Origin of the sequence: Massilia pseudoviolaceinigra (genome assembly GCF_030846505.1) — a bacterium.
GTDB classification, from domain to species: domain Bacteria; phylum Pseudomonadota; class Gammaproteobacteria; order Burkholderiales; family Burkholderiaceae_D; genus Telluria_A; species Telluria_A violaceinigra.
Genome location: NZ_JAVCWL010000017.1, coordinates 1 through 111748 on the forward strand (window position 1 = coordinate 1; position 111748 = coordinate 111748).

At 63.0% G+C, this 111748-nt stretch carries 114 protein-coding genes and 2 pseudogenes (1 of these 116 cut by a window edge); 67 read left to right on the forward strand and 49 right to left on the reverse strand.

Annotation, left to right across the window (positions count from 1 at the left end):
* A partial coding sequence (locus RBA40_RS17350; protein WP_306649041.1) for a serine hydrolase domain-containing protein occupies positions 1-1296 on the forward strand: 1296 nt, incomplete at its 5' end.
* Between the two features lie 45 nt (positions 1297-1341).
* On the opposite strand, the gene RBA40_RS17355 is transcribed toward RBA40_RS17350, so the two are convergent.
* Together RBA40_RS17355 and RBA40_RS17360 are read right to left on the reverse strand one after the other, a co-directional pair.
* Positions 1342-2307: a TerC family protein gene (locus tag RBA40_RS17355; protein ID WP_306649042.1), complete on the reverse strand. Its 966-nt coding sequence runs from the start codon at positions 2305-2307 to the stop codon at positions 1342-1344.
* A gap of 27 nt (positions 2308-2334) precedes the next feature.
* Entirely contained in the window at positions 2335-2757 is a 423-nt protein-coding gene (locus tag RBA40_RS17360) for an HPF/RaiA family ribosome-associated protein (RefSeq protein WP_306649043.1), read from the reverse strand.
* A 79-nt stretch (positions 2758-2836) separates the two neighbouring features.
* On the opposite strand from RBA40_RS17360, the gene nhaR reads away from it, so the two are divergent.
* From nhaR to RBA40_RS17375, 3 genes are all read left to right on the forward strand, one after another.
* The gene (gene nhaR / locus RBA40_RS17365) at positions 2837-3736 is read left to right on the forward strand and encodes a transcriptional activator NhaR (protein ID WP_306649044.1); all 900 of its coding nucleotides are present in this window, start codon (positions 2837-2839) and stop codon (positions 3734-3736) included.
* A 189-nt stretch (positions 3737-3925) separates the two neighbouring features.
* Positions 3926-5401 (forward strand): hypothetical protein, encoded by a 1476-nt coding sequence (locus RBA40_RS17370; RefSeq protein WP_306649045.1) that lies wholly within the window; start codon positions 3926-3928, stop codon positions 5399-5401.
* A gap of 409 nt (positions 5402-5810) precedes the next feature.
* Positions 5811-8399: an alginate lyase family protein gene (locus tag RBA40_RS17375; RefSeq protein WP_306649046.1), complete on the forward strand. Its 2589-nt coding sequence runs from the start codon at positions 5811-5813 to the stop codon at positions 8397-8399.
* A 205-nt stretch (positions 8400-8604) separates the two neighbouring features.
* Here the strand turns inward: RBA40_RS17375 and RBA40_RS17380 are convergent, their stop codons facing one another.
* On the reverse strand, positions 8605-8898 hold the full coding sequence (locus tag RBA40_RS17380; protein WP_306649047.1) for an antibiotic biosynthesis monooxygenase family protein: 294 nt from the start codon (positions 8896-8898) through the stop codon (positions 8605-8607).
* A 103-nt stretch (positions 8899-9001) separates the two neighbouring features.
* On the opposite strand from RBA40_RS17380, the gene RBA40_RS17385 reads away from it, so the two are divergent.
* Entirely contained in the window at positions 9002-9661 is a 660-nt protein-coding gene (locus RBA40_RS17385) for a TetR/AcrR family transcriptional regulator (protein WP_306649048.1), read from the forward strand.
* Positions 9662-9674: 13 nt separating this feature from the next.
* Here the strand turns inward: RBA40_RS17385 and RBA40_RS17390 are convergent, their stop codons facing one another.
* Positions 9675-9929: an accessory factor UbiK family protein gene (locus RBA40_RS17390; protein WP_099874213.1), complete on the reverse strand. Its 255-nt coding sequence runs from the start codon at positions 9927-9929 to the stop codon at positions 9675-9677.
* 277 nt (positions 9930-10206) lie between these two features.
* Here RBA40_RS17390 and RBA40_RS17395 point away from each other — a divergent pair, with 277 nt between their 5' ends.
* The 12 genes from RBA40_RS17395 (at position 10207) to RBA40_RS17450 (ending at position 21811) form a co-directional block, all read left to right on the forward strand.
* Positions 10207-10959, forward strand: coding sequence for a TorF family putative porin (locus RBA40_RS17395; protein WP_306649049.1), 753 nt, complete (start codon positions 10207-10209; stop codon positions 10957-10959).
* Between the two features lie 10 nt (positions 10960-10969).
* On the forward strand, positions 10970-11308 hold the full coding sequence (locus RBA40_RS17400) for a P-II family nitrogen regulator (protein ID WP_054266216.1): 339 nt from the start codon (positions 10970-10972) through the stop codon (positions 11306-11308).
* Between the two features lie 16 nt (positions 11309-11324).
* On the forward strand, positions 11325-12860 hold the full coding sequence (locus RBA40_RS17405; protein WP_306649050.1) for an ammonium transporter: 1536 nt from the start codon (positions 11325-11327) through the stop codon (positions 12858-12860).
* A gap of 159 nt (positions 12861-13019) precedes the next feature.
* Entirely contained in the window at positions 13020-14321 is a 1302-nt protein-coding gene (gshA, locus tag RBA40_RS17410) for a glutamate--cysteine ligase (protein WP_099874216.1), read from the forward strand.
* 201 nt (positions 14322-14522) lie between these two features.
* Positions 14523-15470 (forward strand): glutathione synthase, encoded by a 948-nt coding sequence (gene gshB / locus RBA40_RS17415; RefSeq protein ID WP_306649051.1) that lies wholly within the window; start codon positions 14523-14525, stop codon positions 15468-15470.
* Between the two features lie 12 nt (positions 15471-15482).
* Positions 15483-15890, forward strand: a complete 408-nt coding sequence (locus RBA40_RS17420; RefSeq protein WP_306649052.1) for a PTS sugar transporter subunit IIA — start codon at positions 15483-15485, stop codon at positions 15888-15890.
* A 73-nt stretch (positions 15891-15963) separates the two neighbouring features.
* The gene (locus RBA40_RS17425) at positions 15964-16233 is read left to right on the forward strand and encodes an HPr family phosphocarrier protein (protein WP_099874219.1); all 270 of its coding nucleotides are present in this window, start codon (positions 15964-15966) and stop codon (positions 16231-16233) included.
* A gap of 32 nt (positions 16234-16265) precedes the next feature.
* Positions 16266-18017, forward strand: a complete 1752-nt coding sequence (gene ptsP / locus RBA40_RS17430; RefSeq protein ID WP_306649053.1) for a phosphoenolpyruvate--protein phosphotransferase — start codon at positions 16266-16268, stop codon at positions 18015-18017.
* A 155-nt stretch (positions 18018-18172) separates the two neighbouring features.
* A complete protein-coding gene (gene metX, locus RBA40_RS17435) occupies positions 18173-19294 on the forward strand; it encodes a homoserine O-succinyltransferase MetX (RefSeq protein ID WP_374710513.1) in 1122 nt (373 codons plus the stop codon).
* Positions 19291-19908, forward strand: coding sequence for a methionine biosynthesis protein MetW (gene metW / locus RBA40_RS17440; protein ID WP_306649055.1), 618 nt, complete (start codon positions 19291-19293; stop codon positions 19906-19908). Before metX ends, metW begins: the two co-directional genes overlap by 4 nt.
* A gap of 82 nt (positions 19909-19990) precedes the next feature.
* Complete coding sequence (locus RBA40_RS17445; protein WP_306649056.1) at positions 19991-20902, forward strand: M48 family metallopeptidase; 912 nt, start codon at positions 19991-19993, stop codon at positions 20900-20902.
* Entirely contained in the window at positions 20903-21811 is a 909-nt protein-coding gene (locus RBA40_RS17450; protein WP_306649057.1) for an RluA family pseudouridine synthase, read from the forward strand.
* 7 nt (positions 21812-21818) lie between these two features.
* Here the strand turns inward: RBA40_RS17450 and RBA40_RS17455 are convergent, their stop codons facing one another.
* Positions 21819-22589: an exodeoxyribonuclease III gene (locus tag RBA40_RS17455; protein ID WP_306649058.1), complete on the reverse strand. Its 771-nt coding sequence runs from the start codon at positions 22587-22589 to the stop codon at positions 21819-21821.
* A 67-nt stretch (positions 22590-22656) separates the two neighbouring features.
* Here RBA40_RS17455 and pyrE point away from each other — a divergent pair, with 67 nt between their 5' ends.
* Positions 22657-23319 carry an orotate phosphoribosyltransferase gene (pyrE, locus tag RBA40_RS17460; RefSeq protein WP_306649059.1) on the forward strand — a complete coding sequence of 221 codons (663 nt, stop codon included), beginning with the start codon at positions 22657-22659 and terminating at the stop codon, positions 23317-23319.
* A 25-nt stretch (positions 23320-23344) separates the two neighbouring features.
* Here pyrE and RBA40_RS17465 read toward each other — a convergent pair whose 3' ends face one another.
* From RBA40_RS17465 to gatC, 6 genes are all read right to left on the reverse strand, one after another.
* Positions 23345-23782, reverse strand: coding sequence for a hypothetical protein (locus tag RBA40_RS17465; protein WP_306649060.1), 438 nt, complete (start codon positions 23780-23782; stop codon positions 23345-23347).
* Positions 23779-24174 (reverse strand): hypothetical protein, encoded by a 396-nt coding sequence (locus tag RBA40_RS17470; protein ID WP_306649061.1) that lies wholly within the window; start codon positions 24172-24174, stop codon positions 23779-23781. The genes RBA40_RS17465 and RBA40_RS17470 overlap by 4 nt, the downstream gene beginning before the upstream one ends.
* 78 nt (positions 24175-24252) lie before the next feature.
* Positions 24253-24795: an endonuclease V gene (locus RBA40_RS17475; RefSeq protein WP_306649184.1), complete on the reverse strand. Its 543-nt coding sequence runs from the start codon at positions 24793-24795 to the stop codon at positions 24253-24255.
* Positions 24796-24921: 126 nt separating this feature from the next.
* Positions 24922-26382 (reverse strand): Asp-tRNA(Asn)/Glu-tRNA(Gln) amidotransferase subunit GatB, encoded by a 1461-nt coding sequence (gene gatB / locus RBA40_RS17480; protein WP_306649062.1) that lies wholly within the window; start codon positions 26380-26382, stop codon positions 24922-24924.
* A 56-nt stretch (positions 26383-26438) separates the two neighbouring features.
* A complete protein-coding gene (gene gatA, locus RBA40_RS17485) occupies positions 26439-27914 on the reverse strand; it encodes an Asp-tRNA(Asn)/Glu-tRNA(Gln) amidotransferase subunit GatA (RefSeq protein ID WP_306649063.1) in 1476 nt (491 codons plus the stop codon).
* A gap of 102 nt (positions 27915-28016) precedes the next feature.
* On the reverse strand, positions 28017-28319 hold the full coding sequence (gene gatC / locus RBA40_RS17490; protein ID WP_099874230.1) for an Asp-tRNA(Asn)/Glu-tRNA(Gln) amidotransferase subunit GatC: 303 nt from the start codon (positions 28317-28319) through the stop codon (positions 28017-28019).
* Positions 28320-28646: 327 nt separating this feature from the next.
* Here gatC and RBA40_RS17495 point away from each other — a divergent pair, with 327 nt between their 5' ends.
* The 6 genes from RBA40_RS17495 (at position 28647) to RBA40_RS17520 (ending at position 35691) form a co-directional block, all read left to right on the forward strand.
* The gene (locus RBA40_RS17495; protein ID WP_099874231.1) at positions 28647-29690 is read left to right on the forward strand and encodes a rod shape-determining protein; all 1044 of its coding nucleotides are present in this window, start codon (positions 28647-28649) and stop codon (positions 29688-29690) included.
* Between the two features lie 191 nt (positions 29691-29881).
* Positions 29882-31003, forward strand: a complete 1122-nt coding sequence (gene mreC, locus RBA40_RS17500) for a rod shape-determining protein MreC (protein ID WP_306649064.1) — start codon at positions 29882-29884, stop codon at positions 31001-31003.
* Entirely contained in the window at positions 31000-31512 is a 513-nt protein-coding gene (gene mreD, locus RBA40_RS17505) for a rod shape-determining protein MreD (protein ID WP_099874233.1), read from the forward strand. The genes mreC and mreD overlap by 4 nt, the downstream gene beginning before the upstream one ends.
* 15 nt (positions 31513-31527) lie before the next feature.
* A complete protein-coding gene (gene mrdA, locus RBA40_RS17510) occupies positions 31528-33510 on the forward strand; it encodes a penicillin-binding protein 2 (RefSeq protein ID WP_306649065.1) in 1983 nt (660 codons plus the stop codon).
* Positions 33511-33515: 5 nt separating this feature from the next.
* Positions 33516-34628, forward strand: coding sequence for a rod shape-determining protein RodA (gene rodA / locus RBA40_RS17515; RefSeq protein ID WP_306649066.1), 1113 nt, complete (start codon positions 33516-33518; stop codon positions 34626-34628).
* A 13-nt stretch (positions 34629-34641) separates the two neighbouring features.
* Positions 34642-35691, forward strand: coding sequence for a septal ring lytic transglycosylase RlpA family protein (locus RBA40_RS17520; RefSeq protein WP_306649067.1), 1050 nt, complete (start codon positions 34642-34644; stop codon positions 35689-35691).
* Between the two features lie 57 nt (positions 35692-35748).
* On the opposite strand, the gene RBA40_RS17525 is transcribed toward RBA40_RS17520, so the two are convergent.
* From RBA40_RS17525 to argS, 7 genes are read right to left on the reverse strand one after another with little or no spacing between them, the layout of a single operon-like run.
* Positions 35749-36519, reverse strand: coding sequence for an SPOR domain-containing protein (locus RBA40_RS17525; RefSeq protein ID WP_306649068.1), 771 nt, complete (start codon positions 36517-36519; stop codon positions 35749-35751).
* The gene (locus tag RBA40_RS17530; RefSeq protein WP_306649069.1) at positions 36513-37265 is read right to left on the reverse strand and encodes a type III pantothenate kinase; all 753 of its coding nucleotides are present in this window, start codon (positions 37263-37265) and stop codon (positions 36513-36515) included. The genes RBA40_RS17525 and RBA40_RS17530 overlap by 7 nt, the downstream gene beginning before the upstream one ends.
* Before the next feature lies 1 nt (position 37266).
* Positions 37267-38046 carry a biotin--[acetyl-CoA-carboxylase] ligase gene (locus tag RBA40_RS17535; protein ID WP_306649185.1) on the reverse strand — a complete coding sequence of 260 codons (780 nt, stop codon included), beginning with the start codon at positions 38044-38046 and terminating at the stop codon, positions 37267-37269.
* Between the two features lie 32 nt (positions 38047-38078).
* Positions 38079-38852 carry an SDR family oxidoreductase gene (locus RBA40_RS17540; protein ID WP_306649070.1) on the reverse strand — a complete coding sequence of 258 codons (774 nt, stop codon included), beginning with the start codon at positions 38850-38852 and terminating at the stop codon, positions 38079-38081.
* A 19-nt stretch (positions 38853-38871) separates the two neighbouring features.
* The gene (locus tag RBA40_RS17545) at positions 38872-39540 is read right to left on the reverse strand and encodes a thiol:disulfide interchange protein DsbA/DsbL (RefSeq protein ID WP_306649071.1); all 669 of its coding nucleotides are present in this window, start codon (positions 39538-39540) and stop codon (positions 38872-38874) included.
* Positions 39541-39563: 23 nt separating this feature from the next.
* Positions 39564-40247: an SPOR domain-containing protein gene (locus RBA40_RS17550; protein ID WP_306649072.1), complete on the reverse strand. Its 684-nt coding sequence runs from the start codon at positions 40245-40247 to the stop codon at positions 39564-39566.
* Between the two features lie 24 nt (positions 40248-40271).
* Positions 40272-41984, reverse strand: coding sequence for an arginine--tRNA ligase (gene argS / locus RBA40_RS17555; protein ID WP_306649073.1), 1713 nt, complete (start codon positions 41982-41984; stop codon positions 40272-40274).
* Between the two features lie 585 nt (positions 41985-42569).
* On the opposite strand from argS, the gene rsmB reads away from it, so the two are divergent.
* The 8 genes from rsmB to RBA40_RS17595 all read left to right on the forward strand — a co-directional run bounded on the left by rsmB (position 42570) and on the right by RBA40_RS17595 (position 50856).
* The gene (gene rsmB, locus RBA40_RS17560; protein ID WP_306649074.1) at positions 42570-43991 is read left to right on the forward strand and encodes a 16S rRNA (cytosine(967)-C(5))-methyltransferase RsmB; all 1422 of its coding nucleotides are present in this window, start codon (positions 42570-42572) and stop codon (positions 43989-43991) included.
* Positions 43992-44079: 88 nt separating this feature from the next.
* Entirely contained in the window at positions 44080-44610 is a 531-nt protein-coding gene (locus RBA40_RS17565) for a DUF4390 domain-containing protein (protein WP_306649075.1), read from the forward strand.
* Between the two features lie 3 nt (positions 44611-44613).
* Positions 44614-46899, forward strand: a complete 2286-nt coding sequence (locus RBA40_RS17570) for a sensor histidine kinase (RefSeq protein WP_306649076.1) — start codon at positions 44614-44616, stop codon at positions 46897-46899.
* A gap of 83 nt (positions 46900-46982) precedes the next feature.
* Complete coding sequence (locus tag RBA40_RS17575) at positions 46983-47702, forward strand: response regulator (RefSeq protein WP_099874245.1); 720 nt, start codon at positions 46983-46985, stop codon at positions 47700-47702.
* Positions 47699-48079 (forward strand): P-loop NTPase family protein, encoded by a 381-nt coding sequence (locus tag RBA40_RS17580; RefSeq protein WP_306649077.1) that lies wholly within the window; start codon positions 47699-47701, stop codon positions 48077-48079. The genes RBA40_RS17575 and RBA40_RS17580 overlap by 4 nt, the downstream gene beginning before the upstream one ends.
* 69 nt (positions 48080-48148) lie before the next feature.
* Complete coding sequence (locus tag RBA40_RS17585; protein WP_054266260.1) at positions 48149-48406, forward strand: BTH_I0359 family protein; 258 nt, start codon at positions 48149-48151, stop codon at positions 48404-48406.
* Between the two features lie 331 nt (positions 48407-48737).
* Positions 48738-49511, forward strand: coding sequence for a class II glutamine amidotransferase (locus RBA40_RS17590; RefSeq protein ID WP_306623707.1), 774 nt, complete (start codon positions 48738-48740; stop codon positions 49509-49511).
* 70 nt (positions 49512-49581) lie between these two features.
* Entirely contained in the window at positions 49582-50856 is a 1275-nt protein-coding gene (locus RBA40_RS17595) for an EAL and HDOD domain-containing protein (protein WP_306649078.1), read from the forward strand.
* A 101-nt stretch (positions 50857-50957) separates the two neighbouring features.
* Here the strand turns inward: RBA40_RS17595 and RBA40_RS17600 are convergent, their stop codons facing one another.
* Positions 50958-51326 (reverse strand): SPW repeat protein, encoded by a 369-nt coding sequence (locus RBA40_RS17600; RefSeq protein WP_306649079.1) that lies wholly within the window; start codon positions 51324-51326, stop codon positions 50958-50960.
* 301 nt (positions 51327-51627) lie between these two features.
* Positions 51628-55386, reverse strand: a complete 3759-nt coding sequence (metH, locus tag RBA40_RS17605; protein ID WP_306649186.1) for a methionine synthase — start codon at positions 55384-55386, stop codon at positions 51628-51630.
* Positions 55387-55647: 261 nt separating this feature from the next.
* On the opposite strand from metH, the gene RBA40_RS17610 reads away from it, so the two are divergent.
* Complete coding sequence (locus tag RBA40_RS17610) at positions 55648-55884, forward strand: BrnA antitoxin family protein (RefSeq protein ID WP_306623704.1); 237 nt, start codon at positions 55648-55650, stop codon at positions 55882-55884.
* Between the two features lie 14 nt (positions 55885-55898).
* Here RBA40_RS17610 and fmt read toward each other — a convergent pair whose 3' ends face one another.
* Both fmt and def read right to left on the reverse strand, forming a co-directional pair.
* A complete protein-coding gene (gene fmt, locus RBA40_RS17615; protein WP_306649080.1) occupies positions 55899-56855 on the reverse strand; it encodes a methionyl-tRNA formyltransferase in 957 nt (318 codons plus the stop codon).
* A gap of 231 nt (positions 56856-57086) precedes the next feature.
* The gene (def, locus tag RBA40_RS17620) at positions 57087-57629 is read right to left on the reverse strand and encodes a peptide deformylase (protein ID WP_306649081.1); all 543 of its coding nucleotides are present in this window, start codon (positions 57627-57629) and stop codon (positions 57087-57089) included.
* Positions 57630-57911: 282 nt separating this feature from the next.
* Here def and RBA40_RS17625 point away from each other — a divergent pair, with 282 nt between their 5' ends.
* From RBA40_RS17625 to RBA40_RS17645, 5 genes are all read left to right on the forward strand, one after another.
* Positions 57912-59015: a LysM peptidoglycan-binding domain-containing protein gene (locus RBA40_RS17625; RefSeq protein WP_306649082.1), complete on the forward strand. Its 1104-nt coding sequence runs from the start codon at positions 57912-57914 to the stop codon at positions 59013-59015.
* A 7-nt stretch (positions 59016-59022) separates the two neighbouring features.
* Positions 59023-60153, forward strand: a complete 1131-nt coding sequence (gene dprA, locus RBA40_RS17630; protein WP_306649083.1) for a DNA-processing protein DprA — start codon at positions 59023-59025, stop codon at positions 60151-60153.
* A gap of 66 nt (positions 60154-60219) precedes the next feature.
* On the forward strand, positions 60220-60684 hold the full coding sequence (locus tag RBA40_RS17635) for a Smg family protein (RefSeq protein WP_099874256.1): 465 nt from the start codon (positions 60220-60222) through the stop codon (positions 60682-60684).
* Positions 60685-60941: 257 nt separating this feature from the next.
* The gene (locus tag RBA40_RS17640; RefSeq protein ID WP_306649084.1) at positions 60942-63614 is read left to right on the forward strand and encodes a DNA topoisomerase III; all 2673 of its coding nucleotides are present in this window, start codon (positions 60942-60944) and stop codon (positions 63612-63614) included.
* 146 nt (positions 63615-63760) lie between these two features.
* A complete protein-coding gene (locus RBA40_RS17645) occupies positions 63761-64153 on the forward strand; it encodes an SMI1/KNR4 family protein (RefSeq protein ID WP_306649085.1) in 393 nt (130 codons plus the stop codon).
* A 148-nt stretch (positions 64154-64301) separates the two neighbouring features.
* Here the strand turns inward: RBA40_RS17645 and RBA40_RS17650 are convergent.
* From RBA40_RS17650 to coaE, 3 genes and pseudogenes are all read right to left on the reverse strand, one after another.
* Positions 64302-65090, reverse strand: a pseudogene (locus RBA40_RS17650) (alpha/beta fold hydrolase); the annotation flags it as partial.
* An 80-nt stretch (positions 65091-65170) separates the two neighbouring features.
* Positions 65171-66325 (reverse strand): pantetheine-phosphate adenylyltransferase, encoded by a 1155-nt coding sequence (gene coaD / locus RBA40_RS17655; protein ID WP_306649086.1) that lies wholly within the window; start codon positions 66323-66325, stop codon positions 65171-65173.
* 3 nt (positions 66326-66328) lie between these two features.
* Complete coding sequence (coaE, locus tag RBA40_RS17660; RefSeq protein ID WP_306649087.1) at positions 66329-66934, reverse strand: dephospho-CoA kinase; 606 nt, start codon at positions 66932-66934, stop codon at positions 66329-66331.
* A gap of 111 nt (positions 66935-67045) precedes the next feature.
* Between coaE and RBA40_RS17665 the strand changes: the two genes are divergently transcribed.
* Complete coding sequence (locus tag RBA40_RS17665; RefSeq protein ID WP_306649088.1) at positions 67046-67654, forward strand: TetR/AcrR family transcriptional regulator; 609 nt, start codon at positions 67046-67048, stop codon at positions 67652-67654.
* Here the strand turns inward: RBA40_RS17665 and RBA40_RS17670 are convergent.
* The 12 genes from RBA40_RS17670 to RBA40_RS17725 all read right to left on the reverse strand — a co-directional run bounded on the left by RBA40_RS17670 (position 67651) and on the right by RBA40_RS17725 (position 82781).
* Positions 67651-68145, reverse strand: a complete 495-nt coding sequence (locus tag RBA40_RS17670; RefSeq protein ID WP_306649089.1) for a hypothetical protein — start codon at positions 68143-68145, stop codon at positions 67651-67653. The two genes, RBA40_RS17665 and RBA40_RS17670, sit on opposite strands and share 4 nt — an antisense overlap.
* Positions 68142-68834 carry a hypothetical protein gene (locus RBA40_RS17675; protein WP_306649090.1) on the reverse strand — a complete coding sequence of 231 codons (693 nt, stop codon included), beginning with the start codon at positions 68832-68834 and terminating at the stop codon, positions 68142-68144. The genes RBA40_RS17670 and RBA40_RS17675 overlap by 4 nt, the downstream gene beginning before the upstream one ends.
* Complete coding sequence (locus tag RBA40_RS17680; protein ID WP_306649091.1) at positions 68831-70009, reverse strand: hybrid sensor histidine kinase/response regulator; 1179 nt, start codon at positions 70007-70009, stop codon at positions 68831-68833. Before RBA40_RS17680 ends, RBA40_RS17675 begins: the two co-directional genes overlap by 4 nt.
* Complete coding sequence (locus tag RBA40_RS17685; protein ID WP_306649092.1) at positions 70006-70608, reverse strand: chemotaxis protein CheB; 603 nt, start codon at positions 70606-70608, stop codon at positions 70006-70008. Before RBA40_RS17685 ends, RBA40_RS17680 begins: the two co-directional genes overlap by 4 nt.
* Positions 70605-71432: a CheR family methyltransferase gene (locus RBA40_RS17690; RefSeq protein WP_306649093.1), complete on the reverse strand. Its 828-nt coding sequence runs from the start codon at positions 71430-71432 to the stop codon at positions 70605-70607. Before RBA40_RS17690 ends, RBA40_RS17685 begins: the two co-directional genes overlap by 4 nt.
* Complete coding sequence (locus RBA40_RS17695; RefSeq protein WP_306649094.1) at positions 71432-74890, reverse strand: response regulator; 3459 nt, start codon at positions 74888-74890, stop codon at positions 71432-71434. The genes RBA40_RS17690 and RBA40_RS17695 overlap by 1 nt, the downstream gene beginning before the upstream one ends.
* A gap of 214 nt (positions 74891-75104) precedes the next feature.
* Positions 75105-75464, reverse strand: coding sequence for a type II toxin-antitoxin system YafO family toxin (locus RBA40_RS17700; protein WP_306649095.1), 360 nt, complete (start codon positions 75462-75464; stop codon positions 75105-75107).
* A gap of 83 nt (positions 75465-75547) precedes the next feature.
* On the reverse strand, positions 75548-75793 hold the full coding sequence (locus RBA40_RS17705; protein WP_306649096.1) for a hypothetical protein: 246 nt from the start codon (positions 75791-75793) through the stop codon (positions 75548-75550).
* 76 nt (positions 75794-75869) lie between these two features.
* Positions 75870-79439: an ABC transporter permease/M1 family aminopeptidase gene (locus tag RBA40_RS17710; RefSeq protein ID WP_306649097.1), complete on the reverse strand. Its 3570-nt coding sequence runs from the start codon at positions 79437-79439 to the stop codon at positions 75870-75872.
* Between the two features lie 11 nt (positions 79440-79450).
* Complete coding sequence (locus RBA40_RS17715; RefSeq protein ID WP_306649098.1) at positions 79451-80341, reverse strand: ABC transporter ATP-binding protein; 891 nt, start codon at positions 80339-80341, stop codon at positions 79451-79453.
* Between the two features lie 460 nt (positions 80342-80801).
* Positions 80802-81998 carry an ABC transporter permease gene (locus RBA40_RS17720; protein WP_306649099.1) on the reverse strand — a complete coding sequence of 399 codons (1197 nt, stop codon included), beginning with the start codon at positions 81996-81998 and terminating at the stop codon, positions 80802-80804.
* 3 nt (positions 81999-82001) lie between these two features.
* Complete coding sequence (locus tag RBA40_RS17725) at positions 82002-82781, reverse strand: ABC transporter ATP-binding protein (protein ID WP_306649100.1); 780 nt, start codon at positions 82779-82781, stop codon at positions 82002-82004.
* Positions 82782-82880: 99 nt separating this feature from the next.
* Between RBA40_RS17725 and RBA40_RS17730 the strand changes: the two genes are divergently transcribed.
* Positions 82881-83336 (forward strand): hypothetical protein, encoded by a 456-nt coding sequence (locus RBA40_RS17730; RefSeq protein WP_306649101.1) that lies wholly within the window; start codon positions 82881-82883, stop codon positions 83334-83336.
* Positions 83337-83364: 28 nt separating this feature from the next.
* The gene (gene coq7 / locus RBA40_RS17735) at positions 83365-84009 is read left to right on the forward strand and encodes a 2-polyprenyl-3-methyl-6-methoxy-1,4-benzoquinone monooxygenase (protein WP_306649102.1); all 645 of its coding nucleotides are present in this window, start codon (positions 83365-83367) and stop codon (positions 84007-84009) included.
* Positions 84010-84183: 174 nt separating this feature from the next.
* Here the strand turns inward: coq7 and RBA40_RS17740 are convergent, their stop codons facing one another.
* The 4 genes from RBA40_RS17740 to RBA40_RS17755 all read right to left on the reverse strand — a co-directional run bounded on the left by RBA40_RS17740 (position 84184) and on the right by RBA40_RS17755 (position 88048).
* The gene (locus tag RBA40_RS17740; RefSeq protein ID WP_099874279.1) at positions 84184-84606 is read right to left on the reverse strand and encodes an OsmC family protein; all 423 of its coding nucleotides are present in this window, start codon (positions 84604-84606) and stop codon (positions 84184-84186) included.
* 64 nt (positions 84607-84670) lie between these two features.
* Complete coding sequence (locus tag RBA40_RS17745) at positions 84671-85855, reverse strand: ABC transporter permease (RefSeq protein ID WP_306649103.1); 1185 nt, start codon at positions 85853-85855, stop codon at positions 84671-84673.
* Positions 85852-86583, reverse strand: coding sequence for an ABC transporter ATP-binding protein (locus RBA40_RS17750; protein WP_306649104.1), 732 nt, complete (start codon positions 86581-86583; stop codon positions 85852-85854). Before RBA40_RS17750 ends, RBA40_RS17745 begins: the two co-directional genes overlap by 4 nt.
* Before the next feature lie 16 nt (positions 86584-86599).
* Positions 86600-88048: an alpha/beta fold hydrolase gene (locus tag RBA40_RS17755; protein WP_306649105.1), complete on the reverse strand. Its 1449-nt coding sequence runs from the start codon at positions 88046-88048 to the stop codon at positions 86600-86602.
* 328 nt (positions 88049-88376) lie between these two features.
* Between RBA40_RS17755 and rplM the strand changes: the two genes are divergently transcribed.
* From rplM to erpA, 5 genes are all read left to right on the forward strand, one after another.
* Complete coding sequence (rplM, locus tag RBA40_RS17760; protein WP_306649106.1) at positions 88377-88811, forward strand: 50S ribosomal protein L13; 435 nt, start codon at positions 88377-88379, stop codon at positions 88809-88811.
* A 9-nt stretch (positions 88812-88820) separates the two neighbouring features.
* On the forward strand, positions 88821-89213 hold the full coding sequence (gene rpsI, locus RBA40_RS17765; RefSeq protein ID WP_054266290.1) for a 30S ribosomal protein S9: 393 nt from the start codon (positions 88821-88823) through the stop codon (positions 89211-89213).
* 408 nt (positions 89214-89621) lie between these two features.
* Positions 89622-90659 carry an N-acetyl-gamma-glutamyl-phosphate reductase gene (gene argC / locus RBA40_RS17770; RefSeq protein ID WP_306649107.1) on the forward strand — a complete coding sequence of 346 codons (1038 nt, stop codon included), beginning with the start codon at positions 89622-89624 and terminating at the stop codon, positions 90657-90659.
* Between the two features lie 118 nt (positions 90660-90777).
* On the forward strand, positions 90778-91917 hold the full coding sequence (locus tag RBA40_RS17775; protein ID WP_306649108.1) for an FxDxF family PEP-CTERM protein: 1140 nt from the start codon (positions 90778-90780) through the stop codon (positions 91915-91917).
* Positions 91918-92078: 161 nt separating this feature from the next.
* Complete coding sequence (gene erpA / locus RBA40_RS17780; protein WP_054266294.1) at positions 92079-92441, forward strand: iron-sulfur cluster insertion protein ErpA; 363 nt, start codon at positions 92079-92081, stop codon at positions 92439-92441.
* Between the two features lie 39 nt (positions 92442-92480).
* Here the strand turns inward: erpA and RBA40_RS17785 are convergent, their stop codons facing one another.
* Together RBA40_RS17785 and RBA40_RS17790 are read right to left on the reverse strand one after the other, a co-directional pair.
* Positions 92481-93581, reverse strand: coding sequence for an anhydro-N-acetylmuramic acid kinase (locus RBA40_RS17785; RefSeq protein WP_306649109.1), 1101 nt, complete (start codon positions 93579-93581; stop codon positions 92481-92483).
* 88 nt (positions 93582-93669) lie between these two features.
* On the reverse strand, positions 93670-95034 hold the full coding sequence (locus RBA40_RS17790; protein WP_099874286.1) for a M23 family metallopeptidase: 1365 nt from the start codon (positions 95032-95034) through the stop codon (positions 93670-93672).
* Positions 95035-95205: 171 nt separating this feature from the next.
* On the opposite strand from RBA40_RS17790, the gene tyrS reads away from it, so the two are divergent.
* From tyrS to ruvB, 10 genes are all read left to right on the forward strand, one after another.
* Positions 95206-96471: a tyrosine--tRNA ligase gene (gene tyrS, locus RBA40_RS17795; protein ID WP_306649110.1), complete on the forward strand. Its 1266-nt coding sequence runs from the start codon at positions 95206-95208 to the stop codon at positions 96469-96471.
* Positions 96468-96914, forward strand: a complete 447-nt coding sequence (dtd, locus tag RBA40_RS17800) for a D-aminoacyl-tRNA deacylase (RefSeq protein ID WP_306649111.1) — start codon at positions 96468-96470, stop codon at positions 96912-96914. Before tyrS ends, dtd begins: the two co-directional genes overlap by 4 nt.
* Before the next feature lie 48 nt (positions 96915-96962).
* Positions 96963-97589, forward strand: a complete 627-nt coding sequence (locus RBA40_RS17805) for a YbhB/YbcL family Raf kinase inhibitor-like protein (RefSeq protein WP_306649112.1) — start codon at positions 96963-96965, stop codon at positions 97587-97589.
* A gap of 45 nt (positions 97590-97634) precedes the next feature.
* Complete coding sequence (locus RBA40_RS17810; RefSeq protein WP_306649113.1) at positions 97635-98282, forward strand: histidine phosphatase family protein; 648 nt, start codon at positions 97635-97637, stop codon at positions 98280-98282.
* Positions 98283-98410: 128 nt separating this feature from the next.
* Entirely contained in the window at positions 98411-99436 is a 1026-nt protein-coding gene (gene dusB / locus RBA40_RS17815) for a tRNA dihydrouridine synthase DusB (RefSeq protein ID WP_306649114.1), read from the forward strand.
* 92 nt (positions 99437-99528) lie between these two features.
* Complete coding sequence (locus RBA40_RS17820; protein ID WP_054266301.1) at positions 99529-99762, forward strand: helix-turn-helix domain-containing protein; 234 nt, start codon at positions 99529-99531, stop codon at positions 99760-99762.
* Between the two features lie 107 nt (positions 99763-99869).
* Positions 99870-101441, forward strand: coding sequence for a bifunctional phosphoribosylaminoimidazolecarboxamide formyltransferase/IMP cyclohydrolase (gene purH, locus RBA40_RS17825; RefSeq protein WP_306649115.1), 1572 nt, complete (start codon positions 99870-99872; stop codon positions 101439-101441).
* 60 nt (positions 101442-101501) lie between these two features.
* Positions 101502-102038, forward strand: coding sequence for a crossover junction endodeoxyribonuclease RuvC (ruvC, locus tag RBA40_RS17830; RefSeq protein WP_306649116.1), 537 nt, complete (start codon positions 101502-101504; stop codon positions 102036-102038).
* Positions 102039-102059: 21 nt separating this feature from the next.
* Positions 102060-102638 (forward strand): Holliday junction branch migration protein RuvA, encoded by a 579-nt coding sequence (gene ruvA / locus RBA40_RS17835; RefSeq protein WP_306649117.1) that lies wholly within the window; start codon positions 102060-102062, stop codon positions 102636-102638.
* 27 nt (positions 102639-102665) lie between these two features.
* Positions 102666-103730, forward strand: coding sequence for a Holliday junction branch migration DNA helicase RuvB (ruvB, locus tag RBA40_RS17840; RefSeq protein ID WP_306649118.1), 1065 nt, complete (start codon positions 102666-102668; stop codon positions 103728-103730).
* A 1-nt stretch (position 103731) separates the two neighbouring features.
* Here ruvB and yidD (RBA40_RS17845) read toward each other — a convergent pair whose 3' ends face one another.
* On the reverse strand, positions 103732-104169 hold the full coding sequence (gene yidD / locus RBA40_RS17845; RefSeq protein WP_306649119.1) for a membrane protein insertion efficiency factor YidD: 438 nt from the start codon (positions 104167-104169) through the stop codon (positions 103732-103734).
* A 507-nt stretch (positions 104170-104676) separates the two neighbouring features.
* Between yidD (RBA40_RS17845) and RBA40_RS17850 the strand changes: the two are divergent.
* Positions 104677-104856: pseudogene (locus RBA40_RS17850) on the forward strand (Holliday junction DNA helicase RuvB C-terminal domain-containing protein); the annotation flags it as partial.
* Positions 104857-104866: 10 nt separating this feature from the next.
* Here the strand turns inward: RBA40_RS17850 and yidD (RBA40_RS17855) are convergent.
* Positions 104867-105310: a membrane protein insertion efficiency factor YidD gene (yidD, locus tag RBA40_RS17855; protein ID WP_306649120.1), complete on the reverse strand. Its 444-nt coding sequence runs from the start codon at positions 105308-105310 to the stop codon at positions 104867-104869.
* A 140-nt stretch (positions 105311-105450) separates the two neighbouring features.
* Between yidD (RBA40_RS17855) and RBA40_RS17860 the strand changes: the two genes are divergently transcribed.
* From RBA40_RS17860 to RBA40_RS17870, 4 genes are all read left to right on the forward strand, one after another.
* The gene (locus RBA40_RS17860; protein WP_306649121.1) at positions 105451-106068 is read left to right on the forward strand and encodes a DUF4291 domain-containing protein; all 618 of its coding nucleotides are present in this window, start codon (positions 105451-105453) and stop codon (positions 106066-106068) included.
* Positions 106035-106409 carry a YnfA family protein gene (locus RBA40_RS17865; protein ID WP_306649122.1) on the forward strand — a complete coding sequence of 125 codons (375 nt, stop codon included), beginning with the start codon at positions 106035-106037 and terminating at the stop codon, positions 106407-106409. Before RBA40_RS17860 ends, RBA40_RS17865 begins: the two co-directional genes overlap by 34 nt.
* A 78-nt stretch (positions 106410-106487) precedes the next feature.
* Positions 106488-106655 carry a helix-turn-helix domain-containing protein gene (locus RBA40_RS33575; protein ID WP_374710514.1) on the forward strand — a complete coding sequence of 56 codons (168 nt, stop codon included), beginning with the start codon at positions 106488-106490 and terminating at the stop codon, positions 106653-106655.
* Entirely contained in the window at positions 106607-107068 is a 462-nt protein-coding gene (locus RBA40_RS17870) for a hypothetical protein (protein ID WP_306649123.1), read from the forward strand. The genes RBA40_RS33575 and RBA40_RS17870 overlap by 49 nt, the downstream gene beginning before the upstream one ends.
* Positions 107069-107316: 248 nt before the next feature.
* On the opposite strand, the gene RBA40_RS17875 is transcribed toward RBA40_RS17870, so the two are convergent.
* Positions 107317-107631 (reverse strand): hypothetical protein, encoded by a 315-nt coding sequence (locus RBA40_RS17875; RefSeq protein WP_306649124.1) that lies wholly within the window; start codon positions 107629-107631, stop codon positions 107317-107319.
* A 29-nt stretch (positions 107632-107660) separates the two neighbouring features.
* Here RBA40_RS17875 and RBA40_RS17880 point away from each other — a divergent pair, with 29 nt between their 5' ends.
* Positions 107661-107960, forward strand: a complete 300-nt coding sequence (locus RBA40_RS17880; protein ID WP_306649125.1) for a hypothetical protein — start codon at positions 107661-107663, stop codon at positions 107958-107960.
* 45 nt (positions 107961-108005) lie between these two features.
* Here RBA40_RS17880 and RBA40_RS17885 read toward each other — a convergent pair whose 3' ends face one another.
* The 3 genes from RBA40_RS17885 to RBA40_RS17895 all read right to left on the reverse strand — a co-directional run bounded on the left by RBA40_RS17885 (position 108006) and on the right by RBA40_RS17895 (position 109595).
* Positions 108006-108548 carry a SecY-interacting protein Syd gene (locus RBA40_RS17885; RefSeq protein WP_306649126.1) on the reverse strand — a complete coding sequence of 181 codons (543 nt, stop codon included), beginning with the start codon at positions 108546-108548 and terminating at the stop codon, positions 108006-108008.
* A 382-nt stretch (positions 108549-108930) separates the two neighbouring features.
* Positions 108931-109116, reverse strand: a complete 186-nt coding sequence (locus tag RBA40_RS17890) for a hypothetical protein (RefSeq protein ID WP_306649127.1) — start codon at positions 109114-109116, stop codon at positions 108931-108933.
* A gap of 59 nt (positions 109117-109175) precedes the next feature.
* Positions 109176-109595: a hypothetical protein gene (locus RBA40_RS17895; protein ID WP_306649128.1), complete on the reverse strand. Its 420-nt coding sequence runs from the start codon at positions 109593-109595 to the stop codon at positions 109176-109178.
* A gap of 176 nt (positions 109596-109771) precedes the next feature.
* Between RBA40_RS17895 and RBA40_RS17900 the strand changes: the two genes are divergently transcribed.
* The 5 genes in view from RBA40_RS17900 to RBA40_RS17920 are tightly spaced (at most 58 nt apart) and all read left to right on the forward strand, a layout consistent with a single transcriptional unit that may run on beyond the window.
* On the forward strand, positions 109772-110227 hold the full coding sequence (locus tag RBA40_RS17900; RefSeq protein ID WP_306649187.1) for a YaiI/YqxD family protein: 456 nt from the start codon (positions 109772-109774) through the stop codon (positions 110225-110227).
* Between the two features lie 58 nt (positions 110228-110285).
* The gene (locus RBA40_RS17905) at positions 110286-110513 is read left to right on the forward strand and encodes a hypothetical protein (RefSeq protein WP_306649129.1); all 228 of its coding nucleotides are present in this window, start codon (positions 110286-110288) and stop codon (positions 110511-110513) included.
* A 44-nt stretch (positions 110514-110557) separates the two neighbouring features.
* Positions 110558-110785, forward strand: a complete 228-nt coding sequence (locus RBA40_RS17910) for a hypothetical protein (protein ID WP_306649130.1) — start codon at positions 110558-110560, stop codon at positions 110783-110785.
* A 2-nt stretch (positions 110786-110787) separates the two neighbouring features.
* Complete coding sequence (locus tag RBA40_RS17915) at positions 110788-111549, forward strand: prolipoprotein diacylglyceryl transferase (protein WP_306649131.1); 762 nt, start codon at positions 110788-110790, stop codon at positions 111547-111549.
* Positions 111546-111748, forward strand: partial view of a radical SAM protein gene (locus RBA40_RS17920; protein ID WP_306649132.1) — the 5' portion only. The gene runs 1264 nt beyond the window's last position; the window shows 203 of its 1467 coding nt (coding positions 1-203); its start codon is at positions 111546-111548; its stop codon lies off the right edge, out of view. The genes RBA40_RS17915 and RBA40_RS17920 overlap by 4 nt, the downstream gene beginning before the upstream one ends.

Sequence of the window (111748 nt, forward strand, 5' to 3'; positions counted from 1 at the left end):
CAGATAATGGATGGCTGGACGCCAACAGAGTGCGCAAGTGGCCTCGCCGGTGGCCATCCACCGGACTCAAGGTCTGGCGGCGCGATCCATATCACGGACAGGAAATTGATGACCAAGCCCTATCGACAGCGGCCCGCCCGCCTTTCCGGAATCTTCCTCTTTGCCATTTCCATTCTTCCGATGCAAGCCGTTCAGGCTCGTGACGACGTCGCATCGCTGATCGCCCGCATCGAAACGCCGCCAACCTCGCCCGGCCATGACGATCTTGACTCCCTCGCTATTGCGGCGTTGATGAAGCGCCTTCACGTTCCTGGCGTCAGCATCGCTGTCGTCAAGGATTTCAAAATTCACTGGGCCAAAGCCTACGGCGTCGCCGACGCGCAGACCGGGCGCGTTCTGGACACGGCAACCCGCTTCCAGGCCGCGTCGATCAGCAAACCAGTGACGGCGCTGGCCGCCATGCGCCTGGCCCAGGAGAACCGGCTCAACCTCGACGCCGATATCAATACGATGCTCAAGTCCTGGCAGGTGCCGCGCTCTGCATTGACGCGCAAGCAAGCGGTCACGCCACGTTCGCTGTTTAGCCACACATCGGGTGCGGACGATGGTTTCGGTTTCCCCGGTTACGAGCCGAACGCGCCGCTGGCGACGATGGTCCAGATGCTCGATGGGCGGCCGCCGTCGAACGTCGGCAAGGTCGCCTTCGCGCGTGCGCCTTTCGAAGCCTACAAGTACTCGGGCGGTGGGTTGACCATCATGCAGCTGGCGCTGACGGAGTTATCCGGGCGCCCGTTTGCGCAGTTGATGGCATCGTCCGTGCTTGGTCCGGTAGGCATGTCCGACAGCTCCTTCGGGCCGCCAGCGCTGGAGCGCGCCGCGCTGGCGCACGATGAACAGGGTCGCCGCATGCAAGCTCCCTGGCGCGTCCATCCGGAGCTGGCCGCCGCCGGCTTGTGGACCACCCCGAGCGACCTGGCCAGGTTCGTCATTGAAATCCAGACGGCTGCGCGCGGCCCGAAGGGCAGGGTGCTGGAACAGCGCTTCGCCCGGGAAATGATTACCCCGGTCGGGATTGGCCGCTACGCAGTGGGCCCGGCAATCGACCGGCATGGCGACGGGTGGTACTTTTCGCACAACGGCAGCAACTGGGGCTATCGCGCCTGGATGACCGGCCATGTTCGCAAAGGGTACGGACTCGTCATCATGACCAATGGCGACAACGGCATGCCCCTGATGAACCAGATCGCAGATCGTGTCGCGAAGGCGTACGACTGGGATTCGATTGACAAGCCATAAATGATGCGGGGGAGCTGGAGGTCCGGCGCACCGGACCTCCTCCGATTACTTCTCGCCGCCCTTGCGGGTGATGAACAGGCTGGCCACACAGCTTGCTGCAATGAGCACCGCCACGACGGTCAGCGATGCCTGCACCGGCACGTGATACCACGGCATGATCAGCATTTTCGTGCCGATGAAGGTCAGTACCATTGCCAGGCCATACTTGAGCAAGTGGAAGCGATCGGCCACATCGACCAGCAGGAAGTACAGTGCCCGCAGACCCAATATGGCAAACAGGTTCGAGGTGAAGACGATGAACGGATCGGTCGTAATGGCGAAAATCGCCGGAATCGAGTCGACCGCAAACACCAGGTCCGTCACTTCAATGAGCAGCAGCACCAGGAACAGCGGCGTGACGTAGCGCAGTCCATCCTTGGTGATGAAAAACCGCTCGCCATGGTCGCCTTCGGCCACACGCAAATGGCGGCGTGCAAAGCGCAGTACCGGGTTGTTGGCCACGTCCGGCTCCTGGTCGACCGCGACCAGCATGCGCAGGCCGGTAAAGAGCAGGAACGCACCGAACAGATACAGGACCCAGCTGAACTCGCTGACCACCCACGCGCCCGCGGAGATCATCACTGCGCGCATGACAATCGCACCGAGCACGCCGTAGATCAGCACGCGCCGCTGATACTGCTGCGGTACCTGAAACGCGGTAAAGATCAGCAAGAACACGAACACGTTATCCACCGACAGCGCTTTCTCGATCAGGTAGCCCGAGAAAAACTCCAGTGCTTTCTGGTCCGCGATCTCCGTGCCTGCCGTGCCTTTCAGGTACCACCACAGGCCGCCGTTAAACAGCATGGCCAGGCTGACCCACACCAGCGACCAGATGCCTGCCTCTTTCACGCTCACCTTGTGCGCCTTGTTGCCTCCGAAGACGAACAGGTCGAGGGCGAGCATGACGAGCACGAAGGCGATAAAAGCTGCCCACATGGGGGCGCTTGCAATGGTTTCTAAACCGTTCATGGAATGCTATCCGTTGTCCTTGGTCGCTTAGCTTGCCGCATCGTCATCGCGGTCGCGCATATCGTCATCAGTGTTGATATCCGGCGGCCGGTTCGCCGGCAGGCGGGTGTGGGTAAAGTCACGCTTGCGCTCAACCTGCCGCACCACCGCGCGGTCGGCGCGCTCCGCAGCGCGGTCGATGGCGCTGTAAAGATCGGCTTCCGTATCTTCGATGATCACTTCCTTGCCCCCGCCGAGCTGCACCTGGATCTTGCAGCGTTTGTCGATGCCGCCGCGCGGGCCGTTGATGTCGGACAGCGACACCGCAAGCCTGCGCATATGCCGGCCGGCCCAGCCCAAGGCGATGGCCAGGCGCTGCTCGGTGTACGAACGCAATGCCTCGGTGAGTACAAATCCGTTTGCCTGAATGGTGACACGCATGATTTCCTCCTGTTGGGTTAGTGGATTCACTATAGTTCGTGGAAAAGCATCGTACAATTCGAATATAATGTGCTGTCAGATCGATTAAATCGATGTATTGGAGGCTCCCATGTCATCATTGAATTTCAAGCATCTGCGCTACTTCTGGATGGTGGCGAAAACCGGCAGCATCGCCAAGGCGGCAACGCAGCTGCATCTCACGCCGCAATCCATTTCCGGCCAGCTCTCCGAATTTGCCGACACACTTGGCGTGGAGCTGTTCCGCCGCGTCGGGCGCAACCTGGAACTGACCGAAACCGGGCGACGCATCCTGAGCTACGCCGAAGACATCTTCACCACCGGCGACGAACTGCTCGACCTGGTGCGCGACAAGACGTTCACCACGACGATTACTTTCCGTGTCGGCTGCGCCGATTCGGTATCAAAACTGATTGCCTGCCGGCTGGTGGAACCGGCCCTGAAACTGGGGGAGCCGGTCAAGCTGATCTGCCGCGAAGGCAGGCTCGCCAGCCTGGTGGCGGACCTGGCGGTTCACCGGCTCGATCTCATCATTGCCGATCGCCCCATGCCGAGTCACCTCAGCGTGCGCGGCTTCAATCACCTGCTCGGTGAAAGCGGCATGACCGTGTTTGCCACCGCGGCGCTGGCGAAGGAGCTCGGTGAAGGATTTCCGGCTTGCCTGAACGGCGCTCCCATGCTGTTGCCCGGCGAAGACTTCGCCATCCACCAGCGCGTCTTGCAGTGGCTGGAAAAGAGCCAGGTGCATCCGCGCGTGGTTGGCGAGTTCGATGACAGCGCGATGATCAAGGCCTTCGGCCAGTCCGGGGCGGGGGTGTTTTTTGCGCCGACCGTGATTGCCCGCCAGGTCAGCGATCAGTACCGGGTGGTGCCGCTCGGCCAGGTCGATTCTCTGGTCGAACAGGTGTACGCCATCACCACGGAACGCCGGATGAGCCATCCTGCCACGTTGGCGATCAGCACAATGGCGCGCAACACACTGTTTGCCTGAGCTGATGCCCCCGCCGTGTTTCGACGGCCTTGCCGCCCATTTCAGCCGGGCTGGCGGCGACGCCCGCATGGGCTGGGAACCACGTAAAACAGCGCTCGCGGACTTAGCGCATACAATGCATCCATACACCCGCCCCGCGTCAACGCGACCGGCGGCGTTCGCACATGCTTTCAGAGAACAGGAATATCGATGGATTTTGACGTAGCGGCATGGGAAAAAGAGATCGGCCGGCCAGTACCACCCCTCATGGCCAAATTCTTCACATGGCTCGCGCCCTATGAATATGGCGACCTCGGCTACTTCGAGCTGGCGCCGGAAAACCTGGCCGGCGGTACCGCCTGGGAAGGCATGGAGCGCTGGGGCGACAGCACCTGGGGCTTCATCAGCCTGCCCGACGGTTCCCTGATCGGCCTGTGCGAAGCGGTGCAGCCGCCTGCCGTCGTGCATATCGGTTCCGAAGGCGAACTGCGCACCCTCTCCGAATCGTTCGAAGCTTTCCTGCTGGCCATCGACGCAGGCGAAACCGACACCGAGATCGATCTCGGCGACGACGACCTTGAACCGGAGCAGGTGGCTGCGCGCAAGGCATTCAAATCCTGGCTCAACAAGAGCAAGATCGCCGCGCCGGCCGTGAGCGGGCAGTTCGACTTTTCCGCCTACGCCGCGGGCGATCCGCCCGAACGCCGCGCGCCGCCCACGCAGCAGGGCGCCGCGCCCGTCATGGACCCCGGCTACCTGAGCCACATCGATGGCATGGGCGAGCGCCTCAAGATGCTGTGCAGCCTGGTGGGCCGCACCGCCGCCGATCCCGAGCTGTGCGCCGTCGCCGAACAGATCTTCGGCAAAGCGCCGCCGCAGTCCATCGGCAATGCCAAACACGACGACAGCATCTGGCTGACCGCGAAAAAGGCCGATGTCAGCTTTCTGTTCAGCCGCAAGGTGCTGAACCCGAACTACGCGCCAGTGCCGATCAGTAACAAGGCCATCTGCCCGTACCTGGAAAGCGTGTTTCTCGGCGACGCCTACAGCGAGCCAGTCCTGTTCGGTTTGCATGGCGACGCACTGTGGGACGCCATTGCGCAGCGCCTGCCGCAACAGTACAAGGAAACCGTCGACGAGGACGGCGAAGTCGAAAAGGCGTGCACCTTGCCGCTCGATCCGGCGCGCGACACCGAACTGCGGCTGTGGATGAACAATGGCCGCACCAATGCCTGCGTGCAAATCGCGCAGGGACGTGAACTCGTCCGGCCCGAAGCGGCCAAGCAGATCAACAGCGGCGCTGGCCTGTTCATGCAATGGGCGCTGGAAAACGCCTGGCTCGAACGCGCCATGTTTCCCGGGCAGGACGAGCTCATCGATGCCATGCGCCGCAGGCAAGCGCGCCCGTCGCAGCTGGTGCAGCTGGCCCTGACGCGCGGTCTGTGGGACACGCATCTGACGGACGAGCCCGGCCTGCGCCAGTTTGCCTACATATATTTCCACAACATGGACGGCATCTGGATCAATGCCGATCTGAAGACCATGTTCGGCAAGCGCCAGGGCCAGTACGGTCATGACGAACCGGTGCTCGACGACGATCCGGTCGAGATCTACGACGCCCTGTTCGCTCTCATCACCAAGCAGTTTGCGAACTGGAAGCAAGCCAATCCCCTGGAATTGGCCTAAGGTTCTTCTGACCGGACTGCAGCGGATCACGCTCCCTGCAGCGCCGGTCGCGCTGCAGCGCTAACCGAGGTCCCCCACCTCGACGGACAGCGCCCGCTCTTGCGGGCTGGCCGAAATCTTGTCCTGGGTAGTGCGATATTGTCGCTCCAGTCGGCTGCGCTGATGTCATCGCCGCCGCTCGCCGGCTTGCCCGACTGGGCCACCTGTCCCCGCCATGCAAGCGGCGGAGCTATGCCATTAATCTGATTATCTATGTCAATTGCATATATTGACTTGGGTTAACACGATTGTTATATTCGTCCAAAAATTACATTTGGATAACTTTAAGCGTCGAGACACTGCGTGACCGTACACGGCTCCGGGCTGATCAATCTATCCATCCATCCCAACCGTTCTGCCGGAGTTCGTCATGCCCCCCGTCAATCATCGCCCCGCCTTGTCCATCCTGGCGCTGTCCATCGCGCTTTCCGCCTGCGGTGGATCATCATCGTCGAATAAAGTGGGGCCGGACGCGCGCGCCTCGGTGAATCTGCCGTCGGCTGCCCCGATGGCCGCACCAGTGCCGGCGGCACCGGCCGCGCCACCTGCGGCTGTTATTTCCGACACCGCGCCACCCGCGCCTGTTGTTCCCGACACCATGCCGGTCGCCGGCCCGCCGGAAGCGGCTCCTGCCTTGCCTGGCGCCGTTCCGGTGGCCGACGGCAGTCCGGTTGGCGACCCCGTAGTCACCAAACCGGTCATGGTACCGACGCCGGGTGTGCTCATCCCTGTGCCGTCCACGCCGCCGGTTGCTGCCGTGCCTGTGGTAACTCCGCCAGCCGTTGTGCCGCCAGCAATCACCCCGCCGGTCATCGCTCCGCCGGTCGTCAAGCCGCCGGTCGTCACGCCGCCGGTGGTCACCCCACCTGTCGTCAAGCCGCCGGTCGTCGTCACCCCACCCGTCGTCACGCCGCCCGTGGTCACGCCCCCGGTCGCTACGCCACCGGTGGTTCCCCCGCCGGTTGTGGTCCCGGTCGCCGTACCCGCTGCCTGGACCACGGGCGTGACCAGCTTCGTGCACCCCGGCATTGGCTACAACGCGGCCGACCTGGCGCAATACAAGGCGCACGTGCTCGCTGGCGAGGAGCCGTGGGCCAGCGGCTACCACCATCTCGGCGGGCGCACCCCCCTGAACTACGCGATGCTCGGCCCTTTCGCCATCGCCAACCGCAATATCGACCTGAACCGCGGCGCCTTCGAGCGCGACATGCAGATGGCGTACAACCACGCCCTGATGTGGTACGTCTCGGGCAACAGCGCGCACGCGGAAAAATCGATTTCGATCCTTGACGCCTGGGCCACCACCAACACCTCGCTCGATGGCGTCGAGGCGGCGCTGATGCTGGGCGACTATTCCGGCCGCGCCATCATCGCCGCCGATATCCTGCGCGGCCTGTATCCCGGCTGGACCGCGACCCACACGGCGCACATGAAGTCCTGGCTCGAGAATGTCTGGTGGCGCCGCCTGCAGGTCGGCGGCAGTTCCGCGATCGGCACCGCGCTCGGCAACGGCAGCCTGCTCAAGCCGTGCAACCAGGGTGGGCTGGCGCTCAAGGCCGCGCTGGCGGTGGCGGTATTCCTCGACAGCCCGCTCAAGTTCGACCAGGTCATCAACGCCTACCTCAGCGATCCAGGCGGACTCGACCAGATCATGTCGAATGGCGAGGTGGGCGATACCGGCCGCGACCAGGGTCACGCGCACGGCCAGATCGCCACCTACGGCGCGATTGCCGAAACCGCCTGGAAGCAGGGCATCGACCTGTATTCGCTGCGCAACAACCGCTTGCTGGCGGCCGGCGAATACTATGCCAACTACAACCTGGGCAAGCCGTTCACCTTCAATCCGGTCTCATGCGGCTACGGTTACTACACCCAGATCGGCGCCCAGCCCCTCCAGACCATGCCGGCCAACCTGTTCGAGACCCTGTACACGCACTATGTGGTGCGCAAGGGCCTGAAGGCGCCGAATGTCGCGCAATACCGCGAACTGGCCAAATCGCGCGGCGAAGCCGGTCCGTACAGCGGTCCGTACTCGGGCCAGGTTTACCGCCGCACCAAGGACAGCTCGACCGCACGCGCGGTAACGTTCCCGTTCACCGCGCCGGTGATGACGGCGGCGACCAGCTTTACCCAGGCCGACCTGGGCAAGGTCCAGACGCCGGGCAGCGCCACCAATACCGGCGCGAACTGGAAGATGACGGCCTCCGGCGCTGGCGCCGAGAAGGGCTATCACTTCGCGTACAAGGAGCTCAAGGGCGACGTCGAAGTCATCGCCACCGTCACCGATCCGGGGGCGCTGAGCACCGGCGTGGCCGGCATCATGATCCGCAGTTCGCTCGACGCGCGTCCCGCCACGGCGGCCGCCCAGATTTACGTGGCGCCGGCCAGTTCCGGCAATGGCACGCATCTGTTCTGGCGCGTCGGCACGCAGCACTATGGCGGCTACCATGCGGCGCGCCGGTTCACATCGGCGGTGGCGCCGATGTCGCTCAAGCTGGTGCGGCACGGTAATTTCGTCTACGCCTACCTGTCGAGCAATGGCGGGACCGACTGGTCGGCCATCGGCACCATCATTTATCCGGAGCTGTCCGATACCTTGTACGTCGGCATTTTCACAGCCTCGGGCGATCCGGCGGCCACCACCACGGCCAGTTTCGAGAACGTGAAGATCGGATCGAAGCCCGGCAGCCTGGTGGCGCCGCCCACCAAGGTCAGCGCCAACGCGCGCAGCGGCGGCGTCGCGGTGCAGTGGGCGGCCAGCCCGATGGCGCGCAGCTACGATGTGTTGCGCGCGACCAATGCAAGCGGGCCGTTCGAGCGGGTCGGCACTGAGCTGACCGGCACCAGTTTCGTCGATGCTGGCGCCACCGGCAGTGCGGCCTACTTTTATGTGGTCAAGGCATCGACTTACAGCGGCCTGAGCGGGCCATCGGCGGTGGCGACCTTGCCGGCGCGCTAGCGCAGGCAAAAAAAAGCAGCCGGATGGTTTCCGGCTGCAAGTATCTGGTGCCGGTGTTCGAGGTCACCGGACTAACCTGTGGGAAATGCAGAGGCATGTCACCAACAGCGTCAGAATAATCCTCCCAGATGACCGCAGCATGACGTAAGGCGCACGGCAGCGCATCGTGCAACGCGTCGCGTAGCGCAGCGCCATGCGGATCGCTTCAGGTCAGGCTGATGGCGTCGAAACCCTGCGCTTCCGGCGGCCCCGCCAGCAGGGGCATGACCGCGACGATCGGGCCGCGCAAGGCCGGGTCGCTGTCGCCGGCGAGGCGGTCGGCCTCAGTCTCCCACAAGGTAATCGACATGCCTTTGCCGCTGTCCGGATCGGTCAGGAGAAAGGTTGACTTGAATCCTTGCAACTGTTGAAGAACCGGCAACACCGAATCGTTGTACAGCGCGACGATCTCGGCGAGTTTTTCCGGCTTGGCTTGAACATGGGTAACTCTTGCAAACATGATGTGCTCCTTGGGATGAAAAACGACCGGTACGGGCACCGCTGCGTCCGAACCATACAGTGTGTATGGTTGCACTATACACGATGTTTGGGCACTGCCGGGTTTGCTGGCGGTAAGCTATGATGCGAGCGCATCGCATCGCATCGCACCGCATGCAGCGGCGCCGTCCCTGGCGCCGGGTCGTTTTTTTGGAGCCGCCATGCCATCCACCCGTTCTTCAGGACAAAATCGTTTATCGCGCGAGACTTGGCTTGACTTTGGCCTGGCCGTGTTGCGCGACGACGGCCCGCAAGCCTTGAAGGCCGATCCGCTGTGCAAGCGCATGGGGGTGAGCAGGGGAAGTTTCTATTGGCATTTCGACAGCGCCGGCAGCTTTGCGCTGGCGGTACTCGAGCGTTGGGAGTCGATCGCCACCGACCAGATCATCCGCGCCATTGAAGAGGCGGCAGTCGATGCGCTGGCGCGGCTGCGTCTTTTGTTAACGAACGTGGGCGAACTCGATATCGGCCTGTATCAGGCCATCAACACGCTCGGCGCGCAAGACCCGGGCGCGGCCCAGGTGTTGCGCCGGGTGCACGAGCGGCGTGTCGCGTTTGTGGCGAACTTGCTGGAGGGGCTTGGTTTTGACGCGGCCGAGGCAGCCACGCGGGCGCAACTGGTCTACGCCTGGGCCATGGGCGAATTGCTCACGCGCGAACCGGGCCGGAAAGCCTTTTCAGCAGCCCAGATCGATGCGGTCGAGCGCTTGCTGATGCGGCGCTAGCGCCGCCGCAGGCTCAGACCTGTGGTTTGGTGGGCACCAGGCGTTCTTCGAGCTCGGTGACGCGCTGTTCCAGTGCTTCGAGCTTGGCACGGGTCTTGGCCAGCACCTGGGCCTGGATATCGAATTCCTCGCGTGTGACCAGGTCGAGCTTGGAAAAGCCCTGGGTCATCATGCTCTTGACGTTCTTCTCGATATCCTTGGCCGGCGAACTCTCGATGGCCTGGTTGATCTTGCCCTGCAAGTCGTTGAAAAAGCTGTTCATGTCCATCGCAATCCTCGTGAAATTGGTGGCGCAGCGCACGGTGGCGCACCGCAGCGGTGCGCCAGGTGGGCCAGTTTGGTGCATTCGCGCCGGCCGCGACCGGAATCGCGGATTTTTTACTGTTTATTAACAGCAAGTTGGGGACGCCGGGCGCAAAAACAAGTTGCAGCCGGGCGCAATCGTAGCTGGCATGACTTCTGCTAATGGTTAAGCAGTGTGCATGCGCAGGCTTTATTTTAAACCCCAACCGCCGTCTCTGTTAAAAAACCATAAGGGAACCGTCATGAATAAGCTGTCTACTCCGTTGTCTCTCGCCGCCGCGCTGACCCTGGCGCTGGCAACCCTGGGGGCACCGCTGGCCCAGGCTGCCGACGCGCCCGCGCCCGACAATGTGGTCAGCTTCAACGCTGCCCTGACCAGCGACTACCGCTACCGCGGCCTGTCGCAAACCCGCATGAAGCCGGCCGTGCAGGGCGGGGCCGACTACAGCCACACTCCGAGCGGCGCCTACGCCGGCGTCTGGGCGTCGACCATCAAGTGGACCAAGGACCTGGGCGGCGACGGCGATGTCGAAATCGACCTGTACGGCGGCCAGAAGGGGGAAATCACCAAAGGCATCAGCTACGACGTGGGCGGCCTGTACTACGGCTACCCGTCGAACGGCTTGCATCCGAACGCCAACACGTTCGAGCTGTACGGGCAGGTCGGCATGGGACCGGTGTCCCTGAAGTATTCGCATTCGACCACCAACCTGTTCGGCACCACCGACAGCAAGGGAAGCGGCTACCTCGACCTGAGCGCCAATCTCGACCTGGCCACCGGCCTGGTGCTCAACCTGCACGTGGGACGCCAGCGCGTGGCCCACAACGATGCGCTCAGCTACAACGACGCCAAGATCGGCCTGACCAAGGACGTCGGTTTCGCCACGGTCGCGCTGGCCGTTATCAGCGCCAATACCGATATGTACGTCAGCCCGGTCAACGGCAAGGACCTGGGCCGTTCCCGCGCCGTGCTGACCGTGTCAAAAACTTTCTAAGAGGCCAGCTATGAAAATGATCACCGCCATTATCAAACCCTTCAAGCTGGACGAAGTGCGCGAAGCGCTCTCGGCCATCAACGTGCAAGGGATTACCGTTACCGAAGTCAAGGGCTTCGGACGCCAGAAAGGCCATACCGAGCTGTACCGCGGCGCCGAGTACGTGGTCGACTTCCTGCCCAAGACCAAGATCGAGGCGGCCGTGGACGACGCCATCGTCGAACAGGCCATCGAAGCCATCGAAGGTGCTGCGCGCACCGGCAAGATTGGCGACGGCAAGATTTTTGTCTATAACCTGGAACAGGTGGTGCGTATCCGCACCGGCGAAACCGGTAACGAAGCACTTTAAGCTGAGGGGAACACTGATGAATAAAACGATAACAAAGTGGCTGGCCGGACTAGCGGTGCTATGCGCCATCGGCGGCGTGTTGCCGGCCTCGGCCCAGGATGCGCCCAAGCCCGATACGACGGCAGCCGTCGTCACGCCGGTCGAGGCGCCCGCCACCACCGCGCTCACGCCGGCCGCCGCACCGGCCAGTGCCGCTGGCCCGGCGGCAACCGCCGCGCCGGCGCCGGTGCCGCATAAAGGCGACACCACCTGGATGTTCATTTCCACCGTGCTGGTGGTCCTGATGACGATTCCCGGGCTGGCGCTGTTTTACGGCGGCCTGGTGCGCACCAAGAACATGCTGTCGGTGCTGATGCAGGTATTCGTGGTGTTTGCGCTGATCATCGTGCTGTGGTGCATCTACGGCTACTCGCTGACCTTTACAGCAGGAAACGCCGTGATCGGCGGCTTCGACCGGGCTTTGCTGACCGGTATCTTCGACCCGGTCAAGGGCACCTTCGCCTACGCCGCCACGTTCAGCAAGGGCGTGGTCATTCCGGAGTTCATCTATGTCGCCTTCCAGGGCACATTTGCCGCGATTACCTGCTGCCTGATCGTCGGCGCCTTTGCCGAGCGCATCAAGTTTGCCGCCGTGATCGCCTTCATGGTGCTGTGGTTCACCTTCGGCTACCTGCCGATCGCCCACATGGTCTGGTTCTGGACCGGTCCGGACGCCATTACCGACGCCGCCACCCTGGCCACCGAAACCGCGAAAGCCGGCTGGCTGTTCCAAAAAGGTGCGCTCGATTTTGCGGGCGGCACCGTGGTGCACATCAATGCGGCAGTGGCCGGCCTGATGGGCGCCATCCTGATCGGCAAGCGCGTCGGCTATGGCCGCGAAGCCATGGCGCCGCACTCGCTGACCATGACCATGATCGGCGCCTCGCTGCTGTGGGCCGGCTGGTTCGGCTTTAACGCCGGCTCGGCACTGGAAGCGGGCGACATCGCCGCGCTGGCCTTCATCAACACCCTGCTGGCCACCGCCTGCGCCACCCTGTCGTGGGTGTTCGGCGAGTGGATCACCAAGGGTAAGCCATCGATGCTGGGCGCCGCTTCCGGCGCGGTAGCCGGTCTGGTGGCGATCACCCCGGCGGCCGGCTTCGTCGGCCCGATGGGCGGCTTGGTCATTGGTTTGCTGGCTGGTATTATCTGCCTGTGGGGAGTGAACGGCCTCAAGCGCCTGATCGGCGCCGACGACTCGCTCGACGTGTTCGGCGTGCACGGCCTGGGCGGTATCCTGGGTGCCTTGCTGACCGGCGTGTTCGCCGCGCCATCCTTGGGCGGCCAGGGCATTTTCGACTACGTTGCCAACAAGGCATCGGCGGAATATTCGATCGGCGGCCAGGTCGTCACGCAGCTGACCGCCGTCGGCACCACGATTCTGTGGTCGGCGGTGGTGTCCTTCATTGCCTACAAACTGGTGGACCTGGTGATCGGTCTGCGCGTACCGGAAGAAGAAGAACGGGAAGGGCTCGACATCACGAGCCACGGCGAATCGGCCTACCATTCCTGATTCACATTTTTGCTCCGGCCCGCGCAAGCGGGTTGTTCCAGGCGCCCCGCGGGGCGCCTTTTTGCTTTCCGCGACGCCGCAGGACTTTAAAACGCCGGTTCCGCCCCGACTTGTGCAGTTCATCATTATCACCAAGCAGTCTTTAAGGACGTCTTACTCATGGTTCCCCACCTCGTCACAGCTCTCACTGGCCCGCTGCTCGACCTCGAAAAGAAAATCCTGGCGGCAACGCCGGCCATTGAGCGCTGGTTCCGGATGGAGTGGCAGGAACACACGCCGCCGTTCTATTGCTCGGTCGACCTGCGCAACGCCGGCTACAAGCTGGCGCCGGTCGACACCAACCTGTTTCCTGGCGGTTTTAACAATCTTGCTACCGAGATGCTGCCGCTGGCGGTGCAGGCCGCCATGGCCGCGATCGACAAGTATTGCCCGGACGCCCGCAACCTGCTGCTGGTGCCGGAAGGCCACACCCGCAATCCGCACTACCTGCAGAACGTGGCGCGCCTGATGCAGATTTTCCGCCAGACCGGGCTGCACGTGCGCCTGGGTTCCCTGTCGCCCGAGATCACCCAGCCCACGCCGCTGGCGCTGCCGGACGGGAACATGCTGGTGGTCGAGCCGCTGGTAAGGTCAAGCAACGGCCGCCGGGTGGGGCTGAAGGATTTCGATCCTTGCACCATTTTGCTCAATAACGACTTGTCGGCCGGTATTCCATCGATCCTGGAAAACATTCACGAGCAATCGCTGCTGCCCCCGCTGCACGCCGGCTGGGCGCTGCGCAGGAAGAGCAACCACCTGGCCGCCTACGACGAAGTGGCCAAGAAATTCGGCAAGCTGATCGATGTCGATCCGTGGATGGTCAACCCCTTCCACAGCAAATGCGGCGCGATCAATTTCGACGAAGACCAGGGTGCGGAATGCCTGGCCGACAATGTGACCATGCTGCTGGCCAAGATCCGCAAGAAGTACAAGGAATACGGGATCAAGGAGCAAAAGCCGTTCGTGATCCTGAAACCCGATGCCGGAACGTATGGCATGGGCATTTTGACCATCAAGGATGCCAGCGAAGTGCGCGAACTGACCCGCGCCCAGCGCCAGAAGATGTCGGTGATCAAGGATGGCGTGGAAATCAGCGACGTCATCATCCAGGAAGGCGTGCCGACCTTCGAGAACATCAAGGATGCGGTGGCCGAGCCGGTCGTGTACATGATCGACCGCTATGTGGTGGGCGGGTTCTACCGGATCCACGCCGAGCGCGGGATCGACCAGAACCTGAATGCGCCGGGTTCGCAGTACGTGCCGCTGGCGTTTGCCCAGCAGCATGCCGTGCCGGACCTGAAGGCCAAGCCGGGGACGGCGGCGCCGAACCGCTTCTATGTGTATGGCGTGGTGGCAAGGTTGGGGCTAATTGCGGCGTCGCTGGAGATGGAACGGACTGATCCGAATCCGGAAGTTTACTAGGCTACAGCGTGGACTTGGCGGGAACGGCGAAGTTGGCACCCGTACCCTAATATCCGTCGTTTCTGCCATTGGCAGAAACGACTTTCCGCGCAGGCGGGAACCCAGGTTCGTCGCGTATCGCCGCACCCCATCCAGACTCATCCCAAGCCAACATTGGCGTTTCCGGCTAAAATCAGTCATTACCCCCGAATGGAATCGCCCATGAAAATCGCTTTCCTCGCTGATCCGCTGTCCGGCTTCAAGACGTACAAGGATTCGACCTTCGCCATGATGCGCGAGGCGGCACGGCGCGGCCATGCGGTTTACGCCTTCGAGCAGCGCGACATGGCCCTGGAAGAAGGCGTGGTCAGTGCCGACATCGCCCAGATCACCCTGACCGGCGACGCCGACGACTGGTACCGTGCCGCGCCCAAGACGGCCATGCGCCTGTCCGAGTTCGACGCCGTCATCCAGCGCAAGGACCCGCCGTTCGACATGGAGTACGTGTACGGCACCTACCTGCTCGAACTGGCCGAACGACAGGGCGCGCGCATCTTCAACAGGCCGTCCGCGATCCGCGACCACAATGAAAAGCTGGCGATTGCCCAGTTCACCGAATTTACCTCGCCCACCCTGGTCACGTCGGACGCGGCGCGCCTGCGCGCCTTCCACGCCAAGCACGGCGACGTGATCTTCAAGCCGCTCGACGGCATGGGCGGGGCCGGCATCTTCCGCATCGGCGCCGACGCCATGAACCTCGGCTCGGTGATCGAAACGCTGACCCTCAATGGCGCACAGACCATCATGGCGCAGCGCTACATTCCCGATATCGTCAAGGGCGACAAGCGCATTCTCGTCATCGACGGCAAACCGGTGCCGTTCGCGCTGGCGCGCATCCCGCAGGGCACTGAAATTCGCGGCAACCTGGCCGCCGGCGGCATCGGCGTGGCGCAGCCCCTGACCGCGCACGACCTCCACATCGCCGAGAGCATCGGCCCCTTGCTGGCCGAGCGCGGCCTGTTACTGGTAGGATTGGACGTGATCGGCGAGTGTCTGACCGAAGTGAACGTCACCAGCCCGACCTGCTTTCAGGAGATCACCGACCAGGCGGGCTTCGACGTGGCGGCGATGTTCATCGACGCCGTCGAGCGGCGCAGCCAGGGAAAGTAAGGCAAACATATTATGGTAGGTATTCTGTTGATGACCCATGCGCCGCTCGGACAGGCGTTCATCGCCGCGGTGGCGCACGTGTTCCGCGGCCCGACCGAGCATTTCGAGGCGATCGACGTCACCGCCGACCAGGACCTGGCCGAGGTGAACGAACTGGCGCGCCAGGCGATCTGCCGCCTCGACGACGGCACCGGCGTGCTGGTGATCACCGATATCAAGGGCGGCACGCCGGCCAACTGCTGCAACTCGCTGGCCGATGCGGGGCGGGTGGAAGTCATCGCCGGCATCAGCCTGCCGATGCTGCTGCGCGCGATCACCTACCGCCGCGACACGCTCGACGTGGTGGTCGAAATGGCGCTGGCCGGCGCGCAGAGCGGTGCGGTACGGGTCGACAATCGTATCAGGGTAGGACCGGGATAAAAAGCGATTGGGCGGTGGCTGCGGCCACCGGGTGTGCGAATGTGCAGGATCCGTGTGAAGAGACGACAAAAAAATGATTCAACAAGATCTGGAAATTATCAACAAGCTTGGTTTGCATGCGCGCGCCTCGGCCAAATTCACGCAGCTGGCCGCAAAGTTTTCGAGCGACGTCTGGCTCACGCGTAACGCGCGCCGCATCAATGCCAAGTCGATCATGGGCGTGATGATGCTGGCGGCCGGGAAGGGCGCCAAGGTCACCCTGGAAGCCGACGGCGCCGACGAGAAGGAATGTGTCGAAGCGCTCGCCGCGCTGATTAACGACAAATTCGGCGAAGGCGAGTAATGCCGGTCGGACGCACCTCCAGCGGATCATCCATGGCATCGTTCACGCTGCACGGCATTCCTGTGTCGCGCGGTATCTCGATCGGCCGCGCGCACCTGCTCACGCCCGCCGCGCTCGACGTCAAGCATTACCTGGTGGCCGAAGAGCACCTGGAAGCGGAAGTGAGGCGCTTGCAGGATGCCCTGGCCGAAGTGCATCGCGGCCTGCAGGCGCTGTGGACCGACCTGCCCAAGGACGCGCCGACGGAACTGGGCGCGTTCATCGACGTGCACGCGCTCATTTTGTCGGACCCGATGATTTCGGAAGCGCCGCTCGATATCATCCGCACGCGCCACTACAACGCCGAGTGGGCGCTGGTGACGCAGATCGATGAATTGTCGGCGCAGTTCGACGAAATTGAAGACCCGTATCTGCGCGAGCGCAAGGCCGACATCCAGCAGGTGGCCGAGCGGGTGCTCAAGGTGTTGATGGGCACCGCCCAACTGGCGCCGGCGCCGGTCACCGACGAAGAATTCCAGCCGCAGATGATCGTCGTCGCGCACGACATCTCGCCGGCCGACATGCTGCAGTTCCGCGACCGCTCGTTCATCGGTTTCGTGACCGACGTGGGCGGGCAGAACTCGCATACGGCGATCGTGGCGCGCAGCCTCGATATTCCGGCGGCGGTGGGCATGTCGCAGGCGTCGCAATTGATCGAGCAGGATGACTGGGTGATCATCGACGGCGATGCCGGCGTGGTGATCTGCAATCCGAGCACGCTGGTGCTGGAGCAGTACCGCGCGCGCCAGGCGGCCATGCTCAAGGCGCGCAAGAAGCTCTCGAAGCTCAAGAAAACCCCGGCCATCACGCGCGACGGCACCGTCATCACGCTGCTGGCCAACATCGAGCTGCCGGACGATTGCCCGCACGCGCTCGACTGCGGCGCCGAAGGGGTGGGCCTGTTCCGCTCCGAGTTCCTGTTCATGGGCCGCAGCGGGCAGGCGCACAAGATTCCGAGCGAGAACGAACAGTTCGAGCAGTACCGCAAGGCGGTGGTGGCGATGAAAGGGCGGCCGGTGACGATCCGCACGCTCGACATCGGCGCCGACAAGCCGCTCGACCAGACCGAGCACACCGCACTCAATCCCGCGCTGGGACTGCGCGCGATCCGCTATTGCCTGGCCGAGCCGCAGCTGTTCCTGACGCAGTTGCGCGCGATCCTGCGCGCCTCGGCGTTCGGCAAGGTGCGCCTGCTGATCCCGATGCTGTCGCACGTGTTCGAGATCGACCAGTGCCTGGCGATGGTGGAGCAGGCCAAGGCGCAGCTGCGCGAGGCGGGGCAGAAGTACGACGCGGCGATCGACGTGGGCGCGATGATCGAGATCCCGGCGGCGGCGCTGTCGCTGCCGATGTTCGTCAAGCGCATGAACTTCCTGTCGATCGGCACCAACGACCTGATTCAGTACACCTTGGCGATCGACCGGGTCGATTATGAAGTGGCGCACTTGTACGACCCGCTGCATCCGGCGATTTTGCAGCTGATCGCGATGACCATCTCGGCGGGGATGAAGGCCGGAATCGACGTGGCGGTGTGCGGCGAGATGGCGGGCGATGTGAAGTTGACGCGCCTGTTGCTGGGCATGGGGCTGCGCGAATTCTCGATGCATCCGGCGCAGCTGCTGTCGGTCAAGCAGGAGATCCTCAATTGCGACCTGACGACCATCACGCCGCAAACACGCAAGATTCTACGTACCACCGAGCCGCATGCGATTGTGGAGGCGGTGCAGCAGTTGCAGGTGATTTGATTAGCCGGTAATGCCGTAACCGCGGCCCACCGTAGCGCCGTGTCACCACAAACCTAAAAACCGTCGTTCCCGCCTTCGCGGGAACGACGAGGTAGCGGTTTTAACTCATTTTTTCGAATCTCATGTCATCCATTGGAATAGTCTCCCCGCAAGCGATGCGCTTTGCCGAACCGCTGCGGTTGCAGGGCGGTGGTGCGCTGGCCGAGTACACCCTGGTGTACGAAACCTACGGCACCCTCAACGCCGACAAATCGAACGCGGTGCTGGTCTGCCACGCCCTGAACGCCTCGCACCACGTGGCCGGCACCTATGAGGGCGACCCGAAAAGCACCGGCTGGTGGAACAATATGGTCGGTCCGGGCAAACCGCTCGACACCGACCGTTTCTTCGTCATCGGGGTCAACAACCTCGGCTCCTGCTTCGGCTCCACCGGCCCGATGCACCTCAACCCCGCCACCGGCAAACCCTACGGCGCCTCCTTCCCGGTGGTGACGGTGGAAGACTGGGTCGCCGCGCAGGCGCGCCTGGCCGACGCCCTCGGCATCGTGCAGTTCGCCGCCGTGATGGGCGGCTCGCTGGGCGGCATGCAGGCGCTCGCGTGGAGCATCATGTTCCCCGACCGCCTGCGCCACTGCGTCGTGATCGCCTCCACCCCCAAGCTGTCGGCGCAGAACATCGCCTTCAACGACGTGGCGCGCCAGGCCATCCTGTCGGACCCGGATTACCGCGGCGGCGACTTCTATGCGCACGGCGTGGTGCCCAAGAACGGCCTGCGCGTGGCGCGCATGGTCGGTCACATCACCTACCTGTCGAACGACGACATGGCCGAAAAATTCGGCCGTAAACTGCGTAACGCCGCCGAGAACAACGACTACAAATTCGACTTCGGCATCGACTTCGAGATCGAGTCCTATTTGCGCTACCAGGGCGACAAGTTCTCGGAATACTTCGACGCCAATACCTACCTCCTGATCACCAAGGCGCTCGATTATTTCGACCCGGCGCGCGAATTCGGCGGCTCGCTCACGCGCGCGCTGGCCGGCACCAAGGCCGACTTTTTCGTCGCCTCGTTCACCACCGACTGGCGCTTTTCGCCCGAGCGCTCGCGCGAGATCGTCGAGGCACTGGTGTGCAACCGGCGCCGCGTGACCTACGCCGAAATCGACGCCCCGCACGGCCACGACGCCTTCCTGCTGGAGGACGAGCGCTACATGAACATGGTGCGCGCCTACTACCAGCGCATCTGGGAAGCCATGCCGGTGAAAGGGCAAGCATGAATTTTGAAGACCTCTCCAGCCTGCGCCCCGACCTCGCGTTCATCGCGCACTGGGTGCCGCAGCAGTCGCACGTGCTCGACGTGGGCTGCGGCGACGGCGCCATGCTGCGCTACCTCCAGAGCGGCAAGGGCTGCACCGGCTACGGCATCGAGATCGCCGACCAGTCGCTGCTGGCCAGCGCGCGGCGCGGCATCAACGTGATCCAGCAGGACATGGAAAAAGGCCTTGGCCTGTTTTCCGATAATTCCTTCGACACGGTCCTGTGCCTGTCGTCGCTGCAGATGATGCAGCACGTCGAGGCGCTGCTGCGCGATATCGTGCGGGTGGGCGCCGAAGCGATCGTCTCGTTCCCCAATTTCGCCTACTGGCCGCACCGCATGGCGCTGCTTCGCGGCCGCATGCCGGTGTCCAAATCGCTGCCGTACCAGTGGTACGACACCCCCAACGTGCGCTGCGCGACGATTTACGATTTCGAGGAACTTGCGCAAGAATGCGGCCTCGAAGTACTGGAGCGGGTTGCGCTGGCCGACGGCAAGCCGGTGTCCTTCCTGCCCAACCTGCGCGGCAGCCTGGCCGTGTTCCGGCTGCGCAAAAAGACGCAACCGGCGGCCTGAGCGGCCGAGAACCTTATCGTGTGCGACTTTACCGGATTTCCTGCGATGATGGTGTTATCAAATACATAGCAGGAATTGAAACATGCATAAGATTAAACCTATTCTCCTGGCCCTGACGCTCGGCGCCTGCACGGTCCTGGCCAGTGCCCAGCCGCTGCCGGAGCCGATCAAAGGCAAGACCTCGAAGGCCGCGGTGCAGGACGGCATCCAGGTGCGGCCGATGCCGCGCTACCGCGTGCTGGCCTCGGCCGAGAAAATGGACCAGCAGGCGGCGCAGCAATATATGCAGCTGATGGGCCAGGCCCAGCAAAAGGGGGCGCTGGTGCCGGACGACCATCCGCAGGTGGTGCGCCTGCGCACCATCGCCAAACGCATCATTCCGTACGCCACGCGCTGGAATCCCGAAGCCGCCAAATGGAAGTGGCAGGTCAATCTGCTGTCGTCCAAGCAAATTAACGCCTTCTGCATGCCGGGTGGACGCATCGCGTTCTTCAGCGGCATCCTCACCACCCTGAACCTGACCGACGATGAAGTGGCCGCCATCATGGGCCACGAAGTGTCGCACGCCCTGCGCGAACACGGGCGCGAGCAGATGGTCAAGTCGACCGCGACCAATGTCGGCGCGCGGGTGGGCGGCGCGGTGCTGGCGGCGGTGCTCGGCATCGATCCCGGCATTACCGACACGGTGGCCCAGTATGGCGCGCAGTTCGCCTCGCTCAAATTCTCGCGCGACGACGAGCGCGAAGCCGACCTGATCGGCCTGGACCTGGCCGCGCGCGCCGGTTACGATCCGCGCGCCGGCATCATCCTGTGGCAAAAAATGGCGGCGGCGGGCGGCGGAGCGCCGCCGGCGTGGCTGTCGACCCACCCGGGCGGCAAGGAACGCATCCGCCACATGGAAGAGCACATGAACGTGCTGCTGCCGCTGTATGCGCGCAGCAAGAACACCTCGGTCGCGCAATTGCCGCCGTACCGCACCAGCGCGCCAAAGTAAATGGGACGGCAGGCCGATGCCAATGCGGTTGTTCCGCTGCCGGTCCGCGATGGCGTCGCGCCCAGTTATTTATGGCTGGACGATAACCCGCTTGACGGCGCGCTGGCGTTTCTCACCAGCCATTTTGCCGATGTGGGCGAGGCTGTCTGGCGCGACCGCATGGCGCGCGGCGAGGTGGTCGACGGCAGCGGCGACGTGCTTGGCCCGGACAGTGTGCTGCGGCGCGGCATGCGCATCTGGTATTACCGCGAGCTCGAGGCCGAGACGCCGATTCCCTTCGAGGAACAGATCCTGTTTCGCGACGACCATCTGCTGGTGGTCGACAAGCCGCATTTCCTGCCGATGACACCGGGCGGGCGCTTCCTGCATGAAACCTTGCTGGTGCGGCTGAAGAACAAGACGGGCCTGGCCCAGCTGACCCCGATTCACCGGCTCGACCGCGAAACGGCCGGGGTGGTGATTTTTTCGCACCAGGAAGCGACCCGTGGCGCCTACCAGTCGCTGTTCCAGAAACGCAGCGTGCACAAAGTGTACGAGGCGCTGGCCGCGCCCTTGCCGGGGCTGACCTTTCCGCTGGTGCACCGCAGCCGCATGGTGGAGGGCGATCCGTTTTTCCGCATGCAGGAAGTCGACGGCGAGCCGAACTCGGAAAGCGTGATCGATGTGATCGAGCCGCAGGGTAACGCCATGCTGTACCGCCTGCAGCCGCATACGGGCCGCAAGCACCAGCTGCGGGTGCACATGGCCGCGCTGGGCGCCCCGATCATGAACGACGCGTTTTATCCCGAAGCGCTACCGTGCAAGGGCGACGATTTCGCCAACCCGCTCAAGCTGCTGGCGCGCAGCATCGGCTTTGACGATCCCTTGACAGGCCAGGCGCGCCGGTTCGAGAGCCGGCGCGCCCTGTAGCGGCGTGCTAGAGGCGGTAATCGATGATCAGCGGTGCGTGATCCGAAAACCGCTCATCCTTGTAGATGAACACTTCCTTGGCCTGGGCGGCGATGCCGGGCGTTGCGACGTGATAATCGATGCGCCACCCGACGTTCTTGGCGTAGGCCTGGCCGCGGTTGCTCCACCAGGTGTATTGCTCCGGGCGCTTGTCGATGCCGCGGTGCACGTCCACAAAGCCGACTTCATCGAACACGCGGGTCAGCCAGGCGCGCTCTTCCGGCAGGAATCCCGAGTTTTTCTTGTTGCCTTTGAAGTTTTTCAGGTCGATTTCATTGTGGGCAATATTCCAGTCGCCGCAGATGACCACTTCGCGGCCTTCGGCGCGCAGTTCGAGCAGATGCGGCAGGAACAGTTCCATGAAGCGGAACTTGGCTTCCTGGCGTTCCGGCGACGAGGAACCGGACGGGCAATAGACTGAAATGATGGTCAGGTTGCCGAAATCGCAGCGCACGTAGCGGCCTTCGGCATCGAATTCGGGGCTGCCGAAGCCGGTGCGCGCGGCGTCGGGCTTGGTCCGGCTGTAGATACCGGTGCCGGAATAGCCTTTTTTCTCGGCGTAATGGAAATGGCCGTGATAGCCGCCCGGCATCAGGAATTCCTCGGTCATGTCGGGCAACTGCGCCTTGAGCTCCTGGACACAGATGAAATCGGCGGTCTGGGTGGCCATCCAGTTGAAAAAGCCCTTCTTGTGGGCGGAGCGGATCCCGTTCAGGTTCGCGGAAATAATTTTTGGCATGGTTCCAGGGGGTGTGGAGGGTGGCGTAAAATAGCGCCACTTTTCTATATGAACAAATGAGGTCGTCGTGAATAATTTGCGCCAACAGTTTATCGCGTTTTCGGTGTCGGCGGGCGTGTTGCGCTTCGGCGAGTTCACCACCAAGGCTGGCCGCCTGTCGCCGTATTTCTTCAACGCCGGTCTGTTCCATGATGGCGCCACCCTGGCCAAGCTGGCGCAGTTTTACGCGCAGACCCTGATCGATTCGGGGATCGAGTTCGACATGCTGTTCGGGCCGGCCTACAAGGGCATCACCCTGGCGTCCGCCACGGCGGTGGCGCTGGCGGGCAAGGGGCACAACACCTCGTTCGCCTACAACCGCAAGGAAGCCAAGGACCATGGCGAGGGCGGCACCATTGTCGGCGCCAAGCTGGCGGGCAAGGTTGTCATTATCGACGACGTGATTTCGGCGGGGACGTCGGTGCGCGAATCGGTCGACATGATCCGCGCCGCCGGCGCCGAGCCGTGCGCCGTGCTCATCGCGCTCGACCGCATGGAGCGTTCGGGCAAGGATGGCGAATTGTCGCCCAGTTCGGCGGTGCAGCAGGTCAGCCAGGAGTTCAATATTCCGGTGATATCGATCGGCAACCTGGAGGATTTGTTTACTTACCTGAACGCGGCCGGGGCCGATCCGGAGATGGCGCAGTTTAAGGATGCGGTGGCGGCGTACCGGACGCGCTACGGGGTGTAACACAGCGGCGCCGTGAGCACGCGCATTAGCCCGGCTGGTCTGCGGCATGCTCGCGTGCGGGCGGCGATGCTGCCGCATTGCGCGCTTTGCACGTGAATATATAGCCGCGTTCGAACTCCTCATCGAAATAGCGATTTTTTCTTATTTTCACCATGCCGTGCTCGACGTCGTACGCTTCCAGAAGGTCTTCCAGCTCCTCGTCGTCCGTGTCGACGATGGCTACTCTGGCAATCAGGACGCGTTCGGAGTCGTCACAGACAGCATAGTATTTGTCGACGATGTACTTGATTGCGTTCGGATGTTCATCTCGATCGGACCAGGTCGACGAGACGACGAGATTCCAGGATTCGGTTGGGGACCATCGTTTAAGCAGCCCAAAAAAAGTCAGTTCGCCCTTCTCTTCGGATATGTCGCGCTCGATGACTGCTAGTTTGTCCAGTAAGCCCTCAAGTTTGTCGCTCATAAATTCCTCACAAGGAACGATGCGGCGGCCACGCGTGCACGCGCTATCTCTTCAGTGACGCAACCTGATGCGCGATAGCGGTCCTCTGGCGACCACTCTGAAATGTTGGACCAGTAGTAATCATATTTAGTTCGGACTCTTTTATGAAGACCGGTCAGGTCGAGCAATGTTTCAAGATGGTGAGTGCGAAGTGAGGTATATTTTTCGAACTCCTTGCGCGTTTCGGGATATCCCTTCCAATCCAGGTGGACGCAAATCCTCGCCTTCAGGATCAGCTCGACGGCGTACCCGCTAAGGTAGGATGATCCGTCGAATTGTCGTGCGATAAGGAGAGCGGTGGCTTCGCCCAGACGCGTGCGTGCAAGCTGTTCAAGATCGGCGATGGTGAGCATGATGGATGGTGGGGATGGCAGGCACCCACCAGTCTGACCGGGAAAAACGAACGCTTCTCTGCGCGTTCTCAATCGCGCTCAGCTCTGCGGTAAATCCGGCGCAATGCCGGCCGTGGCCGCCAGTGCCTGCTCGCGGCAGATGCGGTCGACCGTTTTCAACAGCACCGGCATGCGGTGCGGCCCGTGCATGGCCGCGATGTGTTCCTTGGCCTCCGCCAGCTCAAGCCCGATGCAGGTGATGAACAAAGGCTTGATGCTGTCGCCGCGCAGCAGCTTGTAATCGTCGCCAATGCCCGCGAAGGAAGTTTTCGCCACGCCGATGACCTTTGCTTTCCCGTCGAGCGCATCGTACAGATACTTGCCCAGGCCGGCATGGGCATGCCCGTCGAGGAACACAAAGCCATCGATGACAATGTACTCCGGAAGCTGGTCGAGTTCGCGCAGCAGGGCCAGGATGCATGGCAGCTCGCGCTTGTAGAATTCCCCCGGAACATACTCGCCGACGCCGGCCTGCTTTTTGCAGATAGTCGCCGCTGGCGTCAATGCATCCCAGCGCTCGAACAGCAACCCCGCGGCATAGCCGCAATCCGCATCGTATTGCACGTCGACTGCTAATATCATCAAGCATTTCTCCTTGGGCGGAAACGAAGCCGGCCGTCAATAATGCTCAACCGGGGTCTGACCCCGGTTGAGCAACGTTGACGGCCGGTATGGATGCGAACGATGTCGCAGAGCCTACGGCAGGTATCAGCCCGCCAGCTTTTTCTTGAGCAGCTCGGTCAGCTCGGCCGGGTTGGCCTTGCCTTTGGATGCCTTCATGGCCTGGCCGATCAGCGCGTTGATGGCCGCTTCCTTGCCGGCGCGGTATTGCTCGACCGATTTGGCGTTGGCCGCCAGCACGTCGTCGACGATCTTTTCCAGCGCACCGCTGTCGGAGATGGTCACCAGATCTTTTTCCTTGATGACCACATCGGCGATGTTTTCATCGTTCGACTTGGCTTCCCACATGCCCGCAAACACTTCCTTGGCGCTCTTGGTGGAAATCGTGCCGTCGGCGATGCGCTTGATCATCAGCGCCAGTTGCGATGCTTCCACCGGCGAATCGGCGATGTCGACGTTTTCGCGGTTCAGGGTCGAGGCCACGTCACCCATCAGCCAGTTGGCCGCGGTCTTGGCTTGTTCCTTGCCGGTCTTGGCGACCACGGCTTCGAAGTACGCGGCCATCTCTTTCGACGAGGTCAGGAACAGGCTGTCGTATTCCGGCAAGCCATAGTCGTTCGCGAAGCGCGCGCGCATCGCGGCCGGCAGTTCCGGCATGTCGGCCTTGATGCGCGCGACCCACTCGTCGGAAATGAGCAGCGGCGGCAAGTCCGGATCGGGGAAGTAGCGGTAATCCTGCGCATCTTCCTTGGTACGCATCGAGCGCGTTTCTTTCTTGTCCGGGTCCCACAGGCGCGTGGCTTGCTGCACTTTGCCGCCATCTTCGATCAGGTCGATCTGGCGCCGCACTTCATAGGCGATCGCTTCTTCCATGAAACGGAAGGAGTTCAGGTTCTTGATTTCGCAGCGGGTGCCCAGTTCCGTCGTGCCAACCGGACGCACCGAGACGTTGACGTCGCAGCGGAACGAGCCTTCCTGCATGTTGCCGTCGCACACGCCCAGCCACACGACCAGGGTATGCAGTGCCTTGGCATACGCCACGGCCTCGGCCGCGCTGCGCATTTCCGGCTCGGACACGATTTCCAGCAGCGGCGTGCCGGCGCGGTTCAGGTCGATCCCGGTCATGCCGGCATAATCTTCGTGCAGCGACTTGCCGGCGTCTTCTTCCAGGTGGGCGCGCGTCAGGTTGACGGTCCTGGTCTGGAACTGGCCATCTTTTTCGAAGCCGAAGGTGAGCTGGCCGCCAATGACGACCGGATCGGCAAACTGGCTGATCTGGTAACCCTTGGGCAAATCCGGGTAAAAGTAGTTTTTGCGCGCAAACACCGATTCCGGCGCGATTTTTGCGTCGACCGCCAGGCCGAAACGGATCGCGCGTTCGACCGCGCCGCGGTTCATCACCGGCAGCACGCCCGGCAGCGCCAGGTCGACCGGGCTGGCCTGGGTGTTCGGCTCGGCGCCGAACTGAATCGAACTGCCGCTGAAAATCTTGGAGTTGGTCGTGAGCTGCACGTGGTTCTCAAGACCGATGACGACTTCCCATTGCATAGTGTTCTCTTTTCTTGTCAGGTTGCCGGTGCGCACGCGGTGCGCACCCGGCGAAATCAGATGCCGGCCGGCGCGCGGGTGTGCCAGTCGGTCGCCAGCTGGTACTGGTGGGCAATATTGAGCAGCTTGGCTTCGGCAAAGTAATTGCCGATGATTTGCAGGCCCACCGGGCGCTTGCTGTTCTTTTCGCCCTGGCCGAAGCCGCACGGCACTGACATGCCGGGCAGGCCGGCCAGGCTGGTCGAGAGCGTAAAGATGTCGGCCAGGTAGTTGGCCACCGGGTCGTTGGCCTTGTCGCCCAGGTCCCAGGCGACGGTCGGCGCGACCGGGCCCATGATCACGTCGCAGGTGTTGCCCAGCGCGGCCTGGAAGTCGTCGGCGATCAGGCGCCGGATCTTCTGGGCCTGCAGGTAGTAAGCGTCGTAGTAGCCATGGCACAGCACGTAGGTGCCGACCAGGATGCGCCGCTGCACTTCGGGACCGAAGCCTTCGGCGCGCGACTTTTTGTACATGTCTTCGAGGTTCTTGTATTCGCTGGCGCGGTGGCCGTAGCGCACGCCGTCAAAGCGCGACAGGTTCGACGACGCTTCCGCCGGGGCGATCACGTAGTACACAGGAATCGAGAGCGCCGTTTTCGGCAGCGAAATGTCAACCAGGGTTGCGCCCAGCTTCACAAATTCGTCGAGCGCGGCGCGCACCGCCTGTTCGACATCGGCCGCCAGGCCTTCGCCGAAATATTCTTTTGGCAAGCCGATGCGCAAGCCCTTGAGCGGCGCATTCAGGTCGCGCGTGAAGTCTTCGCGCACATTGCCCTGTTCGGCCGTCAGGCTGGTCGAGTCGCGCGCGTCGAAGCCGATCATTTCATTGAGCAGCATGGCGCAGTCTTCGGCGCTCTGGGCGATCGGGCCGCCCTGGTCGAGCGAGGACGCGAACGCGATCATGCCGAAGCGCGATACGCGCCCGTAGGTCGGCTTGATGCCGGTCACGCCGCAGAACGCGGCCGGCTGGCGGATCGAGCCGCCGGTATCGGTGGCGGTGGCGGCCGGCGCCAGGCGCGCGGCAATCGCCGCGGCCGAGCCGCCCGACGAGCCGCCCGGCACGGCCAGCGTGTCCCAGGGATTCTTGACGGCGCCAAAGGCCGAGTTTTCGTTCGACGAGCCCATCGCGAATTCGTCGCAATTGAGCTTGCCCAGGGTGACCATGCCGGCGCGGTTGAATTTGTCGACCACGGTGGCGTCGAACGGGCTGGTGTAATTGGCCAGCATCTTCGAGCCGGCCGTCGAACGCCAGCCTTTGGTGACGAAAATATCCTTGTGCGCGATCGGAATGCCGGTCAGCGGACCGGCGTTGCCGGAGGCGAGGCGCACATCGGCGGCGCGCGCTTGTTCAAGCGACAAGGCTTCGTCGACCTGCAGGAAGGCGTTCAGGTCGCTTGCTTTGGCGCGCTGCAGGAAGTGGGTGGTCAGCTCAAGGGCTGAAACCTGTTTCGCGTGCAGGAGCGCGGACAGCTGTTGAATGGTTTTTGTATGCATGGCGGAGACTCGGCTGACGTAATTGCTCGGTTTGCCCGGTAGTGTGACCGGTATGGGGCGACGCGCACGGCGCGGCGCCCGGACGAAGAGGGTGGGCGGCCGTTATTCGATCACTTGCGGCACCAGATACAGGCCGTCCTGGGTCTTCGGCGCCGGCGCCTGGTAGGCTTCGCGGGCGTTTTCCTCGGTCACGACATCGTCGCGCAGGCGCAACGGCAGCTTGCCCAGGATGGCCGCGAGCGGGTGCGACAGCGGCTCCACGCCGGTGGTGTCGACATCCTTCATCTGCTCGGCCAGCGCGAAAATACCGTTCAGTTCCGCCAGCGCGATGTCGGCGTGGGCCTCGTCCATCTCGAGTTTGGACAGATAGGCGATTCGATTTACATCTGATAGTGTCAGGGACATGAAATTTGCGCGGCGCGGGCCGCGTTCAAAATGTGGTGGACGAATAGTGAAGTTTCGATAACAGAGCGCTAAAGCCGATAAAAGCTTCCTAAAGGCCCTGATCTCACAGGGGGAATACGCGCGCAAAACACCGGTTTTTCAGCGATTAACGCGCAAATTATAAGGTAGAATGGCGGGCTAATGCGTTGTCGGCGCCGAATAGGAGTGGCCGCAGCATGCAAACGGCCGTGCCGGTGCGGGAAGGTAGCGCGCGGCGGCTGTTTATTTCGTAGCGTTTTTCTACTCATTTTAATGCTTACGCGCAGCCCGTTGCGCATCAGGACACTCATGTTTGGTTTTTTACGCAGCTACTTTTCCAGCGATCTGGCCATTGACCTCGGTACGGCGAACACCCTGATTTATGTACGCGGCGAGGGCATCGTCCTGGACGAACCTTCCGTCGTTGCGATCCGCCAGGAAGGCGGCCCGAACGGCAAAAAGACGATTCAGGCAGTCGGCAAACAGGCAAAGCAAATGCTCGGCAAGGTCCCGGGCAATATCGAGGCGATCCGCCCGATGAAAGATGGCGTGATCGCCGACTTCACCGTCACCGAGCAGATGCTCAAGCAGTTCATCCGCATGGTGCACAACACCAAGGTCTTCCGTCCTTCCCCCCGCATCATCATCTGCGTTCCCTGCGGTTCGACCCAGGTCGAGCGGCGCGCGATCCGCGAATCGGCGCTCGGCGCCGGCGCTTCCCAAGTCTACCTGATCGAAGAACCGATGGCCGCGGCCATCGGCGCCGGCCTGCCGGTGTCGGAAGCGACCGGCTCGATGGTGGTCGACATCGGCGGCGGCACCACCGAAGTGGGCATCATTTCGCTGGGCGGCATGGTCTATAAGGGCTCGGTACGGGTGGGCGGCGACAAGTTCGACGAAGCCATCGTCAACTACATCCGCCGCAACTACGGCATGCTGATCGGCGAACAGACGGCCGAAGCGATCAAGAAGGCCATCGGTTCGGCCTTCCCCGGTTCGGAAGTGAAGGAAATGGAAGTCAAGGGCCGCAATCTGTCCGAAGGCATCCCGCGTTCGTTCACCATTTCGTCGAACGAGATTCTCGAAGCGCTGACCGACCCGCTCAACAACATCGTCTCGGCCGTCAAGAACGCGCTCGAGCAGACCCCGCCGGAACTGGGTGCCGACATCGCCGAAAAAGGCATGATGCTCACCGGCGGCGGCGCCCTGCTGCGCGATCTCGACCGCCTGCTGATGGAAGAAACCGGCCTGCCGGTGCTGGTGGCCGAAGATCCGCTGACCTGCGTGGTGCGCGGCTCCGGCATGGCGCTCGAGCGGATGGACAAGCTGGGTTCGATTTTCTCGTACGAGTAAGTCCGAGCCCGCCGCGTAGCGAGCCGCGACCGCGCCCGCTTGCACTGCCGGCGCGGCCGGCGTACCGTTCAGATCTTCGGCTTGCAATGCGTTGACCAACCCGGACAGACCAGGTTGGACAATGTGTGCAAGCCGGAGGTCTGACCCCGTGCCGCCCCGGGACAGGTTGTTAGCACCGATTATTGGATTTCATGGAATACAGTCCTCCGCCACTCTTCAAGCAAGGCGCCCCAGCCCGGGTCAAGGTGACGGTTTTCGCGTTTATTTCGATCGCCCTCCTGATGATCGACGCCCGCGTCCATGCGCTGGCCACGGTGCGCCAGGTGGCCGGCACCGTCCTGTATCCGCTGCAAATGGCGGCCCTGATGCCGCGCGAGGCGCTGGCCAACATGGGCAACTACTTCTCTTCAATTTCCTCGCTCAAGCAGGAAGTGCGCGAGCTCCAGGTCGCCCAGGTCGCCGTCGCCGAAAAACTCCAGCAAGCCCAGCTCCAGAGCGCGGAAAACGCCCAGTTGCGCAAACTGATGGGCGCGCGCGAGCATGTACCGGTCAAGACCATGCTCAGCGAGATCCTGTACGACGCGCGCGACAGTTCCAGCCGCAAGATCGTGCTCGACCGCGGCAGCCAGAACGGCGTGGCGCTCGGCCAGCCGGTGATCGATAACGCCGGCGTGGTCGGCCAGGTCACGCGCGTATTCCCGTTCACCGCCGAAGTCACCCTGCTGACCGACCGCGAACAGGCCATTCCCGTGCAGGTGCTCAGAAATGGCTTGCGCAGCGTGGCCTACGGGCGCGGCCAGTCCGGCACGCTCGACCTGCGCTTCGTCGCGCCGAACGCCGACATCCAGGTCGGCGACGTGCTCATTACCTCGGGCATGGACGGGGTCTACCCGGCCGGCCTGGCCGTGGCCAAGGTCACCAAGGTCGAGAACAGCGCCGCCGGCGCCTTTGGCGGCGTGGTGTGCCAGCCGCTGGCCGGCATCGACCGCAACCGCCATGTGCTGATCCTGACCACGCTGCCGCAAGTGCCGGCGCGCCCGCCTGAAGAGCCGCCGGTGCCGTCCAAGAAAAACCTTCCCAAGATGACACCGATCAAGGAGGGCGCCGTCCCGCTTGCCGCCGACGCGCCGAAAGCGGCGGCGCCGGTGGCGCCCGCCGCCAGGACGCCGGCCACGCCGTCGCGTGCGCCCGCCACGCCGGCCCGCGCGCCGGCGCCGGCGGTTCCCGCGCCAGCCGGCGCGGCGCGTCCGCTGCCCGCCGCGGCTGCGCCAGCCGCCGCACCCGCGCCCGCACCCAAGGAAGCGACCCGATGAACCGCCCGCATTACATCCTGCTGCCCGTCAGTCCGCTGTTCATTACCTTCAGCCTGACCTGCGCCTTCATGCTCAATCTGCTGCCCTGGGGGCACTGGATCGGCGCGCCCGACTTCGTGGCGCTGGTCCTGGTGTTCTGGGGCATCCACCAGCCGCGCAAGGTCGGCATCGGCGTCGCCTTTTTCATGGGCCTGCTGATGGACGTGCACGACGCCACCCTGCTCGGCGAGAACGCGCTCGCCTACACGCTGCTGTCCTACCTGGCCATCATGATTCACCGGCGCGTGCTGTGGTTTCCGGTGCTGACCCAGGCGCTGCACGTGTTTCCGCTGCTGCTGGCCACCCAGGCCATCCAGGTCATCGTGCGCGTGATCGTCTCGGGCAAATTCCCCGGCTGGATGTACTTCATCGAGAGCGTGGTGGGCATCGCGCTGTGGCCGGTGATTACCTGGATGCTGCTGGCGCCCCAGCGGCGCGCCGTCGACCGCGACCATACGCGCCCGATCTGATGGTGCGGCTGCGTCATGACTGAAATAACCAACAACGACCGCGAAATCCACCTGTTTCGCCTGCGCGTGGTGGCGCTGATCGCGCTCGTCTTCGTCTGCTTCGGCGCGCTGGTGGCGCGCCTGGTGTTCCTGCAGGTGGTCAAGCACGACGATTTCGCGGCGCTGGCCGAAGACAACCGCATCGCCATCGTGCCGATCGTGCCCAACCGCGGCCTGATCGTCGACCGCAAGGGCGTGGTCCTGGCGCGCAACTACTCGGCTTACACGCTCGAAATCACCCAGTCCAAGCTGCGCAACACGCTCGACTCGGTGATCGACGAATTGTCGACGCTGATCGAGATCGAGCCCAAGGATCGCAAGCGCTTCAAGACCCTGCTGGCCGAGTCGAAGAATTTCGAGAGCGTGCCGCTGCGCACCCGCCTGACCGACGACGAAGTGGCGCGCTTCGCTGCCCAGCGCTTCCGTTTTCCCGGGGTCGAGGTGCAGGCGCGCCTGTTCCGCCAGTACCCGCTGGGCGAAACCGCCTCGCACGTGATCGGCTATATCGGCCGCATCAACCAGAAGGAAGCCAAGGAACTCGAAGAGCGGCCCGACAAGGCGAACTACAACGGCACCGACCATATCGGCAAGGAAGGGCTGGAAAAGAGCTACGAAGCGCAGCTGCACGGGCGCACCGGCTACCAGAAGATCATTCGCACCGCCAGCGGGCGCGCGGTCAGCATTTTGTCGCGTACGGAAGCGACCGCCGGCAGCAACCTGATTCTGTCGATCGACATCGAACTGCAAAAGATCGTCGAAGAAGCCTTCGGCGAGTACCGCGGCGCGCTGGTCGCCATCGAACCGGAGACGGGCGACATCCTGGCGTACGTGTCGCGTCCCGGGTTCGACCCGAACCTGTTCGTCGACGGCATCGACACCCAGAGCTGGAACGAACTCAATACCTCGCTCGACCGCCCGCTGATGAACCGTCCGCTGCAGGGCACCTATCCGCCCGGATCGACCTTCAAGCCGTTCATGGCGCTGGCCGCGCTGGAACTGGGCAAGCGCACGCAGAACCACACGATTTCCGACGCCGGCTATTTCACCCTGGGCGGCCACACCTGGAAAGACGACAAGGTGGGCGGGCACGGCATGGTCAGCCTGACCGATTCCATCATCGTCTCGTGCAATACCTACTATTACCAGCTCGGCAACGACCTCGGCATCGATGCGATCCACGACTTCATGAAGCCGTTCGGTTTCGGCCAGAAGACCGGGATCGACCTGGAGAACGAAAAAATTGGCGTGCTGCCGTCGAAAGACTGGAAGCGGGCGCGCTTCGCCAAGAACAAACTGATGCAGACCTGGGTCGGCGGCGACACCGTCAATATCGCCATCGGGCAGGGCTTCAACAGCTTCACCATCCTGCAGCTGTCGCACGCGGTGGCCACCCTGGCCAACAACGGCGTGGTCATGAAGCCGCACCTGGTCAAGATTGTCGAAGACAGCAGCACGCGCGCGCGCGCCCTGACGGTGCCGAAGGAAAGCGCGCGCATCCCGCTAAGCCAGGGCAACATCGATTTCATCAAGCGCGCCATGGTCGGGGTGTCCGAGCGTGGCACCGGAAAGACCGCGTTTGCGAACGCCGGCTACATCGCCGCCGGCAAGACCGGCACCTCGCAGGCGGTGGGCCTGCGCCGCGGCGAGAAGTACAACGCCAAGAACGTCAACGAACGCCTGCGCGACAACGCGCTGTACATCACCTTCGCGCCGGCCGACAAGCCGCGCATCGCCGTGGCGCTGATCGTCGAAAACGCCGGCTTCGGCGGCGTGGTGGCGGCCCCGATCGCGCGCAAGGCGCTCGACTACTACCTGCTGGGCAAGCGCCCGGTGGGCAAGGACGGCACCAAGGTGCCCAAGGAAGACGTGGAACTGTTGCCGCTGGAAGAACTGAAGACCGATACGGCCACCGAAATGCCATACAAGCCGGGCGCCGAAACGCCGGCACCGAAGGAGTGACGGCCATGCGCATCAATGAACGGCGCTCGCTGTGGCGGCGCGCCAAGCCTTACCTGCTGGTGTTCGACGCGCCGCTGGCCATGGTCATCTTCCTGCTGCTCGGTACCAGCCTGGTGACAATGTACTCGGCCGGCGCCGATTTCCCCGGCCGCATCGAAGGCCAGTTGCGCAACATGATGATCGCGTTCGTGGTCATGTGGCTGGCGGCCCAGGTGCCGCCGCAAACCCTGATGCGCCTGGCCGTGCCGATCTACACGGTCGGCGTGACCTTGCTCATTGCAGTGTTCCTGTTCGGCGTGATCAAGAAGGGCGCGCGCCGGTGGCTGCACATCGGCTTCGACATCCAGCCGTCCGAGATCATGAAAATTGCCATGCCGCTGATGCTGGCCTGGTACTTCCACCAGAAGGCGGGACTGGTGCGCTGGCATTCGTTCATCATCGCCACCGTGCTGCTGGCCGTCCCCGTGGGCCTGATCCAGCTGCAGCCCGACCTGGGTACCTCGCTGCTGGTGCTGGCGTCGGGCTTCTACGTGATCTTTCTGGCCGGGCTGTCGTGGAAGGCGCTCATCGGCCTGTTCGTGGCCGGCGCCGCCAGCTTGCCGGTGGCCTGGTCGCTGATGCACGACTACCAGCGCGAACGGGTGATGACCCTGATCGATCCGAACGCTGACCCGCTGGGCAAGGGCTTCCACATCATCCAGTCGGTCATCGCGATCGGCTCGGGGGGATTGAGCGGCAAGGGCTGGATGAAGGGCACCCAGGCCCACCTCGAATTCATCCCCGAACGCACCACCGACTTCATTTTCTCGGTCTTTGCGGAGGAGTTCGGGCTGGTCGGCTTCCTCGGGCTGCTGCTCCTGTACCTGCTGCTGATCGGGCGCGGCCTGATGATCGCGGCCAACGCACCGACCCTGTTCGCGCGCCTGCTGGCCGGCGCCATCACGATGATCTTCTTTACGTACGCCTTTGTGAACATGAGCATGGTCAGCGGCATCCTGCCGGTGGTGGGCGTGCCGCTGCCGTTCATGAGCTACGGCGGGACCGCTTTTGTGACCCTCGGACTGGGGGCAGGTATACTGATGAGTATCCAGCGGCATCGCAAGCTGGTGCAAACCTGACCCCGGAGACACGATGGCGGTAACACGAACGCTTACACCTTCCATTGCGCTGAGCGCACTGGCCTTGCTGCTGACCGCCTGCGCCACCGACCCGGAAGGCCACCGGCGCATGCTGCCGATGCCCGCCCCGGGCACCCCGGCGGCCAAACACGGCGATGTCGGCAAGGACCTGCCGCGCATGCCGCGTGCCGGTTCCGGGCGCGGCGGCTACTACCAGGATGACGGCCCGGGCGACAATCCGCCGGCCAACCTGCTCGACGTGCCCGACGCCGTGGTCAAGGCCGAACCGTATGCGCGCTACGCCAACCGGCCCTACGTCGTCTTCGGCAAGACCTACACGCCGATATTGCACGAGCAGCCATTCCGGCAGCGCGGCGTGGCGACCTGGTACGGCAAAAAATTCCATGGCCAGAAAACCTCGTCGGGAGAACTGTACGACATGTACAAGATGACGGCGGCCCATCCGACCCTGCCGATTCCTTCGTACGCGCGCATTACCAGCCTCGATAGCGGCAAGCAGGTGGTCGTGCGCATCAACGACCGCGGCCCCTTTCACTCGAGCCGCGTGATCGACGTGTCGTACACGGCGGCGCTCAAACTTGGCCTGCTCGGCAGGGGCAGCCACACGGTGGAAGTGGAACGGCTGCTGCCCAACGCGCAGGAACGCATCGCCACCATCCGGCGCCTGGCGCCGGAGCCGGACGGGGAAGTGAGCACGATGGCGGTGGACATGCCGCCGCCGGGCGAAAGCAGCGCGATCACGGTGACGGCTCCCGCCTCGGTCCCCGCACTGGCGAGCGCGCCAGTGGCGGCGCCGCCGACGGCGCTGACGCAGCCGGGGTTTTACCTGCAGCTGGGCGCATTTGCCCGGGCCGACAAGGCGGCCGATGTGCGCGCCCAGATCGCTGCCACGGGCGGAGCGCTTTCCGCCGTCGAAGTGGTGCAGGGCGGTGCGCTGCACCGCCTGTTCAGCGGCCCGTTCCCGAGCCGGGCCGACGCCATGCAGGCGTTGCGCGATTTGCCATCGACCCTGCGCCTGAAACCCATCGTCGTACAGCGCTGAGTGGAAGAGCCGTCATTCCCGCGCCAAGGCTGCCCTCGGCGCGAATGACGATGTGCCTTATTTGCAGCTGCGCGATTGCTGGTCCGGAAAGCGCGCCACGATCGCATCGACCTTGGCCTTGGCGGCCGGTTCCAGCGCGCGGAAGCGGTAGGCCATTTTGGTCGCCTGGCCGGTGCGTCCAGCCACCTTGGCGCCGACCACGCCCTGCTTGGTGAGCGTTGCCAGCAAGGTCTGGGCCGACGTCTCCGACTTGAACACGCCCAGTGAAATTGCATACTTCATCGGGCTGTTGTCGTTCATGATAAAGAAGCTGGTGATGCCGAGTTCCTTCAGCTCGGCCGCCTTGCGGTCGGCCGCTTCCTTGCTGCCCGGCGAAGGGATGAACACGATATGGCTGGTGACCTCGGGGACGGCGACGTTTTCGCGCGTCTGGCGCTGGCCCAGCGCCAGCGGCGAGAGCATGGCTTCGAAGCGGCGCGCTTCCGGCGGCGCGAAATTTCCAACCAATGTGCAGGCAACCAGGTCCGGCTTCGGCTCCGGCTTGGGTTCCGGCTTCGGCTCGGCGGGCGCCGGCACCGCGGCGGCGGGCTTGTTCATGACCAGCACCGGCGTTGGCGGGGCGACCACCGGCTCGGGTTCGGCCGCCGCTTCCGCATCCGGCGATGGCAGCGGGCGCGCGGCGACCAGCTTGATGTTCTCGGTGGCGAGCTGGTTGCGCATGCGGCCCGGCTCGCGCTCGTTTTCCCTGAAGTTGCCGAGCATGCCCTGGCCGTACGCGAACAGCACGGCATTGATGGCAAGGAGGGTCCAAAATATGAATTTCAACACGGGCTATCCTGGAGTGGCGAAGACGTGACGGTGGAATGAAGGCCGATCAGGACGATATTATCGACGATCCGGTGATCGATCGGGAGCCTGAGCACGGGGCCGATGTACTGGGCCGCGCCGCCCGAGACGATGCAGGCGGTCGCGCCATGCAGGGCGCAGGCGCGTTCGATGGCGCCGGCCTGCGCCGACAGGCAACCCGACAAAATGGCGTCGGCGGTATTGTCGGCAAAGCCGGCCGGCAGGGTGGCGCCCGGCGCAACCTCTGGCAGCTGCGCCGTATTGCGCGCCAGCGAGGTGGCCATCAGGCCCAGGCCGGGCAGGATCATCCCGCCCAAGAACACCCCGTCGGCGCTGACGGCGTCGATGGTGGTGGCGGTGCCGCAGGTGGCGACGATGAGCGCCCGGCCCGGCGCCAGCGCGCGCGCGCCAAGCGCCGCGGCGAAACGGTCGCAGCCGAGCTGGGATGGATTGCGGTAGGCGTTGCGCATGCCGGCCAGCTGCGCCGTCGATGCGAACCAGCTGATCGCGGTGGTCGGAATCATCAGCTGCAGCTGGTCGCGCAGCTTGCTGCCGGCGACGTTCGACACCAGCGCGCGGTTGACGCCGTGCTGCGCCCAGCTGGCCGGCAGGTGATTGAGGTCGGCGTGGGCGACGGCGCCGCTGGCGATCCAGACGCCAGGCGCGGCGCCGTCCTCGGCCAGCGCCCATTTGATACGCGTATTGCCGGCGTCGATCAGCAGCAGCATCTCAGTGCTCCCGCACGCGCAGCGACACGTCGCCGGCGACGATGGCGATGCGCCCGCCCGCCGTGTCGAGCAGCAGGCGCGCGCCGTCGTCGACGCCGGCGGCCACGCCTTCATGCAGGGTGGCGCCGCGGTCGATGATGACGACCGGCAGACCATGGTAAGCATGCAGGCGGTTCCAGCGTGCGCAGAAGGGCGCAAAGCCGCCGTGCGCGAACTGCCCGAGGTTGGCCGCCAGCACGCCGAGCAGCTGCGCCATGAGCGCATTGCGGTCCATCTGCGCCAGCCACGGTGCGGCCGCCACGCTGCGGCCGATGCGCTGTTCCATTTCGTCGGGCATGAGCAGATTGAGGCCGACGCCGATCACCGCCCACACGCCGCCGCCGGGCGCAGCCTGGGTTTCGATCAGCACGCCGGCCAGCTTGGCGCCGTCGCGCAGCACGTCGTTGGGCCACTTGAGCTGGACCGGCACGCCGAGCGCGCCGAGGGCGTCGGCCAGCGCCACGCCGACGGCCAGCGGCAGGCCGGCCAGCTCGCGCAGCGGTCCGGCAAAATGCCACGCCAGCGAAAACGTCAGGGCCGAACCGGGCGCCGACAGCCAGCTGCGCCCGGCGCGGCCGCGCCCGGCCGTCTGGTGCACGGCCACGCGCAGCACGGGGCGCGCAAGGCCGGCGGCGCGCGCCAGCAGGTCGGCGTTGGTCGATCCGGTTTCGGCCACGACTTCGATATCGATGCCGGCCTGGTCCAACGCACCGTAGTGGCGGGCGACCGTGGCGGCGTCCATGCCCGGGCTGGAAGGGGTGGCGAGGGCGTGGCTCATGGGGTTTCCTTGCGCGCCTTGTGGGGCGCGTTGACGAAGGCCAGGTCGTACAGGGTATCGGGCAACAGCCGCAGCAGCTTGGCCACCACCCCCATCTGCCACGGGATGACGCGGTACCTGGAGCCGGCGTCGATGGTGCGCACGGCCCTGGCGGCAAAGCGCTGCGGCGACATCAGGAAAGGCATCGGATAGGCGTTGTGTCTGGTCATGGGGGTATCGATGTAGCCGGGCGCGATGGTCACCACCTTGACGCCGTGCGGCTTGAGTTCGAGCCGCAGCGACTCGCAATAGCAGCGCAGCGCCGCCTTGGACGCGCTGTAGGCGCCGGCGCCGGGCAGGCCGCGCACGCCGGCCACGCTGCCGATGCCGACCAGGCGGCACGGCGTCGCCTGGGCTTTCATGGTGGCGATGAAGGGCGCGAAGGTGGCCACGGTGGCGCTCACGTTGGTGGCCAGGATGGCGTCGAACACCGGCATGTCTTCGGCATATTCGGTCAGGGTGCCGACCGAAATGCCGGCGCAGGCGATGACGATATCGGCGCCGCCGAGGCGTTCGATGAAGTCAAGGGCGGCCGCCGCCAGCGCGGCGCGGTCGGTGACGTCGAGCGCATACACCGCATGGCGTTCGGGATTGGGCAATTGCGCGCGCAGGGCCTCGAGCGCGTCGCGGCGGCGGGCCACCAGGCCGACGGTCGCGCCGCGCGCGGCGTACTCGCGCGCGAGCGCCGCACCGAGCCCGCTCGACGCGCCGGTGATGAACACGCGGTTCATTGGGCGCGCGCCGGCATGGTTATTTCTTTTCCGCTGCCGCTTTGGCGACCAGATGATCCATCACTTGCAGCGCCATTTGCTGTTGCTGCGCTTCGGTGGCGGCGCTCGCGCTGGCGCCGGCCAGGTGGGGCGAGGTGAGGTACTTGCCGCCGACGGCCACCTGCGGCCACTCTCTGATCTGGTACGACGCCACCATGCCGTTGGCGCGCGACAGCCTGGCCTGGATACCGAAGGAGCGGTACACATCGATGAATCTGGCCCGGTCGATGCCGGCGCTGGCGGCCCAGTCGAACACCTGTTCATCGTTGCCAAAGCGCTGGTGCTGCTGGTGCAAGGCGGCGAATACCTTGGCGTGGTATTGCGGCACCAGGCCCATCGACTCGAGCGTGTAGTACAGGCGCTGCTGCGGCACCACGGCCGGCGTGTGGCCGAGGTGGACGCGCTTGAAGACGATCTTGTCGCCCTGCTTTTTCACCCACTCGGCCAGCGCCGGCTCGAAGCTGGCGCAGTGAGGGCAGTAGTAGGCGAAAAATTCGGTGACTTCGACTTTCTGGCCGGCGTCGGTGTTTTGCGCCTCGGGCAGCGTCACGTAGTCGGTGCCGCTGACCGGCGCTTCGGGCGAGGCCGTGGCGTGGGTAGCGGCGCCGCACAGGGCCAGCGCGAGCATGATCTTGAAAAGAGTGGGCATGCGGGTTTCCGTGGTGTCGTGGGTTATTTCTGGTTGCGCACGATGGCGACGTCGATGCCGGCGTCGACCAGCTTGGCGCGCGCCTTGTTCATCGCCTCGACCTGACCGTAGGGGCCGATGCGTACCCGGTGCAGCACGCCGCTGTCGTTGGCGCGCTCGCTGATGACGGCCTCGAAGCCGAGCAGGGCGAGCTTGGCGCGGGTGTTCTCGGCGTCGGCCACTTCGCGGAAGGCGCCGGCCTGCAGGTAGTAGGTGATCTTTTCCTCGGCCGGTTCGGCCGCCGCGGTCGGGGTCACATTCTGGGCCGATGGCGCTGCGGCGACCTGGGTTGGCGCCGGTGCAGGTGCCGGTGCCGGCGCCAAGGCGGGCTTTTCCTTCATGTTGGCGATGGCCGCGCCCAGCGGATCGGCTTCGGCCGGGGTGGCGGCCTTGGGCTTGTCGGTGATCTGCTTGTTGGCGGCGCGCGCCGCTTCCTTGTTCCCGTACAGCGGCTTGTTCGGATCGGCCGCCTGGCCGGCGGTCGGCTCGCCCATCTTGCCGGCCTTGCCGGTTTTATCGGTAAAGGGCGTGGCGCCCTTGGTGATCGCCAGCGCGACCGCGACAGCGATCACCAGGCCCACGATCAGGCCGATGACGATGCCGGTGAGGGTATTGCCTTGCTGGTGCTTGAGCGGTAGTTTGAGCCGGGGGCGGGAATCGCGTGTCATTGGAGCTTTCAATCGAAGAAGCGGTTACATTTTTTCCGGCGCCGACACGCCGATCAGGGCCAGGCCGTTGCGCAGCACCTGGCGCGTGGCGGCGATCAGCGCCATGCGGGCAAGTTTGAGCGGCTCATTATCTTCGACAAGCACGCGTTCGGTGTTGTAGAAGCTGTGCAGGTCGGCCGCCAGCTCGCGCAGGTAGAAGGCCACCTGGTGCGGACCGAGCTCGCTGCGGGCGCGCGCCAGCATGTCGGGATAGGCCGCCAGGTTGGCCAACAAGGCCATCTCAGTGGGAGCGGTCAGAGGCGCCAGGTCGACCGACGACAGCGAGGACAGATCGTCGCTGAACTTGTCGAGTACGCGGCAGATGCGGGCGTGCGCGTAATGCACGTAGTGCACTGGGTTTTCGTCGGTGGTCTTGAGGGCGACGTCGACGTCGAATACGAACTCGGTATCGGCCTTGCGCGATATGAGGAAGAAGCGCACCGCGTCGCGGCCCTTGTCGATGTCGCCGTTGCCCGACCATTCGATCAGGTCGCGCACCGTCACGTAGGAACCGGCGCGCTTGGAGATCTTGACCTCTTCGCCATCCTTCATCACGGTAACCATCTTGTGCAGCACGTAGTCGGGGTAGCCCTGCGGGATCTCCAGGCCGACCGCCTGCAGGCCGGCGCGCACGCGTGCGATGGTGCCGTGGTGGTCGCTGCCCTGGATGTTGATGGCCTGGGTGAAGCCGCGCTGCCATTTGACGATGTGGTACGCCACGTCCGGCACGAAGTAGGTGAAGCCGCCTTCGGACTTGCGCATCACGCGGTCCTTGTCGTCGCCGTAGTCGGTGGTGCGCAGCCACAGCGCGCCATCGAGCTCATAGGTCTTGCCGGCCTTGATCAGCGCGTCGACGGCTTTTTCCACCTTGCCGTCGGCGTACAGGGACGACTCGAGGTAGTAGTTATCGAACTTCACGCCAAAGGCTTGCAGGTCGATATCCTGTTCGTTGCGCAGGTAAGTGACGGCGAACGGGCGGATCGAATCGAGATCGTCGACGTTGCCGCTGGCGGTGGCGGGCAAGCCGTCGCTGGCCGAGACGGTTTTGCCGGCCAGGTAATCGGCGGCGATATCGGCGATGTAGTCGCCGTTGTAGGCCGACTCGGGCCATTCGGCGTCGTCCGGCTTGAAGCCGCGCGCGCGCGCCTGGACCGAATTGGCCAGGGTGGCGATCTGCACGCCGGCGTCGTTGTAATAGAACTCGCGGGTGACGGCGTAGCCTTGCGAATCGAACAGCGCGGCCAATGCGTCGCCCAGCGCGGCCTGGCGGCCGTGGCCGACGTGCAGCGGGCCGGTCGGATTGGCCGAGACGAATTCGAGGATGACTTTCTTGCCGGCGCCGGCGTCGCTGCGGCCGTAAGCCTGGCCTTCGGCGAGGATGGTCTTGACGACCGACTGCTTGGCGGCGGCGGCCACGCGCAGGTTGATGAAGCCGGGGCCGGCGATATCGGCGCTGTCGATGAGGGCCTTGCCGGCCGGGTTGTCGAGCAGCCCGGTGACGATTTTCTGGGCCAGTTCGCGCGGATTCATCTTGAGCTGCTTGGCCAGCTGCATGGCGATATTGCAGGCGATGTCGCCGTGCGACGGATCGCGCGGGCGCTCGAGGACGACGGATGGCGTGATGCCGGTGCCGTCGAGGACAGGGGCGAGGGCGGCCTGGAACAGGGCGACGATTTCTTGTTTTTGTGAGGCGAGCATGAGCGGTGATCTGTAGAGTAGTCGAGCGGTGGCAGTGCCACGGGCAATAGTAGCTCAATTATACTGGTTTGCCGCCCCTCTGAGTCCGCCCTCGCAGCCCATCGCCGCCGCCACCTCCTTCAAAAATTCCTTAACCGGGGTCAGAGCTCTGACTAGCAACAAAAATACAATTCCTTAACCGGGGTCAGAGCTCTGACTAGCAACAAAAATACGGCTGATCAGCGCTTTGTCCGCAAAGAATGCGCTCAAGCAGCGCACGCACAGTGCCATGCCCCGAGAACAGCCTGGAGCTGCCTTCCTCTCTGTGGAAACGGTGATTACAGGCAAAATGTTTCTAATTAAAGCTCTGACCCCGGTTGTACGAAAGCTCTGACCCCGGTTCTAGGATTTCAGCCCATCGGCCACGTCACTTTCCCACCCAAATGGTGTTGAACGGGACGGGATGTTGCGAGATCGGGGGCTGGCCCGGGTTTTGCAAGGTTGGACGTTGGAAGAATGTGTTGTCATAAAGGATCGTTTAAGCCTGTGCGGGGGCTAACCCGGTACAATTGCACCTTTATAAAGTAGCGCTAAGCCGACCCGACCATGACTAACAAGCGTCCGACGCTCTCCATCAAACCCGCCGCAGCCAAAGCGGACAAGCCGGCAGCGCCGCGCATGCGCGCCAGTTTCGAGGTCAAGCCCGTGCTGCAGCCAGGCTATCGCCCCGATCTGAAGCCTGATTCGCTCGCGCTGTGCCTGCTCGGCGCGGCCAATGCCGTGGCCCAGGTGCGCGGCGGCGCAGCCCTGCCGCAGGCGCTGCTGACCGCATTCGGCGTGACCGCCGCCGCGCCCCAGGCGCGCGGGGCGATCCAGGATATCGCGTACCGCACCATGCGCCAGCTCGGCCGCAGCGAGACCCTGCTCGGCCTGATGACATCAAAAGCGCCGGAGCCGCCGATGCTGGCCAGCCTGCTGTGCTGCGCCCTGACCCTGATCGACACCCCGGATGGCGCCGAGCCGCCGTATGAAGTATTTACCGTCGTCGACCAGGCCGTCACGGTGGCCAGTTCGCACCCCGACATGGCGCACGCCAAGGGCATGGTCAACGCCGTGCTGCGCCGCTTCCTGCGCGAACGCGAGGAGCTGCTCAAGACGGCGCTGATGCAGCCGGTGGCGCAATGGAATTATCCGCAGTGGTGGATCGACGCCGCCAAGGCCGCCTATCCGGCCAACTGGCAAGCCATCCTCGCGGCCGGCAACGCCCAGCCGCCGTTGACCTTGCGCGTGAACGTGCGCAAGACCACGGTCGAGGCATATATACAGTTGCTGGCCGACGCCGGCATGGCGGCCACGCAAATCGGCCCGTCCGCGGTGCGCCTCGAGAAGGCCCTGGGCGTGGCCCTGATTCCCGGTTTCGACGAGGGCCTGGCCTCGGTGCAGGACGCCGGCGCGCAGCTGGCCGCGCCGCTGCTCGATGTGCAGGACGGCATGCGCGTGCTGGACGCCTGCGCCGCCCCCGGCGGCAAGACGTGCCATCTGCTGGAACTGGCGCAGCTGGAGCTGACCGCGCTCGATTCGGACCCCAAGCGCCTTGAGCGCGTGGGCGAAAACCTGGAACGCCTGGGTTTGAGCGCGACGCTCAAGGCGTTCGAGGCGCAGACCAGCGTGTGGTGGGACGGCCAGCAGTTCGACCGCATCCTGGCCGACGTGCCGTGCACGGCGTCGGGCATCGTGCGGCGCCACCCCGACATCCGCTGGCTGCGGCGCAAGGGCGATGCACTCCAACTTGCAACACTTTCGGCCAAAATTCTCGACAACCTTTGGCAGATGCTGCGCCCGAATGGTAAATTGCTGTTCGTGACATGTTCGCTCTGGCCCCAGGAATCGGAGGCGCAGGCCGCCGCATTCGCGGTGCGCCACAATGCGACCCGCCTCGCCGCGCCGGGACAGTTGCTTCCGACCGGTACCGCCGTGCAGGATCATGACGGATTGTTCTACGCCCTGTTTCAAAAAAACGCGACGTAACAGGTCCTTCGACTATGCGAACTTTTAAAACTCTGGCCCCCCTGTGACATTACGATTTTTCCGCCTTCTCGCCTGCCAGCTGCTGCTGATGTTCGCGTCCGTATACGCGTGCGTGCCGGCGTGGGCGGCGGGAGTGGTGGACGTCACGCATGCGCATATCGAGGCGACCGACGATGGCTACCGCCTGGCGGCCAGCTATGCCTTCGAGCTCAACGAGGGGCTGGAAGACGCCATCAAGCATGGCGTGCAGCTGTACTTCACCACCGAAATCGAACTGACCCGCCCGCGCTGGTACTGGTATGACGACAAGGCGGTGTCGGCGCGCCAGACCATCCGTATCTGGTACAACGTGCTCACGCGCCAGTACCACGTGTCGGTACTGGGCAGCATGGCGCAGAGTTTTCTCACCCTGGAGGACGCGATGGTGCTGATCCGCCGTCCCAGCCGCTGGGTGATCGCGCCGAAAGGGGCGCTCAAGCGCGGCGAGACCTACAACGTTACCCTGCGCATGTTCATGGACCGCGAACTGCTGCCCAAGCCGATGCAGGTCAATGCGCTGAACAATTCCGACTGGCGCCTTGCTTCCAAGAACAAAACCTTCCCCTACACGGCGGAATAAGCGGTGAATCAAGCCTTGCGCTATGCAGTGATCGTCGGCGCCGCTGTCGTCAGCATCCTGCTGTTCCTGCTCGCCTCGGCGTCCGACAATTCCGGCTTCTTCGACCGTTACTACACCTGGCTGCTCGGCCTGAACGCGGCGGTGGCCGGCGCGCTGCTGGTATTCGTGGTGGTGGCGCTGGCGCGCCTGTATTCGCGCTACAAGAGCGGCAAGTTCGGCTCGCGCCTGATGGCGCGCCTGGTGATCCTGTTCGCCGGCATCGGCATCCTGCCCGGCCTGGTCATCTTCCTGGTGTCGGTGCAGTTCGTATCCAATTCGATCGAGTCCTGGTTCAACGTGAAGATCGAGGATGCGCTGGAATCGGGCGTGAGCCTGGGCGTGGCCGCGCTCGACCAGGCGCGCAGCGAACTGGGCGCCGTCGGCGAGATCAGCGCGGCCACCATCGCCGGCCAGGATGTGGTGGCGTCGCACGATATCCTCACGCGCCTGGTGCAGGAACAGGAGGGCATGCTCAGCGCGGTCGTCATCGGCCAGGATGGCAGGATGATCACCAGCGCGGTCCAGGGACGGCGCGACCTGAAAGCCGATCTGCCCACGCCCGCCATGCTGCTGCAGGCGGTGATGCCGGGCGGGTATTCGGTGGCCGAGGGCGGGGTGGAGCGCGATTTCAAGGATGTCAACGGCAACCACGGCCCGCCGGCCAATGCGCTCGACGGCGCCACCAGCCTGCGCCTGCGCGTGGTGCTGGCCATTCCCGAGCCGCCGGGCGCGGCGCCGCGCTTCCTGCAGCTGATGCAGTCAGTGCCGGTCAAGCTGGCGCTCAACGCCGAGGTGCTGCGCAACGCCTACAGCGAGTACCAGGAGCGCTACGTGGCGCGCACCGGCCTGCGCAAGATGTATATCGAGACGCTGACCTTGACCTTGCTGCTGGCGATCTTCGGGGCGATCGCCAGCGCGTTCGTGATCGCCGGTAAACTGGCGCAGCCGCTGCTGGTGCTGGCCGAGGGCACGCGCGCGGTGGCCGAGGGCGACCTGTCGCCGCGCCCGATCGTGGCCACCTCCGACGAATTGGGCACGCTCACGCAATCGTTCAACACCATGACCGGCCAGCTGTTCGAGGCGCGCAGCGCGGTCGAGCGCAACCGGGCCGCCCTGCAGAGCGCCAAGGCGCACCTCGAATCGGTGCTGGAAAACATGTCGGCCGGCGTGATCGTGCTCGACGCCGATTCGAAACTGGTCAGTTCCAACGAGGCGGTCGAGCGCATCCTGCAGCACGACGTGGCCGGCCACATGGGCATGGCGCTGGCCGCCATCGACGGGCTGGAAATGTTCGCGCAAGCCATCGCCAAGGCGTTTTCGACCCAGAGCGCGCAGAGCGCGGCCGGTTCGCCCCGCAAGCAGACCCACTGGCAGCAGCAGATCGAAATCCCGCGCCGGCTCGGCACCAGCGACGACCATGACATCACCCTGCTGGCGCGCGGCTCGCGCCTGCCGGTGGGCGCCGGCAGCGGCTACATCGTGGTGTTCGACGATATTTCCGATGTGATCTCGGCGCAGCGCTCGATGGCCTGGGGCGAAGTGGCGCGGCGCCTGGCGCACGAGATCAAAAATCCGCTCACGCCGATCCAGCTGTCGGCCGAGCGCATGCAGATGAAGCTCGAATCGCGCCTGCAAGGGACCGACCGCGACCTGCTCAACAAGGGCACGGCGACCATCGTCAACCAGGTCGACGCCATGAAGCGCATGGTCGACGACTTCCGCGACTATGCCAAGGCGCCGCCGGCGGTGCTCGACAAGCTCGATCTCAATGCCCTGGTCGGCGAAATCCTGCATATGTACCTATCCGGCGACGAAAGCGATATTATTCATGCTGAGCTTGCCGATAACCTGCCGGCGGTCATGGGCGATGCGACCCAATTGCGCCAGGTGATCCACAATCTGCTGCAAAATGCGCAGGATGCGATGAGCGAGCGCGGTCCTGACGCGGCAGCGGCGCGCATCGATATCACGACCGAAGCGATTCATTACCAGGGGGCGAACGGGGCCGGAACCGCGGTGCGCCTGTCGATTGTCGATAACGGGCCGGGATTCGCCCCTAAAATCCTGTCGCGCGCATTCGAGCCGTATGTCACCTCGAAGGTGCGCGGGACCGGGCTGGGACTGCCGATGGTGAAGAAAATCGTCGATGAACACGGCGGCAAGATCGAGATACAGAACCGCAGTGACGGAACTGGCGCGTCGGTGTTGATTTTACTGTTAAAGTTAGCACCGGCCAGCGTTGTGGCGTAAGCGTTGAACTAAGAATAAAATCGCGGCTGTGAGCGGTATGCGCTGCATGCCATTGGAGCGGGCAAAAAGAGGAAGGCAAACACATGGCAAACATTCTCGTAGTTGATGATGAAATGGGCATCCGCGAGTTACTCTCGGAAATTTTGGGCGATGAAGGCCATGCGATCACGCTCGCCGAAAACGCGCAGCAGGCCCGTGACGCGCGCGCGGCCGGGGCACCGGACCTGGTGCTTCTGGATATCTGGATGCCCGATACCGACGGCGTCACCCTGCTCAAGGAGTGGCAGCGCGACGGCTTGCTGACCATGCCGGTCATCATGATGTCGGGACACGCGACCATCGATACCGCGGTCGAGGCAACCCGGATCGGCGCGCTCAACTTCCTCGAGAAGCCGATCGCGCTGCAAAAACTGCTCAAGGCGGTGCAGCAGGGCCTCACCCGGGCCCAGGAAGTGGTGCGCGCGCCGGTGATCGCGCCGCGCCCCATGCTCACGCCCCAGCCCGAGGAAAGCCCGTTGACGGCGTCGGCCATGTTTTCGGCGCAAACCCCGCAATCGGCCATCGCGCCGCGCATGGGCGGCTTGCCGAACGGGGAAGGGCATGGCTTCAACCTCAGTTTCGACCTGCCGCTGCGCGAGGCGCGCGACGCCTTCGAACGCATGTATTTTGAGCATCATCTGGGACGCGAGGGCGGCAGCATGACCCGCGTGGCCGAAAAAACCGGGCTCGAACGCACCCACCTGTACCGCAAGCTCAAGCAACTCGGCGTCGAGCCGGGCAAGCTGGCTAAAAAGAACGGATGACCGCGGCGCCTGCGCGCAGGGCTGCCCTGACCCTGGTCACGGGCGGCTCGGCGCCGCAGCGCGAGGCCGCCATCGCGGCGCGCCTTGCCGCATCGTCCGCTGCCGGCCTGTGCGCCGTGCTGCTCGAAGGGTTGCCATCCGGCCAGACCCTGCTATCCCCCTCCCCAGACCTGCAAGTGCACCGGATCGCGCCCGGCTGCCTTTGCTGCACCGGCAATCTCGTTTTACGTGTAACATTAAATCGGATCCTGCGTCTGCGCCCCGATCGGCTGTTCATCGGGCTGGCCGCCACGGACCACCTTGATCAGTTGAGATCGTGGCTGCAAGACTCGCCATACGATCAGCTGTTGGAACTGACAGCGGACCTGCACACTTGAAATCGGTCCGCATAGCCCCACCTGCCCTGATGAGCACAGTGGAACGTCTGATCGAGCGAAGGAGCAATAATGAACATGATCTACAACAGTGAACAGTACAGCGTGGTCGAGTTCGGCGTCGATCACAATCTCGAAGCCTTGCGCTTCGGCGGATATGAAATCGTCGACAAATCCGGACGCCGTGAAGCATTTATCGGCGGCAAACTTGCGCAATCATTCAGGCGCGACGTCAACAACCTGATCGCCAGCGAACCAACCATGGAAGAAATCGATGATTTCCTCGGTTCGTACGACTCGCTGATGAGCCAACCGGTGTTGTTGCACTAATATTCTGCAGGTGCTGGGACAGTAGCTGGCGGTCTCGCTACCGCGGCGCTGTTACCGGCAGAAATCAGTTCCCGCGCCGGGCAGGCTGTCTTGCGCGGGAATGCAAGAACAGGGAAATGCATCGGCATATCGTATCGGTACGCATCGATACGCCTCCTTCGCGCCGCTGGCCGCGTCCATAGTGCCAAGGCACGCGCAGCGCACAGACAAACCCGGATCGGGCGCATCACGGTACATGCCGGCAGCCAAGCCGGATTGCCGGTGCCGCCGCGCTCCCGCCGCAGGCATCGGCAAGCCTCGGAGTGCCACCCGAACATGGTATTCTGGCGTCATGTGCCAACTCCTCGGAATGAACTGCAATGTCCCTACCGACATTGTTTTTAGCTTTACCGGCTTCGCCATGCGCGGCGGCCGCACCGATACCCACCACGATGGCTGGGGCATCGCCTTCTTCGAGGGCGCCGGCGTGCGCCACTTCGTCGATCACCAGGCGGCCGTCGAATCGCCTGTTGCCGAACTGATCAAGCGCTATCCCATCAAGTCGAAAAACGTCATCGCCCATATTCGCAAGGCAACCCAGGGCCATGTGGCGCTGGAAAACTGCCATCCCTTCGTGCGCGAATTGTGGGGCCGCTACTGGGTGTTTGCCCACAATGGCGACCTCAAGGAGTTCGCGCCGACCCTGAACGGCCCGTATCGCCCGGTCGGCAGCACCGACAGCGAAAAAGCTTTCTGTTTCCTGCTGCAGGAATTGCGCAACCGCTTCGGCGACACGCCGCCGGCTTTGTCCTTGCTGCGCGCCGCGCTCAAGGAACTGGTGGCCGCCGTTGCCGTGCATGGCACTTTCAACCTGATGCTGTCGGACGGCTCGGCCCTGTTCGTCCATTGCTCGACCAAGCTGCATTACGTAGTGCGCCAGCACCCCTTTGTCACGGCCAGCCTGTCCGACGAAGATGTGAGTGTTGATTTTTCTCAAGTCACCACACCGGAAGATCGGGTAGCCATTATCGTCACCGAACCCCTGACCACCAACGAAAAATGGACCGCCTTCGCGCCCGGCGAATTCAAAGTGTTTGTGGATGGGATGTCAATACAAGAGCGTTAAGTATTTCCTCCACGCACTGGTATTAATTAGGTTACATTACCGGCTGTTATTATCCATATTTACAGGACAGATGAGCCACGACTCCGACCTAATGGCGCAGCAGATGCCAGTGCGGGATTTTTATCTGGGGCGCCAGCCTATCCTCGACCGTCAGCAAGGGCTGTACGGTTACGAAATGCTTTTTCGCAACGCTCCAGGCGAGACGGCCCAGATCGACAGCGATGTGGCCGCCACCGCCACGGTCATTGCCCACACCGCCCAGCTGGGGCTGGAAAAAGTCATTGGCGACGCGCTCGGCTTTCTGAATGTGGATGCCGAAGTGCTGATGAGCGACATTTTCGTGTTCCTGCCGCGCGAGCGAGTGGTGCTGGAAATTGTCGAGAGCATGGTGGTCACCACATCGGTGCTCGACCGCATTGCCGACCTGAGCGCGCATGGCTTCCGCTTTGCGCTTGACGACGTGCGCGTCGACGCCCCCGACGTGCAACTGCTGTTGCCGATGGTCGAGTACGTCAAGCTCGACGTGCGTTCCCTGCCGCTGTCGTCGCTGACGACCCTGGCGCCACGCTTCAAGCGCCAGAACAAGAAGCTGATCGCCGAAAAGGTCGAAACGCGCGAGGAATTCGATGCCTGCCTCGATCTGGGCTTTGACTATTTCCAGGGTTACTATTTCGCCAGGCCGGCCGTGATCAGCGGGCGCAAGCTGTCGCCGTCGCAGCTGACAGTCCTTGAACTGATGAGCCTGGTCACGTCGGATGCCGAGAATATCGAGATCGAACGCGCCGTCAAGCGCGATGTGACCCTGGCCTTCAATTTGCTGCGGCTGGTCAACACCCCGGCGATCGGCATGCGCCACCGCATCGATTCGATCAGCCAGGCGGTGACCATCCTCGGCCGCCGCCAGTTGCAGCGCTGGCTGCAGATCATGCTGTACGCCGAACCGACGCGCCGCGGCAACAGCATGTCGCCCCTGCTGCTGCTGGCCACCACGCGCGGCCGCTTGCTCGAACTGCTGGCGCAACGCTTGCGCCCGGGCCAGCGCAACGTGGCCGAAATCGCCTTCACGGTCGGCATCATGTCGCTGATGGATGCCCTGTTCGGCATGCCGATGACAGTCATCGTCGAGCAGATTCCCGTCATCGACGAGGTGGCGCACGCGCTGCTGCAGCGCACGGGATTTTTCGGCGACCTGCTGCACCTGGCCGAGTGCATCGAGCGCATGGAAGAATCCGACGACCAGGTGCTGCCCGCATTGCGCGAACTGGCTATTTCCAGCGAAGAACTGATCGAGCTGGAAGTAGCGGCCTTCGAGTGGAGCGACAAGGTGGTGCGTTTCGCCATTTAGCGCCTGTTGCGGCAGATGCAGCAGCTTTCATCTGCCGCAACAGGCTCAAGCGCGGGCAGGGGCGCCGGGTTGCCGGCGGGCCCTGCTGCGCGTGGCGCTGGCTATGTGCCGCCCGCCCATTGCTTGTGCAGGTCAGGATCGCTGCGCAACTCCCACAAGGCCAGGATGATGACGGCGATGCCCACGATGAGGCTGTTGTTCATCATGGGCCCGCGGTCTGCCACGGCCGGAATCCATGGCGATACGGCCACCCACACGCCCGCCAGCAGGTTGACGACGACGGCCCAGACGTAGGTTTTGTACAGATCGAACGCGGCGAGCACGGCGATGACCGCGCCCGCGATCCAGGCATTCATGGCCTGCGGGGTGTCGGCGGGGTAGGCCAGCACCCAGGGTGAGACGAACAGCCAGAGACCGAGCAGCAGGATCGCCTGATCCTGCCACCGCCTGGCGGAGCGTTGGATTTTCATATTGCCTCCTGAACGCGATGTGCGGCGCGGAAAAGCGTGAACAGGGGGATGCGCCGATACTCCCCGGCTGACAGAGAGTTAGGCAGAAAAAACGCGGAAAAGTTCACGCCATGTCGTTCTGCCATCGGCAGAAACGACTCCCCGCGCCAAGGCGGCACTCGGCGGGGACCCATGCGTCCCCCACGTTCGTACGGCAGTCACGAGCGGATCAACAAACTTGGGTTCCCGCCGAGTGCCGCCTTGGCGCGGGAACGACGGTGGAGGGCGCTGCGCTTTACGACAAGGTGGAGGGCGGCGCGTTTTACGACAAATTTGGCGCCAGCCAGCGTTCCAGGTCTTCTTTCGCCACCGCGCGCCGCTTGGCCATATCGTTCAACTGGTCTTCGCCGATCTTTCCGACCACGAAATACTTCGCTTCCGGATGGGCGAAATAGAATCCCGATACCGCCGCGCCCGGGAACATGGCAAACGACTCGGTCAGTTCCATGCCGATGTCCTGCGCCTGTAATACCTTGAACATATCGGCTTTCACCGTATGCTCCGGGCACGCCGGATAACCGGGCGCCGGACGAATACCGGCATAACGCTCGGCGATCATGTCTTCATTCGACAGATTCTCGCCCGCCGCATAGCCCCACAAATCGGTACGCACCCGTTCGTGCATATATTCGGCGAACGCTTCGGCCAGGCGGTCGGCCAGCGACTTGAGCATGATCGACGAATAATCGTCGTGCGCATCTTCAAAGCGCTTTTCGTACTTTTCGATTCCCAGCCCGCTGGTCACCGCAAACATGCCGATATAATCCTTGATGCCCGACGCTTTTGGCGCGATAAAATCGGCCAGGCACTGGTTCGGCCGCTGCACGCCATCGACCAGCGGCTTGACGCCCTGCTGGCGCAAGCCGTAATACGTGAATGCCACGGTGGCGCGCGTGTCGTCGGTATAGACCTCGATATCGTCGTCGTTCACGCTATTGGCCGGCAGCAGCGAAATGACGCCATTGGCGGTCAGCCAGCGTCCTTCGATAATTTTCTTGAGCAGTGCCTGGCCTTCCTCGAAGACCTTGGACGCCGCTTCGCCGACTACCTCGTCGGTCAGGATCGCGGGGAAGGGGCCTGCCAGGTCCCAGGTCTGGAAGAACGGACCCCAGTCGATATACCTGGCCAGCGTGCCCAGGTCGACATTCTTGAATTCGCGCCGGCCGATGAATTTCGGCCGCACCGGCTCGAACGCCAGGGCCATCTTGTTGGCGCGCGCGGCGCTAAGGGGCAAGATCGGCAGCGCTTTCTTGTTGGCGTGCTGCTCGCGGATGCGCACATAATCCTGGGCGATGTCTTCGATGTACTGGTCGCGGCTTTCGGGCGTGAGCAGCGACTGCGCGACCGACACCGAACGCGATGCGTCCGGCACGTACACCACCGGACCTTCGTAGTTATGGGCGATCTTCACCGCCGTGTGGGCGCGGCTGGTGGTGGCGCCGCCGATCAGCAGCGGGATCTTGAGCATGCGGAAGTGCGGGTCGCGCTGCATTTCCTTGGCCACGTGCGCCATCTCTTCCAACGACGGCGTGATCAGGCCCGACAGGCCGATCATGTCGGCGTTTTCGACCTTGGCGCGCGCCAGGATCTCGGAGCAGGGAACCATCACGCCCATGTTCACGACCTCGAAGTTATTACACTGCAGGACCACCGAGACGATGTTCTTGCCGATGTCGTGCACATCGCCCTTGACGGTGGCGATGACGATCTTGCCCTTCGGTTTGGCGACGATGCCGGTGCGTTTTTCTTCGAGCAGTTTTTCTTCTTCGATGAAGGGAATCAGGTGGGCCACGGCTTGCTTCATCACGCGCGCCGACTTGACCACCTGCGGCAGGAACATCTTCCCTTGGCCGAACAGGTCGCCGACCACGTTCATGCCGTCCATCAGCGGGCCTTCGATCACGTGGATCGGGCGCCCGCCGTTGTGCAGCAGTTCCTGGCGCGCTTCCTCGGTGTCTTCGACGATCCACTGGGTGATGCCGTGCACCAGCGCGTGCGAGAGGCGCTGCTGCACCGTGCCTTCGCGCCAGGCCAGGGTCTGCACGTCCTGCTTGTCGCCGGCTTTCAAGGTGCCGGCAATCTCGATCATGCGTTCGGTGGAATCAAGCCGGCGGTTGAGCACCACGTCTTCCACGCGCTCGCGCAGCTCGGGGGCGATGTCGTCGTACACGCCCATCATGCCGGCGTTGACGATCCCCATGGTCATGCCGGCCTTGATGGCGTGGTACAGGAACACGGTGTGAATCGCTTCGCGCGCCGGGTCGTTGCCGCGGAAGCTGAACGACACGTTCGAGACGCCGCCCGAAATTTTTGCGTGCGGCAGGTTGTCCTTGATCCAGCGCGTGGCGTTGATGAAGTCGACCGCGTAGTTATTGTGCTCTTCGATGCCGGTGGCAATCGCAAAGATGTTCGGGTCGAAGATGATGTCTTCCGGCGGGAAGCCCACCTGCTCGGTCAGTACCTTGTAGGCGCGCGCGCAGATGTCGGTCTTGCGCGCGAAGGTGTCGGCCTGGCCCTGTTCATCGAAGGCCATCACGATCACGGCCGCGCCGTAGCGGCGGCACAGGCGCGCCTGGCGGATGAATTCTTCCTCGCCTTCCTTCATCGAGATGGAATTGACAATGGCCTTGCCCTGCACGCATTTGAGGCCCGCTTCGATCACCGACCACTTGGACGAGTCGATCATGATCGGCACGCGTGAAATGTCGGGCTCGGAGGCGATCAGGTTCAGGAAGCGCTCCATCGCCGCCTTCGAGTCGAGCATCGCCTCGTCCATGTTGATGTCGATGACCTGGGCGCCGTTTTCCACCTGCTGGCGCGCCACCGACAGCGCTTCGTCGTACTGCTCGTTCAAAATCATGCGCGCGAAGGCTTTCGAGCCGGTCACGTTGGTGCGCTCGCCGACGTTCACGAAAAGAGAGTTCTCGTCGATGGTGAACGGTTCGAGGCCCGACAGGCGCTGCGCCACCGGGATCTGGGGGATCGCGCGTGGCGCGGTGGTGGCCAGCATGTCGGCAATGGCCTTGATGTGGTCCGGCGTGGTGCCGCAGCAGCCGCCGGCGATGTTGATAAAGCCGCTGTCGGCAAATTCGCGCAGCAGCGACGAGGTGTCGGCCGGCAGTTCGTCGAAGCCGGTGTCGCTCATCGGGTTGGGCAGGCCGGCGTTCGGGTAGATGCACACGAACGTGTCGGCGATCTGCGACAGTTCTTCGGCGTAGGGGCGCATCAGGGCCGCGCCCAGCGCGCAGTTCAGGCCAATGGTGAGCGGCTTGGCGTGGCGCACCGAGTTCCAGAAGGCGGGCACGGTCTGGCCCGACAAGATGCGCCCCGAGGCATCGGTGACGGTCCCGGAAATCATGATCGGCAAGCGTTCGATGGCCGGGTGTTCGGTGAAATACAGGTCGATCGCGAACAGCGCCGCCTTGCAGTTGAGGGTATCGAAGATGGTTTCGACCAGCAGCACGTCGGAGCCGCCTTCGACCAGGCCGCCCACCTGCTGGTGGTAGCTTGCTACCAGCTGGTCGAACGTCACGTTGCGCGCGGCCGGGTCGTTCACGTCGGGCGAGATCGAGGCCGTTTTCGGGGTCGGTCCGAGCGCGCCGGCGACGAAACGCGGCTTGTCCGGGGTGCTGTACTTGTCGCAGGCGGCGCGCGCCAGTTTGGCGGCGGCCACGTTCATCTCGCGGGCCAGGTGGCCCATGTGATAGTCGTCCTGGGCGATGGTGGTGGCGCCGAAGGTGTTCGTTTCGATCAGGTCGGCGCCGGCGGCCAGGTAGCGCTCGTGGATTTCCTGGATGATGTGCGGCTGGGTCAGGGTCAGCAATTCATTGTTACCCTTGACGAACAGCTCGCGCGCGCCGCTCCCGGCCGGGGCGGCGAAGCTGGCGAAGCGGCCATCGGGACCGCCGCGGTAGGCCGTTTCATCGAGTTTGTACTGCTGGATGATGGTGCCCATCGCGCCATCGAGAATCATGATCCGGCGCGACAGGATGTCGCGCAGCCGGGTTTCAGTCTTGGACATGGCGGGATGGGCGGTAGTCATGGGTGTGCTTTCGTTGGGCGGGTCAGGAGCCGGCCGGGACCGGGTCTAAAATTATACGTCATCGTGCCCTTTTGGTTTTCCAGAGGCTTAATGATCAGTTCGCTTTGTATCGTTTTGTATTTAAATACCGGCTTGATACAAGATGATACAAAATGTAGCGTGTCTGCAATCTTTACGTTACATGGGCAAACGACAATCGCTCCGATGACGCCGCAGTGCGTCTTTACGGGGAATACATAAATGAACGATGATTTTCAAACCAGCTGGTCCGAGCCAGTATCCATGCAGCAGGGTGACGCCAGCACCGTGCAGCGCCCACCAGTTGCCGCGCCGCTCAAGCAGATCGTCACGATCCGCCTCGACGTCGACATGCTGAAATGGTTCAAGGCCGCCGGTCCAGGCTACCAGACCCGCATCAACCAGATCCTGCGTGAACATATGGAAGCGCAGCAGGCTGAGCGCGACGCGGCTCAGTAAGCTGGCGCAAGGACTCAGTCGAGGCTGAGCCCTTCCAGAGGGAATCCCTTGAGAAACTCGGCCGCAGGCAGACGCTTGCCGCCGGGTTTTTGCAGTTCCGTCAGGCGCAAGGTGCCATGTTTGCAGGCGACGACGATGCCGTGCTGGGCATCGGCGGCCAGGATCTGGCCGGGAGCGGCGTCGCTGCCGGCGTCGAGCGCTTCGGCGCCCCAGATCTTGATGACCACGCCATTGACCTCGGCGTGGGCGCCGGGGAAGGGGTTGAAGGCGCGGATCTTGCGGCCCAGTTCGGCCGAGGACAGGGAAAAGTCGAGCGCGGCTTCCTCCTTGCTGATCTTGGCCGCGTAGGTCACGCCCGCCTCGGGCTGGGGCACCGGGTGCATGGCGCCGGCCGCGCGCGCGCGCAGGGCGTCCACGATCATGCGTGCGCCCAGGGCCGCCAGGGTGTCGTGCAGGCTGGCGGTGGTGTCGCCCGGCAAGATCGGCACCCGTTCCATGAGCAGCATGGGTCCGGTGTCGAGACCTTCTTCCATTTCCATGATGGTCACGCCAGTCTCAAGGTCGCCCGTTTCGATGGCGCGGTGGATCGGCGCGGCGCCGCGCCAGCGCGGCAGCAGGGAGCCGTGGATGTTGATGCAGGGCTTGATGTCGAGGGTGCTGCGCGGCAGGATCAGGCCGTAGGCGGCGACCACCATCACGTCGTAGTCGGTGGCCAGCAGGCGCGCGTGGGCCGCGGCGGCCTGGGCGGCGCGTTCGGGGTCCTTGCTGTCGAGGCGCAGGGAGAGCGGCTGCAGGACCTCGATGTCGTGGGCCAGGGCGAATTGCTTGACGGCGGAGGCATGCAGCTGCATGCCGCGGCCGGCGGGGCGGTCGGGCTGGGTAAGGACGAGTGGAATCTCGAAGCCGGCAACATGGAGGGCCTGGAGGGCGACGGCGGCGAACTCCGGCGTGCCGGCAAAGATGATTTTCATGGGATTCCCGGGTTAAAACAGTTCAAAGTACAAACCGACTGTATGTGGAGCGCAACGCTATTAACAGGCAGCAACGCTAAAAAACCTGCTGCAACGCTAAAAGCCGTCGTTCCCGCGAAGGCGGGAACGACGGTTTTAAGTGCGACGGCCGTGTGACGGGCTACGGTGGATGACTATCGGTCTATCAAGTGCGTACTAACAACGTACCAACAGGCAACCGACAGCCTGCAATCAATGCCGGCGACCCGCTGCCCGCAGCGCCGCTTCGCGTTCCATCCCGCGCTCTTCCTTGAGCATCTTGGCCTTGATCCGGTTGCGCTTGAGCGGCGACAGGTATTCCACGAACACCTTGCCCATCAAATGGTCCATTTCGTGCTGGATGCATACAGCCATCAGGCCATCCGCGCTCAGCTCGAACGGCTTGCCTTCGGCATCGAGCGCGCTGACCTTGATCTGGGCAGGGCGCTCCACACCGTCGTAGATGCCTGGCACCGACAGGCAGCCTTCATCGTAGACTTGCTTTTCAGCGCTTGCCCAAACGATCTTGGGATTGATGAACACGCGCAGGTCGTCCTTGGTCTCGGACGTATCGACGATGATCAGTTGCTCATGCACGTCAATCTGGCTCGCGGCCAGGCCCACGCCGGGCGCGTCGTACATGGTCTCGGCCATGTCGGCTACCAGTTTGGTGATGCGCTCGCCGAATTCGGTGACCGGCTTGGCAACCTTGTGGAGGCGCGCGTCAGGGTAGCGGAGAATATTCAGTATTGCCATAGGTCTAGTAATTTCGATAACAATTCGGTGATAATTTCAAGTGCTCATACGCATAAGATTCTAAAACACAACAAAAACACAACAGACCCACAACCGGGTTGAGCATGGTTTTTCTTGCTAGTTCAAGGATTTATGTGCAGAATTTGATCCAGTTCGGCAAGCCTTATCATCGATATCGTCGATAGGGTAGCGTTAAATCGCGCTGTCTCTTGCGCTGTGGCTGGCAAGGTGACGTGTCCAGCTAGCAATTCCGTGTTAATGCCGCACTTTACGGACATCTCAATGAAAAATTTTAGCACAGTCGGCGTCCGCGTAGCGGTTGTGGCGCTTTTTGCGGGACTGCTCGCAGCCCCGACCCAAGCGGCCACCTGCGAATTCCGGCCCAATGCCCCTGACCAGCATCTGGTGGTCAAGGGCGACACCTTGTGGGATATTTCCGGCAAGTTTCTGGAGCACCCATGGTGCTGGCCCCAGGTATGGGGACTGAACAAGGAAGAGATCCGCAACCCGCACTGGATTTATCCGGGGCAGGTGATCTACTTCGACCGCAAGAACAACCGCTTGTCGCTGTCCCGTCCGGGTAGCGGCGATGGCTCGGGCAGCGCGAATGGCGTGCTGCGCCTGTCGCCCCAGGTGCGTACCGAAGGCTTGGGCAAGGATGCGATCCAGGCCATTCCGTCGGGCGTGATCGAGCCGTTCCTGTCGCAGCCCCTGATCGTCGAGGCCGACGAACTGAAAGGCTCGCCGCGCATCGCCGCAGCCCAGGAAGGCCACGTCTACCTCGGCAAGGACGACAAGATCTACGTTCGCGGCAACCTCAAGGGTGGCAGCTCGTTCCAGGTGTTCCGTCCGGGCACTCCGCTCAAGGATCCGGAAAACGGCAAGCTGATCGCTTATGAAGCGGTGTACCTGGGCACGGCCAAGCTGTTTGCCGAAGCCAAGCCAGGCGTCGATGTGCACACCTTCATGGTAGCCACGTCCAAGCAGGAAATCGGCGTGGGCGACCTGCTGATTCCGGCGCCGCCGACCGTCATGCGCAACTACATGCCACACCCGCCCGATCAAAAGGTCGAAGCGCGCGTCATGGGCGTGTATTCGGGCGTGACCCATGCCGGCCAGAACCAGGTGGTCAGCATTAACCGCGGCACGCTTGACGGCGTCGATGTCGGCACCGTTCTCCAGCTGTACAATCTGGGCAAACGTGTGGTCGACCCGGGTGCCGCAAAAACGGGCATCCTTCGTACCACGAAACCGACGATCAAGCTGCCTGACGAACAGTCCGGCACCCTGTTCATCTTCCGCACGTTCAAGCGCGTCTCGTACGGCTTGATCATGCAGGTAACCGAGCCGGTGGAAGTCGGCGACGTGGCCAGATCACCGGAGTAAAACCGCCGTGCAAGACACGGACCCCGCCAACCCCGTCAGCCAGGCCGAACGCCTGGCTGCCTGGGTACGCCTGGAGCAGACCCCGGGCGTGGGGCCCGGTACGGCGCAGCGCCTGCTTTCCCGCTTCGGCACCCCGCAGTCCATCTTTTCCGCCTCCCATCTTTCCTTGCGCGAGCTTGTCTCCGACAGCGTTGCGCGCGCCCTGTGCGCGCCCATGCCGGACGCTTGCGCCGCCTACCTCGACACCGTGCGGGACTGGCTGGCCCAGCCCGGTCACCATCTTCTCACGCCCGACGATCCCGCTTTCCCGCCGCTGCTGCGTGAACTGGCCATGCCGCCGCTGCTGCTGTACGCCGCCGGCCGCGTCGCGCTGCTGTCGGCGCCGGCGGTGGCCGTGGTCGGCAGCCGCAATGCCACCGGGCAGGGCGCGGCCAATGCGCGCGCCTTCGCCAGTGCGCTCAGCGGCGCCGGCTTGACCATCGTGTCCGGGCTGGCGCTGGGCATCGATGCCGCCGCCCATGATGGCGGCTTGCGCGGTCCGGGCTCGACCGTGGCCGTGACCGGCACCGGGGCCGACCGCATTTATCCGCGCCGCAATGAAGAGCTGGCCAGACGCATCGCCGAAGAAGGTTGCATCGTCAGTGAGTACCCACTCGGCACCGGCCCTTCGCCCGGCAACTTCCCGCGCCGAAATCGCCTGATCAGCGGCATGTGCTGCGCCGTGCTGGTGGTCGAGGCCGCCGCCGGCTCGGGTTCGCTGATCACCGCCAGGCTGGCGGCCGAGCAGGGGCGCGACGTGTTCGCCATTCCCGGTTCGATCCATTCTCCGCTGTCCAAGGGCTGCCATAGCCTGATCCGCGACGGCGCCACCCTGGTCGACTGCGTCGACGACATCCTGATTCCATTGCAGGTCGCGCCGCTGGCCACCCTGGAGGTGGCGGCGCCGGAGACGGCCATCCGCGACGCCGGCCAGCTGGCGCTGCTCGACGCGCTGGCGTACGAACCGAGCGGCGCCGATGCACTGGCCGCGCTGACCGGCAGCGACCCGGGCACGCTGGCGGGCCAGCTGCTGGCACTGGAACTTGCCGGTCATCTTGAACGATTGCCGGGCGGATTGTTCCAGCGCGTAAAGCGCTAAGAAACCGCGCAAGGGGTGCACGGACGGGGCTTGTGTCCAAGCGAGCTTAACTGATAGAGTAGAGCCATGTTCGATATCCTTGTCTACCTTTACGAGACGTACTACCGCCCCGATGCCTGCCCCGAGCCGGCCGCGCTGGCGCGTAAACTGTCCGCTGTCGGTTTCGACGATGTCGAGATCTCGGAAGCGCTCGTGTGGCTGACCGACCTGACCGAAATGGCGGGCGACGAGACCAATCTGTCGTTCACCTCCAGCGGCACCCGCTTTTACGTGCAGCAAGAATACGATGCGCTCGGCAGTGCCGCGGTCGGCTTCATCCAGTTCCTCGAAAGCGCGAGCGTGCTCAGCCCTGTGCAGCGCGAAATCGTCATCGAGCGCGCCCTGGCGCTGGAAGAGTCGCCGGTGGGCCTGGGCAAGCTCAAGATCATCGTGCTGATGCTGCTGTGGAGCCAGGGCAAGGAACCGGACGCGCTGATGTTCGACGACCTGTTCGGCTCCGACGACGAGCAGGCTCCCCGCCTGCTGCATTGAGTCCGGCCGGCGTCGCCCGCGCAAGCCCGGCGGCGTTCCCGTTTTCCCGTCCACGCAACGCTTCCCCCCGCTGCCGGCTAGATTGTGCGCTTTGGCATGCAGTGGCTACTTGCGGATTTCCCGACAACCCGCTTATCATTGGCCGCTCTATCGGGTTGTTACAATTTCGATATCAGGCTGGCAAAATGCCGTCTGCTGCGGCCAAGCATGTATGATGCGCGGGCCGAACCACTTAATATAGTACGACGAGAAAACCTATGACCAAAACCCTCATCATCGCCGAGAAGCCCTCCGTCGCGAACGATATCGCCAAGACGCTGGGCGGCTTCACCAAGCACGATGAGTACTTCGAATCGGACGAGTATGTCCTGTCGTCGGCCGTCGGCCACCTGCTGGAAATCGCGGTGCCGGAAGAGCACGACGTCAAGCGCGGCAAGTGGAGCTTCGCCCACCTGCCCATGATTCCCCCGTATTTCGCGCTCAACCCGATCGCCAAGACCGAGGCCCGCCTCAAGGTCTTGAACAAGCTGATCAAGCGCAAGGATGTCACCCAACTGATCAACGCATGCGATGCCGGGCGCGAGGGCGAGCTGATTTTCCGCCTGATCGCGCAGAACGCCAAGGCCAAGCAGCCGATCAAGCGCCTGTGGCTGCAATCGATGACGCCGGGCGCGATCCGCGACGGCTTCACGCAACTGCGCAGCGACGAAGAAATGCTGCCGCTGGCCGACGCCGCGCGCTGCCGTTCGGAAGCGGACTGGCTGATCGGCATCAACGGCACCCGCGCCATGACCGCCTTCAACTCGAAGGAAGGCGGCTTTTACCTGACCACGGTGGGCCGCGTGCAAACGCCGACCCTGTCGATCGTGGTCGAGCGCGAAGACAAGATCAAGAAATTCATTTCGCGCGATTACTGGGAAGTGCGGGCCGAGTTCGTGTGCGCCGCCGGCGTGTACGAAGGGCGCTGGCTCGACCAGGCCTTCAAGAAGGACGAGAACGACCCTGAGAAGCGCCCCGAGCGCCTGTGGAGCAAGGCAGCGGCCGACAGCATCGCTATGGCCTGCAAGGGCCGCCAGGGCAATGTAACGGAAGAATCGAAGCCGACCACCTCGATGGCGCCGGCCCTGTTCGACCTGACCAGCCTGCAGCGCGAAGCGAACGGCCGTTTCGGCTTTTCGGCCAAGAACACGCTCGGCCTGGCCCAGGCGCTGTACGAAAAGCACAAGGTGCTGACGTACCCGCGTACCGATTCGCGCCATCTGCCGGAAGACTACATCAACACCGTCAAGGACACCATGGTGAGCCTGGCGGAAAACAATAACTACCACCAGTTCGCCAAGCAGATCACCGACAAGGGCTGGGTCAAGCCGAACAAGCGCATCTTCGACAATACCAAGATCTCGGATCACTTCGCGATCATCCCGACCACGCTGGCGCCGAAGAATCTGTCGGAGCCGGAACAGAAGCTGTACGACCTGGTCACGCGCCGCTTCATGGCCGTGTTCTTCCCGCCTGCGGAATTCCAGGTCACCACCCGCTTTACCGAAGTGTCCGGCCACCAGTTCAAGACTGAAGGCAAGGTCATGACCAATCCGGGCTGGCTGGCGATCTACGGCAAGGAAGCGTCGACCGACAGCGACAAGGACGACAACACCGGCGGCAACCTGGTTCCCGTGGCCAAGGGTGAAAAAGTGCAGACCGAAAAAGTCAGCCCGAACGCCCTGGTCACCAAGCCGCCCGCGCGCTATTCGGAAGCGACCTTGCTGTCCGCCATGGAAGGCGCCGGCAAGCTGATCGACGACGATGAACTGCGCGACGCCATGGCCGGCAAGGGCCTGGGCACGCCAGCGACGCGCGCGGCCATCATCGAAGGCTTGCTGGGCGAGCGCTACCTGCTGCGCGAAGGGCGCGAACTGATTCCGACCGCCAAGGCATCGCAACTGATGACCTTGCTGCGCGGCCTCGGCGTGAACGAACTGACCGCGCCGGAACTGACGGGCGAATGGGAATACAAGCTGTCGCAAATGGAGAAGGGCAAGATTTCGCGTGACGAGTTCATGCGTGAAATTGCCCAGATGACCCAGATCATCGTCAAGCGCGCCAAGGAATACAACAACGACACCATTCCCGGCGACTACGCGACCTTGCACACGCCGTGTCCGAACTGCGGTGGCGTGGTCAAGGAAAACTATCGCCGTTTCGCCTGCACCAAGTGCGAATTCAACATGAGCAAGACGCCTGGCAGCCGCCAGTTCGAGATTGCCGAAGTTGAAGAGTTGCTGGAAAAACGCACGATCGGCCCGATGCAGGGCTTCCGCTCGAAGATGGGGCGTCCGTTTGCCGCGATTCTGCGCATCGTGCGCGATGAAGACATCAAGAATTGCAAGCTGGAGTTCGATTTCGGCCAGAACGACGAAGGCGGCGAAGATGGCGAAGGCGTCGACTTCACCGGCCAGACCGCGCTCGGACCGTGCCCGAAATGCGCCGCCGGCGTATTCGAGATGGGCCTGGCCTATGTGTGCGAGCACAGCGTGGCCAAGCCGAAGACGTGCGACTTCCGCAGCGGCCGCATCATCTTGCAGCAAGAAATTTTGCCTGAGCAAATGGTCAAGCTGCTCAACGATGGCAAGACCGATCTGATGCCGGGTTTTGTATCGCAGCGCACGCGCCGTCCGTTCAAGGCTTTCCTGGTCAAGGGCAAGGATGGCAAGATCAGCTTCGAGTTCGAGGAGCGCAAGGCCAAGGCACCGGCCAAGGGCAAGGCTGCGGCGGTAGCCGATCCCGAGGGCGACGAGGCCGCACCGGCCACGGCGAAGAAAGCCGCACCGGCCAAGAAAGCGGCGGCTAAAAAAGCGCCTGCCAAGAAGGCTGCTGCCAAGAAACCGGCAGCGAAGAAAGCCGCCGTAAAGAAAGCTGTCGCGGAAGAATAATCCGCCGCATCGCTTGGTGCCGAGCCTGGCATTCAGACACGGGTCCGCCTGTAAAAACCGTATTGCGGGTTTTACAGCCGGGCCCGTGTCCGTTTGGCGGTCTTGGCATCGATCGGACCCCCGGCAGGGCATTTCCAGGAGCTTCAATGAACATGGATCACCTCACAACGGTTGCCCAGATTAATCCGCCCGTAGCCGAGGATCTGATCGGTCGCGTCGAAGCGCAACTCGGCATGAGCTTGCCCGGTCCATATCTGGAGCTGCTCCGATCCGCGAACGGTATGCGGTTCGATAATGGACTGGTTGTTTATGCGGCAGAGGAAGTCGTCGAGCGAAATGAAACATTTGAAGTAAAAAACTATGCACCCGGCTATGTGGCAATTGGCGACGACAGCGGTGGACGCGCTGTCATGATGTCGCTGAAATCCGGGCGGCTCATGATGGCTGGCATCGGCGACATGGATGCGGACATGATGGAGCCGTGCAGTAAGGGCTTGCATTCGTGGGTGGCTGATGGATGGCCGTTGCCGCGCGATTGATCGGCGATCCGCTTGCCTGCTGTCGGAACCTGTACCACGGCCGCCCCGATTGCCGGCCATCCGGTGGTCCGCCTCACTTGACCTCTGATCCGGCGTACGCACCCGGCGTCCATGCACTGTTCGATCATGCGAGCGCGCAGGGCGCTTTGATTTTCAGCAGTGGAAATTCATACACGACAGGCTGCGTGTAGATCATGTCGTATAACAGCGCCGAATTCCACGCGACGATCTGCTTGCCCGGCCCGCGGTTCATCCCGGCCAGCATTTGCACCCATTTCTCGTATTCCGGTTTCCATTGATTGACGTAGTACGTCGATTTTTCGTACTCGCGGATGCGATCGGCCGTGGTCTTCAATTCACGCTCGTACCACGCGTCCACGTCAATCGACGGCACGCCAACCGCCTTCCAGTCTTCCAGCCCGATCGGATTGACCAGCACCAGTTGCGTCGTCTGCTGCGGGTACATCAGGCCATAGCGCACCGCCAGCATGCCGCCGGTCGAATGTCCGATGACGGTCGCCTGCTTCACGCCGATCGATTCGAGCAGCGCATGCGTGTTGACGGCCAGCTGCTGGAAGGTGTACTGGTAAGGCGCCGGTTTGCTGGACTTGCAAAAGCCCACCTGGTCGGGAACCACCACCCGGTAGCCGGCGTCGGTCAGCGCCTTGACGGTCGATTCCCAGGTCGCGCCGCAAAAGTTCTTCCCGTGTAGGAGGACCGCCGTGTTCCCATTCGGCTTGGCCGGTTTCACGTCCATGTAGGCCATATGCAGCTTGGCTTTTTGTGACGTGAATGCGAATTTCTGGACCGGTGCGGGGTAGCTGAAGCCTTCGAGTTCAGGGCCGTAGCTTGGCTCGTCGGCGGCGTGCGCGGCGAGCACTGGTAAGGCAAGGGCGCACGCGCACAGCAGGCGCGAGATACGGGAATGAGCAGGCATCGAAGGGCTTCCTTGGCGAGGGCGGAGTGCCGAGTCTAGCCCAGAACGTCATCTTGCGTCGTCGCGCTGCCCCGTGCTGCCTACGGAGATTCGCCCGAAAACGATTGACGCTCGCGCAGCGTTTCCAGTTCGCGCGCCAGGTTTTCGCGCGCGCGCTCGTTGTACAGGTCCGCGAAATACCCATTCGGGTACAGCGTGCCCGCCTTGGCCTGCGCATGAAAGTGCACCAGGATGCGTTCGCGGCCGGCCAGGTAATCGGCCTCCTCGACGTGCTTGTATTCGGCCCGCACCGAGCGCGCATAACCGTCGTAGACATCGGCGGCCTGGCCCAGGATCGCCAGGTCCACGCCCTGCATCACATCCTGCAGCGCATGGCGCAGCGCCACCGGCGCCAGATGCTCGGTGGCGCGAATCAGGCCGGCCACCTCGTTCGCCGCCGCGCCGCTGTCGAGGCTTGAGGCAAGCCACAGCTGCGCGCTCTGTTCTTCATTCGATCCGGTCCCCGTGCCCCCGCCGTACACCGCGTCGTGGAACCAGAACGCTTTCTTGAGTGTCGCCATCTGCGCCGCGCTGGCGCCGGCGTTGGCCGCCCACACGGTGATTTCAGTCAGCCCGTGCACCAGATGATCGAGGTTGTGATACGGCCGCTGGCAAGAGCCGTAGGCGCTCTCGCTGGTCAGCCGCGCGAACCAGGCCGCGGCGTTGGCGTCGTCGCCTGGCCACAGGCTGTCCCAGTCCTTGCGCAGCCAGTCCAGAATCCACGCGGCGTAGGCCGGCGCCGGCATGAACTGGCGCGTGGTCCAGTGCCAGCCGACCGGTCCCTGCAAACCGCGCACGAAACTCGAACTGACCGACCCCAGATCGCGCGGTGGCATCACGAACAGCGTTTTCGCGCCATGCAGCACATCCACATTGGCTTGCTGGATCAAGTTTTCGTAATCGAAGTCGGATGTGTTGCGGATGCCGCGGATCAGGAAGTCGATGCCCAGCCGCTTGGCCGCGCGCGCCGTGTAGTCGCCGCGCACCAGCACCACGCTGACATTGGTCCAGCCTTGCGCGGCCACGCTGCGTTCGACGATGTCCTTGCGCGAGGCGGCATTGAACTGCGGCTTCTTGAACGGGTTTTCAGAAATCAGTACAACGACTTCGTCGGCCAGTTCGCGCGCTTCGCCGATCACCCACAGATGGCCGTTGGTGATCGGGTCGAGCGTGCCGGAGAATGCGATTTTTTTCAAGGTTCAGCTCCACAGGTCGGTGTATCGGTGATGCAGTTGCAAGGTCAGGGCGCGCACGTCGTCGAGCGTGCCGTCGTTCTCCACCATGTCGTCGGCGCGTGCCAGATAATCGGCGCGTGGCAGTTGCATGGCGATGATGCTGGCCACCTGCGCGCCGCTCCAGTCGGGATTGCGCAGGGCGATGCGCGCCGCCCGGTTGCGATCGGACGTATCGACCACCAGCACCCGCGTCGCGGGCAGCGCCTGGTCCATCGCCAGCGCCGACTCCCACACCACGTAAGGCGTCTGCTGGCGACGCGTCCAGTCGTTCGCCAGCGCCAGCACGGCCGGGCGCAGGATGCGCTTCAATTCCTCGTTGGCGGCCGGGTCGAGCGCGAACACGCTGCGCAGGGTGCCGCGTGCCAGACTGCCATCGGGCGCCATCGCTTGCGGAAAAGCGCGGCCGATTTGCACGGTGGCCGGATGCGCCGGATCCTGGTGCACGGTGCGCGCCAGCGCATCGGCGTCGATGCAGGGCACGCCGAGCGCTTCGAAGGCCCGCGCGAAGGTCGACTTGCCGCTGCCGATTCCGCCGGTCAGCACCAGCACCTTGGGGGGAGTGAAGCTCATCTTGTGGTCCGTTCGATTGTTTGGTTGCTCATCCAATATTGTCAGGTTAGCGAAAGACGCAAGGGAAAACAAGTATAATTTGGTCAGTCAACCAATTTAAGTGACCCACGCATGTCGAGAAAGCCCAATTCGGAGCAGCGCCGCGCGCAGATCGTGCAGGCCCTGCTGGACACGATGGCCGAACATGGCTACGAAAAGGCCACCATTGTGCTCATTGCGCGGCGCGCCGATCTCACTCCCGGCCTGCTGCACTATCATTTTCACAGCAAAGCCGATATCTTGCTGGCGCTGGTCAAGGCGCTCGCCGCGGCGGCGCAGCAGCGCTACCTTGCGTTGGCGCAGAACGCGCGTGACGCCGACCAGCGTTTGCAAGCCTACATCGATGCGCGTCTTGGTTTGGGGGAGGGCGCCGATCCGGGCGCGGTCGCGGCCTGGGTGGTGATCGGTGCCGAAGCGGTGCGCCAGCCCGAGGTACGCGCGGCTTACCAGCAAGCGGTCGATACCGAAATGGCGCTGCTGCGCGAGCTGCTTTCTGCCAGCTTGGTCGCACAGGGGAAAAGCACGGCCAACGTGCACGCGCTGGCCGCGGCCCTGCTGGCCATGATGGAAGGGACTTTCCAGCTGGCCAGCGCGGCGCCGGCGAGCATGCCGATGGGTTATGCAGCGCCGATGGCTACACAACTGGTGCGCCGCTTTATCGACGCCGAGCCGCCGGCCTAGTCGTCGCTGGCGCTCGCACGCCAGCCGCTTCCCGCCTCTGGCAGCAGCGTCGCCGCCTCGCCCCTGGCGATACCGAATTGCGCCATGCCCCCGGGGTGCCCGTACGCCCACGCCATCCATTCGACGCCGGTCATCAGCCAGGCCAGCGCGCCATCATCGCGCTCGAATCGCTGCGCGCGTACCGGGCCGGCATCGATGCGCAGCCACTGCTCGCGATAGCTGCCGTCGATGCCGGTTTCTTCAACCCTGTCGACGCCGTAAAAGCGCATGGTGCCTGCATCGATACCGGGGCCGAGCGCGGGGAAGGCGATCTCGGGATGCCATTCGCAGCGTGCGCCGTCCACCACGGTGATTCCGGCAAAGCCGCGCGAATCGATGTGCCAGCGCGCCGACTGGAACCACAGCACCAGTGTCGTGGTATCGCTGCTGCCGTCGCTGCGCCAGATGCCTTCGCGCCGCCACAGGCCGATGTATTCGGGCGGCACCGTCATGTCAGGTCGGCCTTGTCGAAATAGATGGTGCCGATGATGCGGGCACCGATCAGCTGGCGCGCCAGAACGGCGGCCGTCGTTTCCTCAAGCGCGTTTTTCGGCACCTCGACCGGATCGGTGGGCGCCTCGGGGCGTGTGCGGAACGCGACGATATGGTCGAAGTCGGGCCGGCTGTCGATCTGCTTGACCAGGAAGCGCGTGGCGCCACTGCCCACCTGCAGGTAGCGCGCCGTGCCGCTGGCCGCGAAGCGGGGCAGCAGGGGCCGGAACTGCAGCACCTTGTCGACCACGATCGACGTCCCTTTGTGCCGGGTAACGCCGCCACGCTCGAAGTGACCCTGCACCAGGTCGGCCTTGAAGGCGCGCAGCGGGTTGGCGCTGTCCGGCGCCAGCCGGTCCAGTTCAAAATTTTCCGGAGCGATGGTCCACAGCGCGGTTTTACCATCGATGCGGCGCCGCAGCGCCGCATCGAGAGCCTCGTCGGCGAGCCGGATTTGCAGGATCACCTGGCGGTCGTGCGGCGCATGCATCATCGGCAGGTGCGAGGCATACAGGCCATCGGCGCCGCCGAACAAGACCATGCCGTGCTGGCCGTAGCTCGGTTCGTGGCGCGCTGCGGCGGCGCGTCCGATGCAGGCCAGCAGCGCCACGGCGCCAGCGCCGCGCAATACGAGTCGGCGCCCGTTCATGCGTGCGATCCGCTCAATGGCAGGGTAAGGCGGAAGGCCGCACCCTGGTTCGGCGCGCTCTCGACCTCGAGCGTGCCGTCATGCGACTCGGCCAGCTGGCGCGCGATGTACAGGCCCAGGCCGAGGCCCTCGCGCACGTCCTTGGTGCCGGCGCGCTCGAACGGCGCGAAGATGCGCAGCTGGTCTTCCGGCGCAATGCCCACGCCCTGGTCGCGCACCACGATGCTGGCGTATCCGCCGCGCGCTTCCAGGCTGATTTTCACGGGCTTGCTGCCGCCGTAGCGCAGCGCGTTGGTAAGCAGGTTGATGATGATCTGCTCGACCCGGAACTCGTCCCACACGCCCGCCACGGGTTCGGGCGCATGCAGCTCGATGGTGCCGCCGGCCGCCTCGGTGCGCTGCGCCAGGTCGCTGACGATGCGCGCCAGCAGGGCCGACAGCTCGGTTTCGGCCGGGCGGATCGACAGCTTGCCGCTGCGGATGCGCGAGACATCGACCATGTCGTTGATCAGGCGGATCATGCTCTGGATCTGGCGGCCGTCGCGCGCCACCATCTTGCGCATGTTCTCTTCGTTGAAGACGGCCATATTGCCCTTGTCGAGCTGCATGCCGCGCAACTGGGTTTCCAGGAACAGGGTGTTGAGCGGCGTGCGCAGTTCGTGCGCAACCATCGACATGAAGTCGTCGCGCATCTTGAGCGAGCGTTCCAGTTCAACCTGGGTGGCGCGCAGCTCGCGCCGGCTCTCTTCCAGTTCCGCCACCTGGCGCTTGACTTCATTGCGCTGCTGGCACAGGGCCACGAACACATTGACCTTGCTCTTGACGGCCGCGATGTCGAGCGGCTTGTAGAGGAAGTCGACGGCGCCCGTCTCGTAGCCCTTGAAGGCGTAATTGAGCTCGCGCCCGGCCGCGCTGACGAACACGATCGGCACGTTGCGCGTGCGTTCGGTGCCGCGCATCAGTTCCGCCAGTTCGATGCCGTCCATCCCGGGCATCATCACGTCGAGGATCGCCAGCGCGAAGTCGTGTTCGAGCAGCAGCGACAGCGCCGCCTCGCCCGAGTTGGCCTGGTAGACGATGCGGTCTTCCTGTTCGATGATCTTGCTCAGCGCGAGCAGGTTCTCGGGCAGGTCGTCAACGATCAGGAGCTTGATTTTTTGTTGGTCGCTCTTCATTGGATCTCCTTCATCGCGGCCATGAGCGCGCCGATGGCGGGCACGGACAGCACAGCGTCGGGTGCGCGCAGCCGGATCGCGGCCAGGGGCATGGTCGCAATCTCGGCGTCGAGCGGGTCCTGCACCACGGTCAGGCCGCCGCAGGCGGCGATGCGCGCCATGCCGGCGGCGCCATCGGCGCTGGCGCCGGTGAGCAGGATGCCGGCCAGGCGCTTGCCATAGGCGTCGGCGGCCGATTCCATCAGCAGGTCGATGGCCGGGCGCGAAAAATGCACAGGGTCTTCCTGGCTGAGCGAAAAACTCAGGTCGCGTTCTATCGACAGGTGGTAGCCGGGCGGGGCGAAATAGACGGTGCCTGCCTCCAGCGGCATTTTGTCGTCGGCCTGGCGCACCGGCATCGCCAGGCGCTGCTGGAAGACTTCGGCCAGGCGGCTGTCGCGGTCGTCCGGCAGGTGCAGCACCACGATCACCGAAAAGCCGAAGCTGCGCGGTAGCGCCGGCAAAATGCGCAGCAGCGCGTCGATGCCGCCGGCCGAGGCGCCGATCACCACGGCGTCGATCTTGCGCCCGGCCAGCAGCGCGTCATGGACGGCGTTCATGGAGCCACCTTGCGAAACACGCGCTCGGACTTGACCAGCGGTTCGAAAACATCCGCGTGCGCCGAAAAATCGAGGCTCTCCTTGCTGCCCAGGCCAAGAAAGCCACGGTGGCACAGCGACTCGTGGAACAGGCCAAGCGCGCGGTCCTGCAGCTTGCGGTTAAAGTAGATCATCACGTTGCGGCAGCTGATTAAGTGGGTTTCGGAGAACACGCTGTCGGTCGCCAGGCTATGGTCGGCGAAAATGACATTGTCCACCAGGCTGCGGTCGAACAGGGCGCCGTCGTAGGCGGCCGTGTAGTAGTCGGAAAAAGCGGCGCGTCCGCCGGCCATCTGGTAGCTGGCGGTGTAGGCGCGCATGCGATCGAGCGCGAACACGCCCTTGCGCGCGCGGTCGAGCGAGTGCGGGTTGATGTCGGTGGCGTAGATGATGGAGCGCTCCAGCAGCCCTTCTTCCTTCAGCAAGATCGCCATCGAGTAGATCTCTTCGCCCGTGCTGCAGCCGGCGATCCAGATCTTCAGCGAGGGGTAGGTGGAGAGGTGCGGCATCACGTGCTCGCGCAGCGCCTGGAAGTAGGCGGGGTCGCGGAACATCTCGCTGGTCGGAATCGTCAGGTACTGCAGCAGCTGCATGAACGCGTCCGGATCGTGCAGCACGCGCGACTGCAGCTCGGAGATGCTGGCGCAGTCCATCTGGTGCAGCGCGTGCAGCACGCGGCGCTTTTGCGAGGCGCCCGAGTAATCGCGGAAGTCGTAGCTGTATTTCAGGTAGATCGCTTCCATCAGCAGGCGCAGCTCGATGGTGATGCTGTCCGGAGCATTCATCAGAGCCGCTCCATGCTCGGCAGCCAGACACGCAGCAGGGAGTAAAGGCGGTCAAGGTCGATCGGCTTGGCCAGGTAGTCCGACGCGCCGGCTTTCATGCACTGTTCCTGGTCGTCCTTCATGGCCTTGGCTGTGATGGCGATCACCGGCAGCTTGGCGAAGCGCGGGTCGGCGCGCAGGCGGCGCGTCGCTTCCAGGCCATCCATCCCCGGCATCATCACATCCATCAGCACCAGGTCCATATCGGGGATCTGGTCGAGCCGTTCGAGCGCCTCGAAGCCGTTGCGGCCCACTTCGACCGTGATGCCTTTCTGTTCCAGCGCGCTGGTGAGCGAGAAGATATTGCGCACGTCGTCGTCCACCAGCAGGATGCGGCGGCCATCGAACACGCGGTCGCGGCTGCGCACCGTTTTCAGCATGCTCTGGCGCTCGGCCGACATCTGCGACTCGACCTTGTGCAGGAACAGGGTGACTTCGTCGAGCAGGCGCTCGGGCGAACGCGCGCCCTTGATGATGATCGAGCGCGAATACTTCAGCAGCTCGGCTTCCTCGGCGCGCGTCAGGTTGCGGCCGGTGTAGACGATCACCGGCGGGAACGAGACGATTTCCTCGGCCGCCATCTTGCGCAGCAGTTCGTGGCCCTGCATGTCGGGCAGCTTCAGGTCGATGATCATGCAGTCGTAGACGCTGGCCTGCAGCAGCGCAAAGGCTTCGCCGCCGGTGGCCACCGCGGTGATCTCGACATCGGCGTCGTCGATCAGCTGGACCACGCTCTGGCGCTGGCGCTCGTCGTCTTCGACCAGCAGCACGCGTTTGAGCTTCTGGGTGAACTTGCCTTCGAGCGTGCGGAATACCTCCTTGAGGCGGTCGCGCGTGGCCGGCTTGATCACGTAACCGATCGCGCCCAGTTGCAGCGCGGCCTCGGCGCGATCGTTGGCCGAGACGATGTGCACCGGGATGTGGCGCGCGCGCGGATTGTCCTTGAGCTTTTGCAGTACGTCCAGGCCCGAGCCGTCGGGCAGGCCCAGGTCGAGCAGGATGGCGTCGGGCAGGAAGTCGTCGGCGGCCTGCAGGCCGTCGGCGGCGCTGTGCGCCACCAGGCAGCGGTAGTGCATTTCGTGCGCCAGGTCGAACAGGATGCGCGCGAAGGAAACGTCGTCTTCGATCACCAGCACGGTGCGCCCGCCGGCGACGGTGCGCTGGCGGTCATCGGCGAACACCGGCGCGCGCAGGGCCGATGCCGGCGCCGCCGGCGGCGCCAGGGCGGCGCGCGGCGTGGCCGGCGTGGCGGCGTCGGGCATGCCTGGGGTGCCGGCCGGCAGGGTGGGCGGCAGCAGCAGGGTGAAGGTGCTGCCCTTGCCGGGCGAGCTGGCAATCGCGATCGAGCCGCCCAGCAGGGCCGCCAGGTCGCGCGAGATCGACAGGCCCAGGCCGGTGCCGCCGTAGCGCCGGCTGGTGGTGCCGTCGGCCTGGCGGAACGCCTCGAAGATGATCGCGTGCTGGTCGGGCGCGATGCCGATGCCCGAATCGCGCACGACGAAGGCCAGCATGCCGTCCGGGCGCGCTTCGATGGTCAGCGAGACCTGGCCGGCATCGGTGAACTTGATCGCATTCGACAGCAGGTTCTTGAGAATCTGCTGCAGGCGCTGGCCGTCGCTGTGCAGCGTGAGCGGAGCGCCAGCTTCGACGGCGGCGGTAAAGGTGAGCTGCTTCTGGCCGGCCAGCGGCCCGAAGGTGTGGTTCATGGTGTCGGTCAGCTCGGACAGGGCGATGTCTTCGGGCGCCAGTTCGAGTTTGCCCGCTTCGACCTTGGAGATGTCGAGAATATCGTTGATCAGGTTGAGCAGGTCGTTGCCGGCCGCGTAGATGGTGTTGGCGAACTGGATCTGCTCCGGTTCGAGATTGCCCCTGGCGTTCTCGGAGAGCAGCTTGGACAGGATCAGGGAGCTGTTGAGAGGCGTGCGCAGTTCGTGCGACATATTGGCCAGGAACTCGGACTTGTACTTGCTGGCGCGCTGCAGGTCGAGCGCGCGCTCTTCCAGCTCGTTCTGGATGACGCCCAGGGCGCTGTTCTTTTCATCGAGCGCGTTGGCCTGTTCGGCCAGGCGTTCGTTGGTCTGCTCCAGCTCCGCCTTCTGGTTTTCGAGGATGGTCTGCGATTCTTCCAGCACGCGCGACTGCTCTTCGAGTTCCTCGTTGGCGGTGCGCAGTTCTTCCTGCTGCACCTGGAGTTCTTCATTGAGCTGCTGGGTCTCGGCCAGCGCATCGTGCAGGCGGCGGCGCGCCAGGGCTGCTTCGATGGCGCGGCCGATGTTCGGTGCGACCAGTTCCAGAAATTCCAGGTCGCGCTTGCGCGGCTCGTTCAGGAAGCCCAATTCGATGACGCCATTGGCCACGCCGTCATTGTCGACCGGGATCAAGACCAGGTGGCGCGGGCTGCCGCTGCCGATGCCGGAGCTGACCTTGAGATAGTGGTCGGGCAGGTTGCCCATCACGATGGCGCGCTTGGACAGCAACGTCTGGCCGACCAGGGTGTCGGCGCCGTCGTAGCTGATCTCGCGCTGGAGTTCTTCCTTGCTCATGCCGTAACCGGCGACGCGGCGCAGGCTGCCCTCTTCATTGCGCGCGTACAGGGCGGCGACGGCCGCGCCGGTGTATTCGGACATGAAGTCGAGGGAGGCGCGGCCAAGGCTGGAAAGGCTGTTGTGGCCGATGCTGCGTTCGGCCAGCCGGGTCTGGCCACTGCGCAGCCATGCCTGGCGTTCCAGCGCTTCGCCGTGGGTACGGTGCTGGTCGATGGCGTCGCCGAATACTTCCGACAGGCGCATCAGTTCGCGGCGGCCGAAGTAGGCCAGCAGGCCGGACAGCAGCAGGCTGACCAGCAGATACAGGCCGACGCCCCAGCGGGTGACGCTCTGGGCAGACTCGTTACGCTGTTGCAGTAGGCGCTGCTCGACTGCGAGAAATTCGTTGAACGTCTTCCGGATTTCGTCGAAAGCGACCCTGCCGCGCCCGCTGCGCACCAGCGTGATGACATCGTTATTGGCGCGCCGCAGCGCGATGGCGCTGTTGGCGTACTCGGTCCACTGGTCCTGCATCGCCATGATCTGGCGCAGGCGCTCGACCTGGGGCGGATTGTCCGCCACCAGCTTGGTCAGCGATTCCATGGTCGAGGCGGTTTTTGCCTTGGACAGGGTGTAGGGGGCGAGGAAGGCTTCGTCGTTGCTCAGTAAATAGCCGCGCAGGCCGGATTCCTGGTCGACCGACAGCTTGGCCGCTTCATTGGCGTGGCCGATGACCTTTTCGCTGTGTTCCACCATGCTGAGTACCGACAGCAGGTAGGTGATGACGGCGACGAAAATGAGCGCGCTGCCGACGCCGATTGCCAGTGGCAACGCGACGTTGCGGGCGAGGATGCGGCGAAAGCCGGTCTGGTCCATCGTTTTGACGCTGGGCATGCGATCTTCCACGTAAAAGGTGGAAGTTTATACGAAAAGAAATATTTGTCGCGCAAGATTCGGGGTGGACCCGGTACAAGTGTTAGGACGCTGTTCCCTCGTGTGCGTCACGATGGACTGTGCAATGCAGAAGCTTGGCGCAAGTCCGTTGCAAAACTTTCGGGCTCTCGCGTCGTCGGGCACACAGAGTGGAAAAAGTGGAGGTGAGTGCGGCCTAAGGTATTTTGCCGAGGCAAACGAAGTCTGACGCAATCTCTTCCCACATGTCGCGCACGGCCGTGAATTTGGCTGTCCATACCTTGTGGGCGCCGGGATCATTGATGATGTCAATAATGAGATAGCCGTAGCGGCCGCCGTCCGCATAGATCAGGTAACGATCGCTTAGCTGATGTTGGTTGCTGTTGTGTTTTCTGTTCTTTGCCCAGGTCTTTTTCCATAGCGCCAATTTGTCCGCGTCGTTGACTGGCACCATATGTGCATGTCTTGCATATCGGGAGCCCATATTAGCGACGTCTCTGCCGAAAACCGTGGTTTGTCGCCCGGCGGGATCGTTTTTCCATTCTGGTGATTGCATTGACGAGTTCACTCTGGTCTACGCCTGACGAGGCGAGTCGCTCATGAAGATCACTGGCGAAATGGATCTTCATCGGCGACGTTTCAAGACTTTGTTTTTGCCTGTTTCTTTTGGACTAGGCGCGCTAACGCAGCCTCCATCGAAAATCCGTTCTCGGCACTAAGGGCCAGGTGGAGTTTCAACTGCTCCGGTGTCAGGAAAGGCGGTTCAATGTCGGGTGACGCTGCAGCATTGTCGCGATCCGCAGCGATATTTTCATTTGCAATGGTGACGGCAGATGGCGACGTTGCGACAGATCCGCCTGGCTTTTTTTTCAGCGTGGTTTTCATCCTGTTCTCCTGCAAAACGTGGAAGACACTGGTGATAGGTAGTTTACCACCCATGCTTCCCGCCCCAAGCTGCGCGCTACTGCTCCACCTCGATCATATTGTCCCCCGGCTTGCGGTCGATCAGCTTGTTGTCCGGATCGATGCCCGCCTTGTACGGTCGCGCCCCAACCACCATGGTCACGCTGACGGTATTGCTGTCGACGATGCGCCGTTCGCGCAGCAGCGGCTTGCCATCCTTGTCGTCGACGCCGAACTCGATCACGTCTTTCAGTGGCGCTTCCGTCTCGTCGCCAAGTTTGCCGGCGCGCAGCTTGAGCGCGCTGGCGCGCAGAGTCACCTCGTACTTGCCGTCCGCGCGTTTGGTCGCGCTGGCGGACGTGGCCCGGTTCTCGTACAGCACGATGTGCTCGAACAGGTCGTCGATCAGGTAAGCATGCTCGGGCGGCGTGACGCGGCGCAGCGCGTCGGTCAGCGCCAGCACGCTCGGATACGGCGCGCCGTGGAAGGCGTGATGCGTGAGCAGCTCGTGCAGCACGGCGTTGATCTTGTCTTCGCCCAGCACGTCCTGCAGCCAGTACATGGCCAGCGCGCCCTTGCGGTAGTGGATGTAGTCCTGGTTTTCATTGTGCGCCAGCGGCAGCTCGTACTTGGTTTCCAGCGCCCGTCCCATCAGATACTTGTCCAGGTTGTAGCGCAGGAAGCGGCGCATGCGCTCCGGGCCGACCTGCTGCTTCATCACCATCAGCGCCGCATATTCGGACAAGGTTTCGCTCAGCACCGTGCTGCCGCGCGTGTTCGAGCCCACCAGCTGGTGGCCCCACCACTGGTGCGCCACTTCGTGCGCCGCAATGTAGAACGGGTAATCGATATCCTTGGGATTGTTGTCGTCGACCCGCGCGATGAAGCCGATGCTCTCCGAAAACGGCACCGTGCCCGGAAATGACTGCGCATACGCGCCGTATCGCGGGAATTCGACCACGCGCAGCACCTTGTGCTGGTAGGGGCTGAAATGCTTCGAGTTGTATTCCAGGGCGGCCTTGACTCCGCGGATCATGCGCTCGACGTTGAAGTCGTGGCCCGGATGGTAATACACGTCGATCGACACATCCTGCCAGCGGTCGTGCCGCACTTCGTAGCGGGCCGACTGGAAGGCATAGAAATTGAGGATCGGCTTGTCCATGCGGTAATGGAAGTAGCGCCGTCCGGCCGACATCCATTCCTTTTCCAGGGTGCCGGGGGCGATCGCCACCTGGTCCGGACTGGTGCTGATGACGGCGTTGAAGCTGATCCAGTCGGCGTCCACGCCGAGCGAGTTATTCGCCAGTCCGGCCGGGTCGCTGGGCGAGCGCATCGGCGCATGCGGCGCCAGGCCGTGGCGCTTGCGGTCGCGGTCGTTTTCCAGTTCGAGCGCCGGCTGGTAGCCGATGCGCGGCAACTGGCCATTGTTGAAGAAGGTGCCGTTGCTCAGTACCGGGGTGTCCGACTCCAGCCCGAGCACGCCGCGCGCCTCGAATTCCACGTCGAATTCGAGCGGCATGCGTTGTCCCGGCAGCAGAGGCGTGCTCAGCTTGTAGGCGTGGAAGCCGCGTTCGCGGTCGGTGATCAGCGGCGTGATTTTCTGGCCGAAGCGCACCTTCAGGCTGGTGGCCAGGCGGTCCTGGCTGATGAACACCTGGGTGATCGGCGCCGTGCCCTTGTTGTCGAGCTGGTAGACGCCGGTGACGGTCAGGCGACGCTGTTCGGGCACGATCGCCACTTTCAGGTCGACACCGGTGATGCGCGGCTGCGCCAGCGCCGCATATTTCTTGTAGCGCAGCTCGTACTCGGCGCGGGTGTTGTCTTTCTGCCACGCGGTCTGGTAGTCGCCTTCGATATGCAGGCTGTAATACAGGATGGCGCCGCTGCCGGCGAAGATCGCCAGCCCGGCCGCGAAGGTGGCCAGCACCGGCAGGCTCAGGTTGCGGCGCGCCAGCTGGAGGCGGCTGCCCAATTCGGCGTTGCAGCCGCGCGGCCAGAACACCAGCGAGGCGACCATCAGCATCAGCGCCGCGCCGCCCCAGTACAGTTCGAACCAGCGTTCGCGCACCAGGAAGTGGCCGTAGCCGTTCATGTCGGAATACATGAAGGACGGCGAGGTGCCGTACAGCAGCATCGGATGGTCGAGGCCGAGCGAACTGAAGGTGAGCGTGGCGAAGTAGTACAAGATCATCGCGAAGTACGCCAGGTACTTGTGGTTGATCAGCACCTGCAGCGCGATCGCCAGCACCGCCAGCAGCGCGTACTGGGGCAGATGGATCAGGAACAGGGTTTGCAGGTACAGGCCGACGTCGATGGCGAAGTAGCCGCGGAACAGCTGGATCAGCATGCCGGCGAGCATCACCAGTACCAGCATCAGCACTTGCAGGCCGATCAGGGCGAACAGCTTGGCCAGCATCGGCAGCCAGCTCGGCAGCGGCAGGGCGTCGAGCATCTGGGCGACCCGCGCCTCGCGTTCGCGCCACACCAGTTCGCCCGCGTAAAAGGTGGTCACGACCAGCATGAACAGCGCGAAGGCCTCGCTGATCAGTTCCAGCACCTGGTAGGTGACGGGATAGGTATTGGTGCCGTACATGGAACCGAGGTTGACCGAGGCGCCGAACACGGCCAGCACGCCGGCCAGGGCGATCACGGCGAAGTAGACATCCTTGACCGATTCGCGCAGGTTGAGCCAGCTCGACCTGAGCAGCAGCAGGGCCAGGCTGCGCTGCAGGAAGTCCGGCGTTTCCTGCGAGGCGATGGCGCTGTGCGAGAGGCGCTGCGCGACCTCTCCCTCGGCGCGCCCGGCCGGGCGGCTGCCGGCCGTGGCGGTGAAATGGAAGCGCCAGTAACCGAGCAGCAGCACCACCAGCGCGAAGCCGCACCACAGGGCGCGGTTGTACAGGACCACGCCCTCGAAGGCAATCGCGCGGCTGTTGCGTTCGGCGATGGTCCAGTATTCGGTGATGCGGATCAGGGCGGTTGTGCCGAAGGGATCGATCAGCGCGGCCAGCGTCTTGTAGTCGAGGTCGCGCGCCAGCGAGGGCGCGACGATGTAGCCGATCATCATCACCACGCTGGCCACGTACACCGGCAGCATGCGCCGCGTCAGGGCCGCCAGCACGAAGAAAATCGCGCCGAAGATGAAGATGTTGGGGAGAATCACGAACAGGTAGGGCCGCAGGTACATCCAGGGCCCGGACGGGCCCAGCCGGTCGGCTTCGATGCCGGGGATGTAGGTGCCCAGCCAGGCACCCAGCACGATGCTGGAAAACACCACCGCCAGGGTCAGCGCGGCCCCGAGAAAGCGCCCGAACACGTAATCGTGCTTGGCGATCGGCGCGCTGAAGAAGAAGTGGTGCATGTCGTATTCAAAATCCTGCTGCACCGAGCGCCCCATCATGGCGGCCATCACGACCACGCCCAGGCAGCCGAGGAAGGCCGCGGTCAGCGCGATCGAGCGCGGGGAGTTGATGAACAGGCGCCCCCCGAAGGTGACGTAGGCATCCTTGAATACGCCGCCGGCGGCGGCCATCCACAGCATCGCCAGTGCGAAAAACATGCCGAAGTAGACCCAGGTCGATAGCAGCTTGAGCCGCTGGCGCGCTTCAAACAGGGCGATTGCCAACATGGACGCCACCTTCAACAGTTGCTGGCCGCGGCGTGGCGTCCGGCGATGGTGGCGAAGTAGACATCTTCGAGGTCGCCGGCGGCCGGCTCGAAGCCATCGCCCGGATCTTGCTCGGAATACACATGAATCAGGGTGCGCCCGGTCAGCAGGCGGGTTGAAATCACCGCGTGTTCTTTCTGGAAATGGGCCAGCTCGTGCTTGGCGACGAAGCGTGCCCAGATGTGGCCGTCGATATCGTCGATCAGCTTTTGCGGCTCGCCGCACAGCAGCACATGGCCCTTGTTGATGATCGCCATGTTGGCGCACAGATCGGATACGTCGGACACAATGTGGGTCGACAGCAGCACGGTCTTGTCGTCGCCTATGTCCGAGAGCAAGTTATGGAAGCGCACCCGTTCCTGCGGGTCGAGGCCGGCGGTCGGTTCATCGACGATGATCAACTGCGGGTCGCCCAGCAGGGCCTGGGCAATGCCGAAGCGCTGGCGCATGCCGCCCGAAAAGGTGCCCAGGCGCTGGTTGCGCACTTCAAACAGATTGGTTTGCTGCAGCAGGCCGTCGACCACTTCGCGGCGCCGGGCGCGGTGCGACAAGCCCTTGAGCACGGCAAAATGGTCGAGCAGTTCGTAAGCCGTGACTTTGGGGTACAGGCCGAAGTCCTGGGGCAGGTAGCCGAGCAGGCGGCGGATATCGTCCTTGTCGTCGAGCACGTCGAGGTCGCCGAAGAAGACCGAACCGGCATCGCACTCCTGCAAGGTGGCGAGGGTGCGCATCAGGGTCGACTTGCCCGCCCCGTTCGGGCCGAGCAGGCCGAACATCCCGCTGGGGATGGTGAGGGTAACTTTATCCAAGGCAACTACGCCATTGGCGTAGGTCTTGGATAAATTCCTGATGCGTAATTCCATGCCTGACTCCTGATACGGTCGCTGTACGTACGCCTGGCGGATAGCTGAGCGCACTTTCTAGAGTTGCATTGTATAAAATTTGACCGTGCCACGGCCGCCCGTTGCGATGCACCGCAATTTGATGGGCTCAGATTGCACAATTGGGGGAGTGGATGAGTGGGTATCGTCGGCCGTCGTCAGCCGTCCGTCACCCGTCGCCAGCCGCCCGCTGTCCGTCAACCCGTCAACCCGTCAACCCGTCAACCGCCGCCAACGGCTCGTCGCCCCCGCGCAGGCGGGGGCCCAGGTTCGCTCCGCGGCCGATGACTGAGCTGACAACGTGGACCCGCGCCTGCGCGGGGGCGACGGTGGTGAGGCCGGCGATGGTGGGGAGGCCGTCCACAGTGGTGAGGCCGGCGACGGTCGTGAGGCCGCCAGCGGTTCAAAAGCGGCGACCACGGCTTCAGGATTAGTGGTCAAGTCAGCTCCGAAACAACACATCCTCCCGGTTGAACCACCACCGGCACCACGCCAGCAACGCTCCCGCGATCAGTGTGGTGGACAGCAAAATGGCTGAAAACATGCGGTAATCCATGGTTCCCTTCACCAGTTCCTTCATCGCCAGCGATACATTGGTCAGCGGCACCATCGACCAGAACCAGTTCAGCTCCACTCCGGGCAGCATGGCCACGACAATCGGCACGATCAGCAGCATCATCAGCGGCGAAATCATGCCCGACGCTTCCTTGTAGCTCTTGGCGTAGATCGAAATCGACAGCAGGATCGAGGCGAAGATGGCGGCCGTCGGCACCAGCATCAGCGCCACCATGGCCAGGTCGCGCGCGCCGATCGCGCGCACCATCTGCGCCAGGCCGCCTTCAAGTGAGCCGCCGAACACGGCCAGCAGCAAACCCATGCTGGCCACCATCAGCAGCGCCGAGGTCAGGCCAACGGTAAACAACACCAGGAACTTGGCCAGCACCAGCGACGTGCGCGCAATCGGCGCCAGCAGCAAGGTTTCAAGCGTGCCGCGCTCCTTCTCGCCGGCGCCGAGGTCGATGGCCGGGTACATCGCCGCCATCAGGCACACCATCAGCAAAATGTAGGGCAAAAAGCCCCCCACCAGCGCGCCCATGCGCTCGCGCGTGCCGGCGGTCGACAGTTCTTCCAGCTCGATCGGATTGAGGGCAAAGCGCAGCTCGTCGCGGCTCATGTTCATGGCCGACAGCGCCTGCTCGCGCAGCGCCCCGTTGTGCGCCTCGATCACGGCCGCCACCCGCTTGTGGGTCATGTCGAGCGCCACCGCGTTGTTGTAGTGCAGGGTGACCCTGGCCTGGCGGTGCGCCGCCATGGCCTCCTCGAAACCGGCGGGTATCACGATCGCAAAGGTGATGCGGTCGTTATCGATGGCGGCCTTGATCGCGTCCTGATTGGCCAGCGGCACCTCGCGCAAGCCTCTTTCGCGCGCGAAGCGCTCGCTCAGTCCGGGCGCATTGTTCTTGCCGAACAGGGCGTAGCTCAGTTCCTTGTGCTGGGCTTTCTTGAAAATGGTCGACGACAGGTAGCCCAGGCCGCCGAAGATCATCGGCATGGCGACGATCGGCAGCAGCAGGGTGAAGATGAAGGTCTTGCGGTCGCGCAGCAGTTCCAGCAATTCCTTGAGATACACGGTCCACATGGTTCAGCCTTCCTGCTTGATGACGTTCACGAAGGCGTCGTACAGGTCGTGGCTTCCGCCCAGCTCGCGCAATTCGGCGACGCTGCCGTTGAAGGCGCTGCGGCCGCGGTTGATGATGCAGACCCGGTCGCACAGCTTGTCGACCTCGTGCAGGTGGTGGGTGGAAAAAATCAGGGGAATGCGCAGGGCCTTGTAGCTGGCGATGAATTCGAGCAGCACGCGCGCCGACATCACGTCCAGCCCGGTGGTCGGTTCATCCAAAATCACCACCTGCGGCTCGTGCACGACGGTGCGGGCGATCGCGCACTTCTGCTTCATGCCGGTCGACAGGTCGTCGGCGCGCTTGTGGGCGTAGGCGTGCATGTCGAGCTGCTCGAACAGGGCGTCGCAGCGCTGCTTGAGGCGGGCCGGGGCCATGCCGTGCAGGCGCCCGAAGTACTCGACGTTCTCGCGTGCGCTCAGGCGCCCGTACAGGCCGGTTGAGCCGGACAGGAAGCCGACCCGCTGGCGCGCCCGGATCGGCTCGGCCACGATATCGATATCGTCGATGAAGGCGCTGCCAGCGTCCGGGCGCAGCGCGGTCGACAGGATGCGCAGGGTGGTGGTCTTGCCGGCCCCGTTCGGCCCCAAAAGGCCCAGCACTTCGCCGGGGGCGCAGGAGAAACTGACATCGCGCACCGCATGGAACCAGCCATCGCTCTCGCGCACGTCGCGCTGGCGGGCGCGCCGCTCCTTGTGTACCGTCGCGGCGAAGCGCTTGGCCAGGTGTTTCACCTCGATCATCGGGTTCCTTCTCTCAAAGCGTGAGGGTAGCACGCACAAATTCACGGCCGCAAGCACGGCAGGCCGCCACAGCGGGCCGGAAATGTGGATAATGGGTCCATGGACAGTGCCATCAAAGAAAAAGTACTCGCCGTCGCCGGCAGCGGGCGCAATGCGGCCGAATGGACCGCGTATTTCCGCGTCACCCTCGGCCTGTACTACCTGGCCGGGCTGATGACGTCCGAGACCATCGATTTCAAGAAGGTCGACCGCGCTTTCAACCAGTTCATCTACCATACCATCGGCAAGGGCCACACGATCACCAGCGTGCTGCAGTTCATGAGCGGGGCGAAAGTGGTGCCAGTGGTGTCCGCGCCGCGCTTCATTGCCGCGTTTTCCGAGCACTGTCCGGACGTGCCGTCGGATACCATTCCATTTTTGCTGCAGCTGAACCTGGGCGTGGCGAAAAACATATCGGGCATCGATGTCGCCGGTCCGCTGCTCGACTGGATCGAGCGCCAGACGGCCCCGGCCACGGCCCGGGCGGGCGACCCGCCCGGGCCGGACGTCCTATAATGGCGTTTTATCGCTACCGGGGCAGCGTATGTCAGCACAACGATCCATCAATCCACTCGACCAGCTGATCGTCAGCATGGACAAGGCCCTGCGCGTGATCGCGGGCGTGGCATCGGCATCGCGGCCAACCCCGGCGGCGCACGCCGATGACGGCCAGCTCGATGAAGCGGAACAGCGCCGCAGCGCCGGCCTGATGCGGGTCAACCACGTTGGCGAAGTGTGCGCGCAGGCGCTGTACAACTCGCAATCGCGCTTTGCCAAGACCGAGGCGATGCGGCTGCAGTTCGCCGAGGCGGGGCGCGAGGAAGAGGATCATCTGGCGTGGACGGCCCAGCGGCTGGCCGAGCTGGGGTCGCAGCCGAGTTTGCTCAATCCCTTGTGGTATGCGGGAGCGTATGCGCTGGGCACGGTGGCGGCGCAACTGGGCGACGCGCGCAGCCTGGGGTTTGTGGTCGAGACCGAGCGCCAGGTGGAGGCGCATCTGAACAGCCATCTTGATCTGTTGCCGGTGCAGGATACCAAGTCGCGCGCGATTGTGGACCAGATGCGGGTGGACGAGATTGCGCACGGCGCGGCGGCACAGGCGCTGGGCGCGGTGGAAGTGCCGTTGCCGGTGCGCGGCGTGATGAGTGCGATGGCGAAGGTGATGACGACGACGGCGTATTACGTTTAAATATGACGTCTGAATATGACGTTTAGAGTCCGGTCCGCCTCCGTCGCCCGATATGACGTTTAAAGTCCGGTCCGCCTCCGTCGTCCCCGCGAAGGCGGGGACCCAAGTTCGTACCGTAGCCGCAAGCTAAACTCCTCATTTGGGTCCAAGCGTGACGGCTGGATGGCTACCGGCTCAACCTTCGATAATCTCGAACGAATGCGTGATCTCGGCCATCTTGGCCAGCATGATCGACGCTGAGCAATATTTGTCGTGCGACAGGCTCACCGCGCGCTCCACCGCGCCCGGCTTCAGATTCTTCCCCGTCACCGTGAAGTGAAAGTGGATCTTGGTAAACACCTTGGGATCGGTCTCCGCGCGCTCGGCTTTCAGACTCACGTCGCAGCCGCGCACATCCTCGCGGCCACGCTTGAGAATGAGCACCACGTCATACGCCGTGCAGCCGCCGGTACCGAGCAGCACCATTTCCATCGGCCGCGGCGCCAGGTTGTGGCCGCCGCCTTCGGGCGCGCCATCCATGCTGACCATGTGGCCCGACCCTGTTTGCGCCCGAAAACTCATGCCCGAGGGACCGTTCCAGCTGACTGTGACTTCCATTGCATTCTCCGATGATTGTGTCGGCCTATTGTAATGGAGCCCGCGCGCCCGTGCTGAGCAGCGCCTACACCGACAGCACGTAGCGCTCGCTCTTCATGCGCCAGCTGGCGAACGCCACCGCGCCCAAGGCCGGCAGCATCGAACTGAGGAAGGTCAGCACGAACGGCAGCGCGCCCAGGTCCTGGCCCTTGGCCAGCTCGCGCAGCAGGGTCTGGTTCGACAGCATCGGCACCACATACATCCAGGTCGCCGTCTTCAGGTCCAGCACCGACACCGCCACCCCCGGCAGCATCGGCAACAGGATCACGAGGCTGAGCATGCTCTGGGCTTCCTTGAACGATTTCGCATTCATCGCCAGCGCGATGTGCAGGCCGGCCGCGAACAGCGACAGCGGAATGGTCGCCACGCATACCAGGGCCAGCTGGGCCGATGTGACGCGCCAGCTCATGCCGATTTCTTCCAGCGGCAGCCAGGACAGCACGGCATGCGCCAGCGCCAGTTCCAGGGTGATGCCGATCACGGCCAGCGAGCCGGCCGCCAGCCATTTGCCGGTGATCAGCGACCATGGACTGGCCGGCTGGGCCATCAGCACTTCGAGCGAGCGCCGCTCGCGTTCGCCGGCGGTGCTGTCGACCGCCGCCGACAAGCCGCAAATAAACGCCGGAAAAAACAGGAAGCCGAGAATGGCGCCGATCAGCCCGGCCGAGCGCGCCGCCGTGCTGCCGGTGTCGAAGCGCTGCAGACGCACCGGCGCCATGGTGGCCGGCGAGACGCCGTGCGCCAGCAGGCGTGCGCTGCTGATGTTCGAGCTGTAGCTGTGCAGCACTTCTTCGATGTCGCGCTGGCGCTGGCCGTTGTCGCTGGCCGAGTCGAACCAGAGCTCGATGCCGGCCGGCCGCATGCCCTGGTACTGCTCGCCGAATGCAGGGTCGAGCCGCAGCAGGGCCACCACTTTGCGTGCGCGCAGCAGCTCGGCGATGGCGTCTTCCTTCATCTCGCCCATCGGCACGACGGTGATGTTTTTTTGCTTGAGCTGGGCCATCAGGTTGGGCGCCTGGGCGGCGTTGACAACCGCCAGCTGCATGCCTTCGCGCTCGGAGCGGGTGGCGCGTCCGATCTGCTGGTTGAGCATGTAGCCGAGCATGAGCGGATACATCAGGGTGAACAGGGCCAGCAGGACCAGCGCGCGCCGGTCGCGCAGCGTTTCCTTGAATTCCTTGAGAAAAACGACCAGGAATGCCGGCTTCATGCTGCGATTCCTTCTTCGCCCACCAGGCTGACGAAAGCGTCTTCGAGATTGGCGATGCCGGTACGCCGGCACAGCTCCTGGGGCGAGCCCTGGGCCACGGTATGGCCCTTGGCGATGACGATCACGTCGTCGCACAGGTGGGTTACTTCCTGCATCACGTGGGTGGCCATGATCACGCAGCAGCCGTCCTGGCGCAGGGCGGTGAGCGCGGTGCGCAGGGCGCGCGTGCTCATCACGTCCAGCCCGCGGCTCGGTTCGTCGAGCAGCAGGTGGCGCGGCTTGTGCAGCAGGGTGCGCGCCAGCGCCACCTTGATGCGCTGGCCCTGCGAAAACCCCTTGGCGCGCCGTTCCAGGATGTCCTGCATGGCCAGCAGGTCGGCCACTTCATCGATGCGGCGCTGCACCAGGGGCGTGCTCATGCCGTTCAGTTCGCCGAAATAGGCCAGGTATTCGCGCGTGCTCAGGCGTTCGTACAGGCCGAACTGGTCGGTCAGGAAGCCGATATCCTTGCGCACCGTCATCGGATCGATAGCCGGATCGATGCCGCCGATGCTGATGCTGCCCTGGTCGCGCTTGAGCAAGCCCACCAGCAGTCGCAGCAGGGTGGTCTTGCCGGCCCCGTTCGGACCGAGCAGGGCCGTGATCTGGCCGTCGGCGGCCGTGAAGCTGACGCCTCCCAGCGCTTGCAGCGAGCCGAACTGTTTGCGTACGTCGTCTACAACAATCATCGTGGCCTCGGGCTATTCAAGGGTGCGGACCGGCGCTGCCGATCTGGAAATTGGCGGCCGGAATGTCATTCAGGCAGTGGGCGACAACCGGTTTCTGCGGCGCGTCGAGAAACTCGCGCAGCAGGCGCGGCGCGCAGCCCAGCGCGGAAATGCCGTGGCCGGCATTGGCCACCACCAGGTGCTGGGCCTTGGGAATGTGGCGCGCGGCGGCCTCGGCGCGGCGCGGCGGCGTCACCGGGTCCAGCGCGCCCGACAGCAGCAGGGCTGGCGCCAGGATCGGGCTCGGCGCGCGCCAGGCGACGGCCGGGACCTTGATCGACTTGCACAGCTCGATCAACTGCCCGACCCGCCCCCCGCCGAGGAAGGAATTGTGGGCGTCGTCGGCCAGCAATTGCGGCGTCATGCGCGGATAATCCTCGGCGCAGATCACGGCCATGTGCAGCACCAGCGCGGTGCCGCCTTCGCCGGCCAGGTCGGAGGCGACGTTGCGGCGCGCCACAAAGGGCGCCCAGCGCCCCAGGTGGGCGCTGTGGATCAGGAACGGCAGGCGCCGTCCGTCCAGCGCAGAGTACAGCACGTTGTGCACGGTGTTCAGGAAGCGCTCCCTGGTCATGTTCATCTGCAAGGGCTCGGCGGTGCGCGGATTGGACAGGTTCAGCGGCACGGGACCGGCGCTGACCTTGGCCAGCAGGCCGTCGAATTCGGCGCGCAGCGCGGGGTAGGCCTTGTTGCAGCCGGCGTCGGCCGCGCACTGGCGGAACAGGGCGTCGAGCGCCGCCTGGCCATCGCGTCCGCCGGCCGGGATGATCTGGTCGGGCGCGGCCACGCCGTCCAGCACCAGGCTGCGTACCGCATGCGGAAACGCGCGCGCGTAGGCCTGGCCGAGGCGGGTGCCGTACGACGCTCCCCACACATTGATTTGCTGGTAGCCGAGCGCCAGGCGCACCTGTTCGATGTCGCGCGCGGCGTGTTCGGTGGTGTAGGCCGACAGCGGCTGGCGGATGGCGGCCAGACAGGCGCGCACGGCGGCGATCTGTTCCTCGTCGCTGAGATTTTCCGGCAGGGCGTCGTCATCGCAGTCGAGTTTGCCGGACAGGCCGGTGCCGCGCTGGTCGATGAAGACGATGTCGCGGGTGGCGCGGGTGCGCCGGAACATGGCATTGAGTGCCGGCAGCACGTCGCTGCCGGCCTGGCCGGGGCCGCCCGCCAGCACGAACAGGGGATCGGGGCGTCCCGATTCTCGGAAGGCCGGCGCGACGGTGATGTGCAGTGTCAGGGTCGGGCCGGTGGGCTGGCGGTAATCGAGGGGAACGGCCAGTGTGCGGCAGCGCAAGCCTTCTTCGGAACCGGGCAGATGGCAGGTGCGGCCATTCAGGGGCGCGCCGGGCGCGCTGGCCAGGCAGGGCGGTGCCAGGGCCGACAGCAAGGAGAGCAGTGAGGCGGCAAGGCAATGTTTCAATTTCACGAGGTCTCCCGACGATAAGTGCTCAGGCATAGTAGATTGACATTCTTTCCGGGGTCAAGAAAGTTTTTTTCGGTTAATGAAATAGGCGCTGTGGTGCAGTCTAGGGTGGGCCATGGCGCTAGCGTTTGCGATTTATCTAGGGATGGCGCCGATGTCATTTCGCTACTGCCGCAACAGCCGCAGAAGGGCTTGACTCGGCCGTGGGGAGTGCGCTATAGTAGCCGGCTTTCCGTTTGCTCAGGAAAAGACAATAAGGCAGAGTCCGCGGGTAGTCCAAGCGGAACCACCATTTGAGCGATTTAATAAGTTTTATATTTAGGAAGTCAACATGAAAACTTTTTCCGCTAAGGGACATGAAGTCCAGCGCGATTGGTTCGTGGTTGACGCGACGGATCTGATCCTCGGACGTGTTGCCAGCGAAGTGGCACTCCGGTTGCGCGGCAAACACAAACCCGAATTCACTCCTCACGTCGATACGGGCGATTTCATCGTCGTGATCAATGCAGGCAAACTGCGCGTGACCGGTACCAAGGCAACCGAGAAGACGTACTACCGTCACTCCGGCTACCCAGGTGGTATCTACGAAACCAACTTCAAGAAAATGCAAGAGCGTTTTCCTGGTCGCGCGCTTGAAAAAGCGGTCAAGGGCATGCTGCCTAAGGGCCCGCTTGGCTACGCCATGATCAAGAAGCTCAAAGTGTACGCGGAAGGTTCCCACCCGCACGCTGCCCAGCAACCTACAGCACTCGTGCTGTCCAAGTAAGGAGCTGACATGATCGGTAACTATAATTACGGCACCGGCCGTCGCAAGAGTGCAGTCGCTCGCGTCTTCATCAAAGTTGGCACTGGCCAAATCATCGTTAACGGCAAACCAGCCGCTGACTACTTCTCGCGCGAAACGGGCCTGATGGTCATCCGTCAACCGCTGGAACTGACCGGCAATGTCGAGCGTTTCGACATCAAGGTCAACGTTCACGGTGGTGGCGAGTCCGGCCAAGCTGGCGCGGTTCGTCACGGCATCACCCGTGCACTGATCGACTACGACGCATCGTTGAAGGGCGACCTGGCACGTGCCGGTTTCGTTACCCGCGATGCACGTGAAGTCGAGCGTAAAAAAGTTGGTCTGCGCAAAGCACGTCGCGCAAAGCAATTCTCGAAGCGTTAATTCGCCTCCAGCGCGCACTCTGGTGCGCAGCTTCAAAAAAGCCGCCGACTGCAAAGTCAGGCGGCTTTTTTGTTTTTGTTTCCTAACCGCTGACAACCGGGGTCAGAGCTCTGACTTGCAATTAATTGCCGACTCGTACTGAACTGGTGAGCGGCCTCGCTGCTGATGGCTGAATATCGCGCATATCCCGACAAATGTGCCTAAGGTCGCCGTTGTGGGGCAGCGCCTGCTGATGTGCCAGCCCGGATTGTCAAGAATGTTGCTAGTCAGAGCTCTGACCCCGGTTGTGCAAGTTTGACCCCGGTTGTGCGAGTTTTGGGGTTCGGTAGCGCTGCGCAGCGTTTTGCTTGCGCTGTTAGAATCACCATCTTTCGGGCAAGGCCCACCATTTACTCTCAAGGAATACATATGATCAAAGTTGGCATCGTCGGCGGTACGGGTTACACGGGCGTGGAATTGCTGCGACTGCTGTCGGTCCACCCTGATGTGGAGCTGACCGCGATTACGTCGCGTAAGGAAGATGGCTTGCCTGTCGCAGATATGTTTCCTTCGCTGCGCGGCAAGGTGAACCTGGCGTTTTCGGCCCCGGACAAGGTCGACCTGACCAAATGCGACGTGGTCTTTTTCGCCACCCCGCACGGCGTGGCCATGGCCCAGGCCCCGGCGCTGCTGGCCGCCGGCGTCAAGGTCATCGACCTGGCCGCCGATTTCCGCCTGAAAGACCAGGCTACCTTCGAGCAGTGGTACAAAATTCCACACACTTGCCCGGACCTGCTGGAAGAGGCCGTCTACGGCTTGCCGGAACTGAACCGCGAAGCGGTCAAGAACGCGCGCCTGATCGCCAATCCGGGTTGCTATCCGACCACCATGCAGCTGGGTTTCGTGCCGCTGCTCAAGGCGAACCTGATCGATGCCAGCGCCCTGATCGCGGATGCCAAGTCGGGCGTGTCCGGCGCCGGCCGCAAGGCGGAAATCGGTACCCTGTTCTCCGAGTCGAGCGATAATTTCAAGGCCTACGGCGTGTCCGGCCACCGCCACACCCCGGAAACCGTGGCCCAGCTGCAGCGTTTCACCGGCCTGCCGGTGCACCTGATCTTCACGCCGCATCTGGTGCCGATGATCCGCGGCATGCATTCGACCCTGTACGCGCGCCTGACTACCGATATCAGCAACGAGGAGCTGCAGGAGTTGTTCGAGAGCACCTACAAAGACGCGGCCTTCGTCGATGTGATGCCGTTCGGCTCGCATCCGGAAACCCGCTCGACCCGAGGTTCGAACATGCTGCGCCTGGCGCTGCATCGTCCGAACAACGGCAATACCCTGGTTATCCTGGTGGTCCAGGATAACCTGGTCAAGGGCGCCTCGGGCCAGGCGATCCAGTGCATGAACCTGATGTTCGGCCTGGATGAAACCCTGGGCTTGCAACAGGTCGCGCTGCTGCCGTAAGGCATTACAATGGCGGGAAGCGCAGCCGCTTCCCGCAATATTAAATTTTAGTTAAACTTTCAATTTAGCCAATTAGTCTTTATGATGGGTGGTATTTACCCACCATCGAAAGACTGTCATGCGCTTCGTCCGCTCCCTGTTGTCCGCCCTCGTGCTCGGCATCTTTGCCGCGCCCGCGCTTGCCGCCCCTTCCTACGCGGTCACGACGTTCAATACCGGCCAGTACGACCAATGGCGCCTGGTCGACAACGCCGGCACCCTGTACGGTTCTTCCAATGGATTTTCGGCATTTCATGCCGGTGGCAGCACCACGGTGATGCATGTCAGCACGAGTCCGTTTCCCACCGGTGGGATCACGGCCATCAGCAATGCCGGCCATATGGCCAGCTACGAGTACTGGACCACCATTGGCGACGTCGTCAAAGCCAGTGGCTACCTGACGGTCAACGGCGTTACCACGCGCCTCGCTGGGTTCGGCCATGATAGCGGCCCCGCGGACACGTTCTCCCATGGGGTCAACAATGCCGGCACGGTGGTGGGCAGTTCAAGCACCAATCTGCGCCTGCCGGGAGGCGATCCGCATTATCCGCGCCTCGCCAGCCATGCTTATGTGTACAGCGACAATAAAATGAAGGACCTGGGCACGCTGGGAGGCATCCACAGCAGCGCCTCGGGCATCAATGCCGCCGGGACCATCGTGGGCACCGCTGAAAACGCCAACCGCCAGGATCGCGCCTTCATCTATCAGAACGGCCGCATGACCGACCTGGGCGGATTCAGTGGCGGCAGCAGTCTGGCAAGCGGCATCAATGATGCCGGCCTGATCATCGGACAGTCCGCACGCGACAATAACGGCTATGTGAAGTCGGCCTTTGTGTATGCGAATGGCGCGATGACCGATCTGGGCTGGGGTGCGCAACGCAGTTCGACCGCTGTCGATATCAATGAGCTGGGCCAGATCATCGGCTACGGCGCCGATGCGAACGGCCAGGAGCGTGGCTTCATCTATCAGAACGGCCAGCTGCTGCAGCTCGACAAGGCCGTCGACCCGCTGGACAACTGGATCATCAAAACCACTTACAGCATCAATGATAATGGCCTGATCCTGGCCGATGCGTGCAAGCTCGATGTCTGCGGCACGGTGCTGCTGAGCCCCGTTCCGGAGCCGGAAACCTATGCAATGTTGCTGGCCGGTCTAGGTTTGCTCGGTTTTTGTGCGCGCCGCCGCGCCCGCACCGTAGCGAGCGCAAAGCAATAGCTTGAATTCAAGCCGGATGGCCGCATTGTAGGTACAGTAGGACAGCACAGCCCCGGCACGCGCCGGGGTGTTGCATTTGACGGTCGCCGCCAGTGGTCTGTGAGCGTGACTCGTCCCAACAGTCTATAATGACTCATATCCGTTCCCAGTAGGAGTTCCAAATGAATGCAGTTGCTGAAATGCCAGAAGTGATGCCGGCACCGATCGTGTTTACCGATAGCGCCGCGCAAAAGGTTGCACAGCTGATCGAGGAAGAGGGCAATCCCGACCTCAAATTGCGCGTGTTCGTGCAGGGCGGCGGCTGCTCCGGTTTCCAGTACGGCTTCACCTTCGACGAAATCGTCAACGAAGATGACACCACCATGGTCAAGAACGGCGTGCAACTGCTGATCGATTCGATGAGCTACCAGTACCTGGTGGGCGCCGAAATCGATTATAAAGATGATCTCGAAGGCGCCCAGTTCGTCATCAAGAATCCAACCGCTACCTCGACCTGCGGTTGCGGTTCGTCGTTCTCGGTATAAGCCAGTCCGGCCCAGGCCGCTCTCACGCGGCTTGCCAGCCTAAGCAGGATAGAGGGCGCCCAGAATCCTGGGTCCCTTCGCCCCCGTCACCGAGGGCAGGTTGCCCGCTTCGCGCCTTGTGAAGCGGTAGCCCAGCCACGCGAACGCCAGCGCTTCGACGTGATTCGGGGCCACGCCCAGGGCGTCGGTTGTTTCCACTCTTGTCTTGCCACCCAGCGCTTGCGCCAGTTCGCGCAGCAGCGTGCCGTTGTACGCCCCGCCGCCGCACACATACACCGCCTCCACGTCCTTGGCCTGCTGGCCGATGGCGCGCGCGATGCTGACGGCGGTGAGCGTGGTCAGGGTCGCCTGCACGTGCGCTGCCGGCATGCTCGGCGCCTGCGCCAGCCGCTGCATCAGCCAGTCGGCATGGAACAGGTCGCGCCCCGTGCTTTTGGGGGCGGCCAGGCGGAAATATGGTTCGTCGAGCAAGATGCCGAGCAGGGTCGGATCGACGTGACCGCTGGCGGCCCAGGCGCCGTCGGCGTCATAGGCTTTGCCCTGATGCAGGCCGATCCAGTGATCCATCAGCACATTGCCGGGACCGGTGTCGAAGCCGCTCACCGTGCCGTCGGCATGCAACACGCTGATGTTGGCGATGCCGCCGATATTGATCACCACGCGGGTCTGGCCGGCCTGGCCGAAGCAGGCCTGGTGGAAGGCCGGCACCAGCGGCGCTCCCTGGCCGCCGGCGGCCACGTCGCGCGCACGGAAGTCGGCGATGACGTCGATGCCGGTCAGTTCGGCCAGGAGGGCAGGGTGGTTGAGCTGGCGCGTGTAGCCGAGCTCGGGCCGGTGGCGTACCGTCTGCCCATGCGCGGCCAGTGCTTGCACGGGGCCTGGCGCCCCCGGCAGCAGGGCCGCCACGCACTCGGCGTAGCAGCCGGTCAGATGGGCGGCGGCCAGCGCTTCGCGCGCGATTTCATTGTCGCCGCTGCTTTGCAGGGCCATCAGGTCGGCGCGCAGCGCGTCGGGGAAGGGGACGAAGGCCGCTTGCAGGGTGCGGATGGCGCCGCCGGCAAAGTCGGCCAGCACGCCATCGACCCCATCCATGCTGGTGCCGGACATCAAGCCGATGTACAGCGTCGAAGGTGTGGTCATGTCTGTTCCAATCTAAAAACAGCGGGCGAAAAAAAAGCAGGAGCCGGGTCGATGATCCGGTTCCTGCCTGTGTCGGTGCGCTGACCTTTTAGCGCGCCATGTTCGAGCCGGTCGTCGGACGCAGCAGCGCGAAGCGGTGCGACATGTCGGCCGCGGCGATCTGGAAGCGGGCCCGCTCGGCCGGCGTCATCGGGGCCTGTGCCAGCACCTTGATCGACATCGGATCGACGGCATCGTTGTTGACGCGGAACTCGTAGTGCAGGTGAGCGCCGGTCGACCAGCCGGTCGAGCCGACATAGCCGATCACATCGCCCTGGCTGACCTTGCTGCCCTTGCGGATGCCTGGCGCGAAACGGCTCATGTGCGCATACGCGGTGGTGTAGTTGGCCCAGTGCTTGATGGTGACGAAGTTGCCGTAGCCGCCTTGCACGCCGGCGAAGTCGATCACGCCGTCGCCCGAAGCGCGGATGGGCGTACCCAGCGCGGCGGCGAAGTCGACGCCCTTGTGCGCTTTCCAGGCGCCGGAAATCGGATGCGAGCGCAGCGAGAAGCCCGACGAAATCCGCGAGAATTCCAGCGGCGACTTGAGGAAGGCTTTTTTCAGTGCCTTGCCGTCGAAGGTGTAGTAGCCGCCCTGCTTGCTGACCGGATCTTCGTACCAGACGGACTGGTAGGTCACGCCGCGGTTGACGAATTCGCCTGCCAGGATGCGGCCGGCGCGCACCATTTCGCCATCTTGCCAAAACGTTTCGTAGACCACGTTGAAGCGGTCGCCGCGTTTCAGGTCGGAACGGAAGTCGATACTGGTGGAGAACATTTCGATGATCTGGGCGACGATGGCGTCGGGCAGTTTGCCGCCGTCGGTGGTGGCGTCGGTCGCCGAGTAGAGGGAGTTGGTGATTTCGCGGGCACGCATTTCAACCCGGCGTTCGAGCAAGGCTGGCGTTTCCTCGGCAGTGAACTTGCCGCCCTCGCGGGTGATCGAAATCAGTTTGACCGGGTTGTCGCGGCCGTCGACGACGGTGGCGCGCAGCCATTGCAGTTCGCCGTTTTCACCCGTCTGCGCCTGGACCCGCTTGCCGGTCTTGAGCTGCATGACGGCTTTGGCGACCTTGTCGGACTTGATGAAGTCGACGGCAGCGGCATCGTCCACGCCCAGACGCGTGAGCAGGGCGGCGAGCGTATCGCCGGGACGCACCTTCTCTTCGTGAATGAATTGCTGGTCGTCCTTTTGCAGCGCAGTGATCTGATCCGCCAGGTTCGGCAGTTCGAGATTCTGTGCGATCGATTTGACCGGCAGGTCCGACGCATCCGGAGCCAGGGGCGCTACGCCCGCGGCACCAAATGCGCACACTGTCAGGAAGATCGCGCCGGCGCTGATGATGCGCGCTTTTCGCGTTGTTCCTAGCAGGCCGGTCAAGCGTTTGCCTGTGAATTTGTTTGTAGGGTCCATGCAATCAGTTAAAATTTGCCGCTTGAACATTCGCGTTGAGCACTTAACTATTTCTTGTTATTGTTTTGTTTAGTTTTCATTGGGCAAGATTAATCGGATCGAGCAGTATATCAAACTTTTGAATCCGCCCAACAATTTCGACACTTTGCTACAGATTTATTACACATACCTATGACCACTCCTGCCACCTCCAAGCCTGCCGCCCCTGCGCAAGGTACTCCCCCATTGCCGCTGACGGACACCGTGCTGGAAGCGCTGGCCATCACCAAACGCGGCGTCGACGAGCTGCTGATCGAGAGCGAGTTCGCGCAAAAGCTGGCCCGCTCCGAAAAAAGCGGCACGCCGCTGCGCATCAAGCTCGGCCTCGACCCCACCGCGCCCGACCTGCACCTGGGCCACACCGTCGTGCTGAACAAGATGCGCCAGTTGCAAGACCTGGGCCATCAGGTGATCTTCCTGATCGGCGACTTCACTTCCATGATTGGCGATCCGTCGGGCCGTAACGTTACGCGCCCGCCGCTGACCAAGGAGCAGATCGAAGTCAATGCGATGACCTACTTCAAGCAGGCGTCGCTGGTGCTCGACCCGTCGCGCACGGAAATTCGCTACAACTCCGAGTGGTGCGACCCGCTCGGCGCCCGCGGCATGATCCAGTTGTCTTCGCGCTACACGGTGGCGCGCATGATGGAACGCGACGACTTCACCAAACGCTTCAAGAGTGGGACACCAATATCGATCCACGAGTTCCTTTATCCTTTGATGCAGGGCTACGATTCTGTCGCTTTGAAGGCCGATCTTGAGCTGGGCGGCACCGATCAGAAGTTCAACCTGCTGGTCGGACGCGAGCTGCAGAAGGATTATGGCCAGGAACAGCAGTGCATCCTGACCATGCCGCTGCTCGAAGGGCTCGATGGCGTGGACAAGATGTCCAAGTCCAAGAACAATTATATTGGCATAACGGAACCCGCCAACACGATGTTCGCCAAGCTGATGAGCATTTCCGACGTGATGATGTGGCGTTATTTCGAGCTGCTGTCGTTCCGCTCCATCGCCGATATCGCCGCGCTCAAGGCGGAGATCGATGGCGGACGCAATCCGCGCGATGCAAAAGTAGCTCTTGGGCAAGAAATCGTGACGCGTTTTCACTCGGCCCAGGCGGCGGATGATGCGCTGGCCGATTTCGTGAACCGGTCCGCCGGCGGCATTCCGGATGATGCGCCGGAAATGACAGTGGACGGCGCGCCAATGGGTATCGCCCACCTGCTCAAGAAAACCGGTATGTGCGCCTCCACCGGCGAGGCGATGCGCATGGTCGAGCAGGGCGGCGTGCGCATCGACAGCGCCGTCGTCAGCGACAAGGCGCTCAAGATCGAGGCCGGCAGTTTCGTGCTGCAAGTGGGCAAGCGCAAGTTCCTGCGCGTGACTTTCACGGCATGATTGCCCTGTTGCAACGTGTCAGCCACGCCAGCGTAGTGGTCGATGGCGCCACCATCGGCGCCATCGACGCCGGCCTGCTGGTGCTGCTGTGCGCCGAAAAGGGCGACAGCGAGAAGGAAGCCGACGCCCTGCTGACCAAATTGCTGGGCTACCGCGTGTTCGGCGACGAGGCCGGCAAGATGAACCGCAGCCTGCTTGATACCAACGGCGGCCTGTTGCTGGTGCCCCAGTTCACCCTGGCGGCCGATACCAAATCGGGCACGCGGCCATCGTTCACGCCGGCAGCCAGTCCGCAGGATGGCTTGCGCCTGTTCGACCATGTGGTGCGCCAGGCGCGCGCGCGCCACATCAAGGTCGAGACCGGTCAGTTCGGTGCCGACATGAAAGTGTCGCTGACCAACGACGGTCCGGTCACTTTCTGGCTGCAAGTGCACCCAAAATGAAACCAAGCGGGCCGTTTGTGGTCAATATCATCAGTACAGGAGGTTGCGATGAGACTCTGGAGTGATTCCTTTACCGATGGCGGCCTGATTCCCGCCGAGTGCGCCTTTGCGGCGATCGACCCGGTCAAGCACGCGCGCCTGTCGGCCAACCGCAACCCGCACTTCGCCTGGGATGATGTGCCTACCGGCACGCAGTCGCTGATCCTGTTTTGCTACGATATCGACGCGCCCACCGTCGGCACCAATGTCAACAAGGAAGGCCTGTTCGTGCCGGAAGCGTTGCCGCGCGCCGACTTTTATCACTGGACCCTGGTCGATATCCCGGTCGCCATGCGCTCGATAGCCGAAGGCAAGTTCTCGGAACTGGTCACGCCGCACGGCAAACCCGGCCCGCTGGTGCCGTTCACCATCAAAAACGGTACCGAGCATCAATTGCGCCAGGGTGTAAACGATTACACGAGCTGGTTCGCGAGCGATCCGGACATGGCCGGCGAGTATTACGGCTACGATGGCCCTTGTCCGCCGTGGAACGACCTGCGCGTGCACACCTATTTATTCTGCGTCTACGCGCTCGACGTGCCGCGCCTGGCCATTCGCGGGCACATCCTCGACGAGGCGCAGATGTACGGCGTGTATTCGCTCAATCCCGACCTCGCGGCCACCCTGGTTCCTTAAAGAACGCAACTTTTTCAGTCCGGGCACGGCGTGCCCGGCTTTCCCATGTCCCCGACTACTATCATCCTCATCCGCCACGGCGAAACCGCCTGGAACGCCGAACGCCGCCTCCAGGGCCATATCGACATCGCCCTCAATGACGAGGGCCTGCGCCAGGCCAGCGCGCTGGCCGACGCCCTGGCGGGCGAGCACCTCGACCTGATCGTCTCGAGCGACCTGCAGCGTGCCGCCCAGACCGCCGACGCCGTGGCTCGCACCCGCGCCATGCCGGTGCAACGCGACCCCTTGCTGCGCGAACGCTGCTTCGGCGGCTTCGAGGGCTTGCTGTACGCGGAGATCGAACAGCGCTTCCCGGTCGAATTTGCCGCCTGGCAGGCGCGCGAGATCGATGCGCCGATGCCGTCCGGCGCACGGGCGGCCGAAACGTTCCGCCAGTTTTACCAGCGCGCCGTCAGCGCCATCATCGGATGGGGCAAAACCCATCCCGGCCAGACCCTGGCCCTGGTGGCCCACGGCGGCGTGCTCGAATGCGCCTATCGCGCCGCCCTCGGTCTGTCGCTGGAAACCCCGCGCGACTTTCCGGTACTCAACGCCAGCATCAACCGCTTCCGCCTGCTTGACGACAAGCTGAGCCTAGTCAGCTGGGGCGAGGTCGGACACCTGCAGCCACGCGTGCTGGATGAACTCAATTGAGGCTTGTCAAGCGCGCACGATCCCGTTTTTGTGGCCGTGCAGTGCTGTCAAATGAAAAATAGTGCTTATTAATTGAGCAGCACTTCAGGTAAAATAGAGGGTTCCCGCAAACTCTGAGCGTCCCGCCCGTGCAAATTGGTCCTTACTTGCTGCGCAATAATGTTTTCGTTGCTCCCATGGCGGGGGTGACGGATCGCCCTTTCCGACAACTGTGCAAGCAGCTGGGCGCCGGCTATGCCGTCTCCGAAATGGCCGCCTCGAACCCGCGGCTGTGGGCCACCGAAAAGAGTTCGCGCCGCACCGACCACGAAGGTGAAATGGAGCCGAAAGCGGTCCAGATCGCCGGTGCCGACCCGCAAGACCTGGCCGACTGCGCCAAGTTCAACGTCGACCGCGGCGCCCAGATCATCGATATCAATATGGGTTGCCCGGTCAAGAAGGTGTGCAACAGCTGGTGCGGTTCGGCCTTGCTGCAGCACGAAGACCTGGTCGAACAGATTTTGTACGCCGTGGTGCGCGCGGTGGACGTGCCGGTGACATTGAAATTTCGCACCGGCTGGAACCGCGAAAACAAGAACGCCCTGCGTATCGCCCGCATCGCCGAACAGGCCGGCATCCAGATGCTGACCCTGCACGGGCGCACCCGGGCCGACGGCTACAGCGGCGACGCCGAGTACGAGACCATTGCCGCCGTCAAGGCGTCGGTGGCCATTCCCGTGGTGGCCAACGGCGACATCACCACCCCTGAAAAGGCGAAGCACGTGCTGGCCGTGACCGGGGCCGATGCGGTGATGATCGGGCGTGCGGCCCAGGGCCGGCCGTGGATTTGCCGCGAAGTCGACCATTATCTGCGCACCGGCCTGCATCTGCCGGCGCCGGCGGTGGAGGAAGTACGCGCGCTGATGAACGAACATTTGCAGGCGCACTACGCGTTCTACGGCGAATTTTTGGGCGTGCGCACGGCGCGCAAGCACATCGGCTGGTATGTGCGCGACCTGATCGGCGGGGAAGAATTCCGCCAGCAAATGAACCTGCTGGAATCGACCGAGGCACAGTTGCGCGCCGTCGATGCCTTTTTTGAAACGCAACATGTTCATGGCGAACGGTTACAATACCGGCCCGCGGGCCTTGCTCAAGTGGCATTGGCAGCCTGACACGGCACAGCTAGCAATACGACATACTGGAACGACCGCTGCCTGCAGAGCCGCGGCGAAACATTTAATCCGCAGAAAAGCACCAACATAATATGAGCAAAGAAAGTATCCAGGAAGTCGTCCAGAAGAGTCTTGAAGAGTATTTCAACGACCTGGGCGAGCAGCAGGCATCGAACATCTACGATATGGTGGTCCTGACCGTCGAAAAGCCGATCCTCGAGGTCGTCATGACGCGAGCGGAAGGCAACCAGTCGCACGCGGCCCAGATGCTGGGCATCAACCGTAATACCTTGCGGAAGAAATTGCAGGAACACGGACTGCTGTAATTAGTCATTAGCACACACTGAGTGGCCGTGCTATCGAGCGCGAGCCCATCGCGCCCGAGGGGTGCGCCAGTGCAAACACCGAATACTCCACAACCAGGCCACTCACCATGATCAAACAAGCTCTCATTTCCGTCTCCGACAAGACCGGCGTGCTCGACTTTGCACGCGCGTTGTCCGCGCTCGGCGTCGGCATCCTGTCCACCGGCGGCACCGCCAAGCTGCTGGCCGATAACGGCGTGGCCGTCACCGAAGTGGCGGATTACACGGGCTTTCCGGAAATGCTCGATGGCCGGGTCAAGACCCTGCACCCGAAAGTGCACGGCGGCATCCTGGCACGCCGCGACTTTCCGGAGCACGTCGCCAAGCTGAGCGAGCACGACATTCCGACCATCGACATGGTCGTGGTTAACCTGTATCCATTCCAGGCGACCGTGGCCAAGGATGATTGCTCGCTGGAAGACGCGATCGAAAACATCGATATCGGCGGCCCGACCATGCTGCGCTCGGCTGCCAAGAACCACAAGGACGTGATCGTCATCTGCGATCCGACCGACTACGCGCAAGTGCTGGCGGAAGTGACGGCCGGTGAAGTGCCTTACGATACCAAGTTCCGCCTGGCCAAGAAAGTGTTTGCTCACACCGCGCAATACGACGGCGCCATCACCAATTACCTGACCAGCCTGGGCGAAGACAAGGCCCACGCCACGCGCGCGGCCTACCCGCAAACGCTGAACATGACGTTCGAAAAAGTGCAGGACATGCGCTACGGCGAAAACCCGCATCAGTCGGCCGCGTTCTACCGCGACCTGGCGCCGGCCGCCGGTTCGCTGTCCGCCTACAAGCAATTGCAGGGCAAGGAACTGTCGTACAACAATATCGCCGACGCCGATGCGGCGTGGGAATGCGTCAAGTCGCTGGGTGGCCTCGGCCAGCCAGCCGGCTGCGTGATCGTCAAGCACGCCAATCCGTGCGGCGTGGCAATCGGCACCGATGCGCTCGACGCCTACAGCCGCGCGCTGCAGACCGACCCGACGTCGGCGTTCGGCGGCATCATCGCGCTGAACGTTGAGCTGGACGGCAAGACTGCCGAAGCGATTGCCAAGCTGTTCGTGGAAGTCTTGATCGCGCCATCGTTCTCCGCTGAAGCGCGCGCCATCATGGTGGCCAAGCAGAACGTGCGCCTGCTGGAAATTGCGCTGGGCGCGGCCAACAATCCGTTCGACGTCAAGCGCGTCGGCGGCGGCCTGCTGGTGCAGTCGCCGGATGCCAAGAATGTCGGCCTGGAAGAACTGCGCGTGGTCACCAAGAAGCAGCCGACCCAGCAGCAATTGCAGGACATGATGTTCGCCTGGCGCGTGGCCAAGTTCGTTAAATCGAACGCCATCGTCTTCTGCGCCAACGGCATGACCCTGGGCGTTGGCGCCGGCCAGATGAGCCGTATCGACTCGGCGCGCATCGCCTCGATCAAGGCCCAGAACGCCGGCCTGACCCTGGCTGGTTCGGCCGTGGCGTCGGATGCCTTCTTCCCGTTCCGCGACGGCCTCGACGTGGTGGTCGACGCGGGTGCGACCTGCGTGATCCAGCCGGGCGGTTCGATGCGCGACCAGGAAGTGATCGATGCCGCCGACGAGCGCGGCGTGGTGATGCTGTACACCGGCGCGCGCCATTTCCGTCATTAATTTCGAGGGGTTGCGCAAGTTTGGTATACCGAAGTTTCTCCGGCGGTATACCATTCGTCCATGATTATTCTTGGCATTGACCCAGGCCTGCGCTCCACAGGCTTCGGGCTTATCGAAAAGCAGGGCAACAAACTGCGCTACATCGCTTCCGGCACCATCAAGACGGTGTCCGAAGGCGAGCTTCCCGGCCGTCTCAAGGTGATCCTGCACGGGATCGCCGAGATCGTCCGCACCTACCAGCCCGATTGCGCGGCGGTGGAAAAAGTCTTCGTCAACGTCAATCCCCAATCGACCTTGCTGCTCGGGCAGGCGCGCGGCGCCGCCATTACGGCGCTGGTGGGCGCCGACCTGTCGGTGGCCGAGTACACGGCGCTGCAGGTCAAGCAGGCTGTCACCGGTCACGGCAAGGCGGCCAAGGAACAGGTGCAGGAAATGGTGGCGCGCCTGCTGGTGCTGCCCGGCCTGCCCGGGTCGGACGCCGCCGACGCGCTCGGCGTGGCCATCTGCCATGCCAACAGCGTCGACGCGCTGGCGCTGATCGGCGCGCTCGCGCCTTCGCTTTCCGGCCTGCGCATGAAGCGCGGCCGTCTCGTTTAACCTTGTTTTAAGGTCTACCCCATGATCGGACGTATTTCCGGAACGCTGCTCGAAAAAAATCCGCCGCAGTTGCTTATCGATTGCAACGGCGTCGGCTATGAAGTCGATGTGCCGATGAGTACCTATTACGACTTGCCCGCACTCGGCGCGCAAGTCACCCTGTTCACGCATCAGGCGATCCGCGAAGATGCGCATTTGCTGTTTGGCTTCGGCAACGCGGCCGAGCGCGCGGTGTTCCGTCAATTGATCAAGATCACGGGCGTGGGTGCGCGCACGGCGCTGTCGATCCTGTCGGGCATGACGGTAAACGACCTGGCGCAGGCCGTGACCTTGCAGGAAGCGGGCCGTTTGGTGAAGGTGCCCGGCATCGGCAAGAAGACGGCGGAACGCTTGCTGCTGGAACTGAAGGGCAAGCTCGGCGCCGACCTTGGTTCGGTGGGCGGCGTGGTGCAGCACGATGCGAAATCGGACATCCTGAACGCACTGCTGGCGTTGGGGTATTCTGACAAGGAAGCGACGGTCGCACTGAAGAATATGCCGGCCGGCAGCACCGTATCGGACGGCATCAAGTTCGCGCTCAAGGCGCTGTCCAAGGGCTGACGCTAACATTTACACGAAAGTTCATCCATGAGTATCCAGACCGACGACTTCAGCGAGCAGCGCATCATCGCGCCCACGCCCGCGTCGCCCAACGAAGAGGCGATCGAGCGCGCGCTGCGGCCCAAGCAGCTCGACGAATACGTCGGCCAGGAGAAAATCCGCGGCCAGCTCGAGATTTTCATTTCGGCCGCGCGCAAGCGGCGCGAAGCGCTCGACCACACCTTGCTGTTCGGGCCTCCGGGGCTGGGCAAGACCACCCTGGCGCACATCATTGCGCGCGAGATGGGCGTTAACCTGCGCCAGACTTCCGGGCCGGTGCTGGAACGGCCGGGCGATCTGGCCGCAATACTGACCAATCTCGAAGCGAACGACGTGCTGTTCATCGACGAGATTCACCGTCTGTCGCCGGTGGTGGAAGAGATTCTGTATCCGGCGCTGGAAGACTACCAGATCGACATCATGATCGGCGAAGGGCCGGCGGCGCGCTCGGTCAAGCTGGACCTGCAACCGTTCACGCTGGTGGGCGCGACCACGCGCGCCGGCATGCTGACCAATCCGCTGCGCGACCGCTTCGGCATCGTGGCGCGGCTGGAGTTCTACAACACGTCGGAACTCACCCGGATTGTGACGCGCAGTGCGTCGCTGCTGAACGCGCCGATTGTCGAAGAAGGCGCGCGCGAAATCGCCCTGCGCGCGCGCGGCACGCCGCGTATCGCCAACCGGCTGCTGCGGCGCGTGCGCGATTATGCGGAGGTCAAGGGCACCGGGGAAATCACCAAGGCCATGGCCGATGCGGCGCTGGTGATGCTCGACGTCGACTCGGTCGGCTTCGACGTCATGGACCGCAAGCTGCTCGAAGCGGTGCTGTTCAAGTTCGGCGGCGGGCCGGTCGGCATCGGCAATCTGGCGGCGGCCATCGGCGAGGAAAGCGATACGATTGAAGATGTGCTCGAACCCTACCTGATCCAGCAGGGCTATTTGCAGCGCACCCCGCGCGGACGCATCGCCACGCCGCTGGCGTACCAGCACTTCGGCCTGGCCGCGCCACGCACCAGCCCGACGGGCGACTTGTGGGACAACCTGGCTCCTTGAATCAGCGCTCGTCGCGCCGGTCCGATTGCGGCGGAATGTAGATGAGTTCTTCTTCCTGGCGCTGTTTGCGGCGGTCCCGCCACCAGTCGAAGCAGTCTTTCGCATCGAGGCAGTTGGAGGCCGTGTCGCAGGCGTCGCCGGGGGAGGGCAGGTCGAACGAGCAGTCGCAAGGCACGCAATCGCCCGCCTGGCCTGGCCGGACCAGCAGGGGCCGTGGTGCCGGCGGGCAATAGCGGCGATACGCGACGCCGCACCTGTGCAGGCGGGCCCGCAATACGCCGAGGCCTTCCCACACGCCGTAACGGCGGATGGCCCGTGCCCCGAGCGCTGAACAGCTGGCGTTGCCCGTGTAGGCACAGTAAGCGCAGCAAAAACCCTTGTAGGGCGACAGATGGCGCTGGTAGAAACCGATGGCCGCGAGGGCGAGTGTTTTCATCATGGTGTGCTAATCACCGTTTCTTGCAACGGCGCCTGTTTGATTGCCAAGAAGAACATTTCGCACGAAGTATGGTCGGTCGACACTTCCAGAACAAGCAGGTATTTACGAGGTTTTTGTACTGTAAACTCGGAGAGACATCCCATGCGCTAACCGCCCCTGATCACGTCAGACATTCCTCTGCGTCAAATTCGCGCCACGTATGGCGACTACAGGTCGGTAAACATGGGCGCCACTGGCTGACCACTCTTGAGCGATGAGGTCGTGTCCAAATGTCAGACCTGGCACCGTTACCACGAGACCCCGCGTCAGTAAGCAGGGGTTGGAGGCGGCTTTTTTTCATTCAAGATATAGATGCTGATGAGGCCGTGTCCACATGTCAGACCTGGCACCGTTACTGCAGAAGCCCCAAAAAAGATACCCCTTGACCGATGCTCCAGTCAGCAAGGACAGCGGCGGCTTCTTATTTGGCATAGAAACAGGGAGCAGATCGTGCATACTCGTCAAATGGCCATCGGCGAGGAAAGCGATACGATCGAGGATGTGCTCGAACCCTATCTGATCCAGCAGGGCGATTTGCAGCGCACCCCGCGCGGGCGCATCGCCACGCCGCTGGCCTACCAGCACTTTGGCCTGGCGGCGCCGCGCACCAGCCCGACGGGTGATTTGTGGGATAACCTGGGAGTCTGAGCCAGCCGGGTTACGTGCGTCGGCGGCCGTCTCTTCTGGGTGGGATATGCGTAGACTCTTCGCGCTTGCGTCGCTTGTTCCACCAGTCGCAGCAGTGGGCGCCATCGCCACAGCCGGCTAAACAGTCGCACGCCTTTCCGGCGGTCAACGGCGACGGATCGCAATCGCACGGGAGGTCGCACTCGCCTGCCTGATTCGGCCTGGCCAGGAGGCGTGGCGTGGCGGGCCGCTCCACGGTGGGCTGGTAGCGGCGGTAAGCGATCCCGCATTTTCGCAGGCGCCCGTTCAGGATCGCCAAGCCATCCCACAAACCGAAGCGGCGGATGGCGCGTGCGCCCAGGTGCGAGCAGCTGGCATTACCGGTGTAAGCGCAATAGGCGCAGCGGAAACCCTTGTACGGCGATAGATGGCGCTGGTAGAAACCGATGGCCGATAGCGCGAGTGTTTTCATCATGGTGCGGTATCACCGTCTCTTGCAACGGCGCCTATTTGATTGCCAAGAAGAACATTTTGCACGAGTATGGTTGCTTGACCCTTCCAGAACAAGCAGGTATTTACGAGGTTTTTCTACCGTAAACTAGGAGAGACATCCACATGCAACAAGCGTCATTGAGTACATCAGACATTCCGCTGCGGCAAATTCGCGCCATGTATGACGACGCCACCATCCGCGTCTATCAGGCGTATTCCGATCCGATCGCCGATGCTGCATTGGCTGCAGGTACCTTCGTTTCGTCCCCGTTCAAGATGGAGCGCATGACCTGGATCAAGCCTTCATTTCTATGGATGATGTACCGCGCGGGGTGGGGCTTCAAGGATGCCGGCCAGCGGCGCATCCTGGCGATCGATATCAGCCGCGAAGGCTTTGCATGGGCGCTCGAGCACGGGTGTTTGAGTCACGCTGAAGGGGATGCCGATGCTCCTGCCGAGGTCAATAAAGATTTGTTTGCGGTGCGGATACAGTGGGACCCGGAGCGGGATTTGCATCTGCACAAGCTGGCGCACCGGTCGATTCAGATCGGGCTCAGCAAGGAGGCGGTGGAGCTGTACGTGACCCAATGGATACGCGCGATTAGCGACGTGACGCCGTTGGCGCACGAGATTCATGCGCTGGTGCAGGCCGGACGGGTCGATGAGGCGCGTGCCAGGCTGCCTTTGGAGCGTGTGTTCCATCATGAATGGGCGTCAGCCTCGCCACGCAACCAGACTTAACAGGGTTCCACTTGGATATCGTGAAATTGGCAGGGCTCTTCTTCATCACTGCGCTGGCGGAAATCGTCGGCTGTTACTTGCCCTGGCTGGTTCTTAAACAGGGCAAGAGCGCCTGGCTGCTGGTACCAGCAGCGCTATCCCTGGCGCTGTTCGCGTGGCTGCTGACGCTCCATCCCGCAGCGGCCGGCCGAACCTACGCGGCCTACGGCGGGGCGTATATTTGCGTTGCACTGCTGTGGCTGCGATTTGTCGATGGCGTGGCGCTGAGTCGTTTCGATTACGCAGGCGCCGCGCTGGCGCTGGTGGGGATGGCGGTGATCGCCTTGCAGCCATCGCAGTGATGGGGGCTCCTCGTGGGGAGAACCATGAATTTTTGCGGGGATATGATCATGGCGATCTCTTTTACCTTGTTGAACATCATGAGTGCCGCTGCCCGCCTCACGGCCGTCCGCAAACAGAAGCGCCTTACCCAGCAGGCGCTGGCCGATGCCCTCGGCTTGCATGTCCCCCAGGTCAAGCGATACAAGTCAGGGCGTCCATGCCATCGCTGGCAGCGATCAAGAAGATCGCCCAGGTTTTGCGCGTGACGACGGATTTTCTGATTTTCGAGGAGAGCGCACTGGCGCCGGACGCCGATCTAGCATTGCAGTTCCAGGCCATCGCGAGCATGTCGGAACCGCAGCAGGCGGTCACAGGATTCTCTAAAATGGCCCTCATCAAAGAATTTTCAGTTATCGAGGATTCTGTCACCCCCGGCTTGAATTTTTTTATTTTAATACCTGGACGCCGCGCCGCGAAAATCTCGATCTCGGCGATACTATTTTACCCAACTATCGCCCAGCAACTGCTTCATCAAGTGCGTCGGGAATTGCTGTCAATTTCGAATGTTCAATATTTATTGGTTCAACGTTCCACCATTCTGGAACGAATCCCGACATATGCTCAAATGATCGGCAACTGGAGCACCACTCCCAGTAACTACCGGGGCCCTTATATTTAGCACCTCCTATTTCGCGCGGCTGCAATCGCCCTAACGCATAGTATCTATAAAGGGTAACTGCGCAGCAGAGGGGGCATGCGCCGGGCACATGCACGCCCTTTGAGCGCGGCTGGTTAAATATGCTTCTCCATGCCGCCGAATGTTCAAGAGGCACACCCTTCCATTCTCCATCTGACATTTAACGATTCTCTCTCATTCATTCTTCAAGCGCATGCGGGACCTGACCCCGTGCCATGCTCTGCCTCGCATTATGCTGCAATGTTGCCTTCCGATACCCATGTGCAGTTTTTAGCAAGAATCTCAATGAAACAAAAATCGCCTAAAATTAGAAAATGTTTTAAATCAAAACGTTCCCTATCTAGGCCGCCATCCCAGTCCGAATTCTCTATCACATATACACCCGGATTTGGGCAAATTTTCGTTTTATCCCATTCTTGTTGAAATCGCTTTAAATAATTCTCGACCGTTTCATCACTTTGCAAGTAACCTGATACGCACGACCAGTCGTATTCAGATTCTTGAATGACCTCTCTGTCGGAATATTGGGGGTGCGCCTCACCCAACCAACCATTTCAAAATTTAAAGAAATCAATTGATATCTCGCAGATTTTTCATTTGGGCTCACGAGCAATGCGCCAGCATCAATAATAATCGAGTCGCGCGGCACATTGGCGGCGCCGTCAAAGCCAAAGAGGCCGCAAAATTTCACCAGATGCTCACCAAGCTCTTCAGAAATAAGGTGAGCTTTGGCAGGGATGGATCAACCATCCACGGCACAGATAAAGGTTTCAATATTTTCATGGTGGTTTCTTTACCATTTGGGGGTATAAAAGCGTATAACATGCGCAGCCCGCAACAGTTGACTCTGCGGGCAACCCGCAGGGTTGCGTGATACTTTTCTTCTGATCTTGACTAACTAATGTCACGCGTGACACAGCTAATTCAAATTGTCGCTGCAGGTGACAAAGAACTTCGGTAAACTCTCACAAATTATCTGATAAGAGCCAACGCTAAAATCTTCAACACATATCTCTCCAGAGCTATTTTTGACTACTAACAACAAATCCCGTTCCACTTCCATTCCAATCGGAATGTAATCCAAGCGACCTTGATGTGCAGCTCTATAGCCAATAAGTTTCTGCAAAAATGCAACCTTGTAATTTCCAGGAATTATTGTATCGATATCGAATCGGCAATCTGAAAATTTCACACTTAAATAACCAAACCACCAAGAATTAAGTAAAACCTTGATTGAGTCATGAATACGTATATTCGCATTTTTCTCCAATTCCGAAAGATCAAAAAACTCGTTCTTTACTTTCGGCCTCCATCTAATCCAACCCTCGCTATCCGCGTCCCCAACAAATATTTCCGAACTCGCCCCATCCACAATTGGCAGCATAGGCAAATCGTGGTCAGCAATATACTCGAACTGTTTGAAGAGCCGCTCCAGTGCATCTTTCACAAAAATCTCATTCATATTATTCCGACGTTAAGAGCTACATATGAGGCACTTGCAAAACGAGGGTAATGCAGGAGAATAGCTTGGCATCGCAAGCAAAAAGGAGGGTGTGGGCGCGCCCATTTCTGGCAAGATCCAGTGTCTCACGACTTCATCAAAATGCACACGTCATGGACGCTAACCAACGCGATTTGATATGCAACGCTGGAATGCAATTCAACATAATGTGTTGCCCGAGTTCGTACGCATCATGTAGCCGGCCTAATCGCAGGCAGACGGCGCGGTTTATCTTGTTGAGCATGTTGTAGGCGCGATTTATCCGGAGCGTATTATCGTTATAATCGATTCCTCATTTCGCACGCCCCGTCTCAAATAGCTAAGGTCTACCGGGAGCCTTCTTTTACTCCGGCGGGGGCAGGTCTTTCCGGTCCCGCGTCAGGAATTTCTTCCAGGCCGAGAGTTCGAAAAACATGCCGAGCAGCGCAAAACCGGCTGCGTATTCTTTCGACGGCATGGCAAAGAACAGCACAGCGGCGAGCGCGAAGCAGAGCGTTGCCGTGAGGTGGGGTTTTTTCATGATGGGCAAGTTCGCAAGCGTTATCGACTGCGGAGTATGCACCGCAAACCAAGGTGCATCAAGCCGGCTCACTTGCCTGGAAACACATCGTCGGACCGCTCGCGCCGGCGCAGCGGACGATAGGTGCGGTTGCGCCTGGCCGGCCACACGAAGGTGGCAAACATATAGACCGAGAAGCACAGCAGCGGTCCCATCACGCCCAGCACGGCCGGGTCGGGATACAGATACACCATGGCGCTGCCCGCAACGAGCTGGAACAGCACGATCACGACCGCCACCTTGCGCCGCCAGGAAGAGCGCTGGATACGCGAGCCCGCAACGGCGAAAAAAACATACCCCGCCGCGAAGGCAAGAATACCCGCACCCATGAGCAGCAAGGTCGCGTCGCCGGCAAAGGGGTGACGCTGCGCCGGGGGCAGCAAGGTAATCGAGGTGGCGAACAGTGACGCCATGCCGGCCAAAAAGGCGAGCACTTGTAAAAGTAACATCTGGACTCCGCGTGGTGCAACGGACCCAGTAAGCGTCCGGCAAACTTCACTTGGCAACAATTGCCGGTTATGTATGAAACTTGTCGAAAGATAACACATGATGTCTTCACGCGCCAGCCGCTGGCGTTATACTGCGCGCACACACCCGATAACCCGCCGAGAAAGAAGTGACGATGATGCAAATCTGGGTCGATGCCGACGCCTGTCCGGTCGTCATCAAGGACATCCTGTACCGCGTGGCCGAGCGCCTGCAACTGAACGTGACCCTGGTCGCCAACCAGCTGATGCGGGTGCCGCCGTCGCGCTTCGTGCGCGCCGTGCAGGTGCCGGCCGGCGCCGACGTGGCCGATGCCGAAATCGTGCGCCTGCTCGCTCCGGGCGACCTGGTGGTGACGGGCGACATTCCGCTCGCCGCCGATGTGCTGGTCAAGGGCGGCTTCGCGCTCAATCCGCGCGGCGAGTTCTACACCAACGACAACATCGCCCAGATGCTCACGATGCGCAAATTCATGGATGAATTGCGCGGCAGCGGCGTCGACACCGGCGGCCCGGCGCCCTTCGGCCAGGCCGACCGCCAGAACTTCGCCAACCAGCTCGACCGCCATCTGGCCCGCCACGCCAAACGCCCCTGAACCCGCGTACAATGAGCGCACGGCCTGACAAAAAACTAAGATTACTGCAAAGGTAAGCATGACGCTCTTACGTATCCTTGGCCTTCTGTTCGCCGCGGTCGCCATGGTCGGCTTCGGCTTGTGCGGGGCGTTCGGCCTGATGATCGGTATCCAGCCCGGCGCCGAACTGGCCGACCGGTTCAACATCGGCTTTGTGCTTGGCCTGGCCGGTCTGGCCATCTGTGGCGCGCTTGCCTGGTTCCTTGGCAGAAAACTGTATAAAGCGTTCGCATCATCCGGCGAGTAACAGCCGGTCCACATCTTCTGAACGCACATTCTCTTGAGGCAGCTATGATCATTCTGCGCACTATCGGGCTGCTGATCGCCCTGGCGGCGATGGTGAGCTTCGGCGCATGCGGTGCGCTCGGGCTGCTTCTCGGCACGCAGACATCAGGATCCTTCGAATTTCTTGTGTACGGCTTCATCGGGCTGGGGATTGCAGGCTTGATCGCCTGGGGTATCTTTTCCCGCATGAGGCTGGGGCGCGCGCGCCGCGTGTCGGCGCCGCCCCGGCAATGAGCGTGCAGTTCCTGTCCCCCGGCACCGCCCACATCGTTCATCTGGTCTTCGAGTGGGCCGCCATCGCCATCGGCGTGCAGCTGTACCGGCGCCAGCGCGCGCGCAGCGGCGCCAGCGGCATCCTCAGCAACAGCGGCTATGCCGTCGTGATCGGCTGTATCCTCGGTGCCGCCATCGGCAACAAGCTGGTGTTCTGGATCGAGTATCCGCATCTGTGGGCCGCACATGCCGGCAACGTGGCGCTCTGGATGTCGGGGCAGTCGATTGTCGGCGGCCTGCTGGGCGGCTTGCTGGGCGTGGAAATCGCCAAGAAATTGAGCGGCCAGGGCCAGTCCACCGGCGACCAGTTCGTGCTGCCGCTGATGGCGGGGATCGCCATCGGGCGCATCGGCTGTTTTTTGGCGGGCCTGAACGATGGCACCTACGGCAAGGCGACCACGCTGCCATGGGGCGTCGATTTCGGCGACGGCATCCATCGCCATCCGACCCAGCTGTACGACATCGTCTTTGTGCTCGCGTGGGGCGGCCTGCTGCTGGCGCTGCGCGCGCGCTGGCGCCACAAACCGGGCCTGATGTTCAAGCTGTTCTTGTCCGGCTACCTGTTCTGGCGCCTCGCCGTCGATGCCATCAAACCGCTGCGCTACGATTATGGCGCGGGCCTGGGCGGGGTGCAGCTGGTTTGCCTGGCCGCGCTGCTTTGCTATCTTCCATTTCTCGCCAGGCAGCTTGGCGGGGCGGCACCACTGAAAGCGATTGAACCATGAGCCGGAAAATCCGTCCCTATCTGTTTTACGATACCACCACCTCGGTGTGTTCGACCTGCCTGCATCCGGTCGAGGCCAAGATCATCTTCAAGGGCAGCGATGTCTTCATGGACAAGTGGTGCAGCGCGCACGGCGCCGAACGCGTGCTGGTGAGCGATGATGTCGATTATTACCGCCTGTGCCGCGAAGTCTTCGTCAA

Excerpts from the sequence above, each read along its gene's own strand:
- RBA40_RS17355 (WP_306649042.1), bottom strand. The coding sequence starts at position 2,307 with ATGAACGGTTTAGAAACCATTGCAAGCGCCCCCATGTGGGCAGCTTTT.
- nhaR (WP_306649044.1), top strand. The coding sequence starts at position 2,837 with ATGTCATCATTGAATTTCAAGCATCTGCGCTACTTCTGGATGGTGGCG.
- RBA40_RS17370 (WP_306649045.1), top strand. The coding sequence starts at position 3,926 with ATGGATTTTGACGTAGCGGCATGGGAAAAAGAGATCGGCCGGCCAGTA.
- RBA40_RS17375 (WP_306649046.1), top strand. The coding sequence starts at position 5,811 with ATGCCCCCCGTCAATCATCGCCCCGCCTTGTCCATCCTGGCGCTGTCC.
- RBA40_RS17380 (WP_306649047.1), bottom strand. The coding sequence starts at position 8,898 with ATGTTTGCAAGAGTTACCCATGTTCAAGCCAAGCCGGAAAAACTCGCC.
- RBA40_RS17390 (WP_099874213.1), bottom strand. The coding sequence starts at position 9,929 with ATGGACATGAACAGCTTTTTCAACGACTTGCAGGGCAAGATCAACCAG.
- RBA40_RS17395 (WP_306649049.1), top strand. The coding sequence starts at position 10,207 with ATGAATAAGCTGTCTACTCCGTTGTCTCTCGCCGCCGCGCTGACCCTG.
- RBA40_RS17400 (WP_054266216.1), top strand. The coding sequence starts at position 10,970 with ATGAAAATGATCACCGCCATTATCAAACCCTTCAAGCTGGACGAAGTG.
- RBA40_RS17405 (WP_306649050.1), top strand. The coding sequence starts at position 11,325 with ATGAATAAAACGATAACAAAGTGGCTGGCCGGACTAGCGGTGCTATGC.
- gshA (WP_099874216.1), top strand. The coding sequence starts at position 13,020 with ATGGTTCCCCACCTCGTCACAGCTCTCACTGGCCCGCTGCTCGACCTC.
- gshB (WP_306649051.1), top strand. The coding sequence starts at position 14,523 with ATGAAAATCGCTTTCCTCGCTGATCCGCTGTCCGGCTTCAAGACGTAC.
- RBA40_RS17420 (WP_306649052.1), top strand. The coding sequence starts at position 15,483 with ATGGTAGGTATTCTGTTGATGACCCATGCGCCGCTCGGACAGGCGTTC.
- RBA40_RS17425 (WP_099874219.1), top strand. The coding sequence starts at position 15,964 with ATGATTCAACAAGATCTGGAAATTATCAACAAGCTTGGTTTGCATGCG.
- ptsP (WP_306649053.1), top strand. The coding sequence starts at position 16,266 with ATGGCATCGTTCACGCTGCACGGCATTCCTGTGTCGCGCGGTATCTCG.
- metX (WP_374710513.1), top strand. The coding sequence starts at position 18,173 with ATGCGCTTTGCCGAACCGCTGCGGTTGCAGGGCGGTGGTGCGCTGGCC.
- metW (WP_306649055.1), top strand. The coding sequence starts at position 19,291 with ATGAATTTTGAAGACCTCTCCAGCCTGCGCCCCGACCTCGCGTTCATC.
- RBA40_RS17445 (WP_306649056.1), top strand. The coding sequence starts at position 19,991 with ATGCATAAGATTAAACCTATTCTCCTGGCCCTGACGCTCGGCGCCTGC.
- RBA40_RS17450 (WP_306649057.1), top strand. The coding sequence starts at position 20,903 with ATGGGACGGCAGGCCGATGCCAATGCGGTTGTTCCGCTGCCGGTCCGC.
- RBA40_RS17455 (WP_306649058.1), bottom strand. The coding sequence starts at position 22,589 with ATGCCAAAAATTATTTCCGCGAACCTGAACGGGATCCGCTCCGCCCAC.
- RBA40_RS17465 (WP_306649060.1), bottom strand. The coding sequence starts at position 23,782 with ATGAGCGACAAACTTGAGGGCTTACTGGACAAACTAGCAGTCATCGAG.
- RBA40_RS17470 (WP_306649061.1), bottom strand. The coding sequence starts at position 24,174 with ATGCTCACCATCGCCGATCTTGAACAGCTTGCACGCACGCGTCTGGGC.
- RBA40_RS17475 (WP_306649184.1), bottom strand. The coding sequence starts at position 24,795 with ATGATATTAGCAGTCGACGTGCAATACGATGCGGATTGCGGCTATGCC.
- gatB (WP_306649062.1), bottom strand. The coding sequence starts at position 26,382 with ATGCAATGGGAAGTCGTCATCGGTCTTGAGAACCACGTGCAGCTCACG.
- gatA (WP_306649063.1), bottom strand. The coding sequence starts at position 27,914 with ATGCATACAAAAACCATTCAACAGCTGTCCGCGCTCCTGCACGCGAAA.
- gatC (WP_099874230.1), bottom strand. The coding sequence starts at position 28,319 with ATGTCCCTGACACTATCAGATGTAAATCGAATCGCCTATCTGTCCAAA.
- RBA40_RS17495 (WP_099874231.1), top strand. The coding sequence starts at position 28,647 with ATGTTTGGTTTTTTACGCAGCTACTTTTCCAGCGATCTGGCCATTGAC.
- mreC (WP_306649064.1), top strand. The coding sequence starts at position 29,882 with ATGGAATACAGTCCTCCGCCACTCTTCAAGCAAGGCGCCCCAGCCCGG.
- mreD (WP_099874233.1), top strand. The coding sequence starts at position 31,000 with ATGAACCGCCCGCATTACATCCTGCTGCCCGTCAGTCCGCTGTTCATT.
- mrdA (WP_306649065.1), top strand. The coding sequence starts at position 31,528 with ATGACTGAAATAACCAACAACGACCGCGAAATCCACCTGTTTCGCCTG.
- rodA (WP_306649066.1), top strand. The coding sequence starts at position 33,516 with ATGCGCATCAATGAACGGCGCTCGCTGTGGCGGCGCGCCAAGCCTTAC.
- RBA40_RS17520 (WP_306649067.1), top strand. The coding sequence starts at position 34,642 with ATGGCGGTAACACGAACGCTTACACCTTCCATTGCGCTGAGCGCACTG.
- RBA40_RS17530 (WP_306649069.1), bottom strand. The coding sequence starts at position 37,265 with ATGCTGCTGCTGATCGACGCCGGCAATACGCGTATCAAATGGGCGCTG.
- RBA40_RS17535 (WP_306649185.1), bottom strand. The coding sequence starts at position 38,046 with ATGGACGCCGCCACGGTCGCCCGCCACTACGGTGCGTTGGACCAGGCC.
- RBA40_RS17540 (WP_306649070.1), bottom strand. The coding sequence starts at position 38,852 with ATGAACCGCGTGTTCATCACCGGCGCGTCGAGCGGGCTCGGTGCGGCG.
- RBA40_RS17545 (WP_306649071.1), bottom strand. The coding sequence starts at position 39,540 with ATGCCCACTCTTTTCAAGATCATGCTCGCGCTGGCCCTGTGCGGCGCC.
- RBA40_RS17550 (WP_306649072.1), bottom strand. The coding sequence starts at position 40,247 with ATGACACGCGATTCCCGCCCCCGGCTCAAACTACCGCTCAAGCACCAG.
- argS (WP_306649073.1), bottom strand. The coding sequence starts at position 41,984 with ATGCTCGCCTCACAAAAACAAGAAATCGTCGCCCTGTTCCAGGCCGCC.
- rsmB (WP_306649074.1), top strand. The coding sequence starts at position 42,570 with ATGACTAACAAGCGTCCGACGCTCTCCATCAAACCCGCCGCAGCCAAA.
- RBA40_RS17565 (WP_306649075.1), top strand. The coding sequence starts at position 44,080 with ATGTTCGCGTCCGTATACGCGTGCGTGCCGGCGTGGGCGGCGGGAGTG.
- RBA40_RS17575 (WP_099874245.1), top strand. The coding sequence starts at position 46,983 with ATGGCAAACATTCTCGTAGTTGATGATGAAATGGGCATCCGCGAGTTA.
- RBA40_RS17580 (WP_306649077.1), top strand. The coding sequence starts at position 47,699 with ATGACCGCGGCGCCTGCGCGCAGGGCTGCCCTGACCCTGGTCACGGGC.
- RBA40_RS17585 (WP_054266260.1), top strand. The coding sequence starts at position 48,149 with ATGAACATGATCTACAACAGTGAACAGTACAGCGTGGTCGAGTTCGGC.
- RBA40_RS17590 (WP_306623707.1), top strand. The coding sequence starts at position 48,738 with ATGTGCCAACTCCTCGGAATGAACTGCAATGTCCCTACCGACATTGTT.
- RBA40_RS17595 (WP_306649078.1), top strand. The coding sequence starts at position 49,582 with ATGAGCCACGACTCCGACCTAATGGCGCAGCAGATGCCAGTGCGGGAT.
- RBA40_RS17600 (WP_306649079.1), bottom strand. The coding sequence starts at position 51,326 with ATGAAAATCCAACGCTCCGCCAGGCGGTGGCAGGATCAGGCGATCCTG.
- metH (WP_306649186.1), bottom strand. The coding sequence starts at position 55,386 with ATGTCCAAGACTGAAACCCGGCTGCGCGACATCCTGTCGCGCCGGATC.
- RBA40_RS17610 (WP_306623704.1), top strand. The coding sequence starts at position 55,648 with ATGAACGATGATTTTCAAACCAGCTGGTCCGAGCCAGTATCCATGCAG.
- fmt (WP_306649080.1), bottom strand. The coding sequence starts at position 56,855 with ATGAAAATCATCTTTGCCGGCACGCCGGAGTTCGCCGCCGTCGCCCTC.
- def (WP_306649081.1), bottom strand. The coding sequence starts at position 57,629 with ATGGCAATACTGAATATTCTCCGCTACCCTGACGCGCGCCTCCACAAG.
- RBA40_RS17625 (WP_306649082.1), top strand. The coding sequence starts at position 57,912 with ATGAAAAATTTTAGCACAGTCGGCGTCCGCGTAGCGGTTGTGGCGCTT.
- RBA40_RS17635 (WP_099874256.1), top strand. The coding sequence starts at position 60,220 with ATGTTCGATATCCTTGTCTACCTTTACGAGACGTACTACCGCCCCGAT.
- RBA40_RS17640 (WP_306649084.1), top strand. The coding sequence starts at position 60,942 with ATGACCAAAACCCTCATCATCGCCGAGAAGCCCTCCGTCGCGAACGAT.
- RBA40_RS17645 (WP_306649085.1), top strand. The coding sequence starts at position 63,761 with ATGAACATGGATCACCTCACAACGGTTGCCCAGATTAATCCGCCCGTA.
- coaE (WP_306649087.1), bottom strand. The coding sequence starts at position 66,934 with ATGAGCTTCACTCCCCCCAAGGTGCTGGTGCTGACCGGCGGAATCGGC.
- RBA40_RS17665 (WP_306649088.1), top strand. The coding sequence starts at position 67,046 with ATGTCGAGAAAGCCCAATTCGGAGCAGCGCCGCGCGCAGATCGTGCAG.
- RBA40_RS17670 (WP_306649089.1), bottom strand. The coding sequence starts at position 68,145 with ATGACGGTGCCGCCCGAATACATCGGCCTGTGGCGGCGCGAAGGCATC.
- RBA40_RS17675 (WP_306649090.1), bottom strand. The coding sequence starts at position 68,834 with ATGAACGGGCGCCGACTCGTATTGCGCGGCGCTGGCGCCGTGGCGCTG.
- RBA40_RS17680 (WP_306649091.1), bottom strand. The coding sequence starts at position 70,009 with ATGAAGAGCGACCAACAAAAAATCAAGCTCCTGATCGTTGACGACCTG.
- RBA40_RS17685 (WP_306649092.1), bottom strand. The coding sequence starts at position 70,608 with ATGAACGCCGTCCATGACGCGCTGCTGGCCGGGCGCAAGATCGACGCC.
- RBA40_RS17690 (WP_306649093.1), bottom strand. The coding sequence starts at position 71,432 with ATGAATGCTCCGGACAGCATCACCATCGAGCTGCGCCTGCTGATGGAA.
- RBA40_RS17695 (WP_306649094.1), bottom strand. The coding sequence starts at position 74,890 with ATGCCCAGCGTCAAAACGATGGACCAGACCGGCTTTCGCCGCATCCTC.
- RBA40_RS17700 (WP_306649095.1), bottom strand. The coding sequence starts at position 75,464 with ATGCAATCACCAGAATGGAAAAACGATCCCGCCGGGCGACAAACCACG.
- RBA40_RS17705 (WP_306649096.1), bottom strand. The coding sequence starts at position 75,793 with ATGAAAACCACGCTGAAAAAAAAGCCAGGCGGATCTGTCGCAACGTCG.
- RBA40_RS17710 (WP_306649097.1), bottom strand. The coding sequence starts at position 79,439 with ATGTTGGCAATCGCCCTGTTTGAAGCGCGCCAGCGGCTCAAGCTGCTA.
- RBA40_RS17715 (WP_306649098.1), bottom strand. The coding sequence starts at position 80,341 with ATGGAATTACGCATCAGGAATTTATCCAAGACCTACGCCAATGGCGTA.
- RBA40_RS17720 (WP_306649099.1), bottom strand. The coding sequence starts at position 81,998 with ATGTGGACCGTGTATCTCAAGGAATTGCTGGAACTGCTGCGCGACCGC.
- RBA40_RS17725 (WP_306649100.1), bottom strand. The coding sequence starts at position 82,781 with ATGATCGAGGTGAAACACCTGGCCAAGCGCTTCGCCGCGACGGTACAC.
- RBA40_RS17730 (WP_306649101.1), top strand. The coding sequence starts at position 82,881 with ATGGACAGTGCCATCAAAGAAAAAGTACTCGCCGTCGCCGGCAGCGGG.
- coq7 (WP_306649102.1), top strand. The coding sequence starts at position 83,365 with ATGTCAGCACAACGATCCATCAATCCACTCGACCAGCTGATCGTCAGC.
- RBA40_RS17740 (WP_099874279.1), bottom strand. The coding sequence starts at position 84,606 with ATGGAAGTCACAGTCAGCTGGAACGGTCCCTCGGGCATGAGTTTTCGG.
- RBA40_RS17745 (WP_306649103.1), bottom strand. The coding sequence starts at position 85,855 with ATGAAGCCGGCATTCCTGGTCGTTTTTCTCAAGGAATTCAAGGAAACG.
- RBA40_RS17750 (WP_306649104.1), bottom strand. The coding sequence starts at position 86,583 with ATGATTGTTGTAGACGACGTACGCAAACAGTTCGGCTCGCTGCAAGCG.
- rplM (WP_306649106.1), top strand. The coding sequence starts at position 88,377 with ATGAAAACTTTTTCCGCTAAGGGACATGAAGTCCAGCGCGATTGGTTC.
- rpsI (WP_054266290.1), top strand. The coding sequence starts at position 88,821 with ATGATCGGTAACTATAATTACGGCACCGGCCGTCGCAAGAGTGCAGTC.
- argC (WP_306649107.1), top strand. The coding sequence starts at position 89,622 with ATGATCAAAGTTGGCATCGTCGGCGGTACGGGTTACACGGGCGTGGAA.
- RBA40_RS17775 (WP_306649108.1), top strand. The coding sequence starts at position 90,778 with ATGCGCTTCGTCCGCTCCCTGTTGTCCGCCCTCGTGCTCGGCATCTTT.
- erpA (WP_054266294.1), top strand. The coding sequence starts at position 92,079 with ATGAATGCAGTTGCTGAAATGCCAGAAGTGATGCCGGCACCGATCGTG.
- RBA40_RS17785 (WP_306649109.1), bottom strand. The coding sequence starts at position 93,581 with ATGACCACACCTTCGACGCTGTACATCGGCTTGATGTCCGGCACCAGC.
- RBA40_RS17790 (WP_099874286.1), bottom strand. The coding sequence starts at position 95,034 with ATGGACCCTACAAACAAATTCACAGGCAAACGCTTGACCGGCCTGCTA.
- tyrS (WP_306649110.1), top strand. The coding sequence starts at position 95,206 with ATGACCACTCCTGCCACCTCCAAGCCTGCCGCCCCTGCGCAAGGTACT.
- dtd (WP_306649111.1), top strand. The coding sequence starts at position 96,468 with ATGATTGCCCTGTTGCAACGTGTCAGCCACGCCAGCGTAGTGGTCGAT.
- RBA40_RS17805 (WP_306649112.1), top strand. The coding sequence starts at position 96,963 with ATGAGACTCTGGAGTGATTCCTTTACCGATGGCGGCCTGATTCCCGCC.
- RBA40_RS17810 (WP_306649113.1), top strand. The coding sequence starts at position 97,635 with ATGTCCCCGACTACTATCATCCTCATCCGCCACGGCGAAACCGCCTGG.
- RBA40_RS17820 (WP_054266301.1), top strand. The coding sequence starts at position 99,529 with ATGAGCAAAGAAAGTATCCAGGAAGTCGTCCAGAAGAGTCTTGAAGAG.
- purH (WP_306649115.1), top strand. The coding sequence starts at position 99,870 with ATGATCAAACAAGCTCTCATTTCCGTCTCCGACAAGACCGGCGTGCTC.
- ruvC (WP_306649116.1), top strand. The coding sequence starts at position 101,502 with ATGATTATTCTTGGCATTGACCCAGGCCTGCGCTCCACAGGCTTCGGG.
- ruvA (WP_306649117.1), top strand. The coding sequence starts at position 102,060 with ATGATCGGACGTATTTCCGGAACGCTGCTCGAAAAAAATCCGCCGCAG.
- ruvB (WP_306649118.1), top strand. The coding sequence starts at position 102,666 with ATGAGTATCCAGACCGACGACTTCAGCGAGCAGCGCATCATCGCGCCC.
- yidD (WP_306649119.1), bottom strand. The coding sequence starts at position 104,169 with ATGATGAAAACACTCGCCCTCGCGGCCATCGGTTTCTACCAGCGCCAT.
- yidD (WP_306649120.1), bottom strand. The coding sequence starts at position 105,310 with ATGATGAAAACACTCGCGCTATCGGCCATCGGTTTCTACCAGCGCCAT.
- RBA40_RS17860 (WP_306649121.1), top strand. The coding sequence starts at position 105,451 with ATGCAACAAGCGTCATTGAGTACATCAGACATTCCGCTGCGGCAAATT.
- RBA40_RS17865 (WP_306649122.1), top strand. The coding sequence starts at position 106,035 with ATGGGCGTCAGCCTCGCCACGCAACCAGACTTAACAGGGTTCCACTTG.
- RBA40_RS33575 (WP_374710514.1), top strand. The coding sequence starts at position 106,488 with ATGAGTGCCGCTGCCCGCCTCACGGCCGTCCGCAAACAGAAGCGCCTT.
- RBA40_RS17870 (WP_306649123.1), top strand. The coding sequence starts at position 106,607 with ATGCCATCGCTGGCAGCGATCAAGAAGATCGCCCAGGTTTTGCGCGTG.
- RBA40_RS17885 (WP_306649126.1), bottom strand. The coding sequence starts at position 108,548 with ATGAATGAGATTTTTGTGAAAGATGCACTGGAGCGGCTCTTCAAACAG.
- RBA40_RS17895 (WP_306649128.1), bottom strand. The coding sequence starts at position 109,595 with ATGTTACTTTTACAAGTGCTCGCCTTTTTGGCCGGCATGGCGTCACTG.
- RBA40_RS17900 (WP_306649187.1), top strand. The coding sequence starts at position 109,772 with ATGCAAATCTGGGTCGATGCCGACGCCTGTCCGGTCGTCATCAAGGAC.
- RBA40_RS17905 (WP_306649129.1), top strand. The coding sequence starts at position 110,286 with ATGACGCTCTTACGTATCCTTGGCCTTCTGTTCGCCGCGGTCGCCATG.
- RBA40_RS17910 (WP_306649130.1), top strand. The coding sequence starts at position 110,558 with ATGATCATTCTGCGCACTATCGGGCTGCTGATCGCCCTGGCGGCGATG.